The 113,684-nt window shown below is 61.9% G+C and carries 101 protein-coding genes, 2 other RNA genes and 5 pseudogenes (2 of these 108 only partly in view); 75 read left to right on the top strand and 33 right to left on the bottom strand.

Translation table 11 applies throughout. From position 1 onward, the window contains the following. Together ACFJIU_RS05590 and tsaA are read right to left on the bottom strand one after the other, a co-directional pair. Positions 1-40 carry the 5' portion of a DUF2293 domain-containing protein gene (locus ACFJIU_RS05590; protein WP_379068485.1) on the bottom strand. It extends 275 nt beyond the left edge of the window, so 40 of the gene's 315 nt are visible here — the first part of the coding sequence; it begins with the start codon at positions 38-40; its stop codon lies off the left edge, out of view. Further along, the gene (gene tsaA / locus ACFJIU_RS05595; protein ID WP_379068488.1) at positions 37-543 is read right to left on the bottom strand and encodes a tRNA (N6-threonylcarbamoyladenosine(37)-N6)-methyltransferase TrmO; all 507 of its coding nucleotides are present in this window, start codon (positions 541-543) and stop codon (positions 37-39) included. The genes ACFJIU_RS05590 and tsaA overlap by 4 nt, the downstream gene beginning before the upstream one ends. 120 nt (positions 544-663) lie before the next feature. Between tsaA and ACFJIU_RS05600 the strand changes: the two genes are divergently transcribed. Beyond that, positions 664-1,671: an ArsR/SmtB family transcription factor gene (locus ACFJIU_RS05600; RefSeq protein WP_379068490.1), complete on the top strand. Its 1,008-nt coding sequence runs from the start codon at positions 664-666 to the stop codon at positions 1,669-1,671. Further along, the gene (metF, locus tag ACFJIU_RS05605) at positions 1,671-2,612 is read left to right on the top strand and encodes a methylenetetrahydrofolate reductase [NAD(P)H] (protein ID WP_379068493.1); all 942 of its coding nucleotides are present in this window, start codon (positions 1,671-1,673) and stop codon (positions 2,610-2,612) included. The genes ACFJIU_RS05600 and metF overlap by 1 nt, the downstream gene beginning before the upstream one ends. A 12-nt stretch (positions 2,613-2,624) precedes the next feature. Here metF and ACFJIU_RS05610 read toward each other — a convergent pair whose 3' ends face one another. Continuing rightward, positions 2,625-3,233: a YdeI family protein gene (locus tag ACFJIU_RS05610; RefSeq protein ID WP_379068496.1), complete on the bottom strand. Its 609-nt coding sequence runs from the start codon at positions 3,231-3,233 to the stop codon at positions 2,625-2,627. Between the two features lie 511 nt (positions 3,234-3,744). Next, entirely contained in the window at positions 3,745-4,683 is a 939-nt protein-coding gene (locus tag ACFJIU_RS05615; RefSeq protein WP_379068499.1) for a DMT family transporter, read from the bottom strand. A 203-nt stretch (positions 4,684-4,886) separates the two neighbouring features. Here ACFJIU_RS05615 and ACFJIU_RS05620 point away from each other — a divergent pair, with 203 nt between their 5' ends. Together ACFJIU_RS05620 and ACFJIU_RS05625 are read left to right on the top strand one after the other, a co-directional pair. Beyond that, the gene (locus ACFJIU_RS05620; protein WP_379068502.1) at positions 4,887-6,107 is read left to right on the top strand and encodes an alanine racemase; all 1,221 of its coding nucleotides are present in this window, start codon (positions 4,887-4,889) and stop codon (positions 6,105-6,107) included. Positions 6,108-6,118: 11 nt separating this feature from the next. Further along, on the top strand, positions 6,119-6,466 hold the full coding sequence (locus ACFJIU_RS05625) for an MliC family protein (protein WP_379068505.1): 348 nt from the start codon (positions 6,119-6,121) through the stop codon (positions 6,464-6,466). 103 nt (positions 6,467-6,569) lie between these two features. On the opposite strand, the gene ACFJIU_RS05630 is transcribed toward ACFJIU_RS05625, so the two are convergent. Both ACFJIU_RS05630 and ACFJIU_RS05635 read right to left on the bottom strand, forming a co-directional pair. Then, entirely contained in the window at positions 6,570-7,820 is a 1,251-nt protein-coding gene (locus ACFJIU_RS05630) for a lytic murein transglycosylase (protein WP_379068508.1), read from the bottom strand. Between the two features lie 83 nt (positions 7,821-7,903). Further along, the gene (locus tag ACFJIU_RS05635; protein WP_379068511.1) at positions 7,904-8,701 is read right to left on the bottom strand and encodes a GH25 family lysozyme; all 798 of its coding nucleotides are present in this window, start codon (positions 8,699-8,701) and stop codon (positions 7,904-7,906) included. Between the two features lie 313 nt (positions 8,702-9,014). On the opposite strand from ACFJIU_RS05635, the gene ACFJIU_RS05640 reads away from it, so the two are divergent. Then, positions 9,015-10,397 (top strand): serine hydrolase domain-containing protein, encoded by a 1,383-nt coding sequence (locus ACFJIU_RS05640; RefSeq protein WP_379068514.1) that lies wholly within the window; start codon positions 9,015-9,017, stop codon positions 10,395-10,397. 57 nt (positions 10,398-10,454) lie between these two features. On the opposite strand, the gene ACFJIU_RS05645 is transcribed toward ACFJIU_RS05640, so the two are convergent. From ACFJIU_RS05645 to ACFJIU_RS05660, 4 genes and pseudogenes are all read right to left on the bottom strand, one after another. Continuing rightward, positions 10,455-11,114, bottom strand: coding sequence for a class I SAM-dependent methyltransferase (locus ACFJIU_RS05645; RefSeq protein WP_379068517.1), 660 nt, complete (start codon positions 11,112-11,114; stop codon positions 10,455-10,457). Then, positions 11,114-12,358, bottom strand: a complete 1,245-nt coding sequence (locus tag ACFJIU_RS05650) for a DUF3419 family protein (RefSeq protein WP_379068520.1) — start codon at positions 12,356-12,358, stop codon at positions 11,114-11,116. The genes ACFJIU_RS05645 and ACFJIU_RS05650 overlap by 1 nt, the downstream gene beginning before the upstream one ends. An 85-nt stretch (positions 12,359-12,443) precedes the next feature. Further along, the gene (locus tag ACFJIU_RS05655) at positions 12,444-14,669 is read right to left on the bottom strand and encodes a hydantoinase B/oxoprolinase family protein (protein ID WP_379072973.1); all 2,226 of its coding nucleotides are present in this window, start codon (positions 14,667-14,669) and stop codon (positions 12,444-12,446) included. Next, positions 14,658-16,117 (bottom strand): annotated as a pseudogene (locus ACFJIU_RS05660) (hydantoinase/oxoprolinase family protein); the annotation flags it as partial. The gene ACFJIU_RS05655 and the pseudogene ACFJIU_RS05660, both read right to left, overlap by 12 nt. 159 nt (positions 16,118-16,276) lie before the next feature. Between ACFJIU_RS05660 and ACFJIU_RS05665 the strand changes: the two are divergent. Beyond that, entirely contained in the window at positions 16,277-16,495 is a 219-nt protein-coding gene (locus ACFJIU_RS05665) for a hypothetical protein (protein WP_326895921.1), read from the top strand. 164 nt (positions 16,496-16,659) lie between these two features. On the opposite strand, the gene ACFJIU_RS05670 is transcribed toward ACFJIU_RS05665, so the two are convergent. Both ACFJIU_RS05670 and ACFJIU_RS05675 read right to left on the bottom strand, forming a co-directional pair. Beyond that, a complete protein-coding gene (locus tag ACFJIU_RS05670; protein WP_379068524.1) occupies positions 16,660-17,895 on the bottom strand; it encodes an MFS transporter in 1,236 nt (411 codons plus the stop codon). A 171-nt stretch (positions 17,896-18,066) separates the two neighbouring features. Next, positions 18,067-18,513 carry an SRPBCC domain-containing protein gene (locus ACFJIU_RS05675; RefSeq protein WP_379068527.1) on the bottom strand — a complete coding sequence of 149 codons (447 nt, stop codon included), beginning with the start codon at positions 18,511-18,513 and terminating at the stop codon, positions 18,067-18,069. A gap of 118 nt (positions 18,514-18,631) precedes the next feature. On the opposite strand from ACFJIU_RS05675, the gene ACFJIU_RS05680 reads away from it, so the two are divergent. The 6 genes from ACFJIU_RS05680 to rnpB all read left to right on the top strand — a co-directional run bounded on the left by ACFJIU_RS05680 (position 18,632) and on the right by rnpB (position 23,687). Next, positions 18,632-19,852 carry a helix-turn-helix domain-containing protein gene (locus tag ACFJIU_RS05680; protein ID WP_379068530.1) on the top strand — a complete coding sequence of 407 codons (1,221 nt, stop codon included), beginning with the start codon at positions 18,632-18,634 and terminating at the stop codon, positions 19,850-19,852. A 60-nt stretch (positions 19,853-19,912) separates the two neighbouring features. Next, positions 19,913-20,563: a DUF5074 domain-containing protein gene (locus tag ACFJIU_RS05685; protein WP_379068533.1), complete on the top strand. Its 651-nt coding sequence runs from the start codon at positions 19,913-19,915 to the stop codon at positions 20,561-20,563. Between the two features lie 128 nt (positions 20,564-20,691). Further along, complete coding sequence (locus ACFJIU_RS05690; protein ID WP_129414223.1) at positions 20,692-21,411, top strand: DnaJ family molecular chaperone; 720 nt, start codon at positions 20,692-20,694, stop codon at positions 21,409-21,411. After that, positions 21,408-22,172, top strand: coding sequence for an N-acetylmuramoyl-L-alanine amidase (locus ACFJIU_RS05695; RefSeq protein ID WP_379068538.1), 765 nt, complete (start codon positions 21,408-21,410; stop codon positions 22,170-22,172). The genes ACFJIU_RS05690 and ACFJIU_RS05695 overlap by 4 nt, the downstream gene beginning before the upstream one ends. 184 nt (positions 22,173-22,356) lie before the next feature. Next, on the top strand, positions 22,357-23,160 hold the full coding sequence (locus ACFJIU_RS05700; protein ID WP_379068541.1) for a lytic transglycosylase domain-containing protein: 804 nt from the start codon (positions 22,357-22,359) through the stop codon (positions 23,158-23,160). 130 nt (positions 23,161-23,290) lie between these two features. Then, positions 23,291-23,687, top strand: an RNA gene (gene rnpB, locus ACFJIU_RS05705) — RNase P RNA component class A. A 127-nt stretch (positions 23,688-23,814) separates the two neighbouring features. Here rnpB and ACFJIU_RS05710 read toward each other — a convergent pair. After that, on the bottom strand, positions 23,815-24,930 hold the full coding sequence (locus ACFJIU_RS05710; RefSeq protein ID WP_379068544.1) for a cystathionine gamma-lyase: 1,116 nt from the start codon (positions 24,928-24,930) through the stop codon (positions 23,815-23,817). Between the two features lie 130 nt (positions 24,931-25,060). Continuing rightward, the gene (locus ACFJIU_RS05715; RefSeq protein ID WP_379068547.1) at positions 25,061-25,345 is read right to left on the bottom strand and encodes a hypothetical protein; all 285 of its coding nucleotides are present in this window, start codon (positions 25,343-25,345) and stop codon (positions 25,061-25,063) included. Here ACFJIU_RS05715 and mraZ point away from each other — a divergent pair. From mraZ to ACFJIU_RS05785, 14 genes and pseudogenes are all read left to right on the top strand, one after another. Next, positions 25,344-25,802: a division/cell wall cluster transcriptional repressor MraZ gene (mraZ, locus tag ACFJIU_RS05720; RefSeq protein ID WP_379068549.1), complete on the top strand. Its 459-nt coding sequence runs from the start codon at positions 25,344-25,346 to the stop codon at positions 25,800-25,802. The genes ACFJIU_RS05715 and mraZ overlap by 2 nt on opposite strands. Further along, positions 25,799-26,815 (top strand): 16S rRNA (cytosine(1402)-N(4))-methyltransferase RsmH, encoded by a 1,017-nt coding sequence (gene rsmH / locus ACFJIU_RS05725; protein ID WP_379068552.1) that lies wholly within the window; start codon positions 25,799-25,801, stop codon positions 26,813-26,815. Before mraZ ends, rsmH begins: the two co-directional genes overlap by 4 nt. 4 nt (positions 26,816-26,819) lie before the next feature. Beyond that, positions 26,820-27,167, top strand: a pseudogene (locus ACFJIU_RS05730) (hypothetical protein); the annotation flags it as partial. Positions 27,168-27,358: 191 nt separating this feature from the next. After that, positions 27,359-29,071 carry a peptidoglycan D,D-transpeptidase FtsI family protein gene (locus ACFJIU_RS05735; protein WP_379068555.1) on the top strand — a complete coding sequence of 571 codons (1,713 nt, stop codon included), beginning with the start codon at positions 27,359-27,361 and terminating at the stop codon, positions 29,069-29,071. A gap of 55 nt (positions 29,072-29,126) precedes the next feature. After that, positions 29,127-30,575: a UDP-N-acetylmuramoyl-L-alanyl-D-glutamate--2,6-diaminopimelate ligase gene (locus tag ACFJIU_RS05740; RefSeq protein ID WP_379068558.1), complete on the top strand. Its 1,449-nt coding sequence runs from the start codon at positions 29,127-29,129 to the stop codon at positions 30,573-30,575. Continuing rightward, the gene (locus ACFJIU_RS05745) at positions 30,572-32,002 is read left to right on the top strand and encodes a UDP-N-acetylmuramoylalanyl-D-glutamyl-2,6-diaminopimelate--D-alanyl-D-alanine ligase (protein WP_379068561.1); all 1,431 of its coding nucleotides are present in this window, start codon (positions 30,572-30,574) and stop codon (positions 32,000-32,002) included. The genes ACFJIU_RS05740 and ACFJIU_RS05745 overlap by 4 nt, the downstream gene beginning before the upstream one ends. Positions 32,003-32,024: 22 nt before the next feature. Continuing rightward, the gene (gene mraY / locus ACFJIU_RS05750) at positions 32,025-33,107 is read left to right on the top strand and encodes a phospho-N-acetylmuramoyl-pentapeptide-transferase (RefSeq protein ID WP_024923442.1); all 1,083 of its coding nucleotides are present in this window, start codon (positions 32,025-32,027) and stop codon (positions 33,105-33,107) included. Positions 33,108-33,114: 7 nt separating this feature from the next. Next, positions 33,115-34,515, top strand: a complete 1,401-nt coding sequence (gene murD / locus ACFJIU_RS05755; protein ID WP_379068564.1) for a UDP-N-acetylmuramoyl-L-alanine--D-glutamate ligase — start codon at positions 33,115-33,117, stop codon at positions 34,513-34,515. Next, positions 34,515-35,672 carry a putative lipid II flippase FtsW gene (ftsW, locus tag ACFJIU_RS05760; RefSeq protein ID WP_379068567.1) on the top strand — a complete coding sequence of 386 codons (1,158 nt, stop codon included), beginning with the start codon at positions 34,515-34,517 and terminating at the stop codon, positions 35,670-35,672. Before murD ends, ftsW begins: the two co-directional genes overlap by 1 nt. A gap of 13 nt (positions 35,673-35,685) precedes the next feature. Next, positions 35,686-36,814: pseudogene (gene murG, locus ACFJIU_RS05765) on the top strand (undecaprenyldiphospho-muramoylpentapeptide beta-N-acetylglucosaminyltransferase). Continuing rightward, the gene (murC, locus tag ACFJIU_RS05770) at positions 36,811-38,217 is read left to right on the top strand and encodes a UDP-N-acetylmuramate--L-alanine ligase (RefSeq protein WP_379068570.1); all 1,407 of its coding nucleotides are present in this window, start codon (positions 36,811-36,813) and stop codon (positions 38,215-38,217) included. Before murG ends, murC begins: the two are co-directional and overlap by 4 nt. Beyond that, a complete protein-coding gene (murB, locus tag ACFJIU_RS05775; protein WP_379068572.1) occupies positions 38,214-39,179 on the top strand; it encodes a UDP-N-acetylmuramate dehydrogenase in 966 nt (321 codons plus the stop codon). The genes murC and murB overlap by 4 nt, the downstream gene beginning before the upstream one ends. Positions 39,180-39,482: 303 nt before the next feature. Then, positions 39,483-40,325, top strand: a complete 843-nt coding sequence (locus ACFJIU_RS05780; protein ID WP_379068575.1) for a transporter substrate-binding domain-containing protein — start codon at positions 39,483-39,485, stop codon at positions 40,323-40,325. 18 nt (positions 40,326-40,343) lie between these two features. After that, complete coding sequence (locus ACFJIU_RS05785; RefSeq protein WP_379068578.1) at positions 40,344-41,159, top strand: amino acid ABC transporter permease; 816 nt, start codon at positions 40,344-40,346, stop codon at positions 41,157-41,159. A 10-nt stretch (positions 41,160-41,169) separates the two neighbouring features. Here the strand turns inward: ACFJIU_RS05785 and ACFJIU_RS05790 are convergent, their stop codons facing one another. Continuing rightward, positions 41,170-42,606 (bottom strand): MFS transporter, encoded by a 1,437-nt coding sequence (locus tag ACFJIU_RS05790; RefSeq protein ID WP_379068581.1) that lies wholly within the window; start codon positions 42,604-42,606, stop codon positions 41,170-41,172. A gap of 103 nt (positions 42,607-42,709) precedes the next feature. Here ACFJIU_RS05790 and ACFJIU_RS05795 point away from each other — a divergent pair, with 103 nt between their 5' ends. The 12 genes from ACFJIU_RS05795 (at position 42,710) to ACFJIU_RS05850 (ending at position 56,908) form a co-directional block, all read left to right on the top strand. After that, positions 42,710-43,318 carry a TetR/AcrR family transcriptional regulator gene (locus ACFJIU_RS05795; protein WP_379068584.1) on the top strand — a complete coding sequence of 203 codons (609 nt, stop codon included), beginning with the start codon at positions 42,710-42,712 and terminating at the stop codon, positions 43,316-43,318. Positions 43,319-43,622: 304 nt separating this feature from the next. Beyond that, on the top strand, positions 43,623-44,549 hold the full coding sequence (locus ACFJIU_RS05800; protein ID WP_379068587.1) for a D-alanine--D-alanine ligase: 927 nt from the start codon (positions 43,623-43,625) through the stop codon (positions 44,547-44,549). Then, positions 44,537-45,478, top strand: a complete 942-nt coding sequence (locus ACFJIU_RS05805) for a cell division protein FtsQ/DivIB (RefSeq protein WP_379068590.1) — start codon at positions 44,537-44,539, stop codon at positions 45,476-45,478. Before ACFJIU_RS05800 ends, ACFJIU_RS05805 begins: the two co-directional genes overlap by 13 nt. Beyond that, positions 45,475-46,782 carry a cell division protein FtsA gene (gene ftsA / locus ACFJIU_RS05810; RefSeq protein WP_379068593.1) on the top strand — a complete coding sequence of 436 codons (1,308 nt, stop codon included), beginning with the start codon at positions 45,475-45,477 and terminating at the stop codon, positions 46,780-46,782. The genes ACFJIU_RS05805 and ftsA overlap by 4 nt, the downstream gene beginning before the upstream one ends. A 72-nt stretch (positions 46,783-46,854) precedes the next feature. Next, a complete protein-coding gene (gene ftsZ, locus ACFJIU_RS05815; protein WP_379068596.1) occupies positions 46,855-48,540 on the top strand; it encodes a cell division protein FtsZ in 1,686 nt (561 codons plus the stop codon). A gap of 269 nt (positions 48,541-48,809) precedes the next feature. Next, positions 48,810-49,754: a UDP-3-O-acyl-N-acetylglucosamine deacetylase gene (gene lpxC, locus ACFJIU_RS05820; protein ID WP_379068599.1), complete on the top strand. Its 945-nt coding sequence runs from the start codon at positions 48,810-48,812 to the stop codon at positions 49,752-49,754. Between the two features lie 199 nt (positions 49,755-49,953). Further along, on the top strand, positions 49,954-50,847 hold the full coding sequence (locus ACFJIU_RS05825) for an outer membrane protein assembly factor BamD (protein ID WP_379068602.1): 894 nt from the start codon (positions 49,954-49,956) through the stop codon (positions 50,845-50,847). A 61-nt stretch (positions 50,848-50,908) separates the two neighbouring features. After that, complete coding sequence (recN, locus tag ACFJIU_RS05830; RefSeq protein ID WP_379068605.1) at positions 50,909-52,579, top strand: DNA repair protein RecN; 1,671 nt, start codon at positions 50,909-50,911, stop codon at positions 52,577-52,579. 197 nt (positions 52,580-52,776) lie between these two features. Then, entirely contained in the window at positions 52,777-54,990 is a 2,214-nt protein-coding gene (gene ligA, locus ACFJIU_RS05835; RefSeq protein ID WP_379068607.1) for an NAD-dependent DNA ligase LigA, read from the top strand. Next, positions 54,990-55,691: a DUF2461 domain-containing protein gene (locus ACFJIU_RS05840; RefSeq protein ID WP_379068610.1), complete on the top strand. Its 702-nt coding sequence runs from the start codon at positions 54,990-54,992 to the stop codon at positions 55,689-55,691. The genes ligA and ACFJIU_RS05840 overlap by 1 nt, the downstream gene beginning before the upstream one ends. A 171-nt stretch (positions 55,692-55,862) precedes the next feature. Next, positions 55,863-56,615 (top strand): AzlC family ABC transporter permease, encoded by a 753-nt coding sequence (locus ACFJIU_RS05845; protein WP_379068613.1) that lies wholly within the window; start codon positions 55,863-55,865, stop codon positions 56,613-56,615. Beyond that, positions 56,612-56,908 (top strand): AzlD family protein, encoded by a 297-nt coding sequence (locus ACFJIU_RS05850; protein WP_129414252.1) that lies wholly within the window; start codon positions 56,612-56,614, stop codon positions 56,906-56,908. Before ACFJIU_RS05845 ends, ACFJIU_RS05850 begins: the two co-directional genes overlap by 4 nt. Before the next feature lie 23 nt (positions 56,909-56,931). Here the strand turns inward: ACFJIU_RS05850 and ACFJIU_RS05855 are convergent. From ACFJIU_RS05855 to ACFJIU_RS05865, 3 genes and pseudogenes are all read right to left on the bottom strand, one after another. After that, positions 56,932-58,757: pseudogene (locus tag ACFJIU_RS05855) on the bottom strand (aminopeptidase P family protein). A 284-nt stretch (positions 58,758-59,041) separates the two neighbouring features. Further along, positions 59,042-59,914, bottom strand: a complete 873-nt coding sequence (locus tag ACFJIU_RS05860) for a 50S ribosomal protein L11 methyltransferase (RefSeq protein ID WP_379068616.1) — start codon at positions 59,912-59,914, stop codon at positions 59,042-59,044. Between the two features lie 40 nt (positions 59,915-59,954). Continuing rightward, positions 59,955-60,530: an SCO family protein gene (locus ACFJIU_RS05865; protein ID WP_379068619.1), complete on the bottom strand. Its 576-nt coding sequence runs from the start codon at positions 60,528-60,530 to the stop codon at positions 59,955-59,957. Positions 60,531-60,735: 205 nt separating this feature from the next. On the opposite strand from ACFJIU_RS05865, the gene ACFJIU_RS05870 reads away from it, so the two are divergent. The 3 genes from ACFJIU_RS05870 (at position 60,736) to ACFJIU_RS05880 (ending at position 62,575) form a co-directional block, all read left to right on the top strand. Continuing rightward, entirely contained in the window at positions 60,736-61,239 is a 504-nt protein-coding gene (locus ACFJIU_RS05870; RefSeq protein WP_379068622.1) for a CreA family protein, read from the top strand. 41 nt (positions 61,240-61,280) lie between these two features. After that, entirely contained in the window at positions 61,281-61,919 is a 639-nt protein-coding gene (locus tag ACFJIU_RS05875; protein ID WP_379068624.1) for a DapH/DapD/GlmU-related protein, read from the top strand. A gap of 344 nt (positions 61,920-62,263) precedes the next feature. Continuing rightward, positions 62,264-62,575: a hypothetical protein gene (locus ACFJIU_RS05880; RefSeq protein WP_379068627.1), complete on the top strand. Its 312-nt coding sequence runs from the start codon at positions 62,264-62,266 to the stop codon at positions 62,573-62,575. Positions 62,576-62,768: 193 nt separating this feature from the next. Here the strand turns inward: ACFJIU_RS05880 and ACFJIU_RS05885 are convergent, their stop codons facing one another. Then, entirely contained in the window at positions 62,769-63,944 is a 1,176-nt protein-coding gene (locus ACFJIU_RS05885) for a hypothetical protein (RefSeq protein WP_379068630.1), read from the bottom strand. A 392-nt stretch (positions 63,945-64,336) separates the two neighbouring features. Here ACFJIU_RS05885 and ACFJIU_RS05890 point away from each other — a divergent pair, with 392 nt between their 5' ends. Then, positions 64,337-64,618, top strand: coding sequence for a hypothetical protein (locus ACFJIU_RS05890; RefSeq protein WP_379072974.1), 282 nt, complete (start codon positions 64,337-64,339; stop codon positions 64,616-64,618). A gap of 67 nt (positions 64,619-64,685) precedes the next feature. On the opposite strand, the gene ACFJIU_RS05895 is transcribed toward ACFJIU_RS05890, so the two are convergent. Continuing rightward, a complete protein-coding gene (locus ACFJIU_RS05895) occupies positions 64,686-66,017 on the bottom strand; it encodes a tlde1 domain-containing protein (RefSeq protein WP_379068633.1) in 1,332 nt (443 codons plus the stop codon). A 375-nt stretch (positions 66,018-66,392) separates the two neighbouring features. Here ACFJIU_RS05895 and ACFJIU_RS05900 point away from each other — a divergent pair, with 375 nt between their 5' ends. The 3 genes and pseudogenes from ACFJIU_RS05900 to ACFJIU_RS05910 all read left to right on the top strand — a co-directional run bounded on the left by ACFJIU_RS05900 (position 66,393) and on the right by ACFJIU_RS05910 (position 67,863). Then, positions 66,393-67,031 (top strand): TetR/AcrR family transcriptional regulator, encoded by a 639-nt coding sequence (locus ACFJIU_RS05900; protein ID WP_379068636.1) that lies wholly within the window; start codon positions 66,393-66,395, stop codon positions 67,029-67,031. Next, positions 67,028-67,558: a GFA family protein gene (locus tag ACFJIU_RS05905; protein WP_379068639.1), complete on the top strand. Its 531-nt coding sequence runs from the start codon at positions 67,028-67,030 to the stop codon at positions 67,556-67,558. Before ACFJIU_RS05900 ends, ACFJIU_RS05905 begins: the two co-directional genes overlap by 4 nt. Next, positions 67,551-67,863 (top strand): annotated as a pseudogene (locus ACFJIU_RS05910) (DUF6958 family protein). Before ACFJIU_RS05905 ends, ACFJIU_RS05910 begins: the two are co-directional and overlap by 8 nt. A gap of 33 nt (positions 67,864-67,896) precedes the next feature. On the opposite strand, the gene ACFJIU_RS05915 reads toward ACFJIU_RS05910, so the two are convergent. Further along, complete coding sequence (locus ACFJIU_RS05915; protein ID WP_379068642.1) at positions 67,897-70,602, bottom strand: ATP-dependent helicase; 2,706 nt, start codon at positions 70,600-70,602, stop codon at positions 67,897-67,899. 266 nt (positions 70,603-70,868) lie between these two features. Between ACFJIU_RS05915 and ACFJIU_RS05920 the strand changes: the two genes are divergently transcribed. Continuing rightward, positions 70,869-71,432 carry a glyoxalase superfamily protein gene (locus ACFJIU_RS05920; protein WP_379068645.1) on the top strand — a complete coding sequence of 188 codons (564 nt, stop codon included), beginning with the start codon at positions 70,869-70,871 and terminating at the stop codon, positions 71,430-71,432. 162 nt (positions 71,433-71,594) lie between these two features. Next, complete coding sequence (locus ACFJIU_RS05925; protein WP_054308215.1) at positions 71,595-71,876, top strand: hypothetical protein; 282 nt, start codon at positions 71,595-71,597, stop codon at positions 71,874-71,876. 78 nt (positions 71,877-71,954) lie between these two features. On the opposite strand, the gene ACFJIU_RS05930 is transcribed toward ACFJIU_RS05925, so the two are convergent. Continuing rightward, positions 71,955-72,152 carry a hypothetical protein gene (locus ACFJIU_RS05930; RefSeq protein WP_379068649.1) on the bottom strand — a complete coding sequence of 66 codons (198 nt, stop codon included), beginning with the start codon at positions 72,150-72,152 and terminating at the stop codon, positions 71,955-71,957. Positions 72,153-72,300: 148 nt separating this feature from the next. After that, positions 72,301-72,786: a thioesterase family protein gene (locus ACFJIU_RS05935; RefSeq protein WP_379068652.1), complete on the bottom strand. Its 486-nt coding sequence runs from the start codon at positions 72,784-72,786 to the stop codon at positions 72,301-72,303. 154 nt (positions 72,787-72,940) lie between these two features. Between ACFJIU_RS05935 and ACFJIU_RS05940 the strand changes: the two genes are divergently transcribed. The 4 genes from ACFJIU_RS05940 (at position 72,941) to ACFJIU_RS05955 (ending at position 76,788) form a co-directional block, all read left to right on the top strand. Then, positions 72,941-74,350 carry an FAD-binding oxidoreductase gene (locus tag ACFJIU_RS05940; RefSeq protein WP_379068655.1) on the top strand — a complete coding sequence of 470 codons (1,410 nt, stop codon included), beginning with the start codon at positions 72,941-72,943 and terminating at the stop codon, positions 74,348-74,350. Between the two features lie 25 nt (positions 74,351-74,375). Continuing rightward, positions 74,376-74,837, top strand: a complete 462-nt coding sequence (locus ACFJIU_RS05945; protein WP_379068658.1) for a GNAT family N-acetyltransferase — start codon at positions 74,376-74,378, stop codon at positions 74,835-74,837. A 156-nt stretch (positions 74,838-74,993) separates the two neighbouring features. Next, entirely contained in the window at positions 74,994-75,698 is a 705-nt protein-coding gene (locus ACFJIU_RS05950) for a GntR family transcriptional regulator (RefSeq protein WP_379068661.1), read from the top strand. Positions 75,699-75,825: 127 nt separating this feature from the next. Next, a complete protein-coding gene (locus ACFJIU_RS05955) occupies positions 75,826-76,788 on the top strand; it encodes a dihydrodipicolinate synthase family protein (protein ID WP_379068664.1) in 963 nt (320 codons plus the stop codon). 87 nt (positions 76,789-76,875) lie between these two features. Here the strand turns inward: ACFJIU_RS05955 and ACFJIU_RS05960 are convergent, their stop codons facing one another. Further along, positions 76,876-77,913 carry an Ldh family oxidoreductase gene (locus ACFJIU_RS05960; RefSeq protein ID WP_379068667.1) on the bottom strand — a complete coding sequence of 346 codons (1,038 nt, stop codon included), beginning with the start codon at positions 77,911-77,913 and terminating at the stop codon, positions 76,876-76,878. 120 nt (positions 77,914-78,033) lie between these two features. Here ACFJIU_RS05960 and ACFJIU_RS05965 point away from each other — a divergent pair, with 120 nt between their 5' ends. The 9 genes from ACFJIU_RS05965 to ACFJIU_RS06005 all read left to right on the top strand — a co-directional run bounded on the left by ACFJIU_RS05965 (position 78,034) and on the right by ACFJIU_RS06005 (position 87,620). After that, positions 78,034-79,551 carry an aldehyde dehydrogenase (NADP(+)) gene (locus ACFJIU_RS05965; protein ID WP_379068670.1) on the top strand — a complete coding sequence of 506 codons (1,518 nt, stop codon included), beginning with the start codon at positions 78,034-78,036 and terminating at the stop codon, positions 79,549-79,551. Between the two features lie 149 nt (positions 79,552-79,700). Next, a complete protein-coding gene (locus ACFJIU_RS05970; protein ID WP_379068673.1) occupies positions 79,701-80,507 on the top strand; it encodes a transporter substrate-binding domain-containing protein in 807 nt (268 codons plus the stop codon). Between the two features lie 68 nt (positions 80,508-80,575). After that, positions 80,576-81,241 (top strand): amino acid ABC transporter permease, encoded by a 666-nt coding sequence (locus ACFJIU_RS05975; protein WP_379068676.1) that lies wholly within the window; start codon positions 80,576-80,578, stop codon positions 81,239-81,241. A gap of 12 nt (positions 81,242-81,253) precedes the next feature. Further along, the gene (locus tag ACFJIU_RS05980; protein ID WP_129414276.1) at positions 81,254-81,907 is read left to right on the top strand and encodes an amino acid ABC transporter permease; all 654 of its coding nucleotides are present in this window, start codon (positions 81,254-81,256) and stop codon (positions 81,905-81,907) included. Beyond that, entirely contained in the window at positions 81,900-82,622 is a 723-nt protein-coding gene (locus ACFJIU_RS05985; protein WP_379068681.1) for an amino acid ABC transporter ATP-binding protein, read from the top strand. The genes ACFJIU_RS05980 and ACFJIU_RS05985 overlap by 8 nt, the downstream gene beginning before the upstream one ends. Before the next feature lie 7 nt (positions 82,623-82,629). Next, the gene (locus ACFJIU_RS05990; RefSeq protein ID WP_379068684.1) at positions 82,630-83,874 is read left to right on the top strand and encodes an NAD(P)/FAD-dependent oxidoreductase; all 1,245 of its coding nucleotides are present in this window, start codon (positions 82,630-82,632) and stop codon (positions 83,872-83,874) included. 14 nt (positions 83,875-83,888) lie between these two features. Continuing rightward, positions 83,889-84,890 carry a 4-hydroxyproline epimerase gene (locus ACFJIU_RS05995; protein ID WP_379068687.1) on the top strand — a complete coding sequence of 334 codons (1,002 nt, stop codon included), beginning with the start codon at positions 83,889-83,891 and terminating at the stop codon, positions 84,888-84,890. After that, complete coding sequence (locus tag ACFJIU_RS06000) at positions 84,887-86,578, top strand: aconitase X (RefSeq protein ID WP_379068690.1); 1,692 nt, start codon at positions 84,887-84,889, stop codon at positions 86,576-86,578. The genes ACFJIU_RS05995 and ACFJIU_RS06000 overlap by 4 nt, the downstream gene beginning before the upstream one ends. A 10-nt stretch (positions 86,579-86,588) precedes the next feature. Beyond that, positions 86,589-87,620: a proline racemase family protein gene (locus ACFJIU_RS06005; RefSeq protein WP_379068693.1), complete on the top strand. Its 1,032-nt coding sequence runs from the start codon at positions 86,589-86,591 to the stop codon at positions 87,618-87,620. A gap of 90 nt (positions 87,621-87,710) precedes the next feature. Here the strand turns inward: ACFJIU_RS06005 and ACFJIU_RS06010 are convergent, their stop codons facing one another. After that, on the bottom strand, positions 87,711-88,310 hold the full coding sequence (locus ACFJIU_RS06010; protein ID WP_379068697.1) for a helix-turn-helix domain-containing protein: 600 nt from the start codon (positions 88,308-88,310) through the stop codon (positions 87,711-87,713). 253 nt (positions 88,311-88,563) lie between these two features. Between ACFJIU_RS06010 and ACFJIU_RS06015 the strand changes: the two genes are divergently transcribed. From ACFJIU_RS06015 to ACFJIU_RS06045, 7 genes are all read left to right on the top strand, one after another. Further along, positions 88,564-90,300: an ABC transporter substrate-binding protein gene (locus ACFJIU_RS06015; RefSeq protein WP_379068701.1), complete on the top strand. Its 1,737-nt coding sequence runs from the start codon at positions 88,564-88,566 to the stop codon at positions 90,298-90,300. 66 nt (positions 90,301-90,366) lie between these two features. Beyond that, positions 90,367-92,214, top strand: a complete 1,848-nt coding sequence (locus ACFJIU_RS06020; protein WP_379068704.1) for a dipeptide ABC transporter ATP-binding protein — start codon at positions 90,367-90,369, stop codon at positions 92,212-92,214. Beyond that, on the top strand, positions 92,211-93,182 hold the full coding sequence (locus tag ACFJIU_RS06025) for an ABC transporter permease (protein WP_379068707.1): 972 nt from the start codon (positions 92,211-92,213) through the stop codon (positions 93,180-93,182). The genes ACFJIU_RS06020 and ACFJIU_RS06025 overlap by 4 nt, the downstream gene beginning before the upstream one ends. Then, positions 93,179-94,132 (top strand): ABC transporter permease, encoded by a 954-nt coding sequence (locus ACFJIU_RS06030; protein WP_379068710.1) that lies wholly within the window; start codon positions 93,179-93,181, stop codon positions 94,130-94,132. Before ACFJIU_RS06025 ends, ACFJIU_RS06030 begins: the two co-directional genes overlap by 4 nt. A 9-nt stretch (positions 94,133-94,141) precedes the next feature. Then, positions 94,142-95,446, top strand: a complete 1,305-nt coding sequence (locus tag ACFJIU_RS06035; RefSeq protein WP_379068713.1) for an alpha/beta fold hydrolase — start codon at positions 94,142-94,144, stop codon at positions 95,444-95,446. A gap of 14 nt (positions 95,447-95,460) precedes the next feature. Next, complete coding sequence (locus tag ACFJIU_RS06040; protein ID WP_379068716.1) at positions 95,461-97,305, top strand: aminopeptidase P family protein; 1,845 nt, start codon at positions 95,461-95,463, stop codon at positions 97,303-97,305. A gap of 12 nt (positions 97,306-97,317) precedes the next feature. Beyond that, positions 97,318-98,460, top strand: a complete 1,143-nt coding sequence (locus ACFJIU_RS06045; protein ID WP_379068719.1) for a M24 family metallopeptidase — start codon at positions 97,318-97,320, stop codon at positions 98,458-98,460. A 121-nt stretch (positions 98,461-98,581) separates the two neighbouring features. On the opposite strand, the gene ACFJIU_RS06050 is transcribed toward ACFJIU_RS06045, so the two are convergent. Continuing rightward, a complete protein-coding gene (locus tag ACFJIU_RS06050; RefSeq protein WP_379068722.1) occupies positions 98,582-98,983 on the bottom strand; it encodes a DUF3011 domain-containing protein in 402 nt (133 codons plus the stop codon). Positions 98,984-99,208: 225 nt separating this feature from the next. Between ACFJIU_RS06050 and ACFJIU_RS06055 the strand changes: the two genes are divergently transcribed. Both ACFJIU_RS06055 and ACFJIU_RS06060 read left to right on the top strand, forming a co-directional pair. Further along, positions 99,209-103,012, top strand: a complete 3,804-nt coding sequence (locus ACFJIU_RS06055; protein ID WP_379068725.1) for an AsmA-like C-terminal region-containing protein — start codon at positions 99,209-99,211, stop codon at positions 103,010-103,012. A gap of 55 nt (positions 103,013-103,067) precedes the next feature. Further along, the gene (locus ACFJIU_RS06060; RefSeq protein WP_379068727.1) at positions 103,068-103,574 is read left to right on the top strand and encodes a GNAT family N-acetyltransferase; all 507 of its coding nucleotides are present in this window, start codon (positions 103,068-103,070) and stop codon (positions 103,572-103,574) included. A gap of 28 nt (positions 103,575-103,602) precedes the next feature. Here ACFJIU_RS06060 and ACFJIU_RS06065 read toward each other — a convergent pair whose 3' ends face one another. The 4 genes from ACFJIU_RS06065 to ACFJIU_RS06080 all read right to left on the bottom strand — a co-directional run bounded on the left by ACFJIU_RS06065 (position 103,603) and on the right by ACFJIU_RS06080 (position 105,411). Beyond that, positions 103,603-103,836, bottom strand: a complete 234-nt coding sequence (locus ACFJIU_RS06065) for a ribbon-helix-helix domain-containing protein (RefSeq protein WP_379068729.1) — start codon at positions 103,834-103,836, stop codon at positions 103,603-103,605. A gap of 6 nt (positions 103,837-103,842) precedes the next feature. Continuing rightward, entirely contained in the window at positions 103,843-104,049 is a 207-nt protein-coding gene (locus ACFJIU_RS06070) for a DUF4169 family protein (RefSeq protein ID WP_379068731.1), read from the bottom strand. A 10-nt stretch (positions 104,050-104,059) separates the two neighbouring features. Continuing rightward, positions 104,060-104,593, bottom strand: a complete 534-nt coding sequence (locus ACFJIU_RS06075) for an SspB family protein (protein ID WP_379068734.1) — start codon at positions 104,591-104,593, stop codon at positions 104,060-104,062. A gap of 137 nt (positions 104,594-104,730) precedes the next feature. Continuing rightward, positions 104,731-105,411, bottom strand: a complete 681-nt coding sequence (locus ACFJIU_RS06080) for a TetR/AcrR family transcriptional regulator (protein WP_379068736.1) — start codon at positions 105,409-105,411, stop codon at positions 104,731-104,733. A gap of 164 nt (positions 105,412-105,575) precedes the next feature. Here ACFJIU_RS06080 and ACFJIU_RS06085 point away from each other — a divergent pair, with 164 nt between their 5' ends. The 3 genes from ACFJIU_RS06085 (at position 105,576) to ACFJIU_RS06095 (ending at position 109,121) form a co-directional block, all read left to right on the top strand. Beyond that, the gene (locus ACFJIU_RS06085; RefSeq protein ID WP_379068739.1) at positions 105,576-106,781 is read left to right on the top strand and encodes a multidrug effflux MFS transporter; all 1,206 of its coding nucleotides are present in this window, start codon (positions 105,576-105,578) and stop codon (positions 106,779-106,781) included. Positions 106,782-107,041: 260 nt separating this feature from the next. Continuing rightward, on the top strand, positions 107,042-107,866 hold the full coding sequence (locus tag ACFJIU_RS06090) for a class I SAM-dependent methyltransferase (protein WP_379068742.1): 825 nt from the start codon (positions 107,042-107,044) through the stop codon (positions 107,864-107,866). A 109-nt stretch (positions 107,867-107,975) separates the two neighbouring features. After that, the gene (locus ACFJIU_RS06095) at positions 107,976-109,121 is read left to right on the top strand and encodes a GGDEF domain-containing protein (RefSeq protein ID WP_379068745.1); all 1,146 of its coding nucleotides are present in this window, start codon (positions 107,976-107,978) and stop codon (positions 109,119-109,121) included. 24 nt (positions 109,122-109,145) lie between these two features. On the opposite strand, the gene ACFJIU_RS06100 is transcribed toward ACFJIU_RS06095, so the two are convergent. Beyond that, positions 109,146-109,751 carry a TetR/AcrR family transcriptional regulator gene (locus tag ACFJIU_RS06100; protein WP_379068748.1) on the bottom strand — a complete coding sequence of 202 codons (606 nt, stop codon included), beginning with the start codon at positions 109,749-109,751 and terminating at the stop codon, positions 109,146-109,148. 90 nt (positions 109,752-109,841) lie between these two features. On the opposite strand from ACFJIU_RS06100, the gene ACFJIU_RS06105 reads away from it, so the two are divergent. Beyond that, a complete protein-coding gene (locus ACFJIU_RS06105) occupies positions 109,842-110,384 on the top strand; it encodes a DUF1772 domain-containing protein (protein WP_379068750.1) in 543 nt (180 codons plus the stop codon). On the opposite strand, the gene ACFJIU_RS06110 is transcribed toward ACFJIU_RS06105, so the two are convergent. Both ACFJIU_RS06110 and ssrA read right to left on the bottom strand, forming a co-directional pair. After that, entirely contained in the window at positions 110,308-110,910 is a 603-nt protein-coding gene (locus tag ACFJIU_RS06110) for an AAA family ATPase (RefSeq protein ID WP_379068753.1), read from the bottom strand. The two genes, ACFJIU_RS06105 and ACFJIU_RS06110, sit on opposite strands and share 77 nt — an antisense overlap. Positions 110,911-111,035: 125 nt before the next feature. Further along, positions 111,036-111,393, bottom strand: a transfer-messenger RNA (tmRNA) gene (ssrA, locus tag ACFJIU_RS06115). Positions 111,394-111,532: 139 nt separating this feature from the next. Between ssrA and ACFJIU_RS06120 the strand changes: the two genes are divergently transcribed. Together ACFJIU_RS06120 and xylA are read left to right on the top strand one after the other, a co-directional pair. Then, positions 111,533-112,558, top strand: a complete 1,026-nt coding sequence (locus tag ACFJIU_RS06120) for a LacI family DNA-binding transcriptional regulator (protein WP_379068756.1) — start codon at positions 111,533-111,535, stop codon at positions 112,556-112,558. A 75-nt stretch (positions 112,559-112,633) separates the two neighbouring features. Beyond that, positions 112,634-113,684: the 5' portion of a xylose isomerase gene (gene xylA / locus ACFJIU_RS06125; protein ID WP_379068759.1), read on the top strand. 260 nt of this gene lie beyond the right edge of the window; only the first 1,051 of its 1,311 coding nucleotides appear in the window; the start codon lies at positions 112,634-112,636; its stop codon lies beyond the right edge, outside the window.

Raw genomic sequence — 113,684 nt, forward strand, 5'->3', positions numbered from 1 at the left:
CCTTGGCGATGGCGCGGCGGCGGGCGGTTGGTGCGTTCATCTGTCGTTTCGATCCGGCATGAGCGCATCGGCCAGAACATCGACCGACGGGAAATAGGGCTTGATGTCGATGATCGGCGTGCCATCGAGCGCGTCGATTGCATCGAGTTCGATCCGCCCGGTTTCGATGTCGAATGAAAGCAACCCCGCCGAATGCAGGCCGACGGGGTTCGGCCGGGCAGGTGATCGCAACGCAAAAACACCTTTGGCTTCAGTTGCATGGCGCGGTTTCTGCACAATCAGATTCCGCGGTGCGTGATGCATCCAGGTCAGCACGTGGATGTGGGTGACACGTTCCAGTCCTGCCAGGCCCGGGCGGTAAGGTTCATCGATGAGAAGCGAGGCGGCCTGACCGCTCTCACGCGCGGCGCGCATGTTCCTGGGGCAGTTCTCACGCTCGACCCAGGGCGACAGGACACGGCCGATGAACACCACGTGGCCATCCGGTGGCTGTCCGGCCGGATCCTGCTCCAGCAACTCCTCGCCGCCACGCCTCTCGAACATCGATCGTTTCTCCGCGCAAAAGGGCTGCGCCATTTTCTGTTCGCCGAACGACATTCTCAATTGCGCCGCGTTCGAATTTGACATAAACATATGTTTATATCTTTTCGAGGAATGCCGCTCATGCATGTCGCGCTCGACACGATGGTAGATACATTGAAGGCTGCCGCCGAATCCAGCCGGCTTCGGATTCTTGCGCTGCTGGCGAGGGGCGACCTGACGGTCTCGGATCTGACCGAGATCCTCGGCCAGTCGCAACCACGTGTTTCGCGCCATCTCAAGCTGCTTCTGGAGGCCGGCCTCATCGGCCGCTACCAGGAAGGCTCCTGGGCGTTCTTCCGTCTCGCGGATCTCGACAATGCGCGCGATTTCGTGCTGCGGCTGATTTCCGGCATCCGCGCCGACGATCCGCAGATCGAGCGCGATCTCGAGCGGCTGGCGACGGTGAAGCGCAAGCGTCAGGACCGCGCTGCCGAGTATTTCTCGACCAATGCGGCAAGCTGGGACGAGATCCGTTCGCTGCATGTGCCGGAACGCGCGGTTGAAGCCGCGCTCATCAAGCTGGTCGGCAAGCGGCCGTTCCAGTCCATGCTCGACCTTGGCACCGGCACGGGCCGCCTGCTCGAGATCTTTGCGCCGCTCTATCGGCGTGGCGTCGGCATCGACATGTCGCGCGAAATGCTGGCGGTGGCTCGCGCCAATCTCGACCAGGCGGGTATAGCCCACGCACAGGTCCGGCAAGGCGACATCTTCTCGCCGCCGGTCGAGCGCGATTCCTTTGACCTGATCACCATTCACCAGGTGCTGCACTATCTCGACGATCCCGCGCCCGCTATCCGAGCCGCTGCGCGGCTGCTGCGTCCCTCCGGTCGGCTGATCATCGTCGATTTCGCCGCGCACACGCTGGAGTTCCTGCGCGACGAACATGCGCATCAGCGCCTCGGCTTTTCCGACAGGCAGATCGCCGACTGGTTTGCCGAGGTGGGGCTCGATCTTGAGGAAAGCCAGGATTTCGAACCGCGCGGCGGCTCTGACGCCAAGCTTACCGTCAAGTTGTGGCTTGGCCGCGACCGCCGTCTGCTGATCGCCGATCCGGCTCCTGAAACTCAACCCGCGCGGGAAGTTGCCTGATGAACCAGTTCCGTTTTTCCCGCCGTCCCGACATCGGCGACAAGGTCAGGGTATCGTTCGAGTTCTTTCCACCGAAGACCGACGAGATGGAGGCTCGCCTGTGGGAGACGGTGAAACGGCTGGAGCCGTTGAGGCCAAACTTTGTTTCCGTCACCTATGGCGCCGGTGGCTCCACGCGCGAGCGCACGGCGCGCACCGTACGACGCATCCTCAATGAAACGAGCATTCCCGCGGCGGCGCATCTGACCTGCGTGGGGGCGACGCGCGAGGAAGTGGATGCCGTAATCCGTGACTATTTCGCCACCGGCATCAAGCGCTTCGTGGCGTTGCGCGGTGATCCGGCCTCCGGTGTCGGGCAGGCCTACACGCCGCATCCTGGCGGCTACCAGAACGGCGCCGAATTGGTGGCCGGTCTGAAGACCATCGCCGACTTCGATATCTCCGTTGCCGCCTATCCGGAAAAGCACCCTGAGAGCCCGGATTTCGCCACCGATATCGAGATGCTGAAGCGCAAGGTGGACAACGGCGCGAAGCGTGCGATCACGCAGTTCTTCTTCGACAACGACCTCTATGAACGTTACGTCGAGCGGGTACGCCGCGCCGGCATCTACATTCCGATCGTGCCGGGCATCCAGCCGGTGCACAATTTCCGTCAGGTGGCGAACTTTGCCTCGCGCGCCGGTGCGCATGTGCCGGCCTGGCTGGCCGAACGTTTCGAGGGCTTGGACAACGATCCGCAGACGCACATGCTTGTCGCGTCGGCAGTAGCGGCGGAACAGGTGCTCGATCTCGTCGAGCGCGGTGTTGGCGATTTTCATTTCTACACGATGAACCGTGCCGACCTCGTCTTCGCCATCTGCCACATGATTGGTATCCGCGCGCAGCAGACGGCACCGGAACTACCGGAAAATCAGCCAAAGGCGGGTTCGGCGGCAGCATGAGCAAGCGGTTGGCTAGTCGTCCGCAGGCATCCTGCTGACGCTCGCATTGCTCTCGGCCAGCGCGATCGTCTGCTCGATGCGGCGGCGGCGCGCCTCCGGCTGTCCTGCCTTGTCGATCCAATTCAGGATAAGCGCTCTGGAAGGTGAGGGCAGTCGCTCGAAATTGCGATAGGCGATGCGGTTCTCGTCGAATTCCCGCTGCAGATCGGCCGGCAGGTCTATCTGTCTCGCGCTCAGGGGCGCTTCCCAGGTGCCTGCGCTTCTGGCGCGCCGGATAGCAGCCAGGCCTGCGTCGCGCATACGGCCATGGTCGATCAGTTTCTCGGCGCGCTCCCGGTTGATGCGGTCCCATACGCTGTTGGCCGAACGGGGCCGGAAGGTGAGGTAGAAGCTGTCGCCGTCACGCTTGGTTGCGCGCCCGTCTGCCCAGCCGTAGCAGAGCGCGTCTTCGATCGCCTCATGGAAATGAACACCGGCTGCTTCGCTGGTCTTGTGGTGAATGACCAGCCGTGCGCCGTTTACCGTGCCGCCATTTTTCTCAAGCCAGTTCCGCCACTCGCCACGGCTGGCAAGGGAGAGAGTCTGTACGCCGTTTCGGACACTGGATTCGTCGATCCGCATCGCTCGCCATCCTGATCCCGGTCCCGAGACGACTATAGAGGGGCGGCGACGCCAATGCAAAAGTCCAGAATGGAAAAAGGCCGGGTTTCCCCGGCCTTTTCAATGGTTTGAACTATATGGTGCTGCCTTCCCCCGCTGCTGCGGCCTTATGGAAGAACGCCAACAATGAGGGCGCCTATGAATGCAAATGCAGCACAAATCATCAGTGCATTGAGTGGCCTTGTTAGTCCCATGACATAGCCTCCTCTTTGGAAAACTATGTACCGAGTCTAGAAGCATTTCGGTCACACACAAGGAGAAAATGTGCTGCAATGCGACAGGGCTGTAGAAATTTCGACCTCTATTTTGCCGCTGTGCCTTGAATTCCTTGATGAAATGCAGGCGTGGCCGCTGTGTATAAATTGTGGCTGAAAGGTGTCAGAAGACCGCTTGGAGGGAGACGATTCCGAGCCGGAGAGGACAGGTCGCTGCACTGCGAAACCGGTCGGCCGAAACTCTGCCTCCCGTCCCATCAACTCTTCAAAACGGTCTGTCGCCGGCGGGCGAAGAGACGTCCGTCGATGGTGACCAGCCCCAACCCGATCAGGAGCATGCCGAAGAGCTCGAATGTCTCGATATGCTCGCCGAGGAACGCAATCCCAAGCAGGATGGCGCTGACCGGTACGATCAGCGTCACCAGAGAGGCATTGGTAGCGCCGGCTGAGGCGACCAGGTTGAAATAGAGTATGTAGGCGAAGGCGGTCGAGAGCAGCGCCAATCCGAACACCGCAGCCCAGACGGGGATGCCGGCCGAGAAGAGACCGGTACCGCCGGTGGTCAGAAGAATGACCGGGATCATGATGATGGTCGAGGCTGTCAATTGGCCGGTTGCCAGCACGGGAGGCGGTACACTCTTCAGCTTTCGGGCGACCATCAGCGCAAAGGCATAGGACAGCGAAGCTCCGATCAGTGCGAATTTAGGCCATACCGGCCCGCCGAGGCCGGCAAACACGCCCGGACCAACCATCACTGCGGTGCCGGCAATACCGAGGCCGATGCCCGCGAGCTTGTTCAAGGACAGTTTCTCGTCGGTGGTCATGGCATTGGCAACGATCAGTGTCCAGAACGGCGTCGTTGCGTTCAGCACCGATGCAATGCCCGCGCCGAGTTCGGTCTGGCCGGCGAAAATCAGTGAGAAGGGGATGACGTTGTTGGTGAGCGCCAGCAGAAAGAACAGGCCGACATGCGGCAAGGCCAGTTTGAACGAGGGGCCTCGCAGCAGGAGATAAACATGCAGCGCGGCCGCAGCGATCGCGACACGAAACAGCACGAGCACCAGAGGGTGCATTTCTGCCACCGCAACGCGCGCGAAGAAGAAGGAGCCGCCCCAGATCGCGCCGAGCAGCAGTAGCTGGCCCCAATCCTTGAGGCTCATCGGGCCGGTCTGGACGGTTTGGGTAGTGGTGCTCATAGCGTTCGTGCCCCTCGAGTGCTGCTTTGCAGCGCCACGAGACTAGCCGCTTGCTGGCAGAGCGCCACCCGAATCCTGCCGGTGCCGCAGAAGCTCCTGACAACGGCGCCGGTCGGTTCCCCGGCGAAACGAATGGACACGTTCCTGTTTTCTTTCCCGGCTAGTGAGGTTTAAGTGCGCATACCGAGAAAGGGATTCGCCTCATGCAGCGATTCGAAAATGCCCGCGAGGCAGCTCTCGCCCTTCGCCCCGACGATCCGGTCTACTGCTTCCGCCCGCAGGTGCTGAAAGCCGACGCCCGCCAGTTCATGGACATGTTTCCGGGCAAGACCGCCTACGCGGTGAAGACCAACGGGGAGCAGATCGTCCTGAAGACGCTTGCCGAGGCCGGCGTCACCGCCTTCGATGTGGCTTCGCCCGGCGAATTCGCCGCCGTGCGTGCCGTCTCGTCGGATGCGGAAATGCTATACATGCATCCGATCAAGGCACAGTCGGACATCAAACTGGCGCTGGAAAAATACGGCATCCGCGTCGTCGCAGTCGATCATGAGGACGAAATCACCAAGCTGACGCGCGTGGTGCGCGCGCTCGACATCGATCCCGGTGCTATCACCGTTTTCGTGCGCGTGCAGACCAAGGGCCATGCTGCCTATGAGCTGTCCAAGAAGTTCGGCGCCGGCCCGGCCAATGCGGTGGAACTGGCGGAGCGGCTGGCACGCACCGGCTACAAGGTCGGACTGTGTTTCCATGTCGGCAGCCAGATCGAGGATCCCGACACCTATGAGCGGGCGCTTGCCTCTGCGGACTGGGTACGAAACCGGCTTTCCTTTGATCTTGCAGGCCTCGATGTCGGCGGGGGTTTCCCGGCCGAGTACGGCCACGATCCCAATCGCAAGCATGTCGAAATGCCGTCGCTCGGCCAGATCATGTCCAGGCTTTCCGGCGATCTCAAGGAATACGGCTTCGACCAGATGCCGCTCGTGGCGGAGCCTGGGCGTGTGGTCGTGGCGCGCTGCCTCTCGCTGATCGTGCGTGTGCTCCTGCGCAAGGGCAGGCGGCTCTACATCAACGACGGCATCTGGGCTTCGTTGTCGGATTCATGGACCGGCAAGATCACCTTGCCGGCGCGCTTCATTCCCGATCCGGCGATTCGTTCGCGCAATGGCTCGGAGAAGAACATCGTGCCGTTCAAGGTCTGCGGGGCAACCTGCGATTCCGTCGATATCCTGTCGCGTCCGTTCTGGCTGCCGGAAACGGTGGACACGGGCGACTGGATCGAAATCGGCCACATCGGAGCCTATTCACTGTCGCTCAGGACCCGCTTCAACGGTTTCTACCCTGACACCTTCGTGGAGGTGACGACGCCTTTCGACGAAGGCGATGCACCACAGGGGTTTGCCAGCCTAGAGACCATGGCCGATTGAGGAGAACGATCGTGAAGGATGCCGTATTGCTTGGCAGCGCATTGCTGGCGATGACCGTGACAGCCTCGGCGACCATCGTGACGCTCAAGCTGCCCGGGAAGGAGAAACCGCAGACGACCAGCGTGGCGTATGCCTGCCCGGGCCAGAAAGTGGCCGTTACCTACATCAACACCAGCGCCAATCAGTTCGCCGTGCTGGATCTCGGCAAATCCACCATCGTCGCCGTGTCCGTCATCAGCGGCTCCGGCGCACGCTATGTCGGGCAGCAATATGAATGGTGGACCAAAGGCAACGAGGCCACTTTTACGGACCTTATGCAAAGTCCGCAAAAGCCGGTTACCTGCAAGCAGATCAAGTAGAGCATTTTGCAACACCAAGTGGAATCACCTGGTGTTGCAAAATGCAACGAAAACTAAAACTTAGAGCGTTTCCGCGTTTCCGTGAAAAACGGAAACGCTCTGGTTAAGACGAAAGCTTCCCAAGCAGTTCCGGTGTTGGCCAGCCGTCGGCGGGGATGCCGAGCCGGATCTGTTCCTTGCGCACGGCGTCGCGGGTGTTGGTGCCGAGGATGCCGTCGACCTTGCCGACATCGTAACCCCTGGCTTCCAGCTTGGTCTGCAATTCCTTCATCTGTTCCAGGCTGAGGCCGGGTTCGGCATTGCGTGGATCGTAGGCCGGCGCGCCGGCAAAACGGGTCGCCATCACGGCGGCGGTGAGCGCATAGGTGAAGGACTGGTTCCACTCGATATAGACATCGAAATTGTCATAGGTCAGGAAAGCCGGACCCTTGCGGCCCATGGGCAGCGCCAGGCCCGCCTTCAGGCCGTTATCGGCGAGCGGCGAGCCGTCCGGATTGGTCACGCCCCACTGGTTCCACTGGCTGATCGGCATCTTGTTGGTGCGCGCGGTCTGCTCCCAGGGCAAGCTGTCGGGCACACGGACTTCCTGAACCCAGGGCTGGTCGCGTTTCCAGCCCTTGATTTCGAGTTTCTTGGCGGTGGTCATGATGACATCGGGCGCGCTGTTGCGCAGGTCGACCTTGCCATCATTGTCGCCGTCGACGCTGTCTTCCAGGTAGTCGATCGGCAGCATCTGCGTCTGGCCGATCTCGCCGGCCCACGCACCCTTGACGTCCGCGGGCAGGTCGCCGCGATCGATCAACTTGAGCAGCGGTATGATCTGACGACGGAACACCGCGGGGCGGCGACAATCGTTCGAAAGTGTGACGAGAGCATTGAGGGTGTTGAAATCGCCCTGGACCGCGCCGAAGTCGGTTTCCAGCGCCCAGAAAGCGGTGACGATGGCTGGCTGAACGCCGAATTCCTGCTGGGCGCGGGCGAACACCGAACCGTATTTCTGCAGCATGGCATTGCCCTGCTTCAGCCGGTAGGCCGAGATCATGCGACCGGAAAACTGGGTGAACGTCTGTGAGAATACGCCTTGAGCGCGGTCGCGGGCGAGTACCCGGGTGTCGAAAGTCGCGTCTTCGAGCGCGTCCAGGCCGGTTTCACCAACACCTGCCGCCTTGGCCTCCTCGGCGACGCCCTGCTTCCAGGTTTCGAAGTCACCGCCGCACGGAGCAGCGGTCGGATCCAGCTTCTGGCCTGCCGTCGGAGCAGGCAATTGGTCTGAGGGCGCGGATTGCTGCGCCATGGCGGTGGTCGCTGCCATTACCGGCAGCAGCGCCGCGATGAGGCTGGAGCGCAGTCGCATGGTCTTCCTTTCGGACTGATTTCGTGGCGCGGTACATGAGACCGGCGAAAGTCAGCCCCGAAAAGCAGGCTGTGGCCGCCCTGTCAACGGGTGTTCTGCCGCAGCCACTTGTTCCAGGCGGCCTCGGAGCCGTTGAAGACGTTGATGTCGGCGTCGCCTTTCATGCCGGGAATGACACCGGTTCCGGTGTATTGCCAGAAGGTGAAGGGGTGGCTGCCATATTTCTGAGTCGGGTGGCCGGCCACCGAGCGCAGCCAGTAAGGATAGCCGCGGAAGGTCGATAGGTCGTTGTCGTCGAAGAAATCGACGGATGTATAGATGATCGGCTTCTTGCCGTAGTGCTTCTCGACCATCTCCAGGAAAATGCGCATTTCCGAACGCACTGTCTCTGCCGGAGGCCTGAGCTTGCAGGTGGGCGACTGCGGGTTCCATTCCATGTCGAGCACCGGCGGCATGGAGGAGCGTTCATTCGGTACGTTTTCGATGAACCAGCGGGCCTGTTCCGCGGCCGGCCGACAGAAATAGTAGAAATGGTAGGCGGCCCGCGGCACGCCTGCCGCCTTGGTGCCACGCCAGTGGTCGGCGAACATGTCGTCGACGCGGTCGCCGCCCTCGGTCGCCTTGATGAAGGCGAAGGAAACGCCGCTTGCCCTGGCCTTGGGCCAATCCACCGAGGTCTGGTACTTGGATACGTCGGTCCCGTGCACGGCGTAATTCCAAGGCGCGCCGCTGTCCCATTCATGGGGTTTGGAATCGGCGAAACGCGGTGCGCGCAAGGCAACGGACGAGCCACTGGGACCGGGCGACACCGGAGCAAGCGCGTCGACGGTCGAGCAGGCGGAAAGGGCAGTGAAACAAAGCAGGATCGCGAGACGACGCATCCGAAATTCAGGTCCAGACCGGTGGCCGCCGGTCGCGGATGGGTCGTTCTGTCCGGTTGTTAGCCGGTTGCGGTGCCCCCCACTTGCCGCCACGCCTCTCCACTCAATCACCCAACATGGTTGATAATCGGTTGATGCGGGCGAATACGCAAGGATCGTGATGGCCCAGGCTGGCCGGTTGGGCAACTGCGGAAGAGCGGGCTCACGGTTCTGTGAATGCAAGCCAAGATGTTGGCATCCAAACATCTCCAGTTGCAGCGTGGCGGGCAATCGCGGCAGATTGGGTTCGTGAAATGCGGTTGGGAGGCTGTGCATGCGCGTCGTCGGCAAAATCCTGAAATGGCTGCTGGGGCTGATCGTTGTTGCCGTGGTCGGCGTGGCGATCTGGTTGTGGACGGCTCCGCCGGCGCTGATACGCATTGCCGCCAACTACACCGCCAAGATCGTGTGCTCGAACGTTTACCTGGCCGACCGGGACGCCCAGCAGGTGCTGGCGGTGGATGTGCAGGCTCCGGGCCATCCGATCCTGAAGCTGATGATGCTCGATGTCGACAAGGATGCGGGCACGGTGAGTGCGGGTCTGCTGGGTGTCTTCGGCAAGGGCACGGCGGTGCTGCGGCCTGGGCTCGGCTGCGCCAATGTGCCGGACGGCAACATGACCGCGGCCAAGGCGATCTCGACCGACGTTTCGGTCCCGCCGGCGGTGCCGGATGCGCTGTGGCCGGAGGGCAGTCGTGTCGAACCCTCCCAGAACCCGGAAGTTACCAGGATACTCGATGACGCTTCACTGACCGGCCCCGGTATGCGGGCCGTCGTGGTGGCGCAGAATGGCCGCATCGTGGGCGAGCGATACGGAGCCGGTTTCTCGGACAAGACACCACTGCTCGGCTGGTCGATGACCAAGTCGGTCAATGCCGCCATCGTGGGTACCCTGGTCAAGGAGGGCAAGCTTGCCATTACAGATCAGGGTCTGTTTCCCGACTGGAAGGCTGACAAGCGCGCTGCCATCACGCTGGCCGACATGATGGCGATGTCGAGCGGTCTTGAGTTCAACGAGGATTATGGCGACGTCACCGATGTCACCCGCATGCTCTATCAGGAACCGGACATGTCGGCTTTCGCCTCGGCCAAGCCGCTGACGGGCGAACCCGGCAAAGCCTATTCCTACTCCAGCGGCACGGCGGTGATGCTGTCGCGTCTGTGGCAGAACACCTTCACCGATCCCAAGCAGGCGCTGGCCTGGCCGCGGCTCAAGCTGTTTGGACCGATCGGCATGACCAGCGCGATCATGGAGACCGACGAACACGGCACTTTCGTCGGCTCGTCCTACCTGTACGCCACCGCGCGCGACTGGGCGCGTTTTGGCCAGTTCCTGCTGCAGGACGGCACATGGGACGGACAGGAAATCCTTCCCGCCGGCTTCGTGGCCTGGATGCGCGAACCTGCACCGGCGTCCGACAGGGTCTATACGCGTGGGCAGTTGTGGATCGAGGCTCCGGGTAATGAACACGAACCCGGCGCCACGGCAAAGGCTGGGGTGCCGGCCGATGCCTATTGGCTGGAAGGCCATGACGGCCAAACGGTCGCCGTCATCCCCTCGCAGAAGCTGGTCATCGTGCGGCTGGGGCTGACGCCGTTCAAGCTCGGATATCGTCCGCAAAATCTGGCCGCTGCCTTGGCAAAGGCGCTGAAATAGCAGGATCAGCGCAATTCCGGCAAAAGCGCGTAGCGTTTGCGTTAAAGTGGAAACGCTCTAGCGCCGTATCACGGCCAGCCAGGTATAACCGCGATAAAGCCTTTCGAATGAAAGGCTTGCTCCGGTTTTGGCGGATTCCGATTCAAGTAGTTCGCGCAGGGATTCACGCGGGCTGACGTGGAATTTTTTCAGCCAGGACCTGAGCAGGGAGCGGAACCAGCCGGGCAGGCGCTCCTGCTGGCCGAAGTCGACGACGTGGAGCGAACCACCCGGTGCCAGGACGGCAAGGCCGGCGGCCACAGTCTTTTCCCAGCCGGGGATCATCGACAGAGAATAGGAAACGAAGACACGGTCGAAGCGCGCGACGCCGAACAGCGCCTGCGCATCGAAATCGGTTGCGTCGGCGCGCGCGAGCAGGGTCCTGTCGGCAATGCCTTCGCGAGCGATCGCTGCCTGGGCGCTGACAAGCATCTCGGCGGAGATGTCGAGGCCATAAAGGCGTGCATCGCGATAATGCCGCGCGGTCAGCGCCAGGTTGCGACCGGTGCCGCAGCCGAGTTCCAGCACGCTGCCCTTGGCTGGAACATCGAGGCCGGCGATCAGCCTGTCGCGGCCGAGCAGGTAATATTTGCGGGTCAGGTCATAGATGTGACGCTGCCAGCGATAGACACCATCCATGAGATCGGCATGGTTTGCCGGCAGGTCCTGGGTGCTCATCAGCCGCGCTTCACATAAAGGTGGAAGCCACCGTAGATCGCCGAGCGGTCGCGAGCGGAGTAGTCACGCGAGGCATCTTCCTCATAGACCCACTGGTCGAGCAGCGAAGACGAGACGCGACCCGGCAGCAGGCTTGGCTCGGCCGCGGTGCGGAAGATGACCCGGGCACCCGGCGCGGCGCTACGGGTGATTTCCGTCCACAGCGCGTTCAACTGATCGTCGGTCATCCAGTCCTGTGCGTCGAGCAGGATGAAACGGTCGACGGTGCCGGCGTCCTTGCCGGCGAGGAATTCGATCATGTTGGCGTGATTGATGGTGACGCGATCGACATTCGCCTTGAGGACCGGATGGTTGTCCTTTTCCAGATAGGCGGGGAGGGCGGCTTCACCCGGATTGGGATAGCGCCGCGCGAAAGCCTGCCAGGCGAAATAGTTGTCCCTCAGCGGAAAGTCGCAGGCGAGTTTCTCGAGACGAGCCTTCAGCACGCTGGCCATAGAGCCGTCGCCGGAGGTGATCAGGGAGTCGTATTGTGCCGGCGGGATGCCCAGCCCGAACAGCGAGGCCTTGCGCGACGTGGCCCAACGCAGGAGCTTGCGGTCGAACACCGGCGCCAGTTTCTCGTCAAAGAAGCGGCGCTGCTCGGCTAGGTCCCTGGCAGCCATGATGCCGGTCGGATTAACGCCAAAAAGGCGGCCCGTGCGGTGGCCGGCGGCAATGAACAGGCCAAGCAGGCCTGTGCGGTAGAAGTTGCGATCGAACACTTCGATGCGACGGCGGCCGCGCCAGCTGCGCTTTTCCCAATAGTGCCGGCTGACCGGATCGAGATTGGGGGCGATGAAGCGGTCATAGGCGGCTGAATTGTGCTCCATGCCGGCCGCACCGAAGAAACGAAACAGATCGGTCTGGTTGGGCAGATGGCGCACCGCTGCAAGTTTCATGCGATTCAGCGCGATGTGAGCGGCGTTGAGGTCGACGGCGTCGATCCTGGCCGGCGAGCGCGTCAGATAAGCCAGGATGTTGCAGCCGCCGGATGCGATGGTGACGACACGATGGCCTTCGCCCAGCTGCATCGCTTCCATGTCGATGTCGGGGTCTTCCCAGATCTGTGGGTAGACGAGACCGGAAAAGAGCAGGGCAAACAGGCGTTCCGAGATGCCGGCCTTCGAAAGGGCGCGGTTCTGGTAGACCGCTTTTCCGACTTCCTTGCCGCGCCTGAAAACCAGTTCCGCAGAAACGTCCGACATGGCAAGGCGATTCCCCGTTTACGTTGGGCGAAGCGCGTAGCGCAGCGTCATGACAATGCGGTGACAGCAGCGGTTGATGAACGGGCTAGGCCTCGCCAAAACCTCCCGGCGTCGGGGTGGTGACAACGACCGCTTCGCCGGCTTCCAGAACGGTCTGGTCACAGGCCTTCAGCACGTCGACCCGGCCATCAAGACGACGCACCTTGGTGCTGCCCATCTCGCCATCACCGCCGCCATCGAGGCCTTGCGGCGGGCGCGAGCGATGCGAGGACAGGATCGCGCATTGCATCTTCTCCAGGAAGCGGATGGAACGGCGTGTGCCATCGCCGGCCCGCCAGCGTCCCTTGCCACCTGAGCCCTCGCGGATGCGGAAGTCTTCGAGCAGCACAGGAAAGCGCAGTTCGAGGATTTCCGGATCGGTCAGGCGCGAATTGGTCATGTGGGTGTGCACGCCCGAGGTGCCGGCGAAACCGCGCCCATCGTTCATGCGCCCCGCCGGCGAGCCCGAGCAGATCGTCTCGTAATATTGGTGGCGGTCATTGCCGAAGGTCAGGTTGTTCATCGTGCCCTGGGCATTGGCCATCGCTCCCATGGCGCCGAACAGTGCGTTGGTCACATGTTGCGAGGTCTCGACATTGCCGGCGACGACGGCAGCCGGATAGGCTGGCTTCAGCATCGATCCTTCGGGGATGACGATGTTGATCGGCCTGAGACAGCCGGCGTTCATGGGGATGTTGTCCTCGACCATCACCCGGAAGGCATAAAGCACGGCTGCCCGCGCCACGGGTTCCGGCGCATTGAAATTGTTCTTCATCACCGGCGACGTGCCGGTGAAGTCGACGGTCGCCTCGCGCCCGGTCCGGTCGACACTGATCTTGACCTTGATCACCTGACCCGTGTCGGTCGGATATTCATAGGCCGAGGTGTCCGGCAGGCGTTCGAGCACGCGGCGTACGCTTTCGGCGGCGTTGTCCTGGACGTGCCCCATATAGGCTTTGACCACGGGCAAGCTGAAATGCGCCACCATCCTGCGCAACTCGGCGACGCCTTTCTTGTTGGCGGCAATCTGTGCCTTGAGGTCGGCGACGTTCTGTGCCGGGTTTCGGGCAGGGTAGGGATGGTCGGAAAGCAGGCTCACCAGTTCGGCTTCGCGGAAACGCCCGCGCTCGACGAGGCGGAAGTTGTCGAACAGCACGCCTTCCTCGTCGACGGTGGTGGCGAGCGGCGTCATCGAACCGGGCGCCGTGCCGCCGACATCGGCGTGGTGGCCGCGTGAGGCAACCCAGAACAGGATGTTTTCCTGCGTATCGTCGAACACCGGCGTGACTACGGTGATATCGGGCAGGTGGGTACCGCCATTGTAGGGAGCATTCAATGCGAAGACATCCCCGGGGCGGACATCACCCGCGTTGAGCCGGATGATGGTTTCGACGGAACGGTCCATCGAGCCGAGGTGCACTGGCATGTGGGGGGCGTTGGCGACCAGCGCGCCATCGCTGTCGAAGACCGCACATGAAAAATCGAGCCGTTCCTTGATGTTGACCGAATAGGCGGTGTTCTGCAGCGTTACGCCCATCTGCTCGGCGATCGACATGAACAGGTTGTTGAAGACCTCCAGCATGACTGGGTCGGCTTCGGTGCCCAAGGCCGCCCTGCGCCGTTTCCTGACGGTCCGACGCAACAGCACGTGGTTGCGCATCGTGATCTCGGCCTGCCAGCCATTCTCGACGACGATGGTCTGGTTCGGCTCGATGATCAGTGCCGGGCCGGAAACCCTGTCCGATGGGCGTAGCGCTTCACGGCGCCAGATGCCGGCGTCGTGCCACTCTCCTTCCGAGAAGATGCGGCGATTTTGCCGCGCGTCGGCCATGTCGCGCGGTGGTCCAGAGGGGGCCAGCGCTTCCTGGTGGTGGCTATCCCCACCATTGCTGCCTTCCACCGCGACGGTCTCCACGACCAGTTGCTTGTTTTCGTAGATGAAGCCGAATTGCGCCTTGTGGGCGGCCTCGAATGCCGCCCTTGCATCGGCGATCGAGTGGTCGGGGAAGCTGATCGGCAGCGTGGTATCGGTGCCGTCGTAGCGTATATGGAGGACAGGACGCATCGCCATGTCTTCGTCGGCGACACCTTGCATGGTCAACTCATCGGCCACATCCCCGGCAAGACCTGCGATCAATGCTTCGATCGCGGGCAGGGATTGATCGGCCAACGGCTCCAGCAGCGCCTGCTGGCGCGTCGCGAAGATCGATGCCAGTCCGATGCCGTAAGCCGAAAGCAGGCCAGAGAACGGGTGTATGAGCACGGCCTCCATGCCGAGCGCATCGGCGACAAGGCAGGCATGCTGGCCACCGGCGCCGCCGAAACAGTTCAGCAGATAGCCAGTCACGTCGTAGCCGCGCTGCACCGATATCTTCTTGATGGCGTTGGCCATGTTCTCGACCGCAATGGTGACGAAACCCTCTGCCACGGCTTCCGGGGAACGCCCATCGCCCGTTTCAGCCGCCAGGGCTTCGAATTTCGAGCGCACTGTCGCGACATCCAGCGGTTCGTCCCGTTGGGGCCGAAGATCGACGGGAAAAAATCCGGCTGCAGCTTGCCGAGCATGACGTTGGCGTCGGTCACGGCAAGCGGTCCGCCGCGCCGATAGCAGGCAGGGCCGGGGTTGGCGCCGGCCGAATCCGGGCCGACGCGAAAACGGCCAGCCTCGAATTGCAGTATGGAGCCGCCGCCGGCGGCAACGGTATGGATGCGCATCATCGGCGCGCGCACCCGCACGCCGGCTACCTCCGTGTCAAAGGCGCGCTCATAGTCACCGTCACTGTGGGCGACATCGGTGGAAGTACCACCCATGTCGAAGCCGATGACCTTGTCGAAGCCGGCAAGCTTCGCCGTTTCGACCATGCCGACGACGCCGCCGGCCGGGCCGGAGAGAAGCGCATCCTTGCCCTGGAATTTGTCCGCTGCCGTGAGCCCACCGGATGACATCATGAACATCAGTCTCGGGCCTTCGGGTGAGTTCCCGGACTGGTCGTCGGTGGCAACGGTGCCGAGTTCTGCGGCTACCCGCTGCACGTAACGCGACAGGATCGGCGAGAGATAGGCATCGACGACCGTGGTGTCGCCACGGCCAACCAGCTTGATCAGCGGCGAAACCTCGTGGCTGACCGAAACCTGGGAAAACCCTGCGTTTCGGCAAACCCTGGCCACGGCTCTTTCATGCTCCGGATATTTCCAGGCGTGCATGAAGACGATGGCGACGGCATCGATGCCGTCGGCCCTGGCTTGTTCGATCGCCGGCTTGACGTCGGCAATGTCGAGCAGCCGTTCCGCGCAGCCATCGGCGCGCACACGCTCGGGTACCTCCACTACACGTTCGTAGAGCTGTTCGGGGAGCAGGATTTCCTTTGCGAAGATGTCTGGCCTGGCCTGATAGGCGATGCGAAGCGCGTCACGGAAGCCCTTGGTGATCAGGAGCAGAACCCGATCACCTTTGCGTTCCAGAAGCGCATTGGTGGCAACCGTCGTGCCCATGCGCACCTCGCCGATCAATCCAGACGGGATCGGCTCGCCTGCCTTGGCGCCGAGCAGGGTGCGGATGCCGTGGATGGCCGCGTCCGGATAGGCCTCCGGATTTTCGGACAGCAACTTCAGTGGTATCAATGAGCCGTTCGGCGCCTTGCCGATGACGTCGGTGAAGGTACCGCCGCGGTCGATCCAGAAATCCCATTTCGCGCTCATCGACCATCCTTTCGGGTGCATTCCTACCCCTGTTAGTGCCGAAGGCCGAGGCCGGCAACGGCTCAACGAAGTCCGAACGCTGTTACAGGACGAAACGCAATGTGACGAAACCGATGCGCGAGTCCCGCATTTCTGATGTGCCGCCCTTCACAGGGGGTGAAGTTGCGAAGGAGAAATGCGATGAATAAGCTCGTCCTGGCCTCGGTTTCCGCGCTGCTTTTGCTCGGCGTTGCCGCCTGCAGTGAAAACAAAGGCGGCGGTACCGGAGGTACCGACAACACCACGACGCAAGCCACGCCGCCCGCAGCCGAGCCGATGAAGCCGGCTACGCCTGAGGCACAGCCGCCGGCCGACGCCTCGAAGCCGGCACAGCCGAATTCCACCGCGCCCGCACAGTGAGCGCGACGGTCGGCCAAACGGCTGGCATCGGGGGCTGGCAAAAGTCGGCCCCATGAATCGGAAAGGCCGGGACGTGTCCCGGCCTTTTTTACTACCGCGTCACCTGACTCTTTGTTTTGCGCAAATCCGGACGCAAAACCGCCGCGCATTTTGCTGGCGTTGCACTAGGCCGCTGCCGGTTGCTCGCGCCGGGCCGAAGCGAAGGGCGGGAAGGCGAGCGCGATCAGGAAGGCGGCGATGCCGATGATGGACGAGCCGATGAACAGCCAGTCATAGACGTCGAAGCGATCGAATATCCAGCCGCCGGCGACAGGCCCCAGAGCCATGCCGAAGCTGGACGCCATGGCAAGCGCGCCGAGCACCGAGCCCATCACCTGCTGGCCGAAATATTCGCGAGCCAGCAATGCGTAGAGCGGCATCACCCCGCCATAGGCTGCGCCGAAGATGATGGCCAGGACATAGAAGGTGCTGAGCTGATCGGCTGAGAGATAGGCGGCAATCACCAGGGCCTGGATGAGCAGGCCGATGACGAGAACCCGCTTTGGGCCGAAGCGATCCGCCGCCACACCGAACAGCAACCTGCCGCCCAGCCCGGCGATGCCTTCGACACTGTAGATGCTGACGGCAGCCATGGAGGAGATACCGCAGCTGATGGCGTAGCTCATGATATGGAAGATCGGGCCGGAATGCGCTGCGCAGCACAGGAAGTAGGTGCCGGCAAGCAGTACGAACTGTGGCGAGCGGAAGGCCCTCGACAACGGATTGTCCGCTGCTCCGATGGTGACAGTCGCGCCTTTCGGGGCCGGATCGTTTGCCGGCGCCTGCCGGGCGTTCCTGACAAAGAAGGCAGCCGGAAGAAGGATGGCCGTTGCGAGCACCCCGATCGTCATCATCGCGGTGCGCCAGTCGTAGCTGGCAAGCAACCAGGCTGCAAATGGCGACACGGTCGCAGGCGCGACACCGACGCCGGCGGAAACCAGGGAAACGGCGAGGCCGCGATGCTTGTCGAACCAGCCTGTGACAGCGGCCATCATCGGCGCGAAGAACGCGCCACCGGCAAGACCGACGCCGATACCGTAAGTGAGCTGGAACAGCAGCAGGTTCGTCGCACGACTGGCCAGAACCAGCACCACTCCGAGCAGGATGGAGCCGATCAACACCACGGGGCGGGTGCCGATGCGATCCGTGAGCATACCCCAGCCGAAGCTCGAGATACCCATCATCAGGAAGTTGAATGTCATCGCACTGGAAATGCCCGCTCGCGTCCAGCCGGTGGCGGCCGAGATGTGCGGCATGAAGACAGCCAATGAAAACATCGCCCCAATGGTCACGCAGGTCATCAGCGCGCCAAGGGCGACGAGCACCCAGCGATAGGAATTTTGCGTTTCGGTGGTGGACATGGGAATCCCCTGATTCTGGCGCGCGCGTGATTGCTTGCCCGGCGAAATCCATTCGAGGGGCGAGTGAGCCACTGAGGCGCGGTTTCCAGGTTGATGGGACCGAGAACCTTCGACGGCTGCCGGATTGGGTGGAAGCGGCAGGAATGTCACGCCAACCCACCGCCAAATCGGTCATTCGACCGTGTCGGGCTGTCCGTGGCCGGTTTCGATCAGTTCCCGAAGACTATCGTGGATCAAGCCGCTCCAGGCCTCCTTGCAGATGTCGAAGCACTCGACTTCGGGGACCAGGCCGGCATGAGTGAAGCGGATTTCCGTCTTGTCGCCTTTACTGGAGAGGTCGAACACGATCTTGGTGCCCTTCCATTCTTCCTTGTCCTTGAGGAAACTCATCCGTGAATCGAGGACGTGCCAGACGACCTTGCGTTCGGGGACCAGTTCTGCCGTCATATGCTTGGAGAAATGCATGTCCTTGTAGCGATAGGTCCATTCGCCATCGAGGACATCGGGAGAGCCCTCTATCTCCTCACCCCACCAGTCGCGTGGGCGATTGATGGCGTCGAAGGCAGTTTTTGCAGATTGCTCTACCAGGATCGTGGTGGTGAAATCGCGCGTCGTCATTGCATGCTCCTTTCTTGAGGCCGTCGATCTCATGACCGGTGCGGCGGGTGGTTGGCATCGATGAAGAAGGTAGCCGCGGAGGATTGCGAGCGAGAGTGACAAGTGTGACGGGATTCCGATGGACTCGCTGATCACGGCTGCAGGGCAGGCGCTTGCACGGGGTGATCCCCTCGGTGCATTGAAGCGGGTGGCCTTGCGCGATGATGCAGCCGCGCTGGCGCTGCGCGGTATCGCCATGGCGCAGCTTGGCGATCTTGTCCGCGCCAAGGCGCTTCTGAAGAGCGCGGCGCGGGCCTTCGGCCCGAAGGAAGCGGTCGCACGGGCGCGCTGTATCGTCGCCGAAGCTGAAATCGCGCTTGTCTCGCGGGATCTCGCCTGGCCGGGCAAGGCGCTCGATACAGCCCGTGTTACACTGGAAACACATGGCGACCACGCGAATGCCGCGCATGCACGTACGCTTGAGATACGGCGCCTGTTGCTGATTGGTCGTCTTGATGAGGCAGAAAGCCTGATTGCCGACCTCGATCTCGCGCCGCTGCCACCGCCATTACGGAGCGCGCTCCAGCTCGCGGCGGCTGGTATCGCGATCCGGCGTCTGCGTCTCAAGGAGGCGCGCAAGGCGCTGATGCGGGCCTGGCAGGCGGCTCAACAGGCCGGGATTCCTGCGCTGGGGACGGAAGTGGAAAGTGCCGCACTGGTGATCGACACGCCGGCCGCCCGGTTGATTTCGAAAGGCAAGGCACGACCCTTGCTGCTCGAAGAGGTCGAGGAATTGTTCGCGACGGGAATGTTCGTTGTGGATGCCTGCCGCAATGTGGTGCGAGCCAGCAATGCTGTGGTTTCGCTGGCAACGCGCCCTGTGTTGTTTGCGCTGGCCCGGGCGCTGGCCGAGGCGTGGCCGGGAGACGTTTCGCGAGAGCGGCTTCTGTCCCGTGCCTTTGGAGCCAAAGATGCCGACGAATCGCATCGGGCACGGCTGAGGGTGGAGATCGGACGACTGCGCGCCGAGCTGCGGGGCCTGGCTGACATCAGCGCCACGAGCGAAGGTTTCAAGCTGGTGCCACGTCGGCGTGGCGAGGTGATGGTGCTGGCGCCGCTGGTCGAGGAGGAGCATGCTGCGGTGCTCGCCTTTCTGGCCGATGGCGAGGCGTGGTCCAGTTCGGCACTGGCGATTGCGCTGGATGCCAGCCCGCGCACGGTCCAACGGGCACTGGAGCAGCTTTCCGCCAGCGGTAAGGTGCAATCCTTCGGGAAGGGGCGCGCACTGCGCTGGGTGACGCCGTCGGTGCCCGGCTTCCCGACAACCTTGTTACTCCCCGGGCCGCTGCCAGGCAGCTAGGATGTTGCCGATGACCGTAGCCGACGGCTGGCCGTCAACGTCAACTTGGGAAGGAAAACCATGAAACCCACCCCCGCCGAGATTCTGCGCGAATATGGTCCCTTTTCGGGAGACGTGCATGGAGTGACCTTCGATGGCGAGAATGTGTGGTTCGCCAGTGGTGACAAGCTCAATGTGCTTGATCCCAAAAGCGGCGAATCTGTTCGCGCCATTGATATGATCGCCCATGCCGGCACCGCATTTGATGGTCAAAACATCTATCAGATCGCCGAAAGTCAGATCCATAAGATCGATCCGAAGACCGGCAAGGTGCTTTCCACGATCCCGGCGCCGGGTAACGGTGGCGATTCCGGAATGGCCTGGGCCGAAGGGTCGCTCTGGGTCGGTGAGTATCGCGCCCAGAAAATCCATCAGATCGACCCCGAGACCGGCAGGATAATTCGTTCCATCGATTCCAACCGCTTCGTCACCGGGGTCACCTGGGTGGATGGTGAACTGTGGCATGGGACCTGGCAGGGTGACGCAAGCGAATTGCGGCGGATCGACCCGCTTACCGGCGAGGTGCTGGAGGAACTGACCATGCCGGACGGGACCGGTGTCTCCGGCCTCGAATCCGATGGCGCCGACACGTTCTTCTGTGGCGGCGGCAACAGTGGCAAGCTCAGGGCCGTGCGCCGACCCAGGCGCGACATTGCGGCACAGCCGGCCTGAGGGCGCAACCTTTTCGACCTTCGGCCCGTTTCTTACGGAACCAATCGGCGTTGTCGATTGGTGCAGCACCAACGCATAGGCGCGATCATGCCTTGATAGCGCCACGTGCTTGGTTCTAAGAGGGGCACATGTCGATTTGGGATCGTATCGGCGATTTCATCGCCCGTGTTTCAGCCTCCGCCTCGGCCGGTATCGCCGAAGTGGTCGAGGCGGTGCGCACGGTCTTCTCCGGTGATGCCGAATTGCGTCGCCGCGTCTCCTTCTCGGTCGCGATGATCGCGCTTTCGGCCAAGATGGCCAAGGCCGATGGCGTGGTTACGCAGGACGAGATCCGTGCGTTTCGTGAAATCTTCGAAGTGCCGCCGGAAGAGACGCACAATGTCGCGCGGCTCTATGATCTGGCAAAGCAGGATGTCGCCGGTTTCGAGTCTTACGCTGAAAAGCTCGCAAACCTGTGTGGGTCAGGTCATGCCAACTGCATGATGCTGGAAGACATTCTCGATGGTCTCTTCCACATTGCCACCGCCGATGGCGTCTTGCACGAGCGGGAAGGCCAGTTCCTGCACCGGGTGTCTGAAATCTTCCGGATCGAGGAATCGCACTACAAGACGATCCTCGCCCGTCACGTGCATCTCGGGGCGGACGATCCCTATGTCGTGCTCGGTATCGAGCGCGGGCGACCGTTCGACGAGGTGAAGAAGCGTTATCGCAAGCTTGTTGCGGAGAACCATCCGGACAAGGTGATTGCACGCGGCCTGCCGCAGGAGTTCATCAAGATCGCCACGACGCGTGTTGCCGCAATCAACGCGGCGTATGAGATGATCGAACGGGATCTCGCGCCGGCATGAGTGGCTTCTCGCCCGATCACGCAGGAGCCGAGGTCAGGGTGTCGCCGAATTTCGGGCCGCGTCGCGGCCCGTTCCATCCCGATATGGTCGTGTTGCACTACACCGGCATGAAAACCGGAGCAGGTGCCGAAGCATGGCTGTGTAATCCGGTCAGCGAAGTATCTGCGCATTATCTGGTGCACGAGGACGGCCGTGTCGTGCAGATGGTACGCGAAAGCGACAGGGCATGGCACGCCGGCAAAAGTTCGTGGCGCGGCCACACCGACCTCAACTCGGCTTCGGTCGGCATCGAGATCGTCAATCCGGGCCATACGCTAGGGTACAGGGCATTTCCGAAGCGCCAGATCGAGGCGGTGATCGCACTCACCGCCGATATTGTGGCCCGTCACGATATCGTGTCCGAGCGGATTCTGGCTCATTCGGATGTGGCACCCGGTCGCAAGGTCGATCCTGGCGAAAAATTTCCGTGGAAGGTGCTGCACGCCGCAGGCGTCGGCCATCTCGTGCCGGCATCTCCGATCCGACAGGGACCGATTTTGCAGGAAGGTGATACGGGGCACAACGTCGAAGAATTGCAGTCCCTGCTTGCGATTTATGGTTATGGTATTGAAATCACAGGTGTTTTTGATTCGTCGACGCGGATCGTCGTCGAGGCGTTCCAGCGCCATTTTCGGCCGCGCCTGGTTGACGGAATTGCGGACGGCTCGACAATCAGGACGCTACGGCGCCTCGTCGTTTCCGTCACGGCAAGTCTCGGCTGAATATTTCGATCGGCCATTTAATATTACATTCTGTAACATGAATTGAATTGTGCGGCCTTCATTGCCGCCAAATCCGGTTTCAAACGCAAATCCACACCGATGCAGGACAAATGCCAGTCTAGTCCGGCATTCATTACAGGATGCTGCGCGTACTTCTTCGCGTGGCCAAGAAAAACAGGACCACATGCACAAACCGTTCATTGTAGCGGCAGCTGTTGCTGCCGGCGTGATTTCTTTTGCCTTTGCTTCGCAGGACAGCATGGCGGCTAGTCTCAGAGCAGACCAGGGCACTCCGGTCGTAAAGCAGGTTGCGGCCACAACGCCGGCCAAGAAGATGACCAAAGTCACGAAGACCGTAAAAGCCAGCAAGAGGGCGAAGGTTATCAAGGCACCCAAGGTTGCCTCCACCGTCAAAGCCACAAAGACCGTGAGCGCCACGTCAGCGGTCGAGCCTTGCCCGTATCTGTTTGGTTGCTCGAAAGATGCCAAGACCGCCGCGAATGCAAAGGTTGGCAAGAGCGTGAAGACGGCCAAGGCGAAGACCAAGGTGATCTACGACACGTTCACGACCGCGTCGATCACGCCAGGTGCCGTCAAGCCCAGCGTTGCGGGTTCTCGTTATTCCACCATCGTGTCGCGTTATGCCGCCGCCTATGGCGTGCCGGTGTCGCTGGCGCATGCGGTGATCAAGGTCGAGAGCAACTATCAGCCGGGTATGGTTGGCCGCGCCGGCGAGATCGGCCTTATGCAGATCAAGCCTGCCACCGCGCGCATGATGGGTTACAGCGGCTCGGCCAAGGGACTGCACAATCCCGAGACCAACATCAAATATGGCATGAAGTATCTCGGCATGGCCCGTGAGCTCGGTGGCGGCACCACTTGCGGTACCATTCTCAAATACAATGCCGGCCATGGCGCCAAGCGTATGAACCCGACGTCTTCAGCCTATTGCCGCAAGGTTGTGGCGCAGATCGGCAGCGCTGGTTGATCTGAGCATACGGCTCCACCGGCTTTCGCCGCCATTGGGGAGCCAACGGCTCACCACTCGAACCCGTTTCGAAGGCAAACCGAGAACGAGTGCTCTTGCCTTTTGGATCGCGAACGCCTTTATACCCCTGCCAGCCGGCCGGGCGGCCGCACCAGCGAGAGTCGAAAGGCTGCGGGTGAGGAAAGTCCGGGCTCCATGGAGACACGGTGCCGGCTAACGGCCGGCGGGGGCGACCCCAGGGAAAGTGCCACAGAAAGCAAACCGCCGCGGTTTCCGCGGTAAGGGTGAAAGGGTGGGGTAAGAGCCCACCGCGCGACCGGTAACGGAAGCGGCAAGGCAAACCCCACCGGGAGCAAAACCGAATAGGGGCGGTACGAGGGGAAACCCTCAGGGCTGTTTCCGGCCCACTGCCCGGGTAGGTTGCGTGAGGCGTATGGCAACATGCGTCCAAGATGAATGGCCGCCACGTTCCCGCTTCGCAAGGGGCGGGGGCCATACAGAACCCGGCTTACAGGCCGGCTGGCATTTTTCTTCCAGAATTCAGCGGCTTCGCGCCATCAGCGTGGAGTCTGATTCAGGTTGCTGCTGCGTTGCTTAAGAGATCGGGGCGTACCCGCTTGCGCGTTGCGTGTGTTTCCGGCCTGGTGTCGCCCGTCAGGAATGGAGCCGATCCAGCGAAGCCTTGATCGCGGCCCACAATTCTTCGGCTGGCTCGCAGCCGACAGCCAGTCGTACGAAGCCTGGCGGCACTGCGTCGCCACGCTTGGTGCGGCGTTCAGCCGAGGTGTGCACGCCGCCGAAGGAGGTGGCGGCCGCCATCAATTCGCAGCCGTTGATGAAGGCCTCGGCGTCATCTTCGGAATCCAGCACGAAGCTGATCAGAAAACCGAAGCGCTCCATCTGTGTGCTGGCGAGATTGTGTGAAGGGTCGCCCTGAAGGCCAGGGAAACGAAGTGATCTGACCGCAGGATGTGCCTTGATCCGTGGCGCAAGAAGTTCCGCGGTGTTGCACATGCGATCGAAGCGGACCTCCAGCGTTTCCAGGCCGCGATGCAGGAGCCATGCATCGAACGGGCTTGGAATGCTGCCTGAGGTCGTACGCCATTCCCTTATCGCCGCCATGATATCCGTGCTGCGGCTGGCGACATGACCGGCGAGTACGTCGGAATGACCGTTCGGCGCCTTGGTGTCGGCGGCAACGACGATGTCTGCACCGAGGTCGAGCGGGCGCTGGCCGAAAGGCGTCATCGTGGTGTTGTCGACGACAAGCAGCCCGCCAACCCTGTGGATCGCTTCGGAGGCGGCCGTGATATCGCAGATGTCCAAGGTCGGATTGGACGGGCTTTCCACGAAGACCAGCCGATAGCCGTCGAAGCCGCCATCGAGGAATGACGCGGTTGGCCTGGTGTGGAACTGCACGCCGAACGCACCAAGGAAACGGTCGGCCAGGATGCGCGTTGTGTGATAGCCGTCGGAAGGCAGCAGGATGCGATCCCCCGCCTTCAGAAGCGCGAAGAATACCGCGGAGATCGCAGCCATTCCCGAGGGAAAGGCAAGCACGGGCGCATTTTCCAGGCGCGACAGCATCTCCTCGGTTCCATCCCAGGTCGGGTTGGAAAAACGCCCATACTGGTGGAAGCCCGTCGAATCTCCCGGTGCATGGAAAATCGATGCCATAGTCAGCGGCAACGGGATGGCGTCGCCTCTGGAGAGCCCCTCGCGTCTCAAGTGAAGGAGCCCTGCGGCGCGGGAGGAAGCTGTTTCGGACATAACGGATCCCGGAATGGGCTGGGGGAAGGCTTGCAGGCTGAAATGAGCATGCTCCTGCGAGCAACAGCGAGGCTAGGTCCAGCGGCTGATCGGGGCAAGAGCCAAGCTGCTCTTAAACACTTCGTTAGGCTTAATAGAGGATAAACACGGCAGTGCCCGCAATCTCGCCTTCGAAGGGGTTTGGAAAGCCTGTTCCCGTTGACGCCCATGATGCCCCATGATATCCCATCTCGCTAATCAAGCCTTCGTTTCGTGTCAGGGTGAAGCGTGCGCCGAAGGGCCAGTCGCGGCGGCTGTGCGTTCGTCGTTTTTTGCTCTGTTCGAAACCCAAGGCCTGGTGAAACGATCGTGCCGCGGCGGCATGGCTACGAGGAAGTCGGAGGGTGCGGCTGCGCAGGCGGCCGCGATGCGTCATGGACCGTTTTCTGTCAAATGCGGTGAACCGGATCGACGCCAAAGGGCGCGTCTCCGTGCCTGCGCATTTCCGAACGGTTCTGCAGAGGCGCGGCTATTCGGAGCTCTATGCACTGCGCTGCCTGGATCAAGCCGCAATGGATGTCGGTGGGCTCGATCTGCTCGACCGCTACGAGCAGCGCATCGCGCAGGAAGATCCATTCCTGCAGACGACGGACGATATGTCCTTCTTCTGTCATGGCGATGGCACGTTTCTCAAGCTGGATCAGGATGGGCGCGTCACGTTGACCGATTTCATTCGCGAACATACCGGAATAACAACCGAAGTGGCCTTCGTGGGGAGGGGCAGTTTTTTCCAGATCTGGGAGCCGGAACGGCTGGCCGCCTATGGTGCGGCGGCACGAGCCAGGCTCTTGCATCTTCGGCAGGGGACGAAGCCAGGGGAGCGACCGGAATGACGGTGGGCCACGGCGATGATCTCCACGCCGATGGCGGACCGGCCCGCCACATTCCGGTCCTCCTCGCCGAGGTTCTGGAGACGCTTGCGCCGCAGCCGGGCGACACCATTATCGACGGCACTTTCGGCGCTGGCGGTTACAGCAGGGCGATCCTCGACAACGGCGCATCCGTCATCGGTGTCGACCGCGACCCGGATGCAATCGCCGCGGGCAGGGCGCTGGAGCAGGAAACGGGCGGACGGCTGAGGCTGGTGCATGCACCATTCTCGACGCTGGATGAACATGCCGAAGCGGTCGATGGCGTCGTGCTCGACATCGGTGTCTCTTCCATGCAGCTCGACCAGGCCGAGCGCGGCTTTTCCTTTCGTTTCGACGGTCCGCTCGACATGCGCATGGCGCAGGCCGGCGTCAGTGCCGCCGACGTCGTCAACAATTTCAAATCCAACGACCTTGCCCGCATTTTCGGCTTCCTCGGCGAAGAGCGGCATTCCGGCCGTATCGCGCGTATGATCGAAGCGCGGCGAGCCAAGAAGCCGTTCGAACGCACGCTCGATCTTGCAGATGCCATCGAGACCCACATCGGTCGCAAGCCGGGCGACAAGATCCATCCGGCGACGCGCGTCTTCCAGGCGCTGCGGATTTTCGTCAACGATGAGCTGGGGGAACTGGCGAAAGCGCTGCTGGCGGCCGAACGCGTGCTGAAGCCGGGCGGCCGGCTGGTGGTGGTAACTTTCCATTCGCTCGAGGACCGCATCGTCAAGCGTTTCATCGCCGACCGTTCGGAACAGGCGGCAGGCTCGCGCCATATGCCCGAGACGCAGATCCGGACCGCCACCTTCCGCAAGCAGGGCGGGGGCGTCACGGCAGGAGATGCGGAACTTGCCGTGAATCCGCGCGCGCGTTCCGCCAGGCTGCGAGCCGCGATCCGGACGGACGCCCCAGCCCGCGCCGGTGATCTTGCCCAGTTCGGTCTTCCAAAGCTTCCCGGCGTTTCCGTGCCGGGCGAGAGGTGAGCACGTGTTCCGTACCAGTGACATCATCCTGATCGCCGTGATGGTCTCGGCCGCCGCCATGACCTACAAGATCAAGCGCGACGCTGAGGTGCAGCAGACCGCAGTCTACAAGATCCAGGCGCAGATCCGTACCGAAGAAGACCAGATAGACCTGCTCAAGGCCGACTGGAGCCTGCTGACGCAGCCATCGCGGTTGCAGCGGCTCTCCGATCTCTACAAGGACCAGCTTGGCTTGCAGACGGCCGATGCGCGTCAGATCGTACGGCTGGATGAATTGCCCGAGAAGCCGCCGCTGACCATCGAGGACATCATGGCCGACAACGGGGCGCCTGGGGTCGACAAGGAAAAGACGGCTTCGATCTCCAAGGACAAGGGCTCAGCGACCGACAAGGCGAAAGCTGCAAACAAGCCGAAGCCAGGTGACAAGAAAGCGGTTGTGGCGATTGCGAAGCCGAAGCCGGCATCCAAGGACAAGCTGGCCAGCAACGCCAGGGTTGCCGCCACGGACAAGATCGCGGAACAGATCGAGGATGGGGCTGACGAATGATCGGCGTTCTCAACAAGCTGCTGAAACGCGCGCGGCGCGGCGAGGATGGTTCGATAATCCTGGACAGTACCCGCAAGGCAACCGGCGGCAAGACCCGTACCCGCGTGGTCATGACGATGGCCGTGTTCCTCGGAATTTATGTCGCGATCACCGGCAGGCTGGTGTGGTTCGGCTTCCAGGGGCCGACCGATTCCGGTCCGCCGCCCAGCCGGGTTACCGCCTCGCGGCCAGACATCGTCGATCGCAACGGCGAGGTGCTGGCGACCGACATCAAGACCTCCTCGCTGTTTGCCGAGCCGCGTCACATCGTCGACGCCGACGAGGCGATCGAGAAGCTGGCGACCGTGCTGCCCGAGATCGACTACGAGCAGACCTACAAGAAGCTGAAGAGCGGTGCCGGTTTCGTCTGGCTGCAGCGCCAGCTGACGCCGAAGCAGCAATCGGAGATCATGCAACTCGGCGTTCCGGGCATCGGTTTCCGCACCGAGAAGCGCCGTTTCTATCCGGCGGGTGAAACCGCATCCTACATTGTCGGCCTGACCAATATCGACAATCAGGGCATCTCCGGCATGGAGAAATACATCGACGACCAGGGACTGGCTGACCTGCAGCTGTCCGGCCTGGCTGTCGCCAAGGACCTGAAGCCGGTCAAGCTGTCCATCGACCTTCGCGTGCAGCATATCGTGCGCAACGTGGTTGCGGAGGCCATGGAGAAATATCACGCGATTGCCGCTGGCGGCGTCGTGCTGAACATCAAGACGGGCGAAGTGGTCGCCATGGCCTCGGTGCCGGACTTCGACCCGAACAATCCCTACAACGCCCAGGACAAGGACCGATTGAACCGCATGTCGGCCGGTCTCTATGAAATGGGTTCGACCTTCAAGAGCTTCACCACCGCCATGGCGCTGGATTCCGGCAAGGTGACGATGGAATCCAAGTTCGATGCTTCGCGGCCCATCACCATTGGTCGCCAGACCATTCGTGACTTCCACGGCAAGGGTCGTGTGCTGAGCGTGCCGGAAGTGTTCATCTACTCTTCCAACATCGGCTCCGCCAAGGAGGCCGATGTGGTCGGCATCGAGGGTCATCGTGAGTTCCTGCATCGCCTGGGCGTGCTGGAGAAGATGAAGACGGAACTGCCGGAAGTGGCAAAGCCGACCGAGCCGAAAGTCTGGAAGAAGGTGCATTCGATCACCGCTGCCTTCGGCCACGGTGTCTCGACGACACCGCTGCAGACGGCAGTTGGCTGCGCGGCGCTGATGAACGGCGGTTTCCTGATCGAGCCGACCTTCCTGACCCGTAGCGCGGATCAGGCGATGGAGGTCGCCAAGCGTGTCGTCAGCGAGAAGACCGTGGAGGGCATGCGCTACCTCTACACGCTCAATGCTGAAAAGGGTTCCGGCAAGAACGCCCGCGTGCCCGGCTACCGCGTTGGCGGCAAGACCGGTACGGCAGAAAAAGTCGTCAACGGCCGTTATTCCAAGGACGTTCGCTTCAACGCCTTCGTGGCAGCGTTCCCAATGGACGATCCGCAATATATCGTGCTGACCATCATCGATGAACCAAAACCGGAAATGCCCGGCCGTGGTGCCACCGCCGGCTCCAACGCTGCGCCGATGGTGGCCAACATCATCCGCCGCGCGGCGCCGATGCTTGGCGTGAAGCCAGATTTCGGCCAAGAAAATGCTGCAACGCTGGTGTCCTACTGAGTGATTCTTTTAGCGCGCCAGCGAAGGCACGCCGTTTTTGTTAGACTGGGGATCGATGAAGCTTAGAGATTTAGCCGGTATCCTGCCTGTCGAGGCTTCCTCCGACATCGCGGTGACCGGCATCACCTCGGATTCTCGGCAGGTGCAGCCGGGCGATCTGTTCTTTGCCCTTGTCGGTACAAAAGCGGACGGTTCAGCCTATGCCGTTGACGCGGCAAAACGCGGCGCAAGCGCAATCGTCGCCGCAAAAGGCGCGGCCATAGCCGGCCTCGGCGTTTCTGTATTTTTCGCTGACGATCCCCGGCACGCATTAGCGCTCGCAGCGGCGCGCTTCTTCGGTCGCCAGCCGGAGACGATGGTCGCCGTCACCGGCACCAGCGGCAAGACTTCGGTGGCGGCGTTCACGCGTCAGATCTGGGAGCATGCCGGCTTCGCCGCGGCATCGATCGGAACCACCGGCGTGGTTGCGCCCGGCCGCAATGAGTATGGCTCGTTGACGACGCCGGATCCGGTTGAGCTGCACAAGCTGCTCAAGGAGCTTGCCGACGCTGGCGTCACGCATGCCTCGATGGAAGCCTCCAGCCATGGCCTCGACCAGCGCCGCCTGGACGGCGTCCGGCTATCGGCAGGCGCCTTCACCAATCTGGGTCGCGACCACATGGACTATCATCCTACGGTCGAGGAGTACCACAAGGCCAAGCTGCGCCTGTTCGATTCACTTCTGCCCAAAGGCTCACCGGCGGTGATCTTCGCCGACGATCCGTGGTCGGAGCCGACCATCGTTGCCGCCAAGGCCGCGGGACTTTCGGTGCTGACCGTTGGCCGCCATGGCAAATTCCTTGAACTCAAGCGCGTCGAGCATGAGCGCCATCGCCAGCGTGCGGAAATCATGGCCGATGGCGCCATCTACGAGATCGACCTGCCGTTGGCAGGCGACTTCCAGATTTACAATGCCCTGGTTTCAGCGGGTCTGGCTATTGCCACTGGAACACCTGCCGCCAAGGCTTTGCCTGCACTGGAGAAATTGAAAGGCGCGCCAGGCCGGCTCGATCTCGTCGGTACGACGGGTGCCGGTGCTCCGGTCTATGTCGACTATGCCCACAAGCCGGACGCACTGGAAAATGTGCTGGCTTCCGTGCGCCCGTTCACGACGGGTCGCGTTCTGGTGGTGTTCGGCTGCGGTGGCGACCGTGACCGCGGCAAGCGTCCGATCATGGGCGAGATCGCCACGCGGCTGGCCGACGTGGTCATTGTCACGGATGACAACCCGCGCTCGGAAGTGCCGGAGGAGATCCGCGCCGCCATTCTTGCCGCGGCGCCCGGTGCCATCGAGATTGGTGACCGCCGTCAGGCCATTCATGAAGCGGTTGGCATGCTCCATGCCGGCGACACTCTCATCGTGGCTGGCAAGGGCCACGAAGAAGGGCAGACGGTTGGCTCGCAGACGCTTCCATTCTCCGACCATGAAGAAGTGCGTGTCGCGCTCCGGGAGCGCGCCGCATGAATCATCTCTGGACCGCCGAAGCTCTCGTCGCAGCCGTTGACGGTCGTCCGATCGGCAGCATGCCCGAGGGCATCAGCGGCATCTCCATCGACAGCCGCAGCCTGCAGCCGGGCGAAGCCTTCTTCGCCATCAAGGGCGACACCATGGACGGGCACGACTTTGCCACGGCCGCCATCAAGGCGGGGGCAGGCGTGCTGGTGGTCGCGGAAGGCAAGTTGCCGGCGCTCGGCCGGCTGACCGCGCCCATGATCGTCGTACCCGACGTGCTTGCCGCCTTGGAAAAGCTGGGGATCGCCTCGCGAGCCCGTTCCCGGGCGCGGATCATTGCCGTGACCGGTTCGGTCGGCAAGACCTCGACCAAGGAGGCGTTGCGCCATGTGCTTTCCACCGTTGGCAAGGTGCATGCCTCGGCTGCCTCGTTCAACAACCACTGGGGAGTGCCGCTGACCTTGGCGCGCATGCCGCAGGACACGGACTACGGCGTGTTCGAAATCGGCATGAACCATCCGGACGAAATCCGTCCGCTGGTGAAGATGGTGCGCCCTCATGTTGCGATCATCACCGTGATTGCTGCTGCCCATCTCGGCTTCTTCCGCAATCTTGATGAGATCGCCCGCGCCAAGGCGGAGATTTTCGAGGGACTGGAGCCCGAGGGCGCTGCACTGCTCAACCGCGACGATCCGCGTTCGACATTGCTCGCCAAGCTGGCGCGGCAAGTGGGCGTTGCCCACGTCTTCGGCTTTGGTGAAGCACAGCGCTCGACCTATCGCATGATCGACTGTGTGGTTGAGGCCGACCATTCGATCATCACCGTCAAGATTGCCGGCAAGGAGCTGGTTGCGCGTGTCGGAGCCCCGGGTCGCCACATTGCGCAGAATGCGCTTGCGGTGCTCGGCGCTGCTCATCTGGTTGGCGCCGAGGTAACGCGGGTGGCCGAAGCGCTCGCCGATCTTTCGGCCGAGCCCGGACGTGGCGCACGCCACGTGCTGTCACTGTCGGATGGCCCGTTCACATTGATCGATGAAAGTTATAACGCCAATCCGACCTCGATGCAGGTGGCGCTGACGTTGCTCAGGGATACACCGGTCGCCGAAGGGGGGCGCCGTGTCGCTGTGCTGGGTGACATGCTCGAACTTGGAACACAGTCGCAGAAGCTGCATGCGGGGCTCGCCGAGCTGGTCGTGGATTCGGGAGCGGACATGGTGCTGCTGGCCGGACCCGAGATGCAGGCGCTGGCCGATGCGCTTCCAGATGGCACCAATGTTACCTACCAGCCGACGACCGAGGCTTTGAAGCCCTTGCTGCTCGGCGCCTTGCGGCCGGGCGATGTGGTGATGGTCAAATCATCCAAGGGCATTGGCTTTGCCAAGCTGGTCGATACGCTGATCAAGACATTCCCGGCGCACACCGCCGAAACGAGAATTTGAAGGGTCCGGGGGACGAAAACGCATGTTCTGGCTTCTCGTCGACTTTGCCGACCACGTGACGGTCTTCAATGTCTTCCGCTACATCACCTTCCGCACCGGCGGCGCGTTGATCACAGCGGCACTGATCGTGTTCATCTTCGGACCGACGATCATCAATTCGCTGCGGGTGCGCCAGGGCAAGGGGCAGCCGATCCGCGCGGACGGACCGCAGACACATTTCAAGAAGGCAGGCACGCCGACCATGGGCGGCCTGATGATCCTCACCGGCATCATCGGTTCGTCGCTGCTGTGGGCAAACCTTACCAGCATCTATGTCTGGGTGGTGCTGTTCGTGACACTGGGTTTTGGCGCCATCGGCTTCTATGACGACTACCTGAAAGTAACCAAGCAGTCGCATCTCGGTTTTTCCGGCAAGGCACGCCTGGCGCTCGAGTTCATCATCGCCGGCATCGCTGCCTGGATCATCATGCGCAGCGGCCAGCCGCCATTCTCCTCCTCGCTGACCTTTCCATTCTTCAAGGAACTGATCATCAACCTCGGTTTCTTCTTCATCCCCTTCGCTGCATTCGTGGTGGTGGGTGCGGGAAATGCGGTGAACCTGACCGACGGCCTGGACGGGCTTGCGATCGTGCCGATCATGATCGCGGCGGCTTCCTTCGGTGTCATCGCCTACCTGTCCGGCAATGCGGTCTTTGCCGAATATCTGCAGATCCACTTCGTGCCTGGCACGGGTGAACTGGCGGTGATCCTCGGCGCGGTCATCGGTGCCGGCCTTGGCTTCCTGTGGTTCAATGCGCCGCCGGCAGCCATTTTCATGGGTGATACCGGTTCTCTGGCGCTCGGCGGTCTCATCGGCACGGTGGCGGTTGCGGTCAAGCATGAGATCGTCATGGCCATCATCGGCGGGCTGTTCGTGCTCGAGATCCTGTCCGTCATCATCCAGGTCGGCTACTTCAAGATGACCGGCAAGCGGGTGTTCCTGATGGCGCCGATCCATCACCATTTCGAAAAGCTCGGCTGGACCGAAAGCCAGGTCGTCATCCGGTTCTGGATCATCGCCGTCATCTTGGCGCTGATCGGGCTTTCCACCCTCAAACTGCGATAGGAACTGCATGATCCCGGCAACTTCCTTTGCGGGCAAACGGGTTTCACTGTTCGGGCTCGGTGGCTCGGGGATCGCTACCGCGCGCGCGCTGATCGAGGGCGGGGCAGACGTTCTGGCCTGGGACGACAATCCCGAGAGCGTGGCCAAGGCCGTCGAGCAGGGGATTGCGACGGCTGATCTGCGCGGCGCCGATTGGGCTGGCTTTTCCTCTTTCGTGCTTTCACCCGGTGTGCCTTTGACCCATCCCAAGCCGCATTGGTCGGTGGAGCTGGCGCGTGCCGCCGGTGTCGAAGTGATCGGTGATGTCGAGCTGTTTGCACGCGAGCGCAACAGGCTGCAGGCTGATGCGCCCTTCATCGCCATCACTGGTACCAACGGTAAGTCGACAACGACGGCGCTGACCGCGCACATCCTGCAGTCGGCCGGTCGCGACACGCAGATGGGCGGCAATATCGGCCGCGCTGTCATGACGCTCGACCCGCCGGTATCCGGTCGCCACTATGTCGTCGAGTGTTCGTCCTATCAGATCGACCTGGCGCCCTCGATCAATCCGACCGCCGGCGTGCTCCTCAACCTGACACCGGATCATCTCGACCGGCACGGCACCATGCAGCATTATGCCTCGATCAAGGAGCGGCTGGTGGCCGGTAGCGACACCGCCATCATTGGTGTCGACGACAGCTTCTGCGTGCAGATCGCCGATCGGCTGGAACGCGCCGGCAAGGATGTCATCCGTATCTCCAAGCGACTGCCGCTGACCGACGGCTATTTCGCCGACGGCACCAACCTGATGGAGGCCGTGCACGGTCGTTACAGCCGCATCGGGTTTCTGGAAGGCATCGGCTCGCTGCGCGGGCAGCACAATGCGCAGAACGCGCTGGCGGCGGTAACGGCTTGCCTGAAGGTCGGGCTGGATCTTGGAGAAATCCAATCGGGGTTGGAGAGCTTTCCCGGCCTGGCGCATCGCATGGAGCAGGTTGGCCGCAAGGACCATGTGCTGTTCATCAACGATTCCAAGGCGACCAACGCCGATGCGGCCGCACCGGCGCTTTCCGCCTTTTCTCGCATCTACTGGATCGCCGGTGGTCTGCCCAAGGAAGGTGGCATCGAACCGTTGCGTGGCTTCTTTCCGCGCATCGCCAAGGCCTATCTGATCGGCGAAGCGGCGCCGGCCTTTTCGGCAACGCTCGGCGAGGCGGTGCCTTACGAGATCGCGGGTACATTGGCTGCCGCCGTCGAGCGCGCTGCCGCCGAGGCAGCGCGGGATGAGAGCGGCGAGGCTGTTGTGCTTCTGTCGCCGGCCTGCGCCAGCTTCGATCAATTCAAGAATTTCGAAGTGCGCGGCGAAGCCTTCAGGCAAGCTGTCGCTGCTATTGAAGGCGTGAAACCCATCGGAGGGACACGATAATGGCTGCCAGTCGTCTCGACAAAAGCCCTGTTGCAACCTGGTGGTGGACCATCGATCGATGGTTCCTGGCGGCGTTCCTGCTGTTGATGGGACTGGGCATCGTCCTTTCCTTCGCGGCCAGCCCCGCCGTTGCGCAGCGCATCGGCCTCGGTCCGTTCTATTTCGCGACGCGCCAGATCATCTTCACCGTGCCGGCGCTGTGCGTGATGCTGGGTGTTTCCTTCCTCGAGCCGCGACAGATCCGGCGCATGTCCATCGTCATGCTCTGTATCATGCTGGTGCTGATGGTGGCGGTGCTCTATGTCGGCGTCGAGGTGAAAGGCGCGCGGCGCTGGATCTCGCTTGCCGGTGTTTCCATCCAGCCCTCCGAATTCCTCAAGCCGGCTTTTGTCATCCTCTGTGCCTGGCTCTTTGCCGAACACAAACGTCATCCGGATATTCCAGGCAACGTTCTGGCCATGATCATGCTGGGCCTCGTCGTCGCCTTGCTGCTGGCGCAGCCCGATTTCGGCCAGACCATGCTCGTCACGGGCACCTGGGGCATCATGTTCTTCATGGCCGGTCTGTCGTGGCTGTGGATCGTCGTGCTCGGTGCGCTCGGCATCACCGGCGTGTTTGCCGCCTATACGATACTGCCGCACGTCGCTGGCCGTATCGATCGCTTCCTGACCGGCGAAGGCGACACTTATCAGGTCGACATGGGCAAGGAAGCGCTGATCAACGGCGGCTGGCTCGGCGTTGGGCCGGGCGAGGGCACGGTCAAGCGCGCCATCCCGGACAGTCACGCCGACTTCGTCTTTTCGGTGGCTGGCGAGGAATACGGGTTGATCATGTGTTTCTTCATCATGACCATATTCGCCTTCATCGTCCTGCGCGGCCTCAACACCGCGCTGAAGGAGCATGATGATTTCACCCGCTATGCCATTGGCGGCCTTGTCACCATTTTCGGCCTGCAGTCGACCATCAACATGGCGGTGAACCTGCAGCTGATGCCGGCAAAAGGCATGACGCTGCCTTTCATCTCCTATGGCGGTTCCTCACAGATCGCGATTGCCATCTCGATGGGCATGGTGCTGGCGCTAACCCGCAAGAAGCCAGAGAAGCGCAAGACACTTGGCGGCCTGCAGGGCTACCAGCGTTTCATGCCGGCGGAATGATCGACGCACCGCAATGGCTAAAGGCACTATTCTATTGGCGGCCGGTGGCACCGGCGGGCATCTGTTTCCCGCTGAGGCCCTGGCGCACGAGCTGATCGCGCGGGGCTGGGACGTACACCTGGCGACAGATGACCGCGCCTCGCGCTACGCCAATCATTTCCCGGCGAAAGAGGTGCATACCATTCGCTCCGCGACATTCGGATCGAAGAATCCGATCGCGCTGATCGGAGCCATGTGGCGCATCTGGCAAGGCGTGCGGCAGGCTTCCGGCGTCATCCACCGCATCAAGCCAGCGGTCGTCATGGGGTTCGGTGGCTATCCGACGCTGCCGCCGCTCTACGCAGCCACGCGGCGCAAGGTTATGACCATCATCCACGAGCAGAATGCCGTCATGGGCCGCGCCAACCGTGCTCTTGCCCCTCGGGTCGACGCCATAGCCGGCGGCTTCCTGCCCGAGGACACAAGCGCCGCGGGCGCCAAAACCGTTACCACAGGCAATCCGGTGCGGCCGGCTGTGCTGGAAGCAGCCAGGTCACCATACGTCGCTTCGGCAGGAAGCGACCCGTTCCGGCTGCTGGTGTTCGGTGGTAGTCAGGGCGCGCAGTTCTTCTCCGACGCCGTTCCCTCCGCGGTCGCCCTGCTGTCCGACGCCCAGCGTGCACGGCTCATCGTCACGCAGCAGGCGCGCGCCGACGATGTCGGCCGGGTCAAGGATGTCTACGCCAGGTTGGGCATCGACGCGCAGGTCTCGCCTTTCTTCACCGATATGGCGCAGCGCATGGCAGCCGCTCATCTGGTGATTTCACGTTCCGGCGCCTCGACTGTTTCCGAGATCGCCGTTATCGGGCGGCCGGCCCTGCTGGTTCCTTATCCGCATGCCCTTGATCACGATCAGGCCGCGAATGCTGCGGCCCTTGCGGCCGCCGGTGGCGGCGAGGTGCATCCGCAGTCGACGCTCACTCCCGAAACGGTCGCGAGTTCTCATAAGCGCGGCAATGGAAGAACCTGAACGTCTCGAAACGATGGCCGCGGCCGCGAAGTCGGTCGGCCGTCCGAACGCTGCGCGGTTGCTCGCCGACCTCGCAGAGGCTATTGCGTCGCGCAAGACGATAGAAGAGTTCAGGAAGGAAACCCGCGCATGAAGATGCCGCAGACGATCGGCCTTGTGCATTTCATTGGCATTGGCGGCATCGGTATGAGCGGCATCGCCGAGGTTCTGCATAATCTCGGCTACCGTGTCCAGGGTTCCGACCAGGCCGAAAGCGCCAATGTCCAGCGCCTGCGTGACAAAGGCATCGAGTGTTTCGTCGGTCACAAGGCAGAGAACCTTGGCGAGGCTGAGGTGGTGGTGGTTTCTACCGCCATCAAGAAGGTCAATCCTGAACTGAGAGCCGCACGCGAAAGGAACCTGCCGGTTGTTCGTCGTGCCGAAATGCTGGCGGAGCTGATGCGTTTCCGCCAGGCCGTCGCGATCGGCGGCACACACGGTAAGACGACGACGACTTCGATGGTGGCGACGCTGCTGGAGGCCGGTGGTCTCGATCCTACCGTCATCAATGGCGGCATCATCAATGCCTATGGCACCAATGCCCGCATGGGCGACGGCGAGTGGATGGTGGTGGAGGCCGATGAAAGCGACGGAACCTTCCTGAAATTGCCTGCCGATATCGCGGTCGTGACCAACATCGATCCCGAACATCTCGACCATTACGGTTCCTTCGACAAGGTGCGCGAGGCGTTTCGCCAGTTTGTCGAGAACGTGCCGTTCTACGGTTTCGGCGTGATGTGCACCGACCATCCAGAGGTGCAGGCCCTGGTCGGGCGCATCGAGGATCGTCGCGTCATCACCTATGGCGAGAATACCCAGGCCGACGTGCGTTTCTCCAATCACCGCATGGACGGCGCAGCGTCGGTCTTCGATGTGACCATCCGCAATCGCAAGGGCGGCGGCGAGACGGCGATTGCCGGCCTGCGGCTGCCGATGCCCGGCCGTCACAATGTTTCGAATGCAACGGCCGCGATCGCGGTTGCCAACGAGCTCGGCATCCCCGCGGAAGCGATCAAGAAGGGGCTGTCGGCATTCGGTGGCGTCAAGCGCCGCTTTACCCATACCGGTTCATGGAATGGTGTCGAAGTGTTCGACGACTATGGCCACCATCCGGTCGAGATCAAGGCGGTGCTCAGGGCCGCGCGCGACGCGACCAAGGGCCGCGTGATCGCGATCGCCCAGCCGCACCGTTTCACCCGCCTGCATGATCTGTTCGATGAATTCGCCTCCTGCTTCAACGACGCCGATACTGTGATGGTGGCGCCGGTCTATGCAGCCGGCGAGGACCCGATCGACGGAGCGTCTTCGGATGCGCTCGTGTCTCGCATCCGCTCCGGCGGCCATCGTGACGCCCGCTATATCGAAGGGCCAGGCGACGTTGCGCCGATCGTACGCACGCTGGCAAAGCCAGGCGATTTTGTCGTCTTTCTCGGTGCCGGCAACATCACGCAATGGGCCTACGCGCTGCCGAAGGAACTCGCCGGAGCTGGATCATGACACGCGGCGCGGCGCTGCTGGAGAAACTCGGCGACAGGCTGGCGGATCTGCGTGGTCGCATCACGCCCGATGCCGAGATGGACAAGATCACCTGGTTCCGCGCCGGTGGTCTGGCGGACGCGCTTTTCCAACCAGCCGACGAGGATGACCTCGCAGCTTTCCTGAGAGCCGTGCCGGAAGAGGTTCCGCTCACCATCGTCGGCGTCGGCTCGAACCTCCTGGTACGTGACGGCGGTATCCAGGGCTTCGTGGTGCGGCTTTCGGCCAAGGGGTTCGGTGCGGCTGAAGTGGTCTCACCGACACGGATCCGCGCTGGTGCCGCGATTCCCGACAAGCGGGTCGCGGCCGTGGCGCTCGAGGCAGGCATAGGCGGTTTTCATTTCTATCATGGCATTCCGGGCGCGATCGGCGGTGCGCTGCGCATGAATGCAGGCGCCAACGGCGTCGAAACGCGCGAGCGCGTCGTTGAGGTGAACGCTCTTGACCGCCAGGGCAATGCGCATGTGCTGTCCAATGCCGACATGGGCTACGCCTATCGGCATTCTTCTGCACCGGCAGGCCTGATCTTTACCTCGGCGCTGTTCGAGGGCTATGCCGAAGACCAGGCAGCGATCAAGGCAGCGATGGACGCCGTGCAACACCACCGCGAGACGGTGCAGCCAATTCGCGAGAAGACCGGAGGTTCGACCTTCAAGAATCCGGAAGGCACCTCGGCATGGAAGGAAATCGACATGGCGGGCTGTCGCGGACTGATGGTGGGCGGCGCGCAGATGTCGCCCATGCATTGCAACTTCATGATCAACACCGGTACTGCGACCGGTTATGATCTTGAAAACCTCGGCGAGACCGTGCGCGAGCGCGTGCTGGAGCATTCGGGCATCCGTCTGCATTGGGAAATCAAGCGCATCGGCAACTTCCGGCCCGGTCGCGAAGTGCAGGAATTTCAGGGACAGTTGCTGTAGGCCCCAGCAATCTACAGATGTCGATGCCTTGAACAGCGGATCGCGCTTGCAGTCCGACAAGAAGCATTTTACGTCTATACATAAGCCAAGCTGGACCAGCCGACCCGGGGAGCAATCAAAGAGGCTGGACCAGTGTCGTCGAAGCGCAATCGTGCTTTGACCTGCGTTTTATGGGGGCAATTCCAGCAAAAGTGCGCAGTGGTTTTGTGTCCGGAATTGCGTGAAACAAAAGTTAGAGCGTTTCCACGTTTCCGTAAAAACGGAAACGCTCTAGTGTTGGCCGAGGCCGCAGGGAGGCATCCAATGAAATTGAGAAACGCAACGAAACTGGTCTTAGGTGGCCTTCTGGCCGGCATGATCTCGACGGCGCATGCCGGCGAGACGCTGGACAGGATCATGAAGAACAAGGTTCTGGTCGAAGTCACCGATCAGGCCTACCCGCCTTTCTCCTACATCGACGACAAGGGCGAGGTTGTCGGTTTCGACGTCGACATCGCGCGCGAGGTCGCCAAGCGCCTCGGCGTTGAGCTCAAGGTCGAAACGCCATCTTGGGAAATCATCACGGCCGGTAACTGGAAGGGCCGCTGGGACGTCTGCATCTGCTCGATGTCGCCGACCGCAGAGCGCGCCAAGGTCCTGACTTTCGTCAACGAATATTATGGCGCACCTGCGGTGGTTGCCGTCAATTCCGACAACACCACCATCAAGAGCGTCAAGGACCTCGGCGGCAAGAATGTCGGTACGCAGGGCGGTACGCCTTACGAGAAATACCTGCAGAAGGAACTTGTCATAGAGGTACCGGGGAAGGAGCCGGTGAAGCCGGAATTCCCCTTTGGTGACGTGACGGTCAAGCCTTATGACACCGAGGACTTTGCCTTCCAGGATCTCGGGCTTGGTGACGGCAAGCGTCTCGATGCCGCGGTGGCCGGTTACCTGACGGTCGCAGAGCGCGTCAAGAAGTCGGGGGGCAAGCTCAAGATCGTCGACGACACACTCTTCACCGAGCCGCTCTGGGTGGCCGTAGACAAGGGTGATCCTGAATGGGAAGCCAAGATCAAGGAAATCTTCAAGGCGATGTATGATGACGGCACGCTGAAGACGATTTCCGAGAAGTGGGTCGGCCGCGACATTTCGGCCAAGCAGTAACGGCAGGGGCGGTCGGGCGTGGCGTCAGAGCAAACAACCGGCCAGACACGTGCCGGCGCAGTGGACAGGGCGTTTCGTGTCCGTGTCGGCATCGTCTGGGTTGTGCTGCTGGCCCTGTTCGTCGCCTTCTTCCTGTCCTTCGGGCTCGACCTGCCCTTTATCGTCGACAAGTTCCCGGCGCTGGCTGGCTTCACGCTCAGCCGCGCCGGATTCATCCAGGGCGCGGTTCTCACGCTCTATGTCTGCTTTTTCTCCATTATCGCGTCGGTTATTCTGGGGCTGCTGGCGGCGCTGGGGCGTCTGTCGAAGAGCTCCGTCGCCTACGGAATTTCGACTTTCTACACTTCGTTCTTTCGCGGCACGCCGCTGCTGGTGCAGATTTTCCTGATCTATCTCGGCATCCCGCAGATCGGACCGGTGCCGGCGGCGATCCCATCCGGCATCATCGCGCTTTCACTGAACTACGGCGCCTATCTCAGCGAGATATTTCGCGCGGGGTTGTTATCCGTGCCTGCCGGCCAGCGCGAAGCCGGGCTGGCGCTTGGCCTGCACCCCTGGCAGCTGATGGTGAAGGTGGTGATGCCGCAGGCGATCCGTGTCGCCATCCCACCGACTGGTTCGCAGTTCATTGCGATGCTGAAGGATTCCTCGCTGATCTCGGTGATGGGTGTCACCGAAATCATGTTCGTGGCGCAGTCCTATGGCCGGGCCAGCTATCGCTATATCGAAATGCTGACGACGGCGGCCGCAATCTACTGGTTCCTGTCGATCATGTTCGAACTGGTGCAGGCGCGGCTGGAGAGCCATTTCGGCAAGGGCTACCGCGCCCGCTAGTTCTCCGGTTTCAAATGCTCTTCGGCGTCGTTCTTTGCGAGACCAGCGCAACGAGGATGCTCAGCGAGATACCTGCGGTCGCGATCCAGAGTGCTGATTGCATTCCTGCGGCGGTCGCCTGCTGGGGCGTGGCGCCGCTCAGGCTGCCGACATGGCGGTTTGCGACCGCGATCAGCACGGCAAGGCCAATGGCGTTGCCGACATTGAGAGTGGTTGATGCCATGCCGGAGGCTACGCCCTGTTCTTCGTGGCGCACGCCGGACGCCGCAGCAATCCACATGGCGGTCCAGACGATGCCCTGGCCGATGCCCGAGACGATCAGACCAGGCGCAAGGGCAAGGTAGGTGCCCTCAGGTGTCACTGCCGGCACCATGAGTGCGGTGCCGATGGCACCGATCACCATGCCCCCGATCAGGCTGGAGCGGTTCGAGAGGCGGGTCGACAGACGCGCGCCGAGTTGCGTGCCGGTAGCAATTGCGATCGACGGGACGAGGAAGGCGATGCCGGTTTCCAACGCGGAGTAACCCTGCACATTCTGAAACAGCACGGTGAGGAAATAGGGCAACGTGCCGAAGGTCGCCATGTAGAGGAAGGTGATCGTCATGCCGGCAACCAGGCTGCGGTTGCGTAACAGCCGCAACGGCATCAGCGGGTCTGCGCTTTTCGCTTCGATGGTGGCGAAGGCGATGAGAAGGAGGACCGCGAGTCCCGCGCTCCAGAGGATTGAAAGCGAGAGCCAGCCATATTCCGGCCCCTGCACGAGGGCAAAGACCAGCAAGGTCGCTCCAGCAGTAACAGTGAAGGCGCCGGCAAAGTCGAAACTACGGCGTTCGTGTTGCCTGGGATCACGCGGAATGACGAAAAATGCCGCGATGATGGCAACGCCGGCGAGCAGCACGTTGACATAGAAGACCGACGGCCAGCCGAAGGCGGCGGTGAGGAAACCGCCTGCCAACGAGCCAATGGTCAGGCCACTGGCACCGGCGCCACCCCAGACCGCAAGCGCACGGTTGCGCTCAGGCCCTTCCTCGAACAGCCGATTGACCAGTGAGAGCGTCGCCGGAAACAGAAATGCACCGCCGATGCCCTGTACAGCGCGAGCGGCGATGATGATTTCTGGCGCCCAGGCGAGAGCACCGATCAGCGAGGACAGTGCGTAGAGCCACAAGGCGAAGATGAACATGCGTCGCTGACCGATCAAATCGGCTGCGCGTCCGCCAAACAGCAGGAAGCCGCCGGTGAAGACGGTGTAGACGCTGACCACCCACTGCAGTGTCTGGCTGGAAAAGCCGAGGCCGGCGCCGATCTCCGGCAGTGCAACGAAGACGATGTTGAGATCGAGCGCGATAATCAGCTGCGCGAATGCAAGCAGGGCAAGGGTCGCACCGCGCCGTGCTCCGCTTCGAGCGGTGGAGTTGTGTGTCAGGGCTTCGTTTGACGCACTCATCGGGGACGATCTCCTGTGTCGATTCTTTGTCGATCGACAAATAACGAAAGCTTGCATCGGGATGTCAAGCGAATTATTTGTTGATCGATCAAGAATGGAGAAGATGATGGCGCGCCCTCGGGAATTTGATCGCGATGAAGCGCTTGTGAAGGCGCGCGATGCATTCTGGGCGCGTGGCTATGAAGGCACTTCAATGGCCGACCTCGTTTCGGAACTGGGTATCGCTTCCGCCCGCATCTATGCCGCCTTTGGCTCAAAAGAGGATTTGTTCCGCGAGGCGATCGGGCTCTATGAAGCCAGGGAGGGCGGCTTCGTGGACAGGGTTCTTGCCGAAGAGCCAACGGCACACCTGGCGATCGAACGCATCCTGCGCGAAGCCGTGGAAACCTACACACGGCCCGGCAAGCCCTGGGGCTGCATGGTGGTGACGGCGGCGACAAACTGTGCCGTCGAAAACCGCCGCTTGCAGGACTGGCTGGCGGATCGGCGTCGCCGGCAAACGGCAGCGATTGCCGAGCGCTTGGAGCAGGCGCGCCGCGGCGGCGAGTTCGTCGAAGACACCGACGTGGAGCGTCTCGGCGACTACCTGACGGCAGTCATGCACGGCCTTTCCGTGCAGGCGCGCGATGGTGTCTCCGCCGAGCGGCTGGCAGCGCTTTGCGACTTGTCGTTGCAAACGGTCGCTGGTTTCCTGAAGCCTCGAGCGAGCTGATTTCCGCCAGTTGCAAGAGGCTGGTTTCTGCTGTTGCTCCTGTTGCGCGGAAGCCTGCGGCTGCGTTGCAGAAAAGACTCAAAAGCCGGCTTTCGAAGCGCTTTTTTTCAGAAAGTGAATCCGCTGGAATCATAGGGGCTTGTCAGTGAATCAACTCTCTGATTCTTTGGGGCAACAGCGTTTCCTGATTTGAGTCGTTCGACGCGTGGGGCCGCGTTTCATCTGGGGAAGTCATTCTCCGGACATGTGAGATTCATGTCTGGAAATGGAAGTGTGAACCCGCCGCTAGAGGGATGACGGGGTGATGAAGAAGAAACATGTGGCCGTCCTGCTGGGAGGTTTTTCGTCCGAGCGGCCCGTGTCCTTGTCTTCCGGGAAAGCTTGTGCCGATACGCTTGAGGCGGAGGGTTATCAGGTTACTCGGGTCGATGTCGGGCGCGATGTTTCCTCTGTCCTGGCTGAGCTGAAGCCGGATGTCGTCTTCAATGCCTTGCATGGTCCCTATGGTGAAGACGGTACCATCCAGGGCGTGCTCGAATTCCTTGGGATTCCCTATACACATTCCGGCGTGCTGGCTTCGGCGCTCGCCATGAACAAGGAGCAGGCCAAGAAGGTGGCGAAGACTGTCGGGATCCCGGTTGCTGAATCCCGGGTCATCGACCGTTTCACCATCAAGAGTGAGCATCCGATGAGGCCGCCCTACGTGGTCAAGCCTGTCAATGAGGGCTCCAGCTTTGGTGTGGTTATCGTCAAGGAGGATCAGTCGCATCCGCCGCAGTTGATCTCGTCGCCGGAGTGGAATTATGGCGAGGAGGTCATGGTCGAGCGTTACGTCCATGGGCGCGAATTGACCTGCGCCGTGATGGGTGATGTGGCGCTCGGTGTCTGCGAGATCATTCCGACCGGCCATTCCTTCTACGATTATGATTCAAAATACGTTCCAGGTGGATCAAAACACGAAGTCCCCGCTAAAATTTCACTAAATATTTACCAAAAAATACAGACACTGGCCCTTAAGGCTCACCAAGCGATCGGTTGCCGGGGCGTCTCCCGGTCGGACTTCCGTTACGACGACCGTCATTCCGAAAACGGCGAGGTTGTCTGGCTCGAAATCAACACGCAGCCGGGTATGACGCCGACGTCTTTGGTGCCGGAGATCGCTGCCCAGGCAGGGCATTCGTTCGGCGAGCTGTTGAGTTGGATGGTGGAGGACGCGTCTTGTCGGCGTTGAACTGGGGACAGAGCGGAAGAAAGGGTGCGATGCCGCGCGCCCGCTTCGGTGCGTCCTCGTGGCTCGATCGTTTCGTTCTGCCCAGGATGCTGCGCAAGCCCGTGCGCACGCTCGGTCGGCTCACGCGTGGCGAGTTCGATGCGCCGCCCTTCGCCGCGACTGTGATCAATACCGTGTTTCTTGCCTCCTCCCTGACCTATGGTGCCTATCTCGGCGGGCATCTCGATGGCTTCGTGCAGGATGTGACTGCCCGAACGGGCTTTGCAGTCGATCAGATCAAAGTGGTCGGCAATCGCGAGACGTCGGAAATCGACATTCTCGACAAGCTCGATCTGAACGGCTGGACCTCGCTGGTTGGTTTCAGCGCTGAAGGTGCGCGCGAGCGCATCGCGCTGCTGCCCTGGATCCAGTCGGTGGCGGTGCGCAAGGTTTATCCGCATCTTCTCGAGGTGCGCATAGACGAGCGTCAGGCTTTCGCCATCTGGCAGCGAGGCACGGAACTGTCGGTGATCGAGAAGGATGGTCGTATCATTGCGCCTTACACAGGCGGCGATCAGTCGAAACTGCCGCTGCTGGTCGGGCAGGGCGCGCCAGAACATGCGCCGGCACTGATGGCCAAGGTGGCCGGTTTCCCTGAGCTTGCCTCCAGGGTCCGTGGCTACATCCGTGTCGGTGACCGGCGTTGGGACATCAAGCTGGACAACGGCGTCGTCATCAAGCTGCCAGAGTTCGATGTCGATCAGGCGATGGCCGAGCTCGTGCGCCTTGATCGCGAGAAGGGGTTGCTGTCACGCGACATCGCTTCGATCGACATGCGCCTCTCCGATCGTTTGACGGTGCAGTTGACGCAAGAAGCGACGACCGCGCGTGAGGCGGCGCTGAAGGAACAGGCCAAGATGGCAAAGCGCAAGGCGGGGCAGCAGATATGAGTTGGCTCGGCGGCAACAATGATGGAGCCTCGCGTCGGTCTGGCGTGCTGACGGTTCTTGATGTCGGCTCGAGTAAAGTCTGCTGCGTGGTGGCGAAACTCAAGCCCTGCGAGGAGGGCCACCTGCTGCGTGGCCGCTCGCATCGCATCCAGGTCATCGGCATCGGCCACCAGAAATCGCACGGTGTGAAGTCGGGCGTCGTCATCGATCTCGATCGCGCTGAACACGCCATCCGCCTGGCGGTGGATGCAGCGGAACGCATGGCGGGCCTCACGGTGGACTCGCTGATCGTCAACATGACGGCGGGCCGCCTGAAGAGCGAAAGCTTCAATGCCACCATCAATCTTGGCGGTCATGAAGTCGACGAAAACGACATCAAGCGGGTGCTTGGGGCTGGCGCCAAGCAAGCGCTGAAATCCGAGCGCGAAGTCCTGCATGCCTTGCCTGTGGGCTTTTCGCTCGATGGCGAGCGTGGCGTGCGCGATCCGCGCGGCATGGTCGGCGACACGCTTGGCGTCGACATGCATGTCATGACCGGTGACTCGGCGCCGCTGCGCAATCTGGAACTCGCGATCAACCGCTCGCACCTGTCGGTCGAGCGTCTGATCGCCACGCCCTATGCCGCGGGCCTCGCGGCGCTTGTCGACGACGAACTGGAAATGGGCGCCGCTTGTATCGACATGGGCGGTGGCACCACCACGATCTCCGTCTTCTCGGAAGGCAAGTTCGTCTACGGCGACTCGATCCCCGTCGGGGGCAACCACGTCACGCTCGACCTGGCCAAGGGCCTGTCGACCTCGCTGGACGCAGCGGAGCGACTGAAGGTGATGCATGGCTCGGCCTTGCCCGGCAGCTCGGACGATCGCGATCTCGTCACCATCCAGCCGATCGGCGAGGAGGGCGAGGCACCGCTGCAAATTCCGCGTTCGGTGATGACACGAATCATCCGGGCCCGTATCGAGGAAACCCTGGAGCTGTTGCGCGAGCGGCTGAGCAAATCAGGATACGGCAATGTGGTGGGCAAGCGGGTCGTTCTGACCGGCGGTGCCAGCCAGCTTGCCGGCATGCCGGAAGCAGCCCGTCGTGTGCTGGGACGCAATGTGCGTGTCGGACGCCCGCTTGGCGTTGCGGGGTTGCCGGAAGCGGCGAAGGGACCGGCTTTCTCGACCGCGGTCGGGCTCATGATCTATCCGCAGGTTGCTTCCTTCGAGAGCCATCCTGCCTTTGGAGCTTCCCGTTTCAAGATGACTGGAACAGGGGGAAGACTTCACCGCATGGGTCAGTGGTTGAGAGACAGTTTTTAGTTGAGTTGACGGGGACAGCCCCATAAGCGGCCGCGACGGCGAAGCGGCGGTAAAGGCAAAAGGACGAGGACTATGACGATCAATCTGAAAAAGCCGGACATCACCGAGCTCAAGCCACGCATCACCGTCTTCGGTGTCGGCGGCGGCGGCGGCAATGCGGTCAACAACATGATCACGGCGGGCCTGCGTGGCGTGGAGTTCGTCGTGGCCAATACCGATGCGCAAGCGCTCACCATGTCGAAGTCGGAGCGCCTGATCCAGCTCGGCGCGCATGTTACCGAGGGTCTCGGCGCGGGTTCGCAGCCTGAAGTCGGTCGCGCCGCTGCCGAAGAATGCATCGACGAGATCACGGACTATCTGTCCAACACCCACATGTGCTTCGTCACAGCCGGCATGGGTGGCGGCACCGGCACGGGCGCAGCTCCTGTCGTTGCACGTGCCGCTCGCGAGAAGGGCATCCTGACGGTGGGCGTGGTCACCAAACCGTTCCACTTCGAAGGCCAGCGCCGCATGAAGACGGCCGATATGGGCATCGAGGAACTGCAGAAGTGCGTCGATACCCTGATCGTCATCCCGAACCAGAACCTGTTCCGGCTGGCCAATGACAAGACCACCTTCGCCGACGCCTTCGCCATGGCTGATCAGGTGCTCTATTCGGGCGTTGCCTGCATCACGGATCTGATGGTCAAGGAAGGCCTGATCAACCTCGACTTCGCCGACGTCCGTTCGGTGATGCGCGAGATGGGCAAGGCGATGATGGGCACGGGCGAGGCCAGCGGCGAAGGCCGCGCAATGGCGGCAGCCGAAGCTGCAATCGCCAACCCGCTGCTCGATGAGACCTCGATGAAGGGCGCCAAGGGCCTGCTGATTTCGATCACCGGTGGCCGCGACCTCACCCTGTTCGAAGTGGACGAAGCGGCGACCCGTATCCGCGAAGAAGTCGATCAGGATGCCAACATCATCCTGGGTGCGACTTTCGACGAGGATCTCGAAGGCGTCATTCGCGTCTCGGTCGTTGCGACCGGTATCGACAAGTCGGCCGAGCAGATCGCCGCTGCTCCGATTTCGATCCGTGCCGCACAGCCGAAGGTGCCGGCGCGCCCGGCGGCCGCTCAGGCCGCCGAGGTGCGCACTGCTCCGATGCCGCAACCGGCCCTGCACGAGACGCGTGCCGCTGATCCGGTCGCGGAAGCCATCCAGCAGGCAGAGGCCAATGCAGCTGCGTTTGCTCAGCAGCCGCGCGTAGCCCAGGCCGCCCCGCAGGATGATTTCCGTCCGCAGAGCAAGCTGTTCCAGGCACCACCGGCCCAGCCACAGCCTCACCCCGTGATGCAGCAGGTTGCGCCGCAGCCGGCTCCGCAGCCTGTGCGTGAAATGGCTCCGCCGCAGCCGGTCGCAGCGCAGCCTCGCATGCCGCGCGTGGAAGATTTCCCGCCGGTCGTGCGCGCCGAAGTCGAGGCAAAGCAGCATCCGGTCGACCACGAGGAACGTGGCCCGATGGGCCTTTTGAAGCGGCTCACCAACGGCTTGACCCGCCGCGAGGAGGAGCCGGCCCGCCTGCAGCCGGCACAGCCACGCGAACCGAAGCTGCGCCAGGCAGCCCCCGAGGTGCGTCGCCTCGCGCCGCAGGATGCGCAACTCTACGCTCCGCGCCGGGGTCAGGCCGACGATCATGGCCGCTTCGCTCCGCAGCAGCGAGCGACTCATGAGGACGATCAGCTGGAAATCCCGGCCTTCCTGCGCAGGCAGGCCAACTGATCTTCTGACGGATTGTAACAGTTGTTAACAGGCAGGCGGGCGACCGCCTGCCTGTTCGCTTTAATAGTCGTGGAAAAACAGATACTTGTACGTTGCTTTTATACTCCCGTAGCCGTTACATCGGGTAAGAAAGCGTGATTTGGAGTATGCCTGAGGGGCCACTATCTTCCGCGGGCAACAACGGCAGTGGGTGTTTTGGGGATGTGCCCCGCTGGCTGGAAGATCAAAGGCAGCGACCGAAAAGCCGATTGGCCGCGCCATAAGGGCACATGGGGATCAGCTTGCAGGACTACCAGACAACGCTGAAATCACGCGCGACATTGACCGGTATTGGCGTTCACAGCGGTAATACCGTCACCATCCAATTCCTGCCTGCCGATGCCGACACGGGCATTGTTTTTCACCTGATGGATGGTGAGCAGCCGATGCGGGAGTTCCGTGCGCTGGTTTCCGAGGTGGGCGCGACCGACCTATGCACCATGCTCGGCGATCCAGCCGGCCAGCACATTGCCACGGTCGAACATCTGATGGCCGCCGTGCTCGGGCTTGGCATCGACAACATGGTGATCGAGATTGACGGGCGTGAGGTGCCGATCCTGGACGGCAGCTCGATCGAGTTCGTCGAGGCTATCGATCAGGCCGGTATCGAGATTCTCTCGGTGAAGCGCCGCTTCATCCGCATCCTCAAGACAGTCCGTATCGAGAGCGGTGCTTCCTGGGCGGAGTTCCGTCCCTATTCGGGGACCCGCTTTGAAGTCGAAATCGATTTCGAGAGCCCGGCAATCGGGCGGCAGAGCTTCGCCACGGATCTTACCGCGGACACTTTCCGCAGTGAAATCGCGCGGGCGCGCACCTTCGGTTTCATGAAAGACGTTGAGCGCCTGTGGGCGGCCGGTTACGCCCTTGGCTCGTCGCTCGACAATTCGCTGGTGATCGGTGACGACCATCGCGTCATCAATGTCGGCGGCTTGCGCTATCCAAACGAGTTCGCGCGGCACAAGACGCTGGATGCCATGGGTGATCTGGCTCTGGCTGGCGCGCGCTTCATCGGCTGCTTCCGGTCCTATCGCGGTGGCCATCGGCTGAATGCGGCGGCGCTTCGTCGTCTGCTGTCGGATCGCACTGCCTTCGAGGTGGTGGAAACGACCCGGCGTGGCCGTTCCGGCGAGATGAGTGCGATCAGCGCGCCGGTATACGCACCCTGGACGATCTGAATTTCGTCGGCTTCCTGGTCGAAAGGGCGCCTGTTGCACGGGCGCACCACTTCGGCTGGGAAATCCTGATCCTCAATTCATGGCGGATTGCGCCACAAAATTGCACGATTGCGGGGTGATAGCGTTGCCGCGCGCGCTGTTTTTGGTTTATGGCTGCTCGCCGACGTGGGCAATGGCGCCGAGAGGGCGAATTTCGATCATGTTTTTCAGACAGGCCGACCAGTTGAAGGCGCCACTTGCGGCGTTGAAATCGCCGTTCCCGGCGGCTTTTCTCGCACTTTCGGTGCTCGCTGCTCCTCTGGCGCTTTCGGGCTGCATGTCCTCGGAAAAGGATATCGACCTGTCGACCTATGTCGAGCAGACCGAGCCCGCCGACGTGCTCTACAATCAGGGCCTCGCCAATATGAATGCCGGCCGCCTCGATGAAGCGGCCAAGAAATTTGCCGCTGTCGATCGTCAGCACCCCTATTCGGAGTGGGCGCGCAAATCGATGGTGATGGGGGCTTTCACCAATTATCGTCAGGGCAAGTATGACGACGCGATCAGCGCGGCCAAGCGCTATCTGACACTTTATCCTTCCACGGATGAGGCCGCCTACGCGCAGTACATCATTGGCCTCAGCTACTACAAACAGATCGAGGACGTGACCCGCGATCAGAAGGAAGCCAAGCTCACCATCCAGACCATGCAGGAACTGGTGACGCGCTGGCCGGATTCTGAATATGTCGAGGATGCCAAGACCAAGATCCGTTACGCCAACGATCAGCTGGCCGGCAAGGAAATGCAGGTCGGTCGCTACTATTTGGAGCGCAAGGAATACCTGGCGTCGATCAAGCGCTTCCGCAATGTGGTCGAGAACTATTCCAACACCCGCCATATCGAGGAAGCGCTGGCACGTCTGACCGAAGCCTATTTTGCGTTGGGCCTCGTCGACGAAGCGCAGACCGCAGCAGCCGTCCTCGGGCAGAACTATCCGGACAGCCAGTGGTACAAGGACTCCTACAAGCTCCTGCAAAGCGGCGGCTTGCAGCCGCGCGAGAATGCCGGCTCGTGGATATCCAAGGCCGGCAAGCTCATTACCGGCGGCGCCTGATCCTTTCATACCGCGCGCCTCATGGGGCGCGCGCAGCTATCCTTGATGCTATAGAGCGCCGATGCTCTCCAGGCTATCGATTCGCGATATCGTCCTGATCGAACGGCTCGACATTGATTTCGCGCCGGGCCTTTCCGTTTTGACCGGTGAGACCGGCGCCGGCAAATCCATCCTGCTCGATGCTCTGTCGCTGGCGCTTGGCGCGCGTGGCGATGCCTCCCTGGTGCGACATGGTGCGGCGCAGGGCCAGGTAACGGCCGTCTTCGACGTTCCGCGCAACCATCCGGCGCGAGAAATCCTCGCAGAGAATGCCATTGAGGATGATGGCGATATCATCCTGCGCCGCTTGCAGACGGCGGACGGGCGCACACGCGTCTTCGTCAATGACCAGCCGTCGTCAGTGACGCTGATGCGCGATATCGGTCGAGCGCTGGTGGAGATCCACGGCCAGCACGATGACCGCGCACTGGTCGACCCCGGCGCGCATCGGGATCTGCTTGACGCCTTCGGCGGCCATCTCGGTGTCGTGCATCGCACGGGCGAGGCCTGGCGGTATTGGCGGCAGGCCGAACAGGATCTGGCGCGTCACCGTGCCAAGGTAGAAGCCGCGGCGCGGGAAGCAGATTATCTTCGCGCTTCCGTGGCGGAACTTGCCAAGCTCGATCCGCAACCCGGCGAAGAAACGGAATTGGCCGAGCTTCGCGCGGTCATGATGCGGGCTGAAAAGATCGCTGCGGAAATCCATGATGCCCAGGACGTCCTGTCCGGCCCCGCATCGCCATTGCCGCAACTTGCGAGCCTGCTCAGGCGCTTGCAACGCAAGGCCAGCGAAGCGCCTGGCCTGCTTGAAGATGTGGTGAAATCGCTGGACGAAGCGATGATCTCGCTCGATGCGGCACAGTCAGGCGTCGAGGCTGCGTTGCGTGCGACCGAATATGATCCGCAGCGGCTGGAAAAGGCCGAGGAGCGGCTGTTTGCATTGCGTGCGGCCGCACGCAAACACAATGTCGTCGTCGACAATCTTGCCCAGCTGCGCGACACGATGTCCGCTGACCTTGCCGATCTGGACGCCGGTGAGGAGAGGCTTGCCGCGCTGGAAAAACAGGCAGCCGTGGCGCGTGAGGATTATGATCTGCTGGCGTCAGAGCTGTCCGGGCTACGCCATGCCGTGGCCACTGGGCTCGCCAAGGCCGTGATGGCCGAACTTCCTGCACTGAAGCTGGAGCGGGCCGAGTTCATCGTCGAGATATCCAGCGAGCCGGCCAATCGGCTGGAAGAGGGCATCGACCTGATCGAGTTCTGGGTGCGCACCAATCCTGGCACCAGGCCGGGGCCGATGATGAAGGTTGCTTCCGGTGGCGAACTTTCGCGCTTCCTGCTTGCACTCAAGGTGGCGTTGGCCGACCGTGGTTCGGCCCCGACCCTCGTTTTCGACGAGATCGACACTGGCGTGGGTGGCGCAGTGGCCGACGCGATCGGCCAGAGACTGGCGAGGCTGTCGACGCGCGTGCAGGTGCTGTCCGTCACCCATGCACCTCAGGTGGCGGCGCGCGCGGCGACGCATTTCCTGATTTCGAAGTCAGGCACGGACCGTGTCGCTACCGGTATCGCAGAGATGGATCGGGGTGCGCGACAGGAAGAGATCGCTCGCATGCTGGCGGGTGCCAGCATTACCGACGAAGCGAGGGCGGCGGCCGAGAGGCTGCTGCGGGAGAATAAAGTCACGTCGTGAACTGTCGGGAGTGACGGCCGGGAGCAGCGGAAGCGGTTTACTTTCCAAAGAAATTTGCCGATGACTTCAGAGCAATTCCAGCAAAAGCGCAGGCGGTTTGCGTCCGCAATTGCATAGAAAAACGCAGTTGAAGCGTTTCCGCGTTTCCGTAGGTAACGGAAACGCTCTAGGTCCCGCAGTTGGGGAGTGGTCGCGCCATGTCTGAACAGAACAAGCCCATCGAAGCCTTGAGTGCCGAAGAAGCGTCGGCAGAACTCGCGCGTCTGGCCGCCGAGATCAGCGAGCATGATCGCCGCTATCATGGCGAGGATGCGCCCATCATCACGGATGCGGAGTATGACGCCTTGCGGCGGCGTAATGCTGCGATCGAAGAGGCCTTTCCAGATCTGGTACGATCCGACAGTCCGACAGGATCTGTCGGTGCGGCGCCGGCCGAAGGCTTTGCCAAGGTTCGTCATGCCGTACCGATGCTCAGCCTCGCCAAGGCCTACACCGATCAGGATGTGGTGGATTTCCTGGAGCGGGCGAAACGTTTCTTCGAGCGCGACAAGGATTTCGACATTGCTTTCACGGCAGAGCCCAAGATTGATGGGCTGTCCGCATCGCTTCGTTACGAAAATGGTGTTTTCGTCCAGGGCGCCACGCGTGGGGATGGTGCGGTTGGCGAGGACATTACCGCCAATCTGAAGACCATCGCCGACATCCCGCACAGGCTGAAGGGTTCGGGCTGGCCCGAAATTATCGAAATCCGCGGCGAGGTCTATATGACCTATGCCGAATTCCAGGCCTTGAAGGAACGCTCTGCTGCTGCGGGTGGCCAGGATTATGTCAATCCGCGCAACACGGCGGCCGGCTCGTTGCGGCAGAAGGATCCGTCCGTTACCGCCAGCCGCAACCTCAAATTCTTTGCCTATGCCTGGGGGTACACGTCCGAGGATCCAGCGCCGACGCAATATGAGGCGGTGCAGAAATTCGCCGACTGGGGATTCAAGGTCAGTCCGCTGATGGTGCGCGCCAGATCGGTTGATGAACTCATCGCGCAGTACAAGCTTATCGAGGCGCAGCGGTCTTCGCTCGGCTATGATATCGATGGCGTCGTCTACAAGGTCGACCAGCTTGAGCTGCAGCGCCGCTGGGGCTTCGTCACAGGCGAGCCGCGCTGGGCGGTTGCACACAAATTCCCCGCCGAGCAGGCGACGACGATCGTGCGCAAGATCGACATCCAGGTCGGCCGCACCGGAACGCTGGCGCCGGTAGCCCGGCTGGATCCGGTCACGGTAGGCGGTGTCACCGTCGTCAATGTGACGCTGCACAACGAGGACTACATCAAGGGCTTCGACAGCAACGGCGAGCCCATCCGCGAGGGCAACGATATCCGCATCGGCGATACGGTGGTGATTCAGCGGGCAGGGGATGTCATCCCGCAGGTCGTCAGCGTGGTGGTCGACAAACGTCCCACCGATGCCGTGCCCTATGAGTTTCCGCACACGTGCCCTGTTTGCGGTTCGGCAGCGACGCGCGAGGTGAATGAGAAGACCGGTAAGGAGGATTCGCGACGGCGTTGTACCGGCGAACTGATCTGTCCGGCGCAGGCGGTCGAAAGGTTGCGCCATTTTGTGTCGCGCGGTGCAATGGATATCGAAGGCCTGGGGGCCGAAAACATCGACCTGTTTTTCAATGCCGGTCTTCTCGGGACCGCAGCCGATATTTTCAGGCTGAAAGACCGGCGCGTGGAGGTTCAGCAGGCACTCTTCGAGAGGCGCGAGGCGCAGGCGCAGGCGCGCGAGGCCGCCAAGGGCGCGACCCGCAAGAAGGTGCTGACCGCCGAAGAACGTACCTATGAAGGGCTCGAAAAGCTGTTCGACGCGATAGATGCGCGCCGTGAGCCGGAGCTCGATCGTTTCATCTTCGCGCTTGGCATCCGTCACATCGGCGAAACGACGGCTGCCGCACTTTCGAAGACATTCTCGACGGCGGAAGAGTTCATCCGCGTTGGCAAGGAAGCGTCCAAGGCGAATGATCCAAAGACCATCTTCCCGTCCATCAACGGCATTGGCGATACGGTGATCGGTGCGCTGTGCGACTTTTTCGGCAATGAGCGCAACGATGATGTGCTGGACGCATTGCTGCAGCAGGTCCACCCAAAGCCCTATGTCGTCAATGTGTCGGCCGACAGCCAGGTTGCCGGGAAGACCGTGGTGTTCACGGGATCCCTGGAGAAGATGTCGCGCTCGGAAGCCAAGGCGATGGCCGAACGGCTGGGCGCAAAGGTTGCGGGATCGGTCTCGGCCAAAACCGACCTTGTCGTTGCCGGGCCCGGCGCGGGCTCGAAACTCAAGCTGGCAACGGATCTCGGCATCGAGGTCATCGACGAGGACACCTGGTTCGAGAGGGTCGGACGGAGCGGGTGATGGCGGAGACGTTCACCGGCTTTGGCCAGAAGGCCCTTCCGTTCCTGAAGGCGCTGGATTTTCACCAGAGCAGGGAATGGTTTCAGGAAAACCGCGATCTGTTCGAAAGCGAGCTGCGCGAGCCGCTCGGCAACCTCGTCGAGACGCTTTCGGAGCGCTTCGGCGCCGCGGGGCTCGGCTTGCGCGGCGACCGCAAGAAGTCGCTGTTCCGTATCAACCGCGACGTGCGTTTCTCAAGGGACAAGCGCCCCTACACCACGCATGTGTCTGCGATCCTGTCACCGGATGGCACCAAGATGGAGCAGGGCGTTTTCTTCTTTCATCTGGGACTCGATGCCAGTTTCGCCGCGGTTGCATGGTGGCAGCCGGAGACCGCAATGCTGCAGGCAATGCGGCGCGCCATCGAGACGAAGCCGGAACAGTTCCGCAAGCTGGTGGCCGTGCTGAAAAAGGGCAAGCTGGAACTCGGCATGCAGGGCGCCATGAAACGCATGCCGCGTGGTTTTGAACACGTCACCGATGCCGACCTTGCAGCCGCGATCCGCAACCGGCATTTCGTCGTACGCCAGGAGGTTGAGCAGGCTTCCATCCACACGCCGGAATTGGCTGATATCCTGCTCGATTTCGTCATTCGCGCCCGGCCATTGCTCGACTGGGGCAGGGCAATACAAGGCACGGTCATGCCGATCCCGCAGGGCTGAAGCGCACTGGAAAGCATCATTTTCGCTGATCGTTTGGCTCAAGCGAATTGGTGTGACATCCGGCAGCTGGCTACCTACATGTCACCCTTCCAGCGCGATACGCAGATTCAAGGTGTTGGAGCGTTCCTTGCGCGTCCGAGCGGATGCGCTGCGCTCTAAAGGGAGTGACCGATGTCATCGGAAGCAATCGCCGAGAGGTCCAGAGCGGGCGAATTCTGGGACGGGGTGCGGCTCAGCACGCCGGTCGTGGTGGCTTCCGCGCCATTCGCCATGCTGTTCGGGGCGCTCGCCGTCGACAACGGATTTTCGGTTTTCGAGGCGACCTTGATGAGCGCCGCCGTCTATGGCGGTGCCAGTCAGATGGTCGGCATCGAACTGTTCGGCCAGCATGTCGCGCCGTGGCTGATCGTGCTTTCGATCTTCGCCGTGAATTTCCGCCATGTGCTCTATTCGGCAGGCATCGGGCGGCGCATCTCGCACTGGCCGATCGTGCAGCAGGTGCTTGGCTATTTCATCCTCACCGATCCGCAATACGCCATTTCCGAACGCAAGGCGGAAACCGGCCAGGCGGTGAGTTTCATCTGGTATCTCGGGCTTGGACTGCCGGTCTATGTGTTCTGGGTGGCTGAAACGGCGCTTGGCGCCTATTTCGGCAGGCTGATCAGCGATACCCATTCGCTCGGTATCGATTTCCTGCTGCCAATCTACTTCTTCGGCCTGGTCATGGGTTTCCGCAAACGCCCGCTGTGGCTGCCGGTGGTGGTGGTGAGCGCCATCGCATCGATCATCGCCTACAAGACGGTCGGCTCGCCCTGGCATGTCTCGATCGGCGCGGTTGCCGGCATCCTGCTCGCCGTCATCCTGCCGCCGCATCACAGCGGCGTCGGCACCAAACCCGGCATAGAAGGGGAGGAGCAGCCATGAGTGCGACATTCTGGATCATTATTGCGGCTGCGATCGCCACCTATCTCACCCGCGTTGGTGGCCATCTCGTCATCTCGCGCTTCGAACGGGTGCATCCGCGTGTCGAGGCGGGATTGAATGCCGTCCCGGCGGCTGTGCTGACGACGCTGGTTGCGCCTGCGGTTTTAAGTGCCGGCCCTGCCGAATGGGCAGCGCTGATCGTCGCAGGCGCGGTCTCGCTGCGCGGCGGCCTGCTGTCGATGTTCCTTGCCGGAGCTGCCGTGCTGATCCTGGCACGACAGTTCATGGCCTAGAACCTGCTTACAGAACAGGCGCCTCAAAGAGGCGCCGTCACCTTTTCCAGCCAGGCCAGCGTTTCGCCATCGACCATCGGGCCGATCTCGGCGAGCACGCGGGCGTGGTACGCATCCAGCCATTCAAGCTCGGCTTTGGTCAAAAGATCGGTGCGGATCAGCCGGCGATCGATGGGGGCAAGGGTGAGCGTCTCGAAACCATGCATGGCAATATCGCCGCCCTCGATCTCTTCGGCCGGGGTGACGATGATCAGGTTCTCGATGCGGATGCCGTAGTGGCCTTCCTTGTAGTAGCCAGGCTCATTGGACAGCATCATGCCTGCCAGAAGCTTTTCCGTACCGGTGCGTGCAATACGCTGTGGTCCCTCGTGCACGGCAAGGTAGGAGCCGACGCCGTGGCCGGTGCCATGCGCGAAGTCGCACCCGTGGCGCCATAGGGCCATGCGTGCGACCGCATCGATTTCCGAGCCACGCGTGCCAGCCGGAAAGCGCAGCATCGAAATGCCGATCATGCCTTTCAGCACCAAGGTGAAGCGCTCGCGCATTTCATCCGTCGGTTTGCCGATCGGAACCGTGCGGGTGATATCGGTGGTGCCGTCCTGGTATTGCGCGCCAGAATCGAGCAGGAACAATTCGTCCCTGGCGAGTTTGCGGTTGGTCTCCGTGGAGACGCGGTAGTGCATGATGGCACCGTTGGGGCCGGCGCCGGAAATGGTCGCGAAGGAAACGTCGCGCAGCGGCATCTGCGTTTCCTCCCCGGTCTTGCGGCGCACCTGCTCCAGCTGCCTGACGATGGTGATTTCGTCGAGCGTTCCCGGCTTCTGGCGGTCGAGCCAGCACAACAGCTTGGCTATGGCCGCACCATCGCGGCGATGCGCAGCCCGGCTGCCGGCGATCTCGGCCTGGTTTTGACGGCGCGAGGGATTCGAGCGGGATCGGCAGCGGAAACGACGGTGCCGCCATTGTCCTCCACCAGCGTGCGCAGCTTGTCGGCGGCCAGCACCGGATCGAGCGCGATTTTGGCGCCGTTCTTTGCCAGATCCACGATTGCCCCTTCGAACTCTGCCGGCTCGTGCGGGTCGCAGAGTTGGGTGAGATAGGCCGCAACGGTGCGCGAGAATTTGCGGCTGTCCATGAACAGCTGATGCTTGCCATCGGCCGCAAGGATGGCGAAGCCGAGTGCCAGTGGCGTGTGCGGTACGTCGCCGCCGCGAATGTTGAAGGCCCAGGCAATCGAAGAGGGGTCGGTCAGCACGGCATGTGTGGCGCCTTCCTTCCCGATCGCGGAAGCGAGCCGTGCCAGCTTATCCTTGGCAAGCTCGCCGGCAAAAGCCTGCGGGTGCAGTTCCACCGGCGCGATCGGCGCATCGGGCTGATCATCCCAGATGATGTCGATCGGGTTTTCGGCTACCGGTATCAGTTCCGCGCCCGATTTTGCCGCCGCGGCCTTCAGTGCCTTCACCTCGCCAACCGTGTGCAGCCATGGATCGAAACCAAGGCGCGCACCCTTGCCGAGATTTTCCGGGATCCAGGAGGCGGGCGGATTGTCGATCAGGCTTTCGATCGCGAAGATGTCGAGATCGACTTCGGCGCGCACCTGCAGCGTGTAGCGGCCGTCGACAAAGATGAAGGCGCGATCGCGCAGCACGATGGCCACTCCGGCTGACCCGCTGAAGCCGGTCAGCCAGCGTAGTCTTGCAGCACGGTCCGGAACGTATTCGCCCTGGTGCTCGTCGGCGCGGGGCACCAGGAAACCGTCAAGGCCATTCTCGCTCAGCCAGCCACGCAGCCTGGCGACATGCGGTTTGCCCACGGTGGGATCGCCGGCGGGATCGAAAGTCTGGAACATCGATGCAAACCTGTCATTGTTCGATTGTGTGGCCGGACCGTAGCCGCGTGGTCGACGCCTGACAATCGGCGCGCTGGACCAATTGCAGGAGAAGCATGCGACGGTTTTCCGTCCGGAATTGCATCAAAACAAAGAGTTGGAGCGTTTCCGCGTTTCCATGAAAAATGGAAACGCTCCCGAGCAATCCAGGAAATGCGTAGCGGTTTCCGTTCGGAATTGCGTCAGAACAAAGAGTTGGAGCGTTTCCGCGTTTCCATGAAAAATGGAAACGCTCCAAGTCCAGCTCAGCGCTTCAGATGGATCGTCACCCAGCCCTCGCGGTGAGTGGTGCGCAGGTGCCGGAACTGCTGGCCGGCATAGGCTGCCACGACGGCATCGCGCTGGCGATCCAGGATGCCGGAAAGCACGATGGAGCCGCCGGGCGCCAGGTACTTCGCCATCTCCGGCGCAAGTTTCATCAGCGGCTTGGCAAGGATGTTGGCGACGATAAGGTCAAAGGGCGCCCGGGCGGCGAAGATGGGATGATGGAAGCCGGGCGCGGTCACGGTCTCGACCAAACCGGCTACATGGTTCAGTCGCGCGTTGGCGGCGGCAACGTCGACGGCGACAGGGTCGATATCGGTGGCGAGCACTGGAATGTGGGCGAGACGGGCCAATGCGATGGCCAGCACTGCGCTGCCAGTGCCAAGATCCAGCGCGTTGCGTGGTTTCTCGCGGATGGCGACACGTTCCAGCATGGCCAGGCAGCCGGCGGTGGTGCCATGATGACCGGTGCCGAAAGCCAGTCCTGCTTCGATTTCGATGGCGATGTCGCCGGCATGGCGCTTCTGCCGATCGTGGCCACCATGCACCAGGAAGCGGCCAGCGCGTACGGGCTTCAGGCCTTCCAGTGAGCGCGCCACCCAGTCGACGTCGGGCAATACTTCGCGCTCGACCGGTCGGGCCAGTCCAAGGGCCGTCAGTTCTGCCTTCAGCCGCGCCTCGACCGGCTCTATGTCGCCGTCTGCGTAAAGCGAGACCTCATGCAGGTCGCGCTCCTCGTCGAGTTCCAGCACTGCGAGTGGCAGGCCGTCGTCCTCGAAGACTGTTTCGAGGACGGCGAAGATGTGATCGGCCTCGGCCTTGGTTGCGGTCAGATAGAGGCGCGTCTGGCCCATGGGCACCTGTCTTGCGGCATGCGCCGCGTTGAAAAGCTGATTAGCCGTCTTTGGCCAGCCGCTTCAATTTGGCAAGTGCGGTATCGGGATTTTCCTCATAGGCGATCGTGCCGAAGAAGTCGCCCTTGCGGTTGAGCATCAACACGGAAGCGGTGTGATCCATGGTGTAGTCACCTCCGCCAGTATCGACCCGCTTGAAATAGATGCCGAAGGACTTTGCCATGGCGCGCACCTTGTCGGGTTCGCCGGTGATGCCGACAATGCGATCGGAGAAGTTGGTGACATAGTTTTTGATGACGTCTGGCGTGTCACGTTCGGGATCGATCGACACGAAGTAGGCCTTGATGTCCTTGCCTTCGTCGCCCAGCGTCTTCAGCCAGCCGGCCAGTTCAAAGAGCGTGGTCGGACAGACTTCGGGGCAGTGGGTGAAGCCGAAGAACACGACGGTCGGCTGCCCGCGGAAAGCAGCCTCGGTCACGGGTTTGCCGGTCTGATCGGTCAGCGCGAAGGGGGCGCCAAAAGGCTCGCCGCCAAAGTGGCTGCGATACCAGTTGAAGGTCAGCCAGCCGATGCCGACAGCCATGAGAACGAGGATACCAACGAGAATAGAGCGCATTGTGGGAACGATCCGGGACAGGAGCCATTTCAAGGCCGCCGGCTTGGTTTCGCAGAACACCAGGCGGCATGTTCGGCGAAACCTTATCGCCTTGCCGGAATGAGCGCAAAGTGCGTCATTGCCGCAACCTGTCGTCTAAAAAGCTTGCAAGATGGGGCGGCTGATCCCAACTGAAATCACAATCGGCCAACACAAGGAGGGTTTCTTGTTCTCTCGGACCGGACGAAAACTGATCGGCGGGGCACTCGTTGCCTGTTTTGTTGGTATCGCAGGGGTGGCACTGGCGCAGCAGGTCGGCAAGGTCGGCGTCGACTGGCTTGGCAACGACATCATCGTGGAAGCGATCAAGGATCCGAAGGTCGAGGGTGTGACCTGCCACGTTTCCTATTTCGACCGTGGCGTCATCGATCGGCTGCAAAAGGGCAATTGGTTCGAGGACCCGTCGGACTCGGCGATTTCGTGCCAGCAGACGGGGCCGATCAGCATCGGAGACATCGACTTCAGCAAAGGCGGCGAAGAGGTGTTCAAACAGGGCATCAGCCTGATCTGGAAGAAACAGGTGGTGAACCGGATCTACGACAAGGCCAACGACACGCTGGTCTATCTTTCGCATTCGCGCCAGGTGCAGGACGGATCGGCCAAGATGGCGATCTCGACCGTACCGCTGTATGGCCAGAACGTCACCTGGAAGAACGGCAAGCCGCAATAGACCGGCTTGCGGGGCGTGCCGGCGGCGCGTAAAGCCGCGTCATGGACCGTACCGACGACCTCGTGCCCAAGGATCCGGAACCGCGCATTCATCCGACCGCGGAACTGAAGTCGTGTCGGCTTGGCCGCTATACGGCCATCGGCGAGCGTGTCGTGCTGCGCGAGGTGACCGTGGGCGACTTCTCCTATTTCGAGCGCCATGCCGAAGCGATCTACACGATCATCGGCAAATTCTGCTCGATCGCCGCCAACACGCGCATCAATGCGCTCGAACATCCGATGGAGCGCGTGACCACGCATAAAGTCAGCTATCGGCCGAATGAGTATTTCCGCTGGCTTGGCGTGGACGGCGTTTTTCGCGAGCGCCGGCGCTCAAAACCGGTCAGCATCGGCCATGACGTGTGGATCGGCCATGGTGCGGTGATCCTGCCTGGGGTGACAGTCGGCAACGGCGCGGTAATCGGTGCCAATGCAGTGGTGACCAGAGATGTTCCCGCCTACACGATTGTCACGGGGGTGCCGGCCAGAAGGCTGCGCCGGCGGTTTTCTGAAGAGATAGCCGCCCGGATTGAAGCACTGGCCTGGTGGGACTGGTCGCCGGAGCAGCTTGCCAGGGCTATCCCCGACATGCAGGCGCTGGAAATCGAGATCTTTCTCGACCGGTGGGAAGCTCAGGCCTAGAGCAACCCAGCCAGGTGCGCAGCGGGCTTTTGCGTTCGGGATTGCATCTGCGTTTCCGCTAAAGCGCAGCGCTCCAGCCGTGTCTGGCGATACGTAGATCAGCATCTTAACCATGACGGCTCGGTCACGAGTTTTCGTGCAAGTCAACGGCGGCCTTATCTTAACCAATCATGGTAACCAAATTATTTAACGTAAAAGATTAAAGTTAAAAAATGGAAAACGCCGTGTATTCGTAGATTATTACATGCTCATGCTTGTGTGCTTTTTATTGATGTGTACTATCCAATCCCAGAGGTACTGATGAATAGGTGGAAGTAAACACTGTTGTAAATAGGAGAGAAGTCATGAAGAAATTCGCACTTGTACTCACTGTCGCAGTTGTTTCATTCTCGACTGTCAGCTCTTATGCGGGCGGTTTTGGTTCCCGGGGTAACAACAACAACTCGGGCGGTGGACTCATCAACATTTCTCCCGGCATCGCACTCGGTGATATTGGCATCCTGAATGGATCGCCGATCTTGAGCGGCAACAACACCCAGGTGGGTGGCATTCTCAATGGCGTGGGTGTTGGCATCCTCGGTGTCGGCACTGGTGTCAGCAAGGTCACCAACAGCATTCTGGGTGGCGGCAACAGCTACAAGCTGGGCCGGCACTAACAAGAAGGGGCGGTTTGCCTGAACAAGGCGACCGAAGGGGCGGGAGGGTTGAAGACCCTTCCGCTTTTCCTTGTTTTGTTTGATGGAGCAATTCCAGGAAAAGGGCGTAGCGGTTTTCCGTCCGGAATTGCGTAGAGACAAAGCGCCAGAGCTTTCCTCGTTTCCGAGAGAAACAGAAACGCTCTCGCGGCGGTCAGATCTTGGCGCGCAGGCCGATAAAAGTGTCGACGGTGTTCTCGTCTATGTCGATCACCGTCTTGTGGATGCGATTGACGTCCACGCGCAACACCACTGATGCCCTGGCGCTGGCATCGTAGGTGGCCTCGGCATAAAAGACGCGCTTGCGCTCGACATTTTCCCAAAGCAGGTTGCGCTTGAACTCGCAGGCGACGCCGGAGGCCAGCTTCAGGTTCTCGCGCAGCTTGTAGGAGACCTCGAATTCACCACGATTGACCCAGGAAGCCAGCGGATCGTCGCTGTCGGCGGTCTCGTAGCGACCGTACCAGGTACCACGCAGCTCAAAACCCTTCGGCAACGGTTTGACGACGGACAACTGCCAGGCCGGACGAATACGCGAATAGGTATCGTCGGCGCCGTGCAGGAGTTCTGCACCGATTGCCAGCGCAGCGGTGGCGCCGCCGGTGCCGGTGTAGGTGATCTCGCCGCGCAGGCCGAACTGGTTGAGTGAGACGCCGACGGGTGGCTCGCCCAGGCGTTCGACGGCAATGCGTAACGCCGAGCCCTGAACTCCAAAGGTGAACTGACCGACAGTGCGGATGAGCTTGAGGGCGATCTGGACGTTGCGCTTGTCGGGATCGAGGCGGGCGGGCAGGAAGATGTCGTCTTCGAAACGGCTGAGGCCGACCTTCTCCATGCTTGTCATGGCATCGACGATGAGCGCCATCTGGTTGCCGAGGTCCAGGCCGACCTGGACCTGTCCGCTGGCAACCTGCTTCAGCGTGCGTGTTCCGATGGTGAAGGGGCCGATGTCGATGTGGTCACCATCCCTGGTGGCGTTGTAGGCAAGCGTGCCGCGCAGTTCGAGCCCACCGGCAAAGCGGCGAAAAGCCTGAACCTGAATGCCGCCGGCGGTGTCGTCCTCGATGGTGACCGAGTCGTGGCGGGTCGCCCGACCTTCGGCGTTCAGTGAAATATAGGCGTCGTTGTCGCCCCATTTGCGGAACAGGGTGCTGCGCAGCAGCGAATACCAGTCGGCGATCGGCCGGTCGCTCTCCATCGCATTGGTCGTGTAATGGCGCTCGATGCTGGTGGTGAGGGTCGGTTCGACTGTCTCGCCGGCCCACGCCACCGCACCAGCGAGGGCGAACACTGCGCCGGCGGTTAGAAAGACAAATCCGCCGCGCGCCATGGCCATCATTTATCCCGGAATCCGGTCGGTTGCTTCGGCGCTGGAATGTCGAGCCACATGCCTGGTCCTCAGGGGAGGCGGGCCCTAAACCCCTTCCGCCGCGCATGCGAGACGGAAGGGGCTTGAGGTACCGCTCAAGGCGGAGTTACAGGCGTGGTCGCCTGCAAGATCAGGCTCGCAGAAAATGGATAAGGATATATTACCTTTTCCATATGTACTGTAATAGAAATAGAGCTGTTCTTGCTCGCTATCTCCTCGGTTGTCGCATCAACTTGCGGAGGCTGGTGGTTTTGTTCTCTTTCTCAAGAAGAGAAGGTTTTCCGGCCGGCGGTTGGCGTATCCGGCCTGAATCGCTAAAAGAGAGCGGATTGAAAATACCGCAGGCTGTTTTCGTGACCGACTGGCTGGAGATACTGAAGCATGAAACGGCAACCGGCGAACGCATGGGCCGCGAGGTGCCAGACATGCTTGCGCATCCCGACATCAGTGCCGAGCAGGTGCAGGCGCTGTTTTCGGCGCTCGACAAGCAGGCCGATTTTGCAGAGAAGCTCACCCAGGCACTGGAGAAATTCGGCCACGATTTCCCGGTGATCGCCGCTGCCGAACGGCTGGAAGAGCGCTACGCCGATCTTGCGGCGACTGTTGCTGACAAGCTGAAAGAGATGCGGAAGTAGGATCCGCAACCGTTACGGACACGGGAACCGCTATGCGGCGGCGGTCCTCGATCGGGAAAGGCCGATCTCAGACGCCGCGGCCGTTGTCGGCTACAGTCGTCGATTTGGACCGCGAGCCGCCGCCAACCACGACCAGTCGCTTGATCTTGCCTTGCTTGAACGCGGCGAGGAAGCGCTTGTAATCCTTGAAGGCAACGCAACCATGCGATTCCGCACGACCGCCGCGCAGCAGGTAGGAATGAGCCAGTAGCCCGTTGCGACCATGCTTGACCTTGCCGTCCACGGGAGTGAGGCGGATTGCCTCGACACCATGGAACAGGGATTCGCGCATCGACAGCTTGTATGTGTCGGGCGGGGTAGGGCCGCGCATCTTCTGGTTCACGTAACGTACGTTGTCGGCCATCGAGCCGATGCCGGAATGGGCTTCCAGCCGGGTTCCGTCGGGCATGGTGACGGTGGCCGATGCGATATCGTAGACGGCGGTTCCATTGCCGGCCCTGGCGCTCGATCCGCCGGGCGAGGAGAACAGATTGCGGAAGGCCTGACCAAGACCGCCGCTTTCGGAAGGATTGTCCGGCCGGGCGTAGGCGAGCACAGGCTGGGCCGGCTGGCTGATGCGTTTTGCCGGTTTGCGAACCGGCTCGTCGTCGCTCCCGGGTTCGGCGTCGGCGCGGCGACGGGTTTCCGGCTTGGTGCCTTCTTCCGCGCGTGGACGGTAGGCCGGTAGTGGTGCGTTTTCAGGCACTGCCGCGAAATCGGGACCTTCGATTACTTCGCCGGTGTCGGCGAGCGCGACCTGTTCCTCATCGTCGGCATCGTCTTCCTGGTTGGGCAGGACAAGGCTTGCCACCAGAACTTCGCGCACGGCGGAAGCTGGTGTCGGAGTGGCTTCGGCGAAGCCCAATTCCATATTTGACGGAGTGGCCAGCGCGAGGGCGACACGCGCCGCACGTTCCGGCTCACCGATGCCTGGACCAAAGCGATCGGCATCCGGCGTGCCGAGGGCGCGGGCGAAACGCTCATCCAATGGTGATTGCTGCTGGACGGCCTCGGCGGCTGCCAGCCTTTCAGCCTTGTCGGCTGCCTCGGCCGCTGCTGCCTGTTGGCGGCGCTTGGCCCATTCATGTGCAACCAGCGCCTGCTTGAGTTTGGAGGCCGCTTCCATCGATTGCGAGTCGGCGCTGGCGATGCTGACGCGCGTTGGCAGGAAATGTGCATTGGCGCGGATCGATGTCGCGGCGGAATAGGCGCCGGCAACGGTTGCCAGCGACCATATCGCCAGCACTGCGCCTGCCGTGGGGATGGCTACCCAGCCTGCCATCCTTGCGGAGCGGGCCAGCACTGTCCTGAAACCGGAGGCGGGGCCATTGCCCCGGAATTTTTCACGCACGAACGCCATGCCGACCGAACTTCCTTCAATCGGCGCAACACGCAGAACCCGCCTTACCAATTCGCCCGCCGGAATACCGGTCGCGCGTGGCGGTCCTTTGCCGATTATCTCAAAGGATGGACAAAGATGGTTAACCAATCCCTGTGTCGCCCCTCGTTGGATTGGAGCCCGCCGCGAAAAACCCTCCTAAAAAGGCAAGAAAGCGGCAAAATCGCTTGCTGGCAAGAATTTTCGACCCCTGGCGTAGAAAAAATGACGCAGGGGAAGGATGGGACGTGTGTTTACTTTTGCTCTTGCGGGTCGTGTGGGCCGCCCCCGGGCACGAAAAAATCCAGCAAGCAGTTCAGACTTGCATACATACCGTACGTACGGTATGTATCGAGAATGCCTAGACCGACCAAGACCAATCCCGACCGTGGTGATGCCCGAAACAGACTGCTTGACGCAGCGCGCGACGCCATTCGCGCCAGGGGCTTTGCCGCAACCTCCGTCGAAGACCTGTGCCAGGCTGCGGAGGTGACCAAAGGTGCATATTTCCATCACTTCAAAAGCAAGGATGCGCTGGGTATCGCCGCGGCCGAAGACTGGTCGGCGGGGACCACGGCCTTTTTTGCCGCCGCCCCCTATCATGTGCCAGACGACCCGCTCGACCGGGTGCTCGCCTATGTCGCGTTCCGCAAGTCGATCATCGAGGGCGAGATCGCGCAGTTCAGCTGCCTCGTCGGCACGATGGCGCAGGAGGTCTATGCGACATCGCCAGCCATTCGCGAAGCGTGCGGGCGCAGCATTTTTGGCCATGCGGCCACGCTCGAAGCGGATATCGAGGCGGCCCGAACAAGATACGGCGTGTCAGGGAAGTGGACAGCCGGGAGTCTGGCGCGACACACGCAGACCGTGCTGCAGGGCGCCTTCGTTCTGGCAAAGGCCGGCAATGATCCGGCACTGGCGCGGGAAAGCCTCGACCATCTCGATCACTACATCAGGCTGCTTTTCGGTCGTCCGGAGGAGGGACAGACATCATGAGTACGATGATTGGTTGCGCATGCGGCAAGGTCCGACTGGAGGTCGGCTCAACACCGATGATGAGCGTGGAATGCTGCTGCAACAGTTGTCGCGAGGCGGGCGTCCGGCTGGAAAAGCTTCCCGGTGCCGGGCAGGTCGTGGATGCAAATGGCGCGACCCCTTTCGTCTTCCACCGCAAGGATCATGTCCGGATCGTAAGTGGAGCGGATCATCTGAAGGAATTTCGTCTCACGCCGCAGGCTGGAACGCGTCGGGTCGTGGCTTCCTGCTGCAACACGCCGGTCTTCCTCGAATTCAAGGGCGGGCATTGGCTAAGCCTCTATGCCGGCTTGTGGCCAAAGGGCGCGTTGCCGCCGCTCGAGCTGCGGACGATGACGGCCGACCTGCCGGATGCTTCGGTGCTGCCGAACGACGTCCCGAACCTGAAGCAGCAATCGCTGGCCTTCTACTGGCGTCTGTTCCGGGCGTGGGCGGCCATGGGCTTCCGCAGCCCAAAGATCGCGGTGAACGGAGAGATCCATGCCTGACGCTGCCGACAGGATAGAGATCGAAAACGTCGTCTCGCCGCATCACAGGCAGAAGGTGGACCGCACCAAATACACGGCGATGCGCGAGGCATTGCTTGCCGTCCTGCCCAACGACCCGCCCGGTTTGACGGTGGCAAGCCAAGGATGCGCTGCTGCCGCATCTTCCCGAGGATCTATGGCCTGGCGGGGCCAAGGCGGGTTGGTGGTTGAAGGCCGTCCAGCTCGATCTGGAGGCGAAAGGTGTCATACGCCGCGCTGCGATGAAGCCGGTGCGGCTGTTTCGACGAACGGAACTCATCGGGTAGAATGACGGACCGATTGGGCGGGTGCCGGTTCGGTCACACCGCCTTCACGAACCCATCCAGCACTTTCTTTTGCCCGGCGCGGTCGAAATCGATGGTCAGCTTGTTGCCGTCGATGGCCGCGATGTTGCCGTTGCCGAATTTCTGATGGAACACACGGTCGCCTACCTTGAAGGCTGAAGGAGCGTCGGCAACCGACTTCGCCACCAGTTCGCCTTCGATGGTGCGGCCCTTCACCGAAGTGCGGCCGGCGCCATAGCCGGAATCGACTTCGCCATAACCGATGCGCTCGACCTGGTGGCCGCTGCGGGTACCCCAGTTGCGGTCGGTCGCCTCGGTGCGGTTCTGCTGCGCTCGCTGCCAGCCTGGCGTGGCGTAGCTGTTGGAGAAAGAGCCGCCCTGATCGCCGCGCGCCGCGCGGCCACCCGAAGGCGAGCCGATACTGTCGAAGCGCGAGGCTCCGTACGGGTTCTGGCGACCGGCCGAGAAGCCGCCGCGGCCTGAAGCGAAGGAACCACCGCCATAAGGATTGCCATAACCGCCGTAGCTGGAGCCGTTGCCTTCCTGCACCTCGACATGCGCTTCCGGCAATTCGTCGAGGAAACGCGAGGGAATGGTCGATTGCCACAGCCCATGGATGCGGCGGTTGGAGACGAACCAGATGTGCAGGTTCTTCTTGGCGCGGGTGACGCCGACATAGGCCAGGCGACGCTCTTCCTCCAGGCCGGAGCGGCCGCCTTCGTCGAGTGCACGCTGATGCGGGAACAGGCCTTCCTCCCAGCCAGGCAGGAACACGGTTTCGAACTCCAGGCCCTTGGCAGAATGCAGCGTCATGATGGAAACCGCGTCGAGACCCTCGTTCTGCTCGGCGTCCATCACCAGCGCGACATGTTCGAGGAAGGCGCGCAGCGATTCATATTCCTCCATGGAGCGGATGAGCTCCTTGAGGTTTTCAAGCCGCCCCGGCGCTTCCGCGGAGCGGTCGTTCTTCCACATGTCGGTGTAGCCGCTCTCCTCGAGGATCATCTCGGCGAGTTCGGTGTGCGGTGTGGAATCGATCAGGCTCTGCCAGCGCGCGAAGTTGGCGGCGACTTCCCGCAACGCCGCCCGAGGCTTGGGCTTCAGCTCATCGCTTTCGGCAAGCCGGGCGGAAGCCTCCAGCATCGGCACGCCGAGCGCGCGGGCCGTATCGTGGATCTGGCGGATGGTGGCATCACCCAGGCCGCGTTTCGGCACGTTGACGATGCGCTCGAAGGCGAGGTCGTCGCCGGAATTCGCGACGACGCGCATGAAGGCCATGGCGTCGCGGATTTCCTGGCGCTCGTAGAAACGCGGACCGCCGATAACCCGGTAATTGAGCCCGATCTCGATGAAGCGGTCTTCGAAGGAGCGCATCTGGAAGGAGGCGCGCACGAGGATCGCCATGTCGTTCAGCTTGTGGCGACCACGCTGATAGGCCTCGATGGCTTCGCCGACGGCACGCGCTTCCTCGTCCGAATCCCAGGCGGCGTGCACATTGACCCTGGGATCTTCCGGATCGGGTCGGTCGGTGAACAGCGTCTTGCCGAGGCGGCCTTCATTGTGGGCAATGAGATGGGCAGCCGCGCCCAGGATATGGGCGGTGGAGCGATAGTTGCGCTCCAGGCGGATGACGGTAGCGCCCGGAAAGTCTTTCTCGAAGCGCAGGATGTTGTCCACCTCCGCGCCGCGCCAGCCATAGATCGACTGGTCGTCGTCGCCGACGCAGCAGATATTGACCTTGTTTTCGCTCCCGCGCTGTTCCGCGCCTGACGGCGCGGACGCTCCGCGAAGATCTTGCGACGGCTCGGTCGCCCAGTCTCGCGCTCGGCCTTCGGCCGTTTGCATGGTACTGGACTGCTTCGGCCGCTGGGCCAGGAGCCGCAGCCACATATACTGCGCCGTGTTGGTGTCCTGGTATTCGTCGACCAGTATGTATTTGAATTTGCGATGGTATTCCGCCAGCACGTCGTGATGCTTGCGGAAGATGCGGATCGGATGCAGCAGCAGGTCGCCGAAGTCGCAGGCGTTCAGCGTTGTCAGCCGTTCCTGATAGGCACGGTAGAGTTCGCGGCCGCGGCCATTGGCGAAGGCGCGTGCGTCGCCTTCCGGAATCTCGTCGGGTGCGAGACCCTTGTTCTTCCAGGTGTCGACCATCTGCGCGAAGGTGCGCGGCGCCCAGCGCTTGTCGTCCAGACCTTCGGCCTGGATCAACTGCTTGATCAGGCGCGTGACGTCGTCCGTATCAAGGATGGTGAAATCCGACCGCAAGCCGGCGAGTTCGGCATGCCGGCGCAGCAGCTTGACGCCGATGGAGTGGAAAGTGCCCAGCCACGGCATGCCCTCGATCGCCTCGCCGACGAGCACGCCTATGCGATGCTTCATCTCGCGGGCGGCCTTGTTGGTGAAGGTGACGGCGAGGATCTGGCTGGGGAAGGCGCGCCCGGTGGCCAGGATATGGGCGATGCGGGTGGTGAGCACACGCGTCTTGCCGGTGCCTGCGCCGGCCAGAACGAGCACCGGACCTTCGGTGGTTTCCACCGCCTGCCGTTGTTCAGGATTGAGACCCTTCAGATATTCAGGCGGGTTGTTGTGCCCCTGGCGTGCCGCCATGGCGCGAGCCGCAATACCGGACGGGGCCGCCTGCGAGGAAGATGCACGCGCGGCGTCGAAACGCGGAGCGTCGTCCTCGTCGAAGAAGGGCATGTCATGATCGCCGGCCATTTCGTTTCCGAATGTAGTGATTCGGGCGAGAAAGGCCAGCAATGTTCACACACTGTTCCCGGATTCGACAGCTTTGACCGCTGTTGACGGCCCGATGCGACATGGATAGCGTCCAGCAACGGCTCGACGCAGCCGGCTGTCCGCGCCTCGAACAGGTATGGCGAATGCGTCGTCACGATCCAGTCTGGTCCTTGTCCCCGGGACGAAGGCACTGGCAATGCGGGCCCCGGTGAAGCTCTTCGTCCCGACGAGAAGGATCGCAGACCATGCGTACATTCCTGGACGCCAAGGCGATGGCAAAGGCCATGCGCGAGGCGCTTGCCGCCAAGAACATCGAAATTCCCCATTCCGAGGCGCTGGAGATCGTCGCTCGCCAGTTCGGCGTCGAGACCTGGAACATCCTTTCGGCCCGGATCCAGCGGAACGAGGGCAGGGAAACGGCGGGCAAGGCGGGCGGTGACATCGTTTTCGAGCAGGCGGTGCCCATCGTGCGCATCTTCGACGTCGCCAAGGCGCATGAGTTCTATCTCGGCTTCCTTGGCTTCGCCGTCGATTGGGAGCATCGCTACGGCGATAATTTCCCGCTCTACACCCAGGTATCGCGCGCAGGCCTCAGGCTGCATCTGTCCGAGCATTCGGGCGATGCCAGTCCAGGCGGCAACATGGTCGTCTACATGGCCGGCGCCGAGGCATTCCAGCGTGAGTTGGCGGCAAAGAACTATCGCTACATGAAGCCGGGGCTGGAGAAGGTGGACGATCGGCTGGAGGTCGAGGTGACCGATCCGTTCGGCAACCGCATCCGCTTCATGGAGATCGTCGCAGACGATTGATCAGGCACCGGCTTCAGTGTTTGCCGCTGCACGAATATTTTCGGCAAGCGTTTCCTGAAATCCACAGTAGCGCCTTGTTATCGTCGCGGCGGACGAGTTTAGTCTTTGCTCCTTTGGTGCGGTCGGTTAAGTCTGTCCGCGCCAACCATTCAAGGCGAGGCTATGCAAGAACCGTTCGACTCCAAACCCCCGACCACGGTGGACGACAATTTCGACAAGGCAGCCATTGCCGTGATCGTGGTTTTCGGTGCGCTCATCATCGGCGGCTTGATGGCGGCTAATCTGGTCTATGGCCACCGCAACGGCTTCCTTTATGCGCTGGGCGCGGCAGGAACCGCCTGGATCGCCGGCCACATGATCCTTTTCGACCTGCCACGCGCCTATGCGGCCATGGTCGCGGCCTCATTCCTGCTCGCGCTTCTGTCGACGCTGGCGCTCGCCTGAGCGGTCACGCGTCGCGAGGCGCGGGACATTCGGGCAGTTGACTGTTTCGCCGATCCCCTGACCGGAGTCCGGTTGGCCTCAGGCAGAGCCTCGCTTGGACCGCGCCTGCTTGATGATGGCGCGCCAGCGCAGCATGTCGAAGGGGATCGGCTCGTTGGAGTTTGCGATCTGGAAGATCTCGTTGTTGAGATTCTTCAGCGAACGCCAGAAGTCGTAGTCGCTGATGCGCGGGTCGGCGGCCAGTTTTTCCGAGAGAGCCTCGATATCGATTTTCATGCGCGCGCTTGGGCCAGATTTTCTCCGTCCCGTCTCCAAGGCTTTCAAGTTCACCCTGGATAGCCTTCTCCGGCGCGCCGTCGATTCGCTCAACGACGGCAAAGGGGTTGTCCCCGTTCAGAATTGATTAAGGTTAACGGTCTTGCCCTCAGCCGGTCTTGCGGCGGATGCCGATCGAACGGCCAGCACGTTCCGGCATGGGCAGACCGGCATGGGCTTCGCGCATCGCTTCGACCTTGGCCAGCACATCCGCCGGGAAGGGGGCCACCTTCGGTCCGGCCATGTCGACATGCAGCGAAAGCGATTCAGACGTTGCTGCAAGCCAGCCGTCGACATGGCGGATTTCCTGATAGACACGCAACCGCTTCTCGTCGTGGTCGAGAAGCTGGAAGGTGGCTGTCACCTTGTGGTCGAGATGCAGTTCCTGCACGTAACAGACGTGCACCTCGGCCGTGTAGATGGTGAGCTTGCGGTCGCGGGCGTAATTCGGCCCCATGCCCATCAGCTCGAAGGCGTCGTCCGAGCAACGGTCGAACAGCACGTTGTAATAGGCCATGTTGAGATGACCATTGTAGTCGATCCAGTCGTTCTCGATGTCCATGACGCGGGAGACGAAGGGGGCTGCTATGGACATTGCGATGTTTCCTCTGGCGCTGGACACGGCGTGCTAGCAGATCTTTATTTTGCGCATGTCGTCATCGCAAAACCGCTGCACATTTTTGCGCGACATGCTTATGCAGCTGTAACTCGAGAACAAGGGCCGCGATGGTCCAATCGCGGAGGAAAGCATGGCTCTGAGCGACCTCGTACCGGTCGAACGCAATGAGGATGGCATCGCTGCCGTCCTCCGCATCCTGAAACAGCACCTTGGCGAACGGTTCCAGACCGGGCTGGCGATTCGCCAGCAGCACGCGCACACCACCACCTATATTCCGACCCAGGCACCGGACGGCGTTGCTTTCTGCGAGACGACCGAAGAGGTGCAATCGGTGATGCGGGCCTGCGCGGAATATCGTGTGCCGGTCATCGCCTTTGGCGTCGGCACTTCGCTGGAAGGCCACGTCAATGCGCCGGGCGGCGGCATTTGCGTCGACCTCTCGCGCATGAACCGGATTCTGGCCGTCAACGCCGAGGATCTCGATTGCCGGGTGGAACCCGGCGTGACGCGCGAGCAGCTCAACCAGCATCTGCGCGACACCGGCCTGTTTTTCCCGATCGATCCGGGCGCCAACGCTACGCTCGGCGGCATGGCGGCGACACGCGCATCGGGTACCAATGCGGTGCGTTACGGCACAATGCGCGAAAATGTTCTTTCGCTGGTTGCCGTCATGGCGGACGGCGAAATCGCGAAGACAGGCGGGCGCGCCAGGAAGAGTTCGGCTGGTTATGATCTCACGCGCCTCCTGGTCGGTTCGGAAGGTACGCTCGGGATCATCACGGAACTGACGCTGAAGCTGCAGGGGATACCGCAGGCGATTTCGGGGGGCGTATGTCCGTTCCCGACGCTGGAAGCGGCGTCGCAAGCGGTGATCCAGACCATCCAGATGGGCATCCCCGTCGCCCGCATCGAACTCGTCAATGCCTTGCAGATGCGGGCGATGAAGATCTATTCCAAACTGGATTATCCTGAGAGCCCATGTCTTTTCCTGGAGTTTCACGGCAGTGATGCCGGCGTGGCCGAGCAGGCCGAAACCTTCGGCATGATCGCGGAAGAAAATGGCGGCGGGCCATTCTTGTGGACTGCGGTCGCCGAGGAGCGCAGCAAGCTCTGGAAGGCACGTCACGATGCCTATTGGGCATCGCTGACGCTCAGGCCCGGCGCCAAGGGGCTATCGACAGATGTCTGCGTGCCGATCTCGCGGCTGGCCGAGTGCGTGGCCGCAACCGAGGTCGATATCGCCGAAATGGGCCTGATCGCACCGATCGTCGGTCATGCAGGCGACGGCAATTTCCATGTACTGGCGCTGATGGATCCCGAGAACGCCGGAGAGGTGGCGCTGGTCGAGCGTTTCGTCGCCCGCCTCAACATGCGGGCGATTGCCATGGAGGGCACCTGTACTGGGGAGCATGGCGTCGGGCAGGGCAAGGTCGGGTTCCTCAGGGCGGAGCACGGCCATGGTCTGGACGTAATGCGACAGATCAAGCGCGCGCTCGATCCCGACAACATCATGAACCCTGGCAAGATATTGCCGGCCTAGAAATCACTCCCTGCAGGACAATCCCATGAACGCTGAACAGGGCATGACGGTTCGCGCCTATCGCGACGATCAAGACCGTGACCGGCTTGCCGATATCTGGCTGGCAGCCTCGCGCGTCGGCCATCCCTTCTTCGTCGAGAAGGAACTGCTCGATCAGCAGGCCGAAGTGAGAAATGTCTACCTGAGGCAGGGTGAGAATTGGGTGGTCGAGGACGGCGGCAGGCAAATGGGCTTCATCGGCCTGATCGATAACTTCATCGGCGGCCTGTTTGTCGATCCGTCAGCGCATGGCGGCGGTTTCGGCAAGGCGCTGGTGTTGCATGCGGCAGCGCTGAAGGGAGCGCTCGACGTGGAGATCTACGCCGCGAACGTGAGGGCCATCGGTTTCTACAGGCGTCTGGGTTTCATCGAAGTCTCGAGAGGTTCGCAGGACGAGGGTGGCACATCGCGTGAAGTCGTCGTGATGCACCGGCCCGCGCCGAAATAAGGCAGCCGAATGAAAGCAGGTGGAACGGCTCGACCATTCAGCCTGAATGTACTGGCACGATTACGCGCAACCTCAAGAACATGACCATAACCCCCATCGAACCTTGATCCGGGCGGCTGTGAAACGTATGCATTTTGTCGACATGAGGGTTTTGCGATGACCACTGCCGACATGACGTCCCGCCCGGAGCGCAAGCGTGGCTCCGGTGTTAAGGTCGTTTACGATCTCCTGCGCGACGAAATCCTCGATCTCGTGCTGCCACCGGGCAGTCCGATCGATGAGGTGCAACTGGCCGAACGGTTCAAGATGTCGCGTACGCCCATTCGCGAAGCCCTGGTTCGACTGGCTGGCGAGGGATTGATCGACACGCTTCCCAACCGGTCGACCATGGTGTCGAACATCGATTTCCTGAACATGCATACGTATTTCGATGCATTGGTGTTGATGTATCGCATCACCACGCGCCTGGCTGCCGAACACCATCGCCCGGAGGACTTGAGGATTATCCGGGCGCATCAAGCAGAGTTCGCGAAGGCCGTGGCGGAACAGGACGCGCTGGCGATGATCGCCACCAACGCGGCTTTGCACTCGGCAATCGCGGAAGCCGGCCGCAACCCGTATTTCACCAGTCTGTTCGGACGGCTTCTCAATGAAGGACGGCGGTTGCTGCGCCTCTATTATCAGTCCTATGACGATCGGCTGCCGCAGCGTTTTGTCGACGAGCATGAGGACATGATCGCGGTGATTGCCGCGCGCGATGTCGAGGCGGCCGATCGGTTGGCGAAGGTCCATGCGGAGCAGATCGTCGACCAGATCCAGAAGCTTTTCACGCGCGGTGGGCACCTGAACGTCGCGCTGTAAGAATCGTTGTCGATTTCTTGTCGACAAATAAAATCCAAAGAGTATAATCGCTGTCGAGGGCAGGGATTGCGCACGGCTGCGCCATGGCTTCTTCTGCCGAAGTGACAGGCCAACAGGAGCTTTTGAGATGAAGGCGAGGATTTTCTCCGGCGTAATTCCGGCTTTGATGACACCGTGCAAAGCGGACCGCAGCCCCGATTTCGATGCCCTCGTCGCCAAGGGCAAGCAGCTGATCGCCGACGGCATGTCGGCCGTCGTCTATTGCGGTTCGATGGGCGATTGGCCACTGCTGACCGATGCGCAGCGCATGGAAGGCGTCGAGCGCCTGGTCAAGGCCGGCGTGCCGGTGATCGTCGGAACCGGTGCCATCAACAGCGCCTCGGCCGTGGCCCATGCGGCACACGCTCAGAAGGTCGGCGCCCAGGGCCTGATGGTGATCCCGCGCGTGCTGTCGCGGGGGTCGTCGTTGACGGCGCAGAAGGCCCATTTCAAGGCGATCCTGGCGGCAGCGCCCGACCTGCCCGCGGTGATCTACAACAGCCCCTATTATGGCTTCGCCACCCGGGCCGACCTGTTCTTCGCATTGCGGGCCGAGCACTCCAATCTCGTCGGCTTCAAGGAGTTCGGCGGTCACGCCGACCTGCGTTACGCGGCCGAAAACATCACCAGCCGCGATGACGGTGTGTCACTGATGATCGGTGTCGACACTGCTGTCTTCCATGGCTTCGTCAACTGCGGTGCTACGGGCGCCATCACGGGTATCGGCAACGTGCTGCCGAAGGAAGTGATCCACCTCTGCAATCTGTCGCAGGCTGCGGCGACGGGCGACGTCGAGGCGCGTCAGCGCGCGCAGGAACTGGAGCAGGCGCTTGGTGTCCTGTCCTCTTTCGACGAAGGCCCGGATCTCGTTCTCTATTTCAAGCACATGATGGTGCTGAAGGGTGACAAGGAATACACGTTGCACTTCAACGAAACCGATGCGCTGAGCGACAGCCAGCGTGGCTATTGCGAGACGCAATTCAAACTGTTCAACAGCTGGTACGCGGCGTGGAGCCAGCTGCCCGGCGCCGTGCAGGCAAACAAGGCCTGATCTTTCGAATATCGGATGTGAAAAAAGCCCTCCCGGCGGGAGGGCTTTTTGTTTTGGCATGAAGCCGTTCAGGGCGCGCGAGTGTTTTCAGGCAACGGCCTCAAGTCCCAGCGCGAACAGCCTGTCGAGTTGTTCCATTTCGGCTTCGGTGAGGGTGATGCCTTCGACTTCTGACCTGGCGCGAGCTGCATAACGGCGCCGCGAGGGCAGGCGGGCTCCCTGGCCAGCAATCGCATCGAACAATGCTTCGGCGCGTTCCAGGGGATTGCCCTCGCGGCCTTTCGCAAAAACCTCGGGAGAAAAGGCGATGATGAGTTCGCCATGCGGAGGGGCGAGGGTGGTGGTGCCTAGATAATCGAGCACCTGCGGGCTGATCAGATCGCCGATCATGACGCCGGCAAGCAGCTCGATCATGGTGCTGATGGCGGAGCCCTTGTGGCCGCCGAAGGGCAGCATCGCACCGGCAAGCGCGGCGTCAGGATCGGTGGTGGGCTGTCCTTCGGCATCGATCGCCCAGCCTTCGGGCAAAGGCTTGCCGGCACGGCGGTGCAGCTCGATTTCGCCACGGGCGGCGACGGACGTGGCGAAGTCGAACACATAGGGGGTTTTGCCAGGGCGCGGCCAGCCGAAGGCCATCGGGTTGGTGCCGAGCAGCGGCTTGTTGCCACCGGCTGGTGCTACGGTCGAATAGCTCGGGCACATGGCAAGTCCGGCAAGACCGTGTGCGGTCAAGGCCTCGACTTCCGGCCAGAGCGCGGAGAAATGTGTGCAGTCGTTGATGACAAGCGCCGCCAGCCCCAGAACCCGGGTGCGTTCCACCAAAACCGGCAGGCCAAGTTCAAAGGCGGGATTGGCAAAGCCGCGCCGGGCGTTGACCCGCACGATCGCGGAGCCGTCCTGCTCGACCAGTTCCGGCACCGCATCCGGCACCACTTTCTGCGCCCTGACGGTGCGCAGCGCGCCCTCGATCCGGTAAATGCCATGCGACTTGCAGGCGTCTCGTTCCGCCGCGACGATGACGCGGGCAAGCGCGCCCGCCTGGATGTCGTTCAACCCCGCCTTTTTGAAGATCGCCTCGACGCGCTCATGAAGCGTGACGGTCGGCATGGTGGTGGTTGCAGGCATGGTCTTCCTCTCGATACGGGCAGTGATTGGGTTGATATCTTGCATACATAGAGTATACAATTAAGCGACAATCGCAATTCGCGCGACCCATTCCCCGCATATCCAGGACAGGAACCTCAAATGGCCTTCACTCCAAAGGGAAAACACCTCGTCGCCGGCGCGTGGCTGGATGGCGCGGGCACCTTCGAAAGTGCTCCGGCGCATGGCCCCGCGTACGCCTTTGCCGTTGGTACCGTGGATCTGGTGAGCCGGGCCTGCGAAGCGGCGGAGGATGCCTTCTGGAGCTACGCCAACTCGCCACGTGCGGCACGGGCCGAGTTCCTGCGCGCTATTGCCGACGAGATCGAGGCGCGCGCAGAGGCGATCACCGAAATCGGCAGCCAGGAGACCGGTCTGCCTGAAGCGCGGCTCCAGGGGGAGCGTGGCCGCACGACGGGGCAGCTTCGGCTGTTTGCCGACCACATCGAAAAGGGCGACTATCTTGACCGCCGCGTCGATCCGGCCATGCCGGAGCGCCAGCCGGCGCCCCGGCCAGAGATCAGGCTGATCCAGCGCCCGGTCGGGCCGGTCGCCGTCTTCGGTGCCTCCAACTTCCCGCTGGCCTTTTCGACGGCGGGTGGTGATACGGCGGCGGCCCTGGCTGCGGGCTGCCCGGTTGTGGTGAAGGGCCATTCGGCGCATCCCGGTACCGGGGAGATCATCGCCCAGGCCATCGAGGCGGCGATCGCAAGGACTGGCGTGCACCCAGGCGTCTTTTCGCTGATCCAGGGCGGCAACCGTCAGGTCGGCGAGGCGTTGGTGCAGCATCCGCTGATCAAGGCCGTCGGCTTCACCGGCTCGCTCGCTGGCGGCCGGGCGCTGTTCAACCTTTGCGCGGCTCGTCCGGAGCCGATCCCGTTCTTCGGCGAGCTCGGCTCGGTCAATCCGATGCTGTTGCTGCCCGAGGCGCTCAAGACACGTGCCGAGGCGCTGGGGCAGGGCTGGGCAGGTTCCTTGACACTAGGCGCCGGTCAATTCTGTACGAATCCCGGCATTGCCGTCGTGGTCGACGGCGCCGATGCCGATCGCTTTATCGGGGCTACGACCGATGCACTCAGCAAGGTCGGCGCACAGACCATGCTGACAGACGGCATCGCAAAGGCCTATCGCGACGGGCAGGCGCGCTTTGCCGAGCGCAATTCGGTCAAACCTCTGCTGGTGACCGAGCCTTCGGGCCGTGCCGCGACCCCCAATCTGTTCGAGACGACCGGGGCGCAGTTCATGTCCGACCATGCGCTGGGCGAAGAGGTTTTCGGACCGCTCGGCCTGGTGGTGAGGGTCGCGTCGGTGGCCGAGATGGAAGAACTCGCCCGCGGTTTCGAGGGCCAACTGACCACGACCATTCACATGGACGAGGCGGATACCGAGGCGGCACGCCGCCTGATGCCTGTTCTTGAACGCAAGGCCGGGCGCGTTCTGGTCAACGGCTTTCCGACCGGCGTCGAGGTGGTCGATGCCCAGGTGCATGGCGGACCTTACCCCGCCTCTACCAATTTCGGTGCGACCAGCGTCGGCACCTTGTCCATTCGCCGCTTCCTGCGGCCGGTTGCCTATCAGAACGTTCCGGAAGCGCTGTTGCCCGAGGGGTTCACCGGTTGAGGACCTGGAGGGGTGTTCGCGGGCAGGTAGAATTATTAAAATCGTATAATCACTGCATACAATTTGTATTTTGTGATTGATTTGTCCGCGACGACGCGAAATAGTGCGCGCGGTCAACCGACCGGCAACACTCAGGGAGAGAGTAGAACATGAAGATCTCGGTCCTCGCCTTCGGGCTCATGGCCGCAACCGCGCTGGGCGGTCAGGCATATGCCGACAAGCTCGACGACATCATCGCTTCCGGCACGTTGCGCTGCGCCGTGGTGCTCGACTTCCCGCCCATGGGCGCGCGTGATGCGAGCAACAATCCAATCGGCTTCGACGTCGATTATTGCAACGATCTCGCCAAGGCGCTCGGCGTGACGGCCGAGATCGTGGAAACTCCTTTCCCGGAGCGCATCCCGGCTCTGATGTCCGGCCGCGTCGATGTCGGTGTCGCCTCGACCTCCGACACGCTTGAACGCGCCAAGACCGTGGGCATGACCATCCCTTACTTCGCCTTCGAAATGGCCGTCACCGCCAATGACAAGTCGGGTGTCAAATCGTTCGAAGACATGAAGGGCAAGACGGTCGGCGCCACCGCCGGCACGTTCGAGGCGATCGCGCTCGAGAAGTCGGTCAAGGAATGGGGCGCCGGCGAATTCCGCCCGTACCAGACCCAGGCCGATGTTTTCCTGGCGCTGAGCCAGGGCCAGATCGACGCGACGGTCTCCACCTCCACGGTTGCGCAGGCCAATGTGAAGACGGGCAAGTTCCCCGGCATTTCGGTCGTCGGCAAGGCGCCGTACGACATCGACTACGTCGCGCTTTTCACCAATCGCGAGGAATACGGCCTGATCAACTACCTGAACCTGTTCATCAACCAGCAGGTCCGTACCGGCCGTTATGCGGAGCTTTACAAGAAGTGGGTTGGCGGCGATCTGCCGTCGCTGTCGGTGAACGGCGTCTACCGCTGATCTGACCGTTTCACGGGCGGCGCGAGGCAAGTCTCGCGCCGCCGATCCCTTCGAAAGGCGAAGCGGCGATGTTCAGCTACACCTTCCACTGGAACCAGGCGCTCAGGGCATTGCCGCAAATGCTCGACGGTGCGCTGGTCACCTTGGAAATTGCGCTTCTGTCGATGGCGATCGGGCTTGCGCTGGCCATCGCGCTCACCGTGTTCCGGCTTTCGGGCAACCGTGTCCTTTCCGCAGTTGCCACCGCCTGGGTGGAAGTGGCTCGCAACACGCCGGCACTGTTCCAGATCTACATGGCGCATTTCGGGCTCGGCAATTTTGGTATCCACCTCAGTCCTTTCACGGCACTGCTCGCCGGCATCGCCTTCAACAATGCCGGTTATCTGGCCGAGAATTTCCGCGGTGCGCTCAAGGCCATACCCGACACACAGGCGCGCGCAGGTCGTTCGCTGGGGATGAGCCCGCTGCAGGCGTTCCGCTACATCGTGCTGCCGCAGATGCTGCGCATTGCCTTTCTGCCGGCAACCAACCAGATGGTCTGGGCAATCCTGATGACGTCGCTCGGCGTGACTGTCGGCATGAGTTCCGATCTCGCCGGTGTCACGCAGGAGCTTAACGCCCGTTCGTTCCGCACCTTCGAATTCTTCGCGCTTGCGGCGGTGATCTATTACCTCATCGCCAAGGCGGTCACGCTGGCTGCTCGCCTGCTTGCCGCGCGCTTGTTCCGTTATTGAGGCGGGGTAGGGATGTTCAGCACAGCTCTCACCTGGAGTGATCTCGCCTTCCTGGCCCAGGGCGCCGGCATGACGCTTGCCGTGACGGCGGTTTCTGTCGCCGCCGGCACGGTGCTCGGCATCCTGTTTGGTGTCATCCGCTTCCAGTTCGGACCCTACTGGTCGGCGCCACTCACCTTTGCCCTGGATATTTTCCGATCGGTGCCGCTGCTCATCCAGCTTGTGCTGGGCAATGCCTTGCAGTCCATCGCGAAGCTGGGCTGGCCACCCTTCACCACGTCCTGCGTGGTGCTGTCGCTTTACACCGCAGCCTACTGCACCGAGATCGTTCGCGGCGGTATCGACGCAGTGCCGGTCAACACACGCCGCGCGGCGCGTTCGCTCGGCATGACCTGGTGGCAGGACATGCGCTACATCGTGGCGCCGCTCGCCACGCGTGTATCGTTGCCGTCGTGGATCGGGCTGACGCTTGGCGTGATGAAGGATTCCGCGCTCGTGCTCTGGCTCGGCCTCATCGAACTGCTGCGGGCCTCGCAGATTCTTGTAACCCGCCTGCAGGAGCCGCTGTTCATCCTGCTCCTGTGCGGCGCTATCTATTTCGTCATCAGCCTGCCCATTGCCCGGTTTGGCAGGTATCTCGAAGAACGCTGGTCACCCAATGATTGAGATCGAAAACGTCCACAAATCCTTCGGCACGCTGGAGGTCCTGAAAGGCATCGACCTGACAGTCCGGAAAGGCGAGGTCGTCACCGTCATCGGCGGCTCCGGTTCGGGCAAGTCGACCCTGCTCACCTGCATCAACGGGCTCGAAACGATTGCATCAGGCAGGGTGATCATCGACGGTACCGATGTCCACGCCAAGAGCACGGACCTCAACAAGCTCCGGCAAAAAGTGGGCATCGTCTTCCAGCAATGGAATGCGTTCCCGCATCTGACCGTGCTGGAAAACGTCATGCTGGCGCCGCGCAAGGTGCTTGGCCTGTCGAAGGAGCGGGCCGAGGAAATCGCGGTGAAGCAATTGACCCATGTCGGTCTCGCCGAGAAGCTTTCGGTCTATCCAAGCCGCATGTCGGGCGGCCAGCAGCAGCGCATGGCGATTGCGCGTGCGCTCGCCATGTCTCCCACATACATGTTGTTCGACGAAGTGACGTCGGCACTCGACCCGATGCTGGTGGGCGAAGTACTGGATACGCTCAGGATGCTCGCTTCCGAAGGCATGACGATGATCTGCGTGACCCATGAAATGAAGTTTGCCCGCGAGGTCTCCGATCGCGTCGCTTTCTTCCATCAGGGGATCATGGCCGAAATTGCGCCGCCGGAGCAGCTGTTCGACGCGCCGCAGCATGCCGAGACGAAGAAGTTCCTCGCGGCAACGCATTGAAAGTAAAATGGAAAAGCAGGTCGACGTCATCGTCATAGGGGCAGGGGTCGTCGGGCTCTCGGCGGCAATCGCCGCACAGGGGCGCGGACTGAGTGTCACCGTGCTGGACCGCGAGGGCCCAGCCGCCGGTGCCTCCGCCGGCAACGCAGGCGCTTTTGCTTTCACTGACATCCTGCCGCTCGCCTCGCCTGGTATCCTGAAGAAAGCGCCGAAATGGCTGCTTGATCCACTCGGGCCGTTGTCGGTGCCGCCGGCCTACGCCGTGCAGATCGCGCCCTGGATGTTCCGCTTCTGGCGTGCCTGTTCGCCCAGGCGCGTGGCTCACTCGACCGCCGCCCAGACGGCGCTGATGGATCTGTCGAGGGCCGAGCTGGAACCCTTCCTAAGGCAGACAGATACGTTGCCCATGCTGCGCAAGGAAGGCAATCTCCAGGTCTATGAGGGTGAGGCGGAGTTCAAGGCTTCGCTGCCCGGCTGGGCGGCACGGGAAGAACACGGCATCGAGTTCCTGCACCTCAGCAAGACTGAGATCGAGGAGATCCAGCCTGGACTGGCGTCGCGCTTCACCCACGGCACGTTCACGCCCGGCTGGTATTCCATCGCCGATCCTCGGCTGTACACGCTTGCGCTGGCCGAATCTTTCCGCAACACGGGTGGCATCATAGAACGCGCTGAAGTCAGCGCATTGCGTCCGACCGAGCACGGGGTCGAGGTTGTGACCGTGGATGGAAGCGTACGGCGTGCCCGCAAGGTCGTGCTTTCAGCCGGCGCATTTTCCCACCGCATCGCAGCCACCATCGGCGAAACCATTCCGCTGGAGACCGAGCGTGGCTACAACACCACCTTGCCACAGGATGCCTTCGACCTTCGCACCCAGGTAACGTTTGGCGGTCACGGCTTCGTCGTCACCCGCTTGTCCACCGGCATTCGCGTCGGCGGTGCGGTGGAACTCGGCGGACTGAAGCTGCCGCCGAATTTCCGCCGCTCCGAGGCCATGCTGAAGAAGGCACAGGCGTTCCTGCCCGGCCTGAAGTCGCAGGGTGGGGTACAGTGGATGGGCTTTCGCCCCTCCTTGCCGGACAGCCTGCCAGCGATCGGCGCTGCGCGGGCGACACCGCATATCGTTCACGCCTTCGGTCACGGCCATCTTGGCTTGACCCAGTCGGCGGGCACGGCGCGTATCGTTGCCGATCTCTTGACCGGGCAACGGCCCGCCATCGACATTACATCGTTCTCGCCGCAACGCTTTTGACCAAGGTCCCGCCCATGGCAACCCACACATTCTCCTGTATCGACGGACACACCTGCGGAAACCCGGTTCGCCTTGTTTCTGGCGGCGGACCGCGCCTCGAAGGCGCGAACATGTTGGAAAAGCGTGCGCATTTCCTGCGCGAATTCGACTGGATCCGCACCGGGCTGATGTTCGAGCCGCGTGGGCACGACATGATGTCGGGCTCGATCCTTTATCCACCGACACGACCGGACTGCGACGTTGCGGTGCTGTTCATCGAGACTTCCGGCTGCCTGCCGATGTGTGGCCACGGCACCATCGGCACCATTACGATGGGCATCGAAAACGGCCTGATCATGCCGCGCGAGCCCGGCAAGCTTTCCATCGATGCGCCTGCCGGCAAGGTCGACATCACCTATCGCCAGGAAGGGCGTTTCGTCGAGGAAGTGCGGCTCACCAATGTCCCTGGCTTCCACTATGCCGAGGGTCTGACAGCGGAAGTCGAAGGGCTGGGCGAGATCGTTGTCGACGTTGCCTATGGCGGCAATTTCTATGCCATCGTCGAGCCGCAGAAGAATTTCCGCGACATGGCCGACCATACGGCAGGCGAACTTGTCGGCTGGTCGCCGAAGCTGCGCGCCGCGCTCAATGCGAAGTACGAGTTCGTGCATCCGCTGCATCCCGAGATCAAAGGCCTCAGCCACATCCAGTGGACCGGCAAGCCGACGCAGGATGGCGCGCATGCCCGCAACGCCGTCTTCTATGGCGAGAAGGCGATTGACCGCTCGCCCTGCGGTACAGGCACCTCAGCCCGCATGGCGCAGCTTGCGGCCAAGGGCAAGCTGAAGGTCGGTGACGAGTTCGTGCACGAATCGATCATCGGTTCGCTGTTCAACGGCAGGGTGGAGGCGGCAACGAAGGTTGCTGATCGCGACGCGATCATTCCCTCGATCGCGGGCTGGGCACGCATGACCGGCATCAACACCATTTTCATCGACGACCGGGATCCTTTCGCGCACGGGTTCGTCGTCAAGTGAACGACAGCTCTCCCGCCCGGTCGATCCTTGGCGGCGTCGCCCAAGGCCCCGTTATCACGACACAGGAAGCGCTGAGTTTTTGGGGCGGCGTCGATCCGGGCACGGCGCGTGTGATCGATGTGCACCATCCGCTTCATGGAAGCTGCCTGACCGGCGCTATCCTGATGATGCCATCGAGCCGCGGTTCCTGTACCGGTTCCGGCGTACTGCTGGACCTGGTGCTGAGTGGACGCGCGCCGGCGGCGCTCATCTTTTCGGAAGCCGAGGACGTGCTCACCCTCGGCGCGCTGATCGCATCGGAGCTTTTCGGTAAACCTCTGCCGGTCCTACGTCTGGCACCGCAGGCCTTTGCCGCGCTGGCCAGTGCGAAGACCGCGCGGATAAGCGATACATCGATCGAAGCCGACGGGTTGACGATCCCTGTCGATCCTCCGGCCAGTGGCGCGCTCGAGCTTACCGAGGCCGATCGTGCTATGCTCGTCGGGCAGGGTGGCGTTGCCGTCCAACAAGCCACGCGCATCATCTGCGCCATGGCCGTGCAGCAGGGCGCGCGAAGCCTGGTGGACGTGACGCAGGCGCATATCGACGGTTGCATCTATGCAAGCCCCGCCAATCTGACTTTCGCCGAAAAAATGGCGGAGCTCGGCGCTCGGGTTCGGGTCCCGACGACGATGAATGCCATCTCGGTGGACCGCGCCAACTGGCAGGAACAGGGCGTGCCCCACGATTTCGGCGATCCCGCCGCGCGTCTCGCCGATGCCTATGTGCGCATGGGCTGCAGGCCGACATTCACCTGTTCGCCTTATCTGCTCGACAGCGCGCCGAAGGGCGGCGAAACCGTCGCCTGGGCAGAGTCCAACGCGGTGATCTTCGCCAATTCCGTGCTCGGTGCCCGCACGGCAAAGCATCCCGATTTCCTCGACCTGTGCATTGCCCTGACCGGTCGTGCCCCGCTTTCCGGTGTCTATCTCGATGAACACCGCAAGGCGCGGCGTATCATCGACGTGGAGGTCCCGGGTGGCGTCGATGATGCGTTCTGGCCGCTGGTCGGCTATCTTGCCGGCCATGCCGCGCCGGATCGGATCCCGCTGCTGCGCGGGCTTGGCGCGGCTCGACCGTCGCGCGACGATCTCAAGGCCCTGTGCGCGGCTTTCGGCACGACCTCGGCTGCGCCGATGCTGCATGTCGAAGGGGTGACGCCTGAAGCCGACGGTGCTGGTGCAGCCGACGCCGACCAGGCCGTCATCACGCGTGCAGACCTGGCCGCAGCATGGAAAAACCTCAATGCGGGACCGGAAGAGGTCGAACTCGTCGCCATCGGCAGCCCGCACGCCTCGCTGGAGGAATGCCGCGCGCTTGCAGCCGTGCTCGACGGACGCAAACGCCATCCGGATGCGGCGGTCATCGTTACCGCGGGCAATGCGGTCATAGCCGATGCCCGCACCGAGGGCACGCTGGAGCGGCTTGAACAATGCGGCGTGCAGGTGGTGCCAGACCTGTGCTGGTGCTCGATCTCGGAGCCGGTGTTCCCCACGCACACACGCGCCGTGATGACCAATTCCGGCAAGTACGCCCACTATGGCCCCGGCCTGTCCGGCCGTGCAGTACGTCTCGGCAGCCTTGCCGACTGCGTGACCGCAGCACTTACCGGGCGTGTGCCGGTGCGCTTGCCCGCCTGGCTTTCCTGAGGAGTTCCCGATGCGCAGTACAAAAACCATCCACGTGATTTCGGCGCATGCCGAAGGCGAGGTGGGCGACGTGATCGTCGGTGGCGTCACACCGCCGCCGGGCGACACGATCTGGGAGCAGAGCCGCTGGATCGCCCGCGACAACACCTTGCGCAATTTCGTCCTGAACGAGCCGCGCGGCGGCGTTTTCCGGCACGTCAATCTGCTGGTGCCGCCAAAACATCCGGAGGCGGATGCCGCCTTCATCATCATGGAGCCGGAAGACACGCCGCCCATGTCGGGTTCGAATTCGATCTGCGTTTCGACGGTGCTGCTGGACAGCGGCATTCTGCCGATGCGGGAGCCGGTGACGGAGATCACACTGGAGGCGCCTGGTGGGCTGGTGCGTGTGCGGGCGGAATGCCGCGACGGCAAGGCCGAGCGCATCTTCGTGCGCAACCTGCCGAGTTTTGCCGATCGCCTGGATGCAAAACTGGAAGTCGAAGGGGTCGGGACGCTCACGGTCGACACCGCTTATGGCGGGGACTCATTCGTCATCGTGGATGCGGCGGCGATGGGCTTTGCCCTAAAGCCGGACGAAACGCTTGATATCGCGCAGCTCGGCGTGCGCATCACCAACGCGGCCAACGCCGCTCTCGGTTTCAACCATCCGGAAAATCCGGACTGGAAACACTTCTCATTCTGCCTGTTCGCCGGCGCCGTCGAGCGCACTGCTGAAGGTTTGCGCGCCGGTGCCGCCGTGGCGATCCAGCCCGGCAAGGTTGACCGTTCACCGACAGGAACTGCCTTGTCCGCGCGCATGGCCGTGTTGCATGCGCGCGGACAGATGGGGCTGGAAGATCGTTTGACCGCCGTTTCCGTGATTGGCTCGACTTTCACGGGCCGTATCGTCGGCACCACGACCGTGGGTGGGCGTCCGGCGGTGCTGCCTGAAATCTCGGGCCGTGCCTGGATCACCGGCACGCACCAGCACATGCTCGATCCGGACGATCCGTGGCCTGAAGGCTACAGGCTCGCCGACACCTGGCCGAAGAAGAGGTAGCGGGTTCGGCATGACCGATCGGCTGCAACATGTCGAGACAAGAGCCGGGCGGTCCTTCGAGGTCGGCCGGCCACCGTCCGTGGCAGCCATCTACCTGGAGTTCTTGCCGTCGGTTCCATCGTCGCGATCTTCTGGAAAGAACGGCTGCGTGCGGACCCAGAGCTCCAGTGTTGTCTCGTCGCCCAGGGTCGCCGACCGGTGCGGGAGGTGCGATTGAAAATGCACCGAGTCTCCCTTGTTCAGGATATGGCGCTCGCCGTCCACCTCGAGCAGGATGCTTCCTTCCAGCACATACACGAAATCCTCGCCTTCGTTGTGCATGAACTCGGACATGTGCCCCGGCGGGCGGCGTACCAGGGAAGGGTGCAGTTTGGCGCCGGGGAACCTGCTTCCCAGAAGTTCGTAGGTGCGCCTGACATCGCCGATGCTGAAGGCTTCGCGCTGACCCTGACGGGAGACGGCGCCGGATTGGCGCGAAGCGGGCACGAAGGTGTCGATGCTCGTGCCAAGCGCTTCGGCGATGTTGCAGAGCGACGACAGCGACGGCGTCGACATGCCGCGTTCGATCTGGGACAGGAAGCCGATCGACAACCCGACACGCTCCGACACCTGTTGCAGCGTCATGTCGATGGCGCGGCGGCGATTGCGGATTTTCTTGCCTAGGGAGGATTGCGTGGCCTGGCCGTCCAACTCGGTCTGCCTGGCCTTTGGTTGCGAAGACATATTCAAATTCACCGTGCCCTTGGATCGCCGATGGCGACTATGCGGCACGCCTTCCGTGGAGTCGATCTGAGGCTCGGCGCATACACGACCATTTCAGCCTCGCATGCATGCTTTCATACTACAAAAATTTCACAATAGCTTAAATTTCTTTTGCTGGCGTTTAACTTTTGTGCCAGACATCGGGCGGGAATTGATAGCTGGTGCTCAATGGGAGGAGCGTATGCGCATTCGTAGAAGGTCGATGCCGCTTTGGGCTGTGATGGCGTTGGCAGGCGCCCTTTCAGCAGGGCAGGCGCAGGAGCCGCAAAAAGGCGGCACGCTGCACATTCTGGCCACCGGAGAGCCGGATCACATGGACCCGGCACTCGCCGGCATGGTTCCGACCAACAATCTCATGCGTGCCATTTCGCGCCAGTTGATCAGCTATGAGGCGTCCACGGATCAGAACCTCGCGATCAAGCCGGCAGGCGACCTGGCCACGGACGTGCCGCAGCCGACCGACAATGGTCTCACCTACACCTTCAAGCTGCGTCAGGGCGCCAAGTGGAACGCGCCGTCAGGTGCTCGCCAGATCACCTCGGCGGATGTCGAGCGCGGCTTCAAGCGCTTGTGCAACCCGCATCTGCAGGCGGCGACACTCACTTACTTCACTGCGCTTATCTCGGGTCTCACCGAATTCTGTGATGGTTTCGCCAAGGTCGAGCCTACGGCAGAAGCCATGAAGAAATACATCGAGGAAAACGACGTCACCGGTATCGAAACGCCGGACGAGCAAACGGTCGTCTTCAAACTCAAGGAACGGGCAGGCGATTTCATCTACATGCTGTCGCTGCCGATGCCGGCTCCTGTGCCGATCGAGACGCTCGACCATATTCCTGACAGCCCGGACTACCGCACCCATTTTATCGGCAGCGGTCCCTATACGATCGGCGACTATACGCCCGATACCAGCCTCAGATTGATCCGCAATCCCGCCTGGAATGCCGAAAGCGATCCGCTTCGAAAGGCCTATGTCGACGAGATCGAGATCACCATGGGCCTGCAGCCCGATGCCATCATGCAGCAGTTGCAGTCGGGCGACGCCGACCTTGCCTATGATATCAATGTTCCGACTGCGATCCTGGCCACATTTGTTGCCAACAACGACGAAAAGCTGACTGCCATGTCGGCCGGCAACACCAACTTCCTGTTCATCAATACGGTGTCGAGCAACAACAATGGCGCCTTGAAGAACCTGAAGGTCCGGCAGGCGCTGGCTTATGCCGTCGATAAGGCCGCGATCGCCCAGCAGTGGGGTGGATCGACGGTTGCTGAACCGGTCGGTGGTATTTTCGGCCTCGGCGTGCTCGGCCATCACAAGTTCGAGCTCTACCCGTCCCCGGACTCCAAAGGCGATCCCGAGAAGGCAAAGGCACTGCTCGCCGAAGCCGGTTTCCCGGACGGCATCACGCTGAAGATGCCCTATCGCAACAAGGACATGGAGGCGACCACCGCGGCCACGATCCAGGCCAGCATGGCGCGCGCCGGTATCAAGCTGGAGCTCAGCCCCGTCACTGCGGCCGACTACTACTCCAAGTTCATGACCAACCCCGTCACCACCAAGGATGGTACATGGGATATTGCGCCCGTGGGCTGGACACCGGATTGGGTCGGAGGTGCCGCGCGTTCGGTGTTCCAGCCGCAGTTCACGTTCAACGGCACGCACCAGACCTATAATTATACCGACTACAACAACCCCAAAGCCAACGAGATTGCCGCTCGGGCAATCAACGCCACGACACCGGAAGAGACTGGCAAACTGTGGGCGGAGGTTGATGAGCTGGTGATGGCAGACGTGCCGGTCATTCCGCTGATCGCCAACAAGAACCCTCGCTACCGCAGCGAGGCGGTGAAGAACTACCTGCCTTACGCACTCGGCGTGGAAGGCGACTGGACCAATATCTGGCTCGAACGCTGAGCCGTTGAAAGGACAGCCGGCGCCTGCTGTGGCGCCGGCATTACCCAGCGCGCTGAAAGGTGGAACGTGGCACTTCTGGAAGCCAGGGGATTGACGGTCGACATCCCGACCGAGGACGGCATCGTTCATGCCGTCCGCAACGTTTCGTTTTCGGTCAAACAAGGTTCTCTTTTCGGCATTGCCGGTGAGTCCGGCTCCGGCAAGAGCGTGCTGACCCAGGCAATCGTCGGTCTGTTGCGCAATGCCGACATTACGGGAGAGGCCCTGTTCGAGGGGCGCAATCTGATCGGACTTCCACAGGAGGAAGTGCGCCGCCTGCGCGGCGGACGCATTGGCATGATCTTCCAGGATCCGCTTTCCAGCCTGCATCCCTATTACACGATCGGCGCCCAGATCGCCGAAGCCCTGCATGTGCATGAAAAGATCGCGCGTCGTGAGGCACGGGGGCGGGTCATCGACATCCTGGGCAAGGTTGGCATTCCCTCTCCGGGGGACCGCCTTGAGGACTATCCGCATCAGTTCTCCGGCGGCATGCGCCAGCGCGTCATGATCGCCATGGCGCTGATCCTGAAACCTTCGCTGGTGATCGCGGATGAGCCGACGACCGCGCTTGACGTGACCGTTCAGGCCCAGATCGTTGCGCTGCTCGATGCCATGCGCAAGGAACTGGGCACGACGGTGATCCTGATCACGCATGACCTTGGCCTGCTGTCGAGCGTCGCGGACGATGTCATGGTCATGTATGCCGGGCATCGCATGGAATATGGCAAGGGTAGCGCCGTATTCCGCTCTCCCGCGCATCCCTACACTGCCGGTCTGCTCAGATCGTCGCCCGCGAACTATTCACCGGGCGCGGAGTTGGTCCCGATCAAGGGGCGGCCGCCCAGCCTGCTCGCCATGCCCGCAGGCTGCGTTTTTGCGCCGCGCTGCAGCGATGTTCTGGAGAAATGTTCCTCGCAACGGCCGCCGCTGCGTATCTTCAGCGACGGCATAGAGGCTTTGTGCTGGCAAGAGCAGGGGATGTCTCGTGCACCTGCGGTCGAACAGTCGGCCGTCGCCGCCCGCAGCCGCGACAGAGCCGCGGAGCCAGTTGTCGTGGCCAGTGACGTGCATCTGACCTATCAGGTCGGCAGCTTTTTCGGTAAGCGCCGGACATTGGATGTGCTCAAAGGCATAGATCTCACCGTTGCCAAAGGTGAGACGGTCGGGTTGGTCGGGGAGAGCGGTTGCGGCAAATCGACCTTCGCGCGAGTCGTTGCCGGACTGACAAGGGCGACCGGCGGTTCGGTGAAGCTGCTGGGGCAGGATATCGGCGCCCTGGACCCGGCCCGCTGGCGCGAGATGCGCAAGCACGTGCAGCTTGTCTTTCAGGACCCTTTCGGTTCACTCAATCCGCGCCGCCGCGTCGGTGCCATCATCGGCGATCCGTTTCGCCTGCATGGCGTTGCCCAGGGCGAAGAGCGCAAGCAGAAGGTTCGGCACCTGATGGAGGTGGTCGGCCTCAATCCCGAACACTACAACCGGTTCCCGTCGGAATTCTCCGGCGGCCAAAGGCAGCGTATCGGCATCGCCAGGGCGTTGGCACTCAATCCCTCGCTGATCATCTGCGACGAGCCGGTCTCGGCCCTCGATGTATCCGTGCAGGCGCAGGTCCTTAACCTTCTGCGCCGGCTGCAGAGCGAGCTCGATCTGACCTATCTGTTCATTTCGCACGACCTGTCGGTGGTACGCCATGTTTGCGACCGCATCGCCGTCATGCAGGGCGGACGCATCGTGGAGTTGGCCGACGCCGAGACGCTGTTTTCCGATCCCCGGCATCCCTACACGCAGAAGCTGCTTGCTGCTTCGCATGTTCCGCCGGCGCTCACAGGCATGCTGGATCGCAGCCTTCTCGAAACACGGGCGATTGCATGACGAGCGAGATGGCATCCACGATTGCAGCGCCGGAAAACGAGATCGTTCAGCGCGGCTCGCTCGAGTTGACTCTTCGACGATTGCGGCGCGACGGCGCGAGCATGATCGCCCTGGCGGTTATCATTGCTGTGGTTCTGCTGGCGGTTCTGGCCCCCGCGATCGCCACCTTGACCGGCCATTCTCCAATCGAACAATTCCGCGACATCGGCCTGACACCAATGGGCATTCCAGTTGGGCCTGGTGCCGACTTTTGGCTCGGCAGCGACCAACTCGGCCGCGACGTGCTGGTGCGGCTTGCCTATGGTGCGCGCGTTTCGCTGCTTGTCGGTGTTCTGGCTTCACTGGCTGCATCGACAGTCGCCGTTATCGTCGGCGTCAGTGCGGGCTACTTCGGCGGCTGGGTCGACACGTGCCTGAGCCGGCTGACCGACCTCGTCATGAGCGTGCCCTTTCTGTTGTGTGCCCTGGCGCTGGTGTCGGCTTTCGGACCAAGCCTGTTGCTGAGTGTCGTCGTCATCGTCTTTTTCAGCTGGGCACCGATGGCACGTGTCATCCGCAGTCAGGTAATTTCACTGAGCCGTCAGGATTTCGTCCAGGCAAGCCGGTCGCTCGGCGCCGGCCCACTCTCCATCATGACCGTCGATATCCTGCCCAATCTGTCGGTGCCGATCATCGTCTACACGACCATGCAGATCCCAAACTCGATCGTCTTCGAGGCGACTCTGTCTTTCCTGGGCATGGGTATCGTGCCACCGACGGCGAGTTGGGGTGGCATGCTGGCGGACGCATCCTCCAATTCGCTTTACCTGATCGCCTGGTGGATGGTGTTCGTGCCGGGCACGGCGCTGCTTCTGACCACGCTGGCGTTCAACATTCTGGGGGACGGCTTGCGCGATGCGCTTGATCCGAAAAGTGTCCGCAGCGCGCGCCGGTTTTCGGGAAAGAGCCGGGGAGGACAGAAACGATGATCCGGTTTCTGGCTCGTCGCCTGCTGTTCGGCGCAGGCGTTCTGGTAGCGCTCAGCGCTTTCGTTTTCTTCCTGTTTTTTGTCGCGCCCGGTGATCCAGCACGCATGATCGCCGGCGACAAGGCAACGGAGGCGCAGATTCAGCTGGTGCGCAAGAATCTTGGTCTCGATCGGCCGATCATCGAGCAGTATGGCCGCTTCGTCGCCAAGGCTGCGACCGGCGACCTCGGCTTTTCCTATCGAAACCAGCAACCGGTGGCGCAGATCATCCTGCGCCGTATCCCGGCGACGCTGTCGCTGGTGGCCGGTGCTGTCCTGCTCTGGCTGGCTATCGGTATTCCAATCGGCATCAGCTCGGCCCGCAATGTCGGCAGCCTGCGTGACCGCTTTGGTCAGGCCTTCATCCTTGTGGGTCTGAGCTTCCCGACCTTCGTGCTGGGCATGATGTCTCTCTACTTCCTCTATTTCTTGCCCAAGCAATCCGGTTTCACGCTCTTTCCTGCTGGCGGCTACAAGGCTCTGACATCAAATGCGGCAATCTGGGCGTGGCATCTGGTTCTGCCGTGGACGACGCTCGCGCTGACCATGGCGGCCATCTATGCGCGACTGACGCGCGGCCAGATGCTGGAAGTCATGGGCGAGGACTATATCCGTACAGCCCGTGCCAAGGGTGTCAGTGAGCGCGCGGTGGTCTGGCGGCACGGCATGCGCGCGGCACTGACCCCGCTGGCGACCCAGCTCGGCGCCGACATCGCGCTTCTGCTTGGTGGCGCCATCGTCATCGAACAGGTCTATGGCCTGCAGGGGGTGGGCGCCCTTGCGGTACAGGCGGTCAACAATCAGGACCGCCCCATCATCATCGGCGTGGTGTTGCTGGGTGGCGTCTTCATTGTCGTGGCCAACGTCATCGTCGACCTGCTCTACGTTCTTCTTGATCCACGTGTCCGCTGAGATTTTGCCATGTCTGCCATCGAATACACCATTCCCGGAATGCTCGTGTGCGATCACCGACTGTCGGTTCCGCTCGATTGGTCGAGGCCTGAGGGGGCGACCATCGAAGTGTTTGCCCGGGAAATCGTCGACCCGGTTCGCCGTTCGGAAAACCTGCCTGTGCTGTGTTTCCTGCAGGGTGGTCCCGGGGGTAAGTCGCCGCGCCCGACGCGCGGCTCGCCGTCATGGCTGGCCGAAGCACTGAAGACACATCGCATCGTGCTGCCGGATCAGCGCGGCACGGGGCGTTCGACACCCGTGGAAGCTGCCACCATGACTGGCTTCGTCGATGGCGAAGCGGCAGCCGACTACCTCGCCTGTTTCCGTGCCGACTCGATCGTCGCCGACTGCGAGCACATCCGGAAGACGCTTTTCGGTGACAGACGCTGGGAGACGCTTGGGCAGAGTTTCGGCGGTTTCATCACCATGACCTATCTCAGCCAGGCTCCCGAAGGGCTGTCGGCCTGCTACGTCGCCGGTGGGCTCCCCGGCCTCGACCCGTCGGCCGATGCCGTCTACCGCCGGACCTACCCGCGCGTCGCCGCCAAGAACGCTGCGTATTTCCGGCGCTATCCGGACGATGTTGCGCAACTGGCTGCGATCGCCGACTTCATTTCCGGCAACGATGTTCGCCTGCCGGACGGCGACCGTCTCAGTGTCAGGCGGCTGCAGAGCATAGGCCTCGATCTCGGCATGGGGCCTGGATATGAGAACATCCACTGGCTGCTCGACGAGGCCTTTGCAGGTTCGGACAGGAAAAGGCTGACGGACGTCTTCCTGTCCAGCGTCATGAACCTGACCGCGTTTCGGGGCAATCCGCTTTTCGCCGCGCTGCATGAGGCGGCCTACATCCAGGGCAAGGGATCGACCAACTGGTCGGCCGAGCGGCTGCGTGCGGACTTCCCGGAATTTGCCGAAGACAGGCGTCCGCTGCTTTTCACCGGCGAGATGATCTATCCCTGGATGTTCGACGACATCGCCGGACTGCGACCTTTCAAGGCCGGTGCAGACGTGCTTGCGCAACGCCGGCAGCACAGCGCGCTCTACAACACGGTGCGGCTTGCGGACAATGACGTCCCGGTTTCGGCGGTCATCTACCATGACGACATGTTCGTCGATGCCGAGCTTTCTCTGCAGACTGCGGCTCGTGTCGGCAATCTGGATTTCTGGATCACCAACGAGTTCGAACACGATGGCATCCGGCAGGGCGGGGCGGTGTTCCGCCGTCTGATCGAATTGGTGCGCGACAAGGGCGGCCCGCTCGCCACCGCATAGGAATTGAAGACCGCATGACCACGAAGAAGATGACCGGTCTTGCGCGCTTGCGCGCCTGGATGACCAATGCCGGGTTGGACGGCCTGATCGTGCCGCGCGCGGACGCCCATCAAAGCGAGGTCACGGCGGCACATGACGATTGTCTTGCCCACATCTCCGGTTTCACCGGGTCGGCGGGACTGGCGCTTGTCCTGAATGATCAGGCGCTGATCTTTGTCGACGGGCGCTATCAGATTCAGGCGCGCCAGGAGGTGGATCCGGCCGACTTCGAAATCCACCATCTGCGCGACAATCCGGTCGACCAGTGGTTGAAGGCGCAGGCCAGACCAGGCTGGCGTATCGGCATTGACGCCATGAAAGTCGCGTTGGCGCTGTATGATCGGCTGGAAACAGCGCTCGCCGGAAGATCCGCGTTGCTCGTGCCGCTTGAACGAGATCCATTCGAAGCCGTTTGGGACGATCGGCCATTGCCACCGCTCGGCAGCATCCGCGCCGTGCCAACCGAATCCACGGGCGAAAGTTCGACCGAGAAACGCCGGCGCATTGCCGGGAAGTTGCGTGAAATGGGCGCCGACTGGCTGATCGAAACGCAGCCGGACAACATCGCCTGGTTGCTCAATGTGCGCGGTTCGGATGTCGAAATGAACCCGGTGCCGCATTCCTTCCTTGCCCTTGGCGCGGACGGGACGACCGAATGGTTTGTTGATGCACGCAAGCTGGGCAACGACCATAAGGCGTTCGAGATCACCGGAGTGGGACTGACGCGTCCCGAGGACTTTCTTGAGCGGGTTGCCAGGCTGTCGACCGGCAAAGTTGTCGTCATCGATGCGGATTTCACCCCCCATGCCGTACGCGCACGCGCTGGCGATGGCAAAATCCTTACCCGCATGAGCCCGATCACACCTGCGAAGGCGGACAAGACCGCGGCTGAACTCGAAGGCTATCGCGCCTGTCACATCGAGGACGCTGTCGCCGCGACCGATTTCCTGGCCTGGTTGACGGCACACGCACCGGAGCGACTGGGAGCGGCCGACCCGCTGACAGAGCTGGAAGCCGAGACAAAGCTGCTGGCATTCCGCGGCGAACGCCCCGGTTTTCTCGAGCCGAGCTTCCGCACCATCTCCGCCGCAGGCGCAAACGCCGCCATGTGCCACTACAAAGCTCAGCCGGCCACCAACGCCGTCATCGACGACAGGGCGCCTTATCTGATCGATTCGGGCGGGCAGTATCGGACCGGCACGACGGACCTGACCCGCACGGTGATGCTGGGTTCGGCAAGCGCGGAGATGCGCATCGCCTATACGGCGGTGCTGAAGGGCTTTCTGTCGCTCCTGTCGGCACGTTTTCCAACTGGCACGCAAGGTCACCAGCTCGATGCCTTCGCACGCCGCGCCCTATGGGACGTCGGCCTCGACTATGATCACGGCACGGGTCACGGTGTCGGTCACAATCTCCTCGTGCACGAGTACCCGCACCGGTTCGACAAGAAACCGAACCTGCATGGCCTGACGCCTGGCAACATCATGACGATCGAACCAGGCTATTACAAAGAGGGCGCTTTCGGCATGCGCATCGAGAACCAGGTCGAAGTGATCGCCGATGGCGCAGGCTTCTGTCGCTTCTCCTCGCTCACCCTTGTGCCGATCGATCTGGTGATGGCGAATCTAGACGAATTGAGCATTGTGGAAATCCACCAGATCGACGCTTATCACGCGCATGTCAGGTCGGTTCTGGAGCCGCTGGTGCGAGCGCAGACACTGCCATTCCTGATCGAACAGACATGCCCGATCGTCGAGCGGTCGCGATCGCCTCATCTCGTGCGCTCTGACACGGGCGCAACTGTCATTGCCTTACGATAGGAGCCAGCCGACATGTCTCTCTCCGTCCGCCCCACCTCGATTTCCGACGCCGAACGGCATGAGCGTCTGCGGAAATTGCGGGGGCAAATGGATATAAACCGCGTATCGGCTGTCCTGCTGGGAGCCGGCGAAAGCCTTCGCTATTTCACCGGTCTTGTCTGGCACCAGAGCGAGAGATTGCTTGGTGCGCTGGTGACGCCGACTGCTCTCATCTACATCGTTCCGGCCTTCGAGCGCAGCCGGGTCGAAACGCTGCCGCACCTGGCAGGAGATATCGCGACGTGGGACGAAGAGGAAAGCCCGGCCGCACTGGTCGCCTCGCTCGCCGGGCCCAAGGGTCAGATCGCGCTCGACGATGCTTTGCCGCTCTTCATCTATCATGCCTTGGCAAGAAGCCTGGGCGTCGACCGCCTTGTCGATGGAGCGCATCTGATACGCAAGCTGCGGCTTTACAAATCGGCGTCGGAAATCGGGTTGATCCAATATGCCATGGAGTTGACGCTTGAGGTGCACAAGCGGGCTCATGCAATCATGAAGCCCGGAATCCGTGCCTCCGAGGTCGCCCGCTACATCGACGAACAACATAAGGCACTGGGCGCCTCCGGCGGTTCCACCTTCTGCATTGTTTCGTTCGGCCCCGCCACTTCGCTTCCCCACGGTGCCGATGGTGACCAGATCCTGGAAAAGGGCCAGGCGATCCTCGTCGATACAGGGGCACGCATCGATGGTTATCATTCCGACCTGACACGCAGCTACATGATCGACGAACCGGACACCCTGTATTCGCGTATGTGGCAAGCCGAACGCGAAGCACAACAGGCGGTGTTCGAGGCCGCTCAGCCTGGTGCGCCCTGCCACCATCTCGATGACGCGGCGCGGGCAGTTCTGTTGCGCCACGGCCTAGGCCCGGATTACCGGCTGCCCGGCCTTCCCCACAGAGCCGGGCACGGTCTGGGGCTCGAAATCCATGAGGAGCCCTACATCGTTCGCGGCAACGAAACACCGCTTCGTTCAGGGATGTGTTTTTCCAACGAGCCGATGATCGTCGTGCCCGAGCGCTTCGGAATTCGGCTGGAGGACCATATCCACATGACCGAGGACGGCCCTCAATGGTTCACGAGGCCTGCGAAAGGTCCGACCGAGCCGTTTGGGTGAGCAATTCTTCAAAGCCGTTGGGTGTGGGGCGGGCCGGCCATACAGTCGGCAAATCACGCTGTCATGCGCCCAAGCGGAGCCTGAGCGCATATCCAGCTGTTTTCGTCATATATCCTCTTAATCAGCAGTCGCCGTTGAAAAAGCAGTCGTCACGGCGCTCGCGGTAGCGACGGTCATAGTAGGGATCGTAGCGACGTGGTTCGACAACCGGTGGTCCAAACGGGTCATCGGAATAACGACGCACCACCCGACGACCAGGTGAACCTTCGCCGAACACTGCGCGGCAGCCGCCATCAACCCAGATGGTGCCTGAACCGCGATCATACCCCCAGGTGCGGTTGCGGATGCAAGGGCTATCCGATTTCTGCCGCACGATGACGGCGGAACGGAAATCGGCCTGGCATTCATTGTACTGATCACCGTCGGACGAACACGTCACCGTGCGTCCGGCATTGGCCGGCAAGGTGGAAATCCCCATGAGGGCAGCAAAACCAATCAGGGAAGCGGCAGCTATCTTGATCACAGCGCGATCTCTTTTTCCGTATGTGTTCATTCTATAAAATGTCCTGGGCCGTACAAGGTGGCGCAGGGTAATGACGCGGCGATTATCCCAATCGGATTCTGGCATTTTTCGATCGGCGGAATTCACGAATGCACCGCCAAATGTAACGGATTGCGAGATGCCACTTTATCAACGCAGTATTGCCGCTACATTGCGGGCACATTTCAATCCAATGGTTTCGAGGTAATGCTCGCCCGCCTGTTTGTGATTTTCGGTGGCCTTTTCGTGCTGGCGCTGCTTGCGGCGCTGGTGGTGCCGCCATTCGTCGACTGGACGGGCTATCGGGCCGATTTCGAGCGCGAGGCGAGCACCATTCTCGGCCGCAAGGTGACGGTGAAAGGTAGCGCCACCGCGCGACTTCTGCCGTTTCCGTCCGTAACGTTTACCGATGTTTCGGTGGCTGGCGGTGCAGGTGGTGAACCTGCGATGACCGTCGAGACTTTCTCGATGGATGCCGAACTCGCGCCGTTCCTGCGTGGCGAAGTGCTGATTTTCGACATGCGTCTGGTGAGGCCGAAGGCGATCATCAGTGTTGCAGCGGACGGCAAGGTAGACTGGACGGCCAGGCCGTCTTCGCCCTTCGATCCGGCCCAAGTGGCAATCGAGAAACTGACGGTGACCGACGGAGCGGTGGAACTGCGCCAGGAGGCAAGCGGGCGCCTCACCACGTTGTCGAACATCAACGCCACGGTGTCGGCGAAATCTCTGGCCGGCCCCTGGCGCGCCGAAGGTGCGTTGAAGGCTGACGGTATTGCGACGCGTCTTTCGCTGACAACCGGAAAAGCCGACGGCGCCGGCAAGATCGCACTTCGGATCAAGGCCGAGCCGGATGGCTATCCGCTGTCGGTAGAAGCCGACGGCAACGCCGGCGTCGAGAACGGGCAGGCGCTTTATTCCGGCCAGTTCAAGCTTTTGGGCGACAATGGTGCTCAGGCACGCCCGGCGAAGACTGATGGTGGACCCACAGGCGCCAAGGCGCCACCCACCTATCGGCTGAACGGCAAGTTCCAACTCGATCATCGTAAGCTCGCGATCGACGAATTCCGCCTCGAGACCGGCCCCCTCGACAATCCCTATACTGCCGACGGCAAGGCGTTGGTCGACCTTGGTGCGGATCCACGCTTCACCATCGAGGCCAGCGGTGCCCAGGTGCAGTTCGAGGAAACGCCTGGCAAGGAAGGGACGGCGGCATTGCCGCAACGCATTGCGGCACTTGAGCGGGTGCTCCTGGCGCTGCCGAAGCCGGCAATGCCGGGCTCCGTCGAAGTGAAGCTGCCGGCAATGGTCGCGGGCGACACGACCATCCGCGATGTCGTTGTATCAGCCGAGCCAGCCACCGGCGGTTGGGCGGTGAAATCGCTGGCGGCGACCCTGCCCGGTCGCACCACGCTGGAAGCCAACGGACGGCTCGATGTCGACGGCGAAGTGCGTTTCACCGGTTCGTTGTTGCTTGCCGTCGCGCAGCCTTCCGGTTTCGCGGCGTGGCTGTCGCAGGATGTCGATGAAGCGATCCGGCGGCTGCCGACCGCAGGTTTCAGTGCAAAAGTCGATCTGACCGATGTCCGGCAGAAATTCGACGACCTCGAACTCGTGCTCGGGAAGGCAAGTTTTCACGGCAGTCTCGATGCCTCCCAGCCTGCCGAAGGCAAACCGACCGTGGTGACGAGATTGGAAGGGGGCGCGCTCGACGTCGAAGGGTTGACCGCCTTTGCTGCACTTTTCATGTCGGACAAGGGAATAAACCGTTTCGCAGACGCCGATCTCGATGCCGCGATCAAAGCTGGGCCAGTCGATGCCTGGGGTTTTTCGGCCGAGACGCTTGATACGGCCATGCGACTGCGGACCGGCATGCTGGAAATCGACAAGCTGTCGATCGGCGGGCTGGAGGGGGCGTCGATCAGCGCGACAGGCCGCATGAAGGATTTTCCGAAAGGACCGACCGGCAGTCTGGATGCTTCGCTGCTGGCACCCGACCTTGCGCCACTGATCGATGCCGCGGCCAAACGCTTTCCCGACAGCCGGCTGCTGACAACACTTTCCGAACGCGGAAAAGCCTATCCTGGTCTGTACCGCGAAACACGCCTCGACGTGGTGACGAGCACTGCTGACAATGGCGACGGCACCACGGGGCTGGCGTTATCGGGTAAGGGAACGACCGGCGGTTCGGCGCTGTCGGTTTCGCTGTCGGCGCATGGTCAGCCAGGTGAGATGGCAAAAGCGCCATTCTCGCTGACTTTCGATGCCAAGAACCCGGATGCCGCCGCACTTCTCGCCTTGTATGGTCTGCCCGCGCTGCCGCTCGGGATGGTCGGTGAGGCGACAACCGACATCACCGCCAGAGGCACGCTCGTCGAAGGTGTCGCGACCGCCTTCAATCTCTGGGGTCCCGATCTGCGTGCGCGCTTCGACGGTACGGTGACCGATACGCCACAAGGACTGGCAGCCAAGGGCAAGGTGGCACTCGATACGGCCGATATCGAACCCTGGCTGATGACGACGGGCGTCGCGCTGCCCGGCATGGGGTTCGGCGCTCCCGTGGCGCTTGCCGCCGAAGCCGACTATCGCAACAGCCGGCTCGCTATTTCCGGTCTCAAGGGAAGTGCAGCCGGCACTGCTTTGTCCGGTGATGTCGCTGCCGAATTCGATGCCGCCAAGCCGCATCTGAGTGGACAGCTGGCATTGGACACACTCGACCTCCATCCACTGGCGGCAATGTTGTTTGGCAATGATGCGCTGTCTGGCGACGGTACGAATTGGCCAAAGACGCCGTTTGCTGCCAAGCCGATGTTGACGATGACCGCCGATCTGGACCTGGCTGTGGTCAAACTGCTGGCCGGCCCACTGATAACGGCGGACGACGCGATGCTGTCGCTGAAACTCGTCGATGAGGGGCTGGGCATCTCGAAGCTGAAGGCGAAGGTGTTCGGTGGCGAAATCACCGGTCTGTTCGATCTGAAGAACAATGATGGCACCGGGTTGCTCAGCGGTCAGGCGACGCTGGCCGGCACGGACCTCTCCAGGCTTCTGCCCGCATCCGGCCTGTCAGGTGCAGGTACTTTTATCGCGAGCGCGACCACCAGCGGCAAGTCCATCGATGCAATGGTGTCTTCGCTTGCCGGCTCGGGTACGGCTTCGCTGAGAGGTGTAACGGTTGCCAATCTCAATGCCGATGCGCTGCCCGCACTGCTGGCGAAAGCCGATGGCGTCGGTCGGGACATCGATGCACCGCGCACGGCCGCTTTCGCCCCCGGCATCGCCGGGCAGGGCTCCTTTGTCGCACGGGACGCCGACATAGCCTTTACACTGGCTGCCGGCGTGCTGCGTGCGCCGCCGATGAATTTCGAGACGCCGACGTCTTCCCTGTCCGCGGAGGTTTCCGCTGACCTGGCGGCAGGCACGGTCGCGGCACGGGGCACGGTCACCTACAAGGCCGGCGACGAGGCTCTGATCGGTTCGGATCCGGCGTTGAACTACAGTGTAGACGGCCCGATCGACGCTCCGGTTCGCAGCTTCGACAGCGCGCCGCTGGCGCAGTTCCTCACCCAGCGCGCGCTGGAGAAAGAGCAGCAACGGGTCGAAGCCATGCAGGCGGTGTTGCTGGAAAAGCAACGGCTGCGGCGCGAGGCCCGCTACTATGCCGATCTGCAGGAACAGCGGGATCGTGCGGAAGAAGAAAAACGCCGGATTGAGGAAGAGAAACGGAAGTCGGAGGAAGCGGCGCGGCTGAAGGCGGAAAACGAGGCCAAGGCTGCCGCGGAAGCGAGGGCCAAAGTCGAAGCCGAAGAGAAGGCAAGGACCGAAAAGGCTGCCGCGGAAGCTGCCGAGGCAGAGCGGCGCAAGGCCGAAGCAGCGATTCGCGCGGCACAAGAGGAAAAAGCAAAGCTGGATGCCGAACGCCAGGCAACGCCGCCGACGCCTGCTGTCCCGAGCGCACCGGCGGGCAAACTCCAGCCGTTTTCAATCCAGGATTTCCTCAAAACGCTGCAATAGGTTGTTGGGCAGTCTGACCTTGAGGGTTTGACGCAGATGCTTGAAGGGATCCGGCATGAACGAGAGCGCCGCGACGGTGCGATTGGCCGGCAAGGATGACGTCGCTGCCTTCAGGCACATACGGCTGGAGGCGCTTCGGCTGGAGCCGGCAGCCTTCGCCAGCCGGGTCGAGGACTGGGAGGTGCTGCCGGACGAAGAGTGGCTCCGGCGGCTAATGAGCGGCACTGTCTTCATCGCATTTCGCGATGGTGAACCGGTCGGCCTGATGGGACTGCTGCGCGAGCAATCGGCTAAAACGCGCCATCGCGCCACGATCGTCATGGTCTACGCGCGGACGGGCGAGCGCGGTACCGGGACGGCCAAGGCTTTGCTGGACGCGTTGGCGAGGCATGCGCAGGATGCCGGTATCCTGCAACTGGAACTGACGGTCAGTGTCGAGAACCCGGCAGCGCAACGCTTCTATGCACGCGAAGGCTTTATCGAAATCGGCCGCCTGCCTGCCGGATTGATCCATGAGGGCCGTGAGATCGATGAACTTATGATGGCCAAACGCATCGGCTGATGATGATGTGCTGCCTCTGCTGACCGCTCTACGGAGCGCTTTCGCCCGAACCATGCTTCAGCCAATCCAGCACGTAAAGCCGTAGCGCCGAGGACAGGTTGGCCTCGCGCGGGCGCTGTTCATCGATCTCGGCCACGAGTGCCGCGAGGGTGAGCCCGCGGTTTTCGGCGATTGCGGCAAGCTCGTCGGAGAAGGGCTTCTCCAGTGAGTAGGACGTGCGGTGGCCACGTATGGTGACGGAGCGTTTTTCGACCAGACTCACGCGCGCTCAGTTCTTGTCTGGCGCCGGGAAGTCGGTGGTCGTCTCGCGGCGATGCCCGTCAATGAGACGCTCGGCGTTTTCCGCCTGCAATCTGTCTCGCTGCTTTTCACTCTTGCTGCGGCCGTGCAAGGCACGGTTCTGTTCTGCAACAGCGGCGCGCTGTTCGCGCACCTTGCCCTTCCTGAACTGGCGGAGATTGACGATCTCGGCCATGGCGATCGGACTACTTCTTGCGGAAAGCGTCGAGCGAGACGACTTCGGCGCCCTTGCCGGAGGCAGGCTCGTCGGCTGCTGGCTTCTCGGGCTCGGCAGCAGCTTTCTTCTTCGATTCGGATTTCTTTTCGGGAGCAAGTGCGACCGGCTCAACCGACGGCTTTTCTTCGACCTCTTCGGCCGTCTCGGTCCGGACATCGAATTCGAGTTCGAAATTTACCGACGGATCGTAGAAGCCGCGCACGGCAGAGAACGGGATTTCCAGCTTTTCCGGAATGTCGGAGAAGGACAGGCCAACTTCGAAGCCGGCTTCGGTTACCTTCAGATCCCAGTACTGGAACTGGATGACGATGGTCATCTGCTCGGGATACCGTTCGCGCAGGCGCGATGAAATGCGCACGCCCGGCGCGCCGGTCAGGAAGGTGATGAAGAAGTGGTGGTTGCCCGGAAGGCCGGTGCGTGCGACCTCGGCCAGCACCTTGCGCATGACGCCGCGCAAAGCCTCCTGGGCCAGGATGTCGTAGCGAATGTGGTCGTCGGCCATATGCCTGGGCGGTTCCGTTGAATCGTCCGCATAGCTGTAATCAAGCTTGGCGGGCTCGTAAACCGCATATAGACGGCACCGGCACGGTGGCCAACACCAAAGCCGTCTTTGGCTGACGCTTTCGCGACGTCGTGTCGTCAGGCCAGCGCGGCCTCGCGCTGGCGTGAAGCCGCCTGGCGAGCGCCATAGGCGCGCAGGAACGCTCTTACGCCATGCGTAGCCGACTGCAGAACTTCTTCCTGGCTTGGTTGAATGCCCATCATGAATTCGATCTGCAACTCGGCATTGATCAGACCGACGAAATGACGGGCGGTCACGTCCGGATCGTCGATAGCGAGATGACCAGCGAAAGCGAGACGCGCAAAACGCGCGGCAAGCGCAGGCAAGGTTGTACCAGGACCATTCTCGCGCCACTCGGCAAACAGTTCAGGGTAACGCTCGCCTTCGGTCTGGATCAGCTTACGCAGGAATTTGCCGTCGCGGCTGCAGATGCAATTGCGGTTCATGCGCACGGCATAGCCGATCAGATCCGCCTCGAGATCCTTGGGCTGATCGGGGAAGGTGGCCAGGGTGGCGAAAATGCCGGCATTGCAGCGCTCGGTGAGTTCGTGCACCACCGCGACGAACAACTTCTCCTTGTCCCCGTGGTGATTGTAGACGGTCTGGCGCGAGACTCCCGCTTCCGCAGCAATCAGGTCGATGTTGGCGCCAGCGAAACCTTCGCGGCAGAAAACCGACATGGCAGCATCCACGATCGCAACCCTTTTGGCTTCGTGGCCGCGCGGCGGGAAATTGTCAGCAGCAATCGTCTGGCTCATAAAAATCTATATAGCCGTGATTGACAATTTAGACAAGGGTGTCTAATTTTCTGGACTATAAGGTTTGGAGATGCCGCATTTTCCATGTCGGCATCTCAGGGGATGGAACGTCCTTGGGTTCGGCGCCGCATCGCTGCCGCAACCGGATTTGAAAGAGCTAAAACATGAACGCGCATTTTCTCCGCACCGCGGTGCTGCTCGGCCTTATGTCCGCCGTCGGTGCCTTTGCCGTCGACATGTATCTGCCGGCGCTGCCTTCGATTGGTGCCGATCTCAATGCCGGCACATCGGCCGTGCAGATGAGTTTTTTGATCTTCTTCCTGTCCATGGGTTTCGGCCAGATCGTGGTTGGCCCATTGTCGGACATGTTCGGCCGCAAGCCGCCGCTTTATGTCGGGCTTGCGTTGTTCATCATCGGCGGAGTCGGCTCGGCGATGGCGCCAAACATCGAATGGCTGATCGCGTTCCGCTTCCTGCAAGGACTGGGCGCCAGCGCTGGCATGGCAATTCCACGTGCTGTCGTGCGCGACATGCACACCGGCAACGAGGCGGCCAAGCTGATGTCGCTGCTGATGCTGGTGTTTTCGGTGTCGCCCATCCTGGCGCCGCTTTCCGGCAGCCTGATCATCGAGACCCTTGGCTGGCGCGCGGTGTTCTGGGTTCTGACCGGCGCTGCCGTGATCGCCATCGTGCTTCTCGCCACGGCGCAGAAGGAAACGCGTCCGGTCGAGGACCGGGTCGGTTCCTCCTTTGGCTCGGCGCTGAAAGGCTACTGGTTCCTGCTCAATGACCGCAATTTCCTCGGGCTGACGGCAATCGGCGGCTTCGGGATCGCCTCTTTCTTCGTCTACCTGGCGAGTTCGTCCTTCATCCTGATCGACCACTATGGCCTTTCGCCTTCGCTCTACAGCGTGTTCTTCTCGATCAATGCCGTTGCCTTCATCGGCATGTCGCAGATGACAGGGCTGCTGGCCGATCGTTTCGGACTGAAGCGTGTCGTGAAGGTGGCTGTCGTCGGCTATGCCACCGCGATGGTGGTGCTGCTTGCGGTGATGGCCTCCGGTGTCGATCGCCTTGACGTGATGGCAAGCCTGCTCTTCGTCGGGTACGGGTTCCTTGGCCTCGTCATACCGACCACCTCGGTGCTGGCCATGGAAGAGCATGGTACCATTGCGGGTACGGCCTCGGCGCTGATGGGCACTCTGCATTTCGCCATCGGCGCAGTGGCAATGGGAATTGCAGGGTTGTTCTTCGACGGAACGCCGTTGCCAATGGTGGCGGGCATCACGCTGGCCGCCGTCATTGCCTTTGCGCTGACGCAGGTCACGCTCGGCCGCAACCGCCAGCCCGTCGAAGCGCCGGCGGAATAAGAGTCTCTCCCAAGGCTGCCGAAAGGCCGGGCTTTTTGCCCGGCCTTTCTTGCATCTATGTTGGCTGGATCAGGGGGTGATTTAGCTTGATCGGGTAAGAATCTGAATTCAATAAGAAAATAAGCGATTTCAGGAGCTGGCAGGAAGCGGGACGCCGCCCGTGCAACGCGGATGGACAGTTCTCAGGCGGTTCTCTATCGTCGCCATATATTCGATAGAGCTAATGTACTGGTGGCGGGGCGCCTCGAGGAAGTTGCTCCATGAACGAGACGACACCCGCCGCCTACATTCTCGGCCATTCGGCATCGGAAATCCGCCGCCTCGTGCTGCAGGCCGAGATCCTCAAGCCGATCACTGCACGTCTGCTGCGTGAAGCCGGAATCGTGCCAGGCATGCGGGTTCTCGATGTGGGTTGCGGCGCCGGCGACGTCGCGATGCTAGCATGCGAGATGGTCGGGCCTGCCGGCCTGGTGGTCGGTATAGATCGGAGCGCCGATGCCATTGCGGTGGCGCAGCAGCGGGCAGCAGGGTACCCGCAAGCTGTTTTCGAGGCCGAAGCGGTCGAGGATTTTGTCGACGAGGCCGGTTTCGACCTGGTCATCGGCCGCTATGTCCTTGTCCATCAGACGGATCCGGTGGCGCTTGTCCGCCGCGTGACCGAACTTGTCCGCCCTGGTGGTATCGTCGCATTCCACGAAGTCAGCCACCGGCATCCGTTCGCGTCGTTGCCTGCCGTGCCTTTGTGGGAACAGGTCGGCGATTGGCTGTTCACACTGTTCCATATGGCGGCGCCGCACCATGATGCCGCCGACAAGCTCTTCGGCATCTACACGGAGGCCGGCTTGCCTGCCCCCTCTCTCTTCAGTGAGACGCCGGTGGCGGGCGGACCGGATGCACCACACCACGCCTGGATAGCGGAAACCATTCGATCCCTTTTGCCCAAGCTGGTTCAGTTAGGCCTCGCCACCGAGGCGACTGTCGATATCGACACGCTGGAGGCGAGGCTGCGGGAAGCGACGGTGGCGGTACAGGGTCAGATCATTGCGCATGCGCAGGTCTGTGCCTGGGCGCGCCGCGCAGGCTAGCCCCAGCTCCTTGCGGGAACCTTTTTGCTATCGCGCTATCCTCTTGTTTACCCGTGTCTTGTAGATATCGACCGGCATTTGACGCGGGTCACAGGCGCGGGCGAATATCTTGAAATTCATTCCTTCGGCACTGCTGCTCCTGTTTGCAGCCAGCTTCTTCAGCGTATGGCTGCTCGACCGCCGTCGTCGGCATCTCTTGCTTTTTTCGCTGGCGTTTCTCGCGGTCAGCGCCGGCACGGTGGTGCAGTTCGCGCTGTGGCCGTCGGACATCGGCCTGAACAACCTGGCCTGCGCGGTCCTATACACCGCTGGCCCGCTGCTCCTGGCGGAAGGTGTGCTCGTGCGCTCGGGCGATCGCATGCCCGTTGGCGAACATGCCGCCTGGATGGTGTCGACCGTTGGCCTGCTCGGCTATTTCTACTATGTCGAAGACAACCTGCAGATACGCGCCTGCCTGCTCAATCTCTGCATGGCGGGCATCGTGCTGAGCGCGGCCTGGAAGCTGCGGCGTCTGGTGCGCGGCAGCACCATCGACAAGGCGCTGTTGTGGATGCTGTCGGGGCTTTCGCTGACTTTCGTGTTGCGCACGCTGCTCACCGGTGGATCGGTGCCCATCAATGATGTCGCCGCCTTCTTCGACTCGCCGTTCTGGTTGTGGGCACAGTTCGCCATGTCGGTGTTGGGTGTGGCAATGGGACTTGGCCTGCTGGTGGTGGTATGCGCCGATGTGGTGCTGGGCCTGAAGGCCGAGCGGGACAGTGATCTTTTGACCAGCCTGCTCAACCGTCGCGGCCTTGAAGCGCGGGCTGTACAGGTTCTGTCCGGCGCAGCCAACGGCGTCGTCAGTGTGGTTGCCTGCGATATCGACCGCTTCAAATCGATCAATGATCGCTTCGGTCACGCCGCCGGCGACATTGTCCTTTCAGCCGTTGCCGGAATGATCAGGCGTTGCGTGAGGGCGCAGGATCTGGTTGCGCGCATCGGCGGCGAGGAGTTCGTCATCCTGCTCAGAAACTGCGCGGTCGACGACGCTTACGTGCTGACCGAACAATTGAGGCATGAGATAGCGGGAAGTGAACTGGCAAACTTGCCAGCTGGCTTCAAGGTGACCTGCAGCTTCGGCATTGTTGAATGCCAGCAGGGCGAGCCGCTCTGGGATGCGATCGCTCGCGCCGACAAGATGCTCTATGCCGCCAAGCACGCGGGGCGTGATCGGACGGTCACCGACAGACAGGAACTGTCGGCCGCAGCCTAGTGGCGGTGGCGTCGGATAACGCAATCAGCTTTCCCTCGGATCGGATGCATAGAGCCTCACCAGGCGCTCGACTGCTCGGACTGCAATGGTTTCGGCGTCTTCCGCGGGCTCGTAGGCATTGTGCAGCGCCAGGATCTGGCGATCGCCGATCAGCAGGCCGTAGAGCGTCCGGTAGGCGTCGAGGAGATCGGGGGTGCGGATGACGCCTTTTCGGTCGAGTGCTTCGATCGCCGCCATGATTTTCGGCGCGGAGCGTTCCTTGCCGGCAGTTATCAGTATCCTGGACAGATCGCCGCTGGCGTCGCTGAGCGCTGCCCGGTTGATGGCAAGCGATGCCTGCGAGGTCAGCAGTTTCAGCAATTGGGTGGAGATCAGCTTTAGCCGATCGAGCGGCGAGGCTTCGACATCGCTTTCCTGCAGGGTAGTGTTCAGCTGCGAAGCCTGTCGTTCGACGAGGGCGGCCAGGATGGCGTCACGGTTTTCGAACAGCACGTAAAGCGTGTCCTTCGAACATCTGGCGACGCGGGCGAGGGCCGTGGTGGTGACCGCCTCAAGTCCTCCCGTGGCGAGGAGTTCCAGCGCGGCATCCAGGATGTCGTCGCGTCGATTGGCGGACATTTTTGCAGGCAAATTGCAGGTCTCCGTAGCTTGCATGTTTGAGTACCATACGGTACTGAATGCTGCAAGTACTGATTGGTACTCAAACTGAACGGGGAAATCATGAGCACGATGCGGGAAAATCGAACGCTTACGGCTGTGGCGCTGGGACTGTCAGGCGTCGCGTTGCTGCTTGCCGGCGCAATTGCCGGGTTTTTCTATGCCTATACGAGTTCCGTCATGCGCGGCCTGGATGCGGTGGCGCCGGCGCATGCCGTGGTCGCCATGCAGGGCATCAATGCGACGGTTCGCAATGCGGTGTTTGCCCCGGCCTTTTTCGGCACACCGATTGCCGCCACGCTGGCCGCGGTCGCGCTGCTCGGGGCAGGTTGGCGAGCGGCGGCGCTTGCCATGCTGGCTGCCGCCGCAAGTTATCTGTTTGGCGCCTTCCTGCCGACCTTCGCCGTCAACGTGCCGATGAATGAAGCGCTGGCGATCGCGGCCGTGCCGGACGATGCGGCCGAGGCCGCGAAGCTCTGGCGTGCCTATTCTGTCGATTGGACCTGGTGGAACACCTTGCGCACAGGTTTCAGCCTGCTGTGTCTGGCGCTGGTCGGGCTCGCCCTTTTCCTAGCGGGTCGTTCTGCGAATCGAGCTCTTCGATGATGAACGCAAGGCGCTCTTCGACCGATGTCCGTGGTAATGTGATGAGTTCGTAACCATAGCGCGGATAGGTGTCGACCAGAGCTTCGAAGGTGCGCTCAGCCTCATCGAGGTCCTGGCTGCGTTCGGCATCCTGCGTAAAGATCTCGGGCCATGGCGGTGCGATGAAAACACGGCGGTTGTAGCGGAAATGTCCGGCCGCCTTTTCCATATGTGCCGGTACCGGCAGGCCGCTCAGGCTGAGATAGGCGAGCGTGTCCGGTACGCCGCGGTCGAAGAACACCGGCCCCGACAGGCGGGCTGCGGTGTGGTGGGAGCGTAGTTCCCAGGCCAGCATCAGTTCGGCGAACAGGGTCCTGTCGTTCCAGGGCAACGCTGATCCTCCGACCGTCATCTGGTCCTGGATGATGCTGCGGCCTGCCTCAGGCGCCGTGGCGTAGCCTTTTGCCGCCAGCGCCTCGATGAGCGTGGTCTTGCCTGAGCCCGGGCCGCCTGTCAGCACGAAGAATTGGTCGGTATGGTTCTGCAAGGCTGTCTCCATGGATGCCTTCGGCGAGCCCGGTCGGGCCGTCGTCCAGGTTTTGGGATTTGGGAAGGGCGCGTCGCGTGGATCCGGGAGACCGGCTGGGCGAGGCGAATGGATGTCGGGGGAGAAGTGGAGGCTTCTGTTGCCAGGTGCCTCCGGACCCCGCCTAGAGGTGCGAACCGCTAGGGCTTGATTTGAAGCGTTCGCGCCGCATTAAGCAGCGAGACGAGCTTCCGCATAGTTGTCGTTGGCAACTATAAGTTTAGCCCGATAACGGTGGTACAATGCCGGGTACAGCAATCTGTCTTTCAACGCCCGTCGAACCCATTTCACCCCCATCATAAGCCGTCGCGCGGGGACGGATTATGGTGGAGGTGGCGGTATCGAAACCGCGTCCGGATCGCCTATTGCACAGTCGGTTTAGCACCATAGTCCTGTTGCCAGGACACCTCCAATATACGGACCGGCCCGCTGGGTTTCAATAGCAAGAGGAACGAAAACAGAGCCTTGCACAGAAGATCAGCGAAGGCTTTGAACTGACGGATGATCGATCGTGAGATACGTACATCAGAATCTGCTTTACGTACCTCAAAACTCCATGCTAGGTCGACGCCGGGAGTGAGGAATGCGTCCAACGGTTCATGATGTGGCCGGGGAGGCGGGTGTCAGTCTGGCAACCGTCGACCGCGTGCTGAACAGGCGTTCAGGCGTGCGCGCCGAGACGGTGGCGCGCGTCAATGCAGCCATTCTCAGGCTTGGCTATGTACGCGATATCTCAGCCGCCAACCTTGCCAAGCAACGCGTCTACAACCTGCTTTTCATCGTTCCCGAGGGATCGAACAGTTTCATGCTCGGGCTGGAACAGGAGCTCAGCCAGGCCAAGCTCTATTCGGTTCTCGACCGCACCCATCTCGATATTCGCAAGGTGAAGACGTTCGATGCCGACGCGCTGGCGGCCGCGCTGGACAGAATCGACACGGCACAGGTGTCGGGTGTCGCCCTGGTCGCGACCGAATCCGAACGTGTGCGTCGAGCCCTGGCGCGGTTAAGAGAGGCTGGCATTCCGGTAGTCACTCTCGTTTCCGATGTCTCCGATGTCTATCGGGACCACTATGTAGGCATCGACAACATTGCCGCCGGTCGAACCGCGGCAAGCCTTGTCGGTCGTTTCTGTGGTCGCCGGTCCGGCAAGGTGGCATTGGTCGCCGGCTCGATGCTGGTGAAAGACCATGCCGAGCGTCGCGCCGCCTTCCAACAGGCGATCGGTGAAGCATTTCCGGGGCTTGAATGCCTGCCGGTGCTTGAGGGGCGGGACGATGCCGCAGTGACGCGGACATTGCTGGCCGAACTTCTTGACCGCGAGCACGATGTCGTTGGCCTCTACAGCATTGGCGCCGGCAACCGCGGCGTCATCGACGTGCTGACGTCGAGAACAGAGTATCGCGGGATCACGGTGGTTGCGCATGAACTCACCGGTCACTCGAAGCAGGCGCTGCGCGACGGCATCTTCGACGCGGTCATCAATCAGGACGCCGGTCATGAAGTGCGCAGCGCGATCCGGCTGTTGAAGGCCCGGATCGACGATACGCCCGTCATCGCCAACCAGGAAGCCATCCGGATCGAAATCTACATCCGGGACAATCTGCCATGAGTCCGAGATGAACGAAGCTGTCCTCCCACGGTTTCGCGAGACGAATGGGCATACGACCTACAAGGAGTTTCAAGAGTGAGCACAGGATTTTTCGGCGATATCGGCAAGGTGAAGTACGAAGGTCCGGATTCGACCAATCCGCTCGGCTATCGTTTCTACAACAAGGATGAGGTCGTTCTGGGCAAGCGCATGGAGGAACACCTGCGCTTCGCCGTCGCCTATTGGCACTCTTTCGCCTGGCCGGGCGGCGATCCTTTCGGCGGCCAGACCTTCGAGCGCCCCTGGTTCGGCGACACCATGGAGGCGGCCAGGCTGAAAGCCGATGTGGCCTTTGAGATGTTCTCCACTCTCGGCGTGCCTTACTATTGCTTCCATGATGCCGATGTGCGGCCGGAAGGCGGGAATTTCGCCGAGAGCGCAGCGCGACTAGACGCGGTGGCGGATATCTTTGCGGCAAAGCAGCAGGAGACCGGAGTCAAGCTGCTCTGGGGCACGGCCAATCTGTTCTCGCACCGCCGCTATATGGCTGGCGCCGCCACCAATCCGGATCCGGATGTGTTCTACTACGCCGCCGCCACGGTGAAGAAATGCATCGACGTCACCAAGCGGCTCGGTGGCGAGAATTATGTGCTTTGGGGTGGCCGAGAGGGCTATGAAACGCTGCTCAACACGGACATGAAGCGCGAGCGCGAACAGGCTGGCCGCTTCCTGTCGATGGTCGTCGATTACAGCCATCGCATTGGCTTCAAAGGCACTATTCTGATCGAGCCGAAGCCGCAGGAGCCGACCAAGCACCAGTACGACTACGACGTCGCCACAGTCTACGGCTTCCTCAAGGACTTCGGCCTGGAGAAGGAGGTCAAGCTCAACATAGAGCAGGGCCACGCCATTCTGGCCGGTCATTCCTTTGAGCATGAGCTGGCGCTCGCCGACGCGCTCGGCATCTTCGGCTCCATCGACATGAACCGCAACGACTACCAGTCGGGCTGGGACACGGACCAGTTCCCCAACAATGTGCCCGAGATGGCGCTTGCCTATTATCAGGTGCTGAAGGCCGGCGGTTTCACCACGGGCGGCACCAACTTCGACGCCAAGCTGAGGCGCCAGTCGCTCGATCCACAGGATC

This window comes from Mesorhizobium sp. UC74_2, from assembly GCF_042701485.1.
Lineage (GTDB): Bacteria > Pseudomonadota > Alphaproteobacteria > Rhizobiales > Rhizobiaceae > Mesorhizobium.

Coding starts and splice junctions, on each gene's coding strand:
- tsaA (WP_379068488.1), bottom strand. CDS start 543: ATGTTCGAGAGGCGTGGCGGCGAGGAGTTGCTGGAGCAGGATCCGGCC.
- ACFJIU_RS05600 (WP_379068490.1), top strand. CDS start 664: ATGCATGTCGCGCTCGACACGATGGTAGATACATTGAAGGCTGCCGCC.
- metF (WP_379068493.1), top strand. CDS start 1,671: ATGAACCAGTTCCGTTTTTCCCGCCGTCCCGACATCGGCGACAAGGTC.
- ACFJIU_RS05610 (WP_379068496.1), bottom strand. CDS start 3,233: ATGCGGATCGACGAATCCAGTGTCCGAAACGGCGTACAGACTCTCTCC.
- ACFJIU_RS05615 (WP_379068499.1), bottom strand. CDS start 4,683: ATGAGCACCACTACCCAAACCGTCCAGACCGGCCCGATGAGCCTCAAG.
- ACFJIU_RS05620 (WP_379068502.1), top strand. CDS start 4,887: ATGCAGCGATTCGAAAATGCCCGCGAGGCAGCTCTCGCCCTTCGCCCC.
- ACFJIU_RS05630 (WP_379068508.1), bottom strand. CDS start 7,820: ATGCGACTGCGCTCCAGCCTCATCGCGGCGCTGCTGCCGGTAATGGCA.
- ACFJIU_RS05635 (WP_379068511.1), bottom strand. CDS start 8,701: ATGCGTCGTCTCGCGATCCTGCTTTGTTTCACTGCCCTTTCCGCCTGC.
- ACFJIU_RS05640 (WP_379068514.1), top strand. CDS start 9,015: ATGCGCGTCGTCGGCAAAATCCTGAAATGGCTGCTGGGGCTGATCGTT.
- ACFJIU_RS05645 (WP_379068517.1), bottom strand. CDS start 11,114: ATGAGCACCCAGGACCTGCCGGCAAACCATGCCGATCTCATGGATGGT.
- ACFJIU_RS05650 (WP_379068520.1), bottom strand. CDS start 12,358: ATGTCGGACGTTTCTGCGGAACTGGTTTTCAGGCGCGGCAAGGAAGTC.
- ACFJIU_RS05655 (WP_379072973.1), bottom strand. CDS start 14,669: ATGGAGGCCGTGCTCATACACCCGTTCTCTGGCCTGCTTTCGGCTTAC.
- ACFJIU_RS05665 (WP_326895921.1), top strand. CDS start 16,277: ATGAATAAGCTCGTCCTGGCCTCGGTTTCCGCGCTGCTTTTGCTCGGC.
- ACFJIU_RS05670 (WP_379068524.1), bottom strand. CDS start 17,895: ATGTCCACCACCGAAACGCAAAATTCCTATCGCTGGGTGCTCGTCGCC.
- ACFJIU_RS05675 (WP_379068527.1), bottom strand. CDS start 18,513: ATGACGACGCGCGATTTCACCACCACGATCCTGGTAGAGCAATCTGCA.
- ACFJIU_RS05680 (WP_379068530.1), top strand. CDS start 18,632: ATGGACTCGCTGATCACGGCTGCAGGGCAGGCGCTTGCACGGGGTGAT.
- ACFJIU_RS05685 (WP_379068533.1), top strand. CDS start 19,913: ATGAAACCCACCCCCGCCGAGATTCTGCGCGAATATGGTCCCTTTTCG.
- ACFJIU_RS05690 (WP_129414223.1), top strand. CDS start 20,692: ATGTCGATTTGGGATCGTATCGGCGATTTCATCGCCCGTGTTTCAGCC.
- ACFJIU_RS05695 (WP_379068538.1), top strand. CDS start 21,408: ATGAGTGGCTTCTCGCCCGATCACGCAGGAGCCGAGGTCAGGGTGTCG.
- ACFJIU_RS05700 (WP_379068541.1), top strand. CDS start 22,357: ATGCACAAACCGTTCATTGTAGCGGCAGCTGTTGCTGCCGGCGTGATT.
- ACFJIU_RS05710 (WP_379068544.1), bottom strand. CDS start 24,930: ATGTCCGAAACAGCTTCCTCCCGCGCCGCAGGGCTCCTTCACTTGAGA.
- mraZ (WP_379068549.1), top strand. CDS start 25,344: ATGGACCGTTTTCTGTCAAATGCGGTGAACCGGATCGACGCCAAAGGG.
- ACFJIU_RS05715 (WP_379068547.1), bottom strand. CDS start 25,345: ATGACGCATCGCGGCCGCCTGCGCAGCCGCACCCTCCGACTTCCTCGT.
- rsmH (WP_379068552.1), top strand. CDS start 25,799: ATGACGGTGGGCCACGGCGATGATCTCCACGCCGATGGCGGACCGGCC.
- ACFJIU_RS05735 (WP_379068555.1), top strand. CDS start 27,359: ATGATCGGCGTTCTCAACAAGCTGCTGAAACGCGCGCGGCGCGGCGAG.
- ACFJIU_RS05740 (WP_379068558.1), top strand. CDS start 29,127: ATGAAGCTTAGAGATTTAGCCGGTATCCTGCCTGTCGAGGCTTCCTCC.
- ACFJIU_RS05745 (WP_379068561.1), top strand. CDS start 30,572: ATGAATCATCTCTGGACCGCCGAAGCTCTCGTCGCAGCCGTTGACGGT.
- mraY (WP_024923442.1), top strand. CDS start 32,025: ATGTTCTGGCTTCTCGTCGACTTTGCCGACCACGTGACGGTCTTCAAT.
- murD (WP_379068564.1), top strand. CDS start 33,115: ATGATCCCGGCAACTTCCTTTGCGGGCAAACGGGTTTCACTGTTCGGG.
- ftsW (WP_379068567.1), top strand. CDS start 34,515: ATGGCTGCCAGTCGTCTCGACAAAAGCCCTGTTGCAACCTGGTGGTGG.
- murC (WP_379068570.1), top strand. CDS start 36,811: ATGAAGATGCCGCAGACGATCGGCCTTGTGCATTTCATTGGCATTGGC.
- murB (WP_379068572.1), top strand. CDS start 38,214: ATGACACGCGGCGCGGCGCTGCTGGAGAAACTCGGCGACAGGCTGGCG.
- ACFJIU_RS05780 (WP_379068575.1), top strand. CDS start 39,483: ATGAAATTGAGAAACGCAACGAAACTGGTCTTAGGTGGCCTTCTGGCC.
- ACFJIU_RS05790 (WP_379068581.1), bottom strand. CDS start 42,606: ATGAGTGCGTCAAACGAAGCCCTGACACACAACTCCACCGCTCGAAGC.
- ACFJIU_RS05795 (WP_379068584.1), top strand. CDS start 42,710: ATGATGGCGCGCCCTCGGGAATTTGATCGCGATGAAGCGCTTGTGAAG.
- ACFJIU_RS05800 (WP_379068587.1), top strand. CDS start 43,623: ATGAAGAAGAAACATGTGGCCGTCCTGCTGGGAGGTTTTTCGTCCGAG.
- ftsA (WP_379068593.1), top strand. CDS start 45,475: ATGAGTTGGCTCGGCGGCAACAATGATGGAGCCTCGCGTCGGTCTGGC.
- ftsZ (WP_379068596.1), top strand. CDS start 46,855: ATGACGATCAATCTGAAAAAGCCGGACATCACCGAGCTCAAGCCACGC.
- lpxC (WP_379068599.1), top strand. CDS start 48,810: ATGGGGATCAGCTTGCAGGACTACCAGACAACGCTGAAATCACGCGCG.
- ACFJIU_RS05825 (WP_379068602.1), top strand. CDS start 49,954: ATGTTTTTCAGACAGGCCGACCAGTTGAAGGCGCCACTTGCGGCGTTG.
- recN (WP_379068605.1), top strand. CDS start 50,909: ATGCTCTCCAGGCTATCGATTCGCGATATCGTCCTGATCGAACGGCTC.
- ligA (WP_379068607.1), top strand. CDS start 52,777: ATGTCTGAACAGAACAAGCCCATCGAAGCCTTGAGTGCCGAAGAAGCG.
- ACFJIU_RS05840 (WP_379068610.1), top strand. CDS start 54,990: ATGGCGGAGACGTTCACCGGCTTTGGCCAGAAGGCCCTTCCGTTCCTG.
- ACFJIU_RS05845 (WP_379068613.1), top strand. CDS start 55,863: ATGTCATCGGAAGCAATCGCCGAGAGGTCCAGAGCGGGCGAATTCTGG.
- ACFJIU_RS05850 (WP_129414252.1), top strand. CDS start 56,612: ATGAGTGCGACATTCTGGATCATTATTGCGGCTGCGATCGCCACCTAT.
- ACFJIU_RS05860 (WP_379068616.1), bottom strand. CDS start 59,914: ATGGGCCAGACGCGCCTCTATCTGACCGCAACCAAGGCCGAGGCCGAT.
- ACFJIU_RS05865 (WP_379068619.1), bottom strand. CDS start 60,530: ATGCGCTCTATTCTCGTTGGTATCCTCGTTCTCATGGCTGTCGGCATC.
- ACFJIU_RS05875 (WP_379068624.1), top strand. CDS start 61,281: ATGGACCGTACCGACGACCTCGTGCCCAAGGATCCGGAACCGCGCATT.
- ACFJIU_RS05880 (WP_379068627.1), top strand. CDS start 62,264: ATGAAGAAATTCGCACTTGTACTCACTGTCGCAGTTGTTTCATTCTCG.
- ACFJIU_RS05885 (WP_379068630.1), bottom strand. CDS start 63,944: ATGGCGCGCGGCGGATTTGTCTTTCTAACCGCCGGCGCAGTGTTCGCC.
- ACFJIU_RS05895 (WP_379068633.1), bottom strand. CDS start 66,017: ATGGCGTTCGTGCGTGAAAAATTCCGGGGCAATGGCCCCGCCTCCGGT.
- ACFJIU_RS05900 (WP_379068636.1), top strand. CDS start 66,393: ATGCCTAGACCGACCAAGACCAATCCCGACCGTGGTGATGCCCGAAAC.
- ACFJIU_RS05905 (WP_379068639.1), top strand. CDS start 67,028: ATGAGTACGATGATTGGTTGCGCATGCGGCAAGGTCCGACTGGAGGTC.
- ACFJIU_RS05915 (WP_379068642.1), bottom strand. CDS start 70,602: ATGGCCGGCGATCATGACATGCCCTTCTTCGACGAGGACGACGCTCCG.
- ACFJIU_RS05920 (WP_379068645.1), top strand. CDS start 70,869: ATGCGTACATTCCTGGACGCCAAGGCGATGGCAAAGGCCATGCGCGAG.
- ACFJIU_RS05925 (WP_054308215.1), top strand. CDS start 71,595: ATGCAAGAACCGTTCGACTCCAAACCCCCGACCACGGTGGACGACAAT.
- ACFJIU_RS05930 (WP_379068649.1), bottom strand. CDS start 72,152: ATGAAAATCGATATCGAGGCTCTCTCGGAAAAACTGGCCGCCGACCCG.
- ACFJIU_RS05935 (WP_379068652.1), bottom strand. CDS start 72,786: ATGTCCATAGCAGCCCCCTTCGTCTCCCGCGTCATGGACATCGAGAAC.
- ACFJIU_RS05940 (WP_379068655.1), top strand. CDS start 72,941: ATGGCTCTGAGCGACCTCGTACCGGTCGAACGCAATGAGGATGGCATC.
- ACFJIU_RS05945 (WP_379068658.1), top strand. CDS start 74,376: ATGAACGCTGAACAGGGCATGACGGTTCGCGCCTATCGCGACGATCAA.
- ACFJIU_RS05950 (WP_379068661.1), top strand. CDS start 74,994: ATGACCACTGCCGACATGACGTCCCGCCCGGAGCGCAAGCGTGGCTCC.
- ACFJIU_RS05955 (WP_379068664.1), top strand. CDS start 75,826: ATGAAGGCGAGGATTTTCTCCGGCGTAATTCCGGCTTTGATGACACCG.
- ACFJIU_RS05960 (WP_379068667.1), bottom strand. CDS start 77,913: ATGCCTGCAACCACCACCATGCCGACCGTCACGCTTCATGAGCGCGTC.
- ACFJIU_RS05965 (WP_379068670.1), top strand. CDS start 78,034: ATGGCCTTCACTCCAAAGGGAAAACACCTCGTCGCCGGCGCGTGGCTG.
- ACFJIU_RS05970 (WP_379068673.1), top strand. CDS start 79,701: ATGAAGATCTCGGTCCTCGCCTTCGGGCTCATGGCCGCAACCGCGCTG.
- ACFJIU_RS05975 (WP_379068676.1), top strand. CDS start 80,576: ATGTTCAGCTACACCTTCCACTGGAACCAGGCGCTCAGGGCATTGCCG.
- ACFJIU_RS05980 (WP_129414276.1), top strand. CDS start 81,254: ATGTTCAGCACAGCTCTCACCTGGAGTGATCTCGCCTTCCTGGCCCAG.
- ACFJIU_RS05985 (WP_379068681.1), top strand. CDS start 81,900: ATGATTGAGATCGAAAACGTCCACAAATCCTTCGGCACGCTGGAGGTC.
- ACFJIU_RS05990 (WP_379068684.1), top strand. CDS start 82,630: ATGGAAAAGCAGGTCGACGTCATCGTCATAGGGGCAGGGGTCGTCGGG.
- ACFJIU_RS05995 (WP_379068687.1), top strand. CDS start 83,889: ATGGCAACCCACACATTCTCCTGTATCGACGGACACACCTGCGGAAAC.
- ACFJIU_RS06005 (WP_379068693.1), top strand. CDS start 86,589: ATGCGCAGTACAAAAACCATCCACGTGATTTCGGCGCATGCCGAAGGC.
- ACFJIU_RS06015 (WP_379068701.1), top strand. CDS start 88,564: ATGCGCATTCGTAGAAGGTCGATGCCGCTTTGGGCTGTGATGGCGTTG.
- ACFJIU_RS06025 (WP_379068707.1), top strand. CDS start 92,211: ATGACGAGCGAGATGGCATCCACGATTGCAGCGCCGGAAAACGAGATC.
- ACFJIU_RS06030 (WP_379068710.1), top strand. CDS start 93,179: ATGATCCGGTTTCTGGCTCGTCGCCTGCTGTTCGGCGCAGGCGTTCTG.
- ACFJIU_RS06035 (WP_379068713.1), top strand. CDS start 94,142: ATGTCTGCCATCGAATACACCATTCCCGGAATGCTCGTGTGCGATCAC.
- ACFJIU_RS06040 (WP_379068716.1), top strand. CDS start 95,461: ATGACCACGAAGAAGATGACCGGTCTTGCGCGCTTGCGCGCCTGGATG.
- ACFJIU_RS06045 (WP_379068719.1), top strand. CDS start 97,318: ATGTCTCTCTCCGTCCGCCCCACCTCGATTTCCGACGCCGAACGGCAT.
- ACFJIU_RS06055 (WP_379068725.1), top strand. CDS start 99,209: ATGCTCGCCCGCCTGTTTGTGATTTTCGGTGGCCTTTTCGTGCTGGCG.
- ACFJIU_RS06060 (WP_379068727.1), top strand. CDS start 103,068: ATGAACGAGAGCGCCGCGACGGTGCGATTGGCCGGCAAGGATGACGTC.
- ACFJIU_RS06070 (WP_379068731.1), bottom strand. CDS start 104,049: ATGGCCGAGATCGTCAATCTCCGCCAGTTCAGGAAGGGCAAGGTGCGC.
- ACFJIU_RS06075 (WP_379068734.1), bottom strand. CDS start 104,593: ATGGCCGACGACCACATTCGCTACGACATCCTGGCCCAGGAGGCTTTG.
- ACFJIU_RS06080 (WP_379068736.1), bottom strand. CDS start 105,411: ATGAGCCAGACGATTGCTGCTGACAATTTCCCGCCGCGCGGCCACGAA.
- ACFJIU_RS06085 (WP_379068739.1), top strand. CDS start 105,576: ATGAACGCGCATTTTCTCCGCACCGCGGTGCTGCTCGGCCTTATGTCC.
- ACFJIU_RS06090 (WP_379068742.1), top strand. CDS start 107,042: ATGAACGAGACGACACCCGCCGCCTACATTCTCGGCCATTCGGCATCG.
- ACFJIU_RS06105 (WP_379068750.1), top strand. CDS start 109,842: ATGAGCACGATGCGGGAAAATCGAACGCTTACGGCTGTGGCGCTGGGA.
- ACFJIU_RS06120 (WP_379068756.1), top strand. CDS start 111,533: ATGCGTCCAACGGTTCATGATGTGGCCGGGGAGGCGGGTGTCAGTCTG.